Below are 113653 nucleotides of genomic sequence, written 5' to 3' on the forward strand. Positions count from 1 at the left end.
CGGCGGAGCCGGGCCCGTGGTGGCGTATGCCGAAATAGGAAACGTCGCCTGTTGCCATGGCGTCAGATCGCTGCGTTCAAGGCCGCGTAGTAGCCGGCATAATCGGGCCGCTTCTTGAGCACGGTTTCCAGATACTCCTCCAGCACCAGCTTGTCCTGCACGGGATCTTTGACGATCGCGCCGACAAGGCTGGCAGCGAGACCTTCGGCGCCGAGCTTGCCGCTGTCGAACCAGGCCGCCTGGCTGAGGCCGCCGACCATGGTGGCGATGGCTTCAGCCGTGGACAGCGAACCCGACGGCGTCTTCAGCGTCACCTTGCCGTCGGCTGTCGCGCCGGAGCGCAACTCGCGAAAAATGGTCAGCACGCGCGCAATCTCCTCGCCGACATTCTTCGGCACGGGCAGGTCGAGGCCGCCGGCCATCTCGCCGACGCGCTTGGAGACGATCGCCACTTCCTCCGCCATGTCTTCGGGCAGAGGCAGCACGACCACGTTGAAGCGGCGCTTCAACGCCGAGGACAATTCGTTGACGCCCTTGTCGCGGTTGTTGGCGGTGGCGATGATGTTGAAGCCGCGCTGTGCATAGATCGAGGTGTTGAGTTCGGGGATCGGCATCATCTTTTCGGAGAGCACCGTGATCAGAGTGTCCTGCACGTCCGAGCCCATACGCGTCAGTTCCTCCAGCCGGCAGAGCTTGCCGTCCTGCATGGCGCGGTAGAGCGGCGTCGGCACCAGCGCCTCCTGGCTCGGGCCCTTGGCCAGCAGCTGCGCGTAGTTCCAGCCGTAGCGGATCTGGTTCTCGTCGGTGCCGGCCGTGCACTGCACGATCAGCGTCGAGTCACCCATGATGGCGGCGGCGAGATGCTCCGACACCCAGGATTTGGCGGTGCCGGGAACACCGAGCAGCAAAAGCGCGCGGTCGGTGGCGAGCGTCGCCACCGCCGTTTCCATCAGCCGGCGGCGACCGACATATTTGGGCGTTATCAGCGTGCCGTCGTCAGCCTTTCCGCCGAGCAGATAGGTCAGCACCGCCTTTGGCGACAGGCTCCAGCCGGCGGGTTTTTGCCGGTCGTCATTGCGCGCGAGCGCCTGCAATTCACCGGCATAGGCCTGCTCAACCGGAAGACGGATGGCTGCGTTCATTTGCTGTTCTCCGCATGGATCATGTTTTGGTTCAAGGCCCGGTCAGGGACGCGTTGAGGCGCAGAAGACCGAGCGAAGGTGCTGCCGGCGCCATACCGGCCGCGACGACATCGTCGATCAACTTTTCCGCCGCCGCCGTGGTGGCGAGAAAGCCCAGCGTGTCCAGAAGCTGGTCGACGCCGCGCTTCACGGCATCATCGTTTCCCGCAATCGCGGAGCGCAGTGCCGGCAGCGTCTTGCCGTTGGTCAGGTCGGCCCACTCCAGCCAGCCTGCTTCGACGCCCTCGGCCAGGCTGAGCGCACTGAGATATTGCGCGTCCTTCAAAATCAGCCTGATCAGGGCACGCTGTCGGCGACTGTCCAGACGCGGCATCAAATGCAGGACGGCAAGCGCCGGCTTGCCGCCCTCAGCGACAAGCGTATCGGCCATGTGCGTGACCGCCGTATCACTGCCGGATGCCGCAACCATGCGGGCGACAAGGATATCGACATTGTTGTCGGCGCCGAACTGCCAGGCGCCGATGAAATCGGCTTCGGTGACGCCGAAACGAGCGGCAAGGTCGACCAGGTTGCAGGTCTCGAACAATTCGGCGCGGCGTCGTTCCTGCGCCGGCGATTTCAGCTTTGCCGGCGTGTAGGTGGTGCGGCGGCGGATGAAGCCGGATTTGCCTTCCGTGATGAAGGCGGCGAGTTCGGCTATCGGGTCTTCCGGCCCGCTGTCGCCTGGCTGGCCGTGCTGCCCCAACCGCGCCAGCAGCCGGCCGGCCAATTCACGCACCTTGCCGGAGCGATCGGCGGACAGGCTTTTCAGGAAGGGCACGTCATCGGCCCCCAGGCCGAAGTGCATGAGTGCGATGAGCGTAAGCCTGATCTCCGCCGGTTCGGCCGATCCCTTGGTCTCGATCAACTGCCGCGCCACGGCCGGCGCGGTGCGGCGCATATCGGCCAGCGCAGTGCGGCGCGCGGCGGGATAGAAATCGTCCCAATTCTGCGCCGTCAGTTGCTCCCGGCCTGTGTGTTTTTCGCCATCCACGCCAGCCTGCCAATCGATCCAGGGTGCATAGACGTCCGGGCTGGTCTGATCCGACGCGGCCGGCATCCAGTCCATCGGGTGCAGCACGAAGCCGCGGCTGGCGACGAGGGCCACCACACGCGACTTGGCTCTCGCGTCGGCGGCGTGTTTTAGCGCTGCCCGCAAAAGCGGCCGCAGCGGCTGCGGCAGCATGGGCAAGGCAAGTTCGGGCAGCGGCGGGCGACGCTTCAGCGTCTTCGGCGCTGCCGGCCGCAAGGCAATTTCGAGGGCCTGCGCGGCGATCGCCAGCAGCCGGCGCTCACGCTCGTCGGGGCTGGCGCCGGCGGCGATGTCCTTCCACGCGGCTGGAGCCAGGTCAAAGCTGGTGCCGCCGGTGATCCAGCAATCGCGCATGGTCGCGAGACCCGTCTGCTCGATCTCGTTCACGACAGATCAAGCCTCCCGAAGCCGCTTTGCGCCGCCAAAAGGTGAAGCCGGCTGCCGCTCCAAAGCGCTGCCGTTGCCGCGAGGTCCAGCCCAAGCAGCGTCGGGTTCACGCTATCGGCGATCGGCAAGGCGATGCCGTGCGGATTGTCAGTGGACTGCCACCAGGCATCGCCGCGATCGTCGAGCATGATCGCGCCGGGAGGCAGCATGACGGGACAATCAGTGAGCCAGGGAGCCGTGTCCTGATGAGCGACATGGGCGGCGAGCGGATCGGCCGCGTCAAAGCCGAATGCCGGCCATTGCCCTGACGAGACATCGCCCTTGCGCTCGACCACCAGCGCCCGCAGCGGCTGGCGCGCGGGATAAAAGACCAGCCTTGCATCGAAGCGATCGCCCGGCGTGAAGGCATTGGACCTGCGACCGGCAGAGGCCGGAAAATAATCGAGCAGCAGGGCGAATCGCGGACCGGGGCTCTGCAGATCGAGCAGCCAAGTCGAATGGCTGACAAGACCGTCGCGGCGCGTCTCGATCTTCTCGCCGAGCACCTCCCAGACGCTTTCGACCTGGATCGCGTCGGAATTGGCCAGAACCTGCTCGCGGCTTTCCGAGGTCGATACCAGCCGCCGCAGTTCGGCGTCATCAGGTGTCGATCGCCAGGCCTTGGCCAGCAATACGAGCTTACCGAGTTCGCGGATCGCGGCATCCGGGCGCTCTTCGCTGCGCAGCCCCATCAGCCGGGATGGAATCTCGTCGATGCGGCCGGCAAGCGCTGTCGCCTTCATGTCGACCAGCCGCGCAGCGATGCGGCGGCAACGATCGCTGCTGTTGTCGACAAAGCCGGCAAGGCCAAGCCGCAGCTGATCCGATATCCATTGATCGAGCTCGTCAAGCGCCGCCGAGACCGAGGAACGCGTATCCTCAGCGCGCTTGCGCTGTGCGGCCTCGCGGCGCTCGACCGTGGCTGCGTCCTCGGCAACGGCGCTTTCGTCATCGCGCGAGGCCTCGCCAATGCTCTTGCCTCCCGCACTGGGCGCCGATGCAGCCGGCTGCGAGGTGGTCTTCCGGCGACGGCCGAGCCAATCGTTCACCCATTCCGGCGTCGAGCCGGCGGCGGTGAAACTCGCTGGTGTGGTGGCGGCGATCCACATCAGCGCCAAAGTGTGCTTGCAGGGAAACTTTCGCGATGGACAGGTGCATTTGTAGCCGTGGTCGCCGGTGTCGACGACGACGCGATAGGGATTGGAGCCGGAGCCCTGGCATTCGCCCCAGATGAGCGCCAGCTGTTCGTTCTTTTCGAGCCGGGGCCAGTTCGATTGCTTGGTCAACTTGGAAGCGGAACTCAGCGACGCCTGATCAGGCGCGAGCGCTTCGATGGTTTTCAAGTCAAATTCCAAGCCGCGCCTCTCGTCGCTCGAACGATACGGACTGCCAGTATAGAGGACCGCCTATCACGGATTCTTGTAGCAGCAGCGGCACAGAGATCGATACAGCTGACCGCGATCGTTGCGCCAGCCAACCTATGGCTTACTGCAGCGTCCGCAATGGCGACTGGGCGGCGCGGTCATGCGCGAGGCCGACACCGGCATCCTCCGCGCCGAGCGCACGATCGAGACCGGTCGCCACCACCGAGACCCGGAAGCGGCCTTCCATGCTCTTGTCGAAGATGGCGCCGACGATGATGTCGGCGTCCTCATAGACCTCCTCGCGGATGCGGGTGGCGGCCTCGTCGACCTCGAAAAGGGTCATGTCGCGGCCGCCCGATATCGAGACCAGCACGCCCTTGGCGCCCTTCATCGACACTTCGTCAAGCAGCGGGTTGGCGATCGCGGCTTCCGCCGCCTTCATCGCCCGGCTTTCGCCCGACGCCTCGCCGGTTCCCATCATCGCGCGACCCATGCCGCGCATGACCGATTTGACGTCGGCGAAGTCGAGATTGATCAGGCCTTCCTTGACGATAAGGTCGGTGATGCAGCTGACGCCTGAATAAAGCACCCGGTCGGCGATGACGAAGGCGTCGGCGAAGGTGGTCTTGGCATCGGCGATGCGGAACAGGTTCTGGTTCGGAATGACGATCACCGTGTCGGCGGCTTCGCGCAGCCGCTCGATGCCCTCTTCGGCCATCTGCATGCGGCGCCTGCCCTCGAAGGTGAAAGGCTTGGTGACGACGCCCACCGTCAGGATGCCGGCCTTGCGCGCCGCTTGCGCGATGATCGGGGCAGCACCGGTTCCGGTGCCGCCGCCCATGCCGGCGGTGACGAAGCACATATGCGTGCCGGCCAGATGATCCATGATCTCGTCGAGCGATTCCTCGGCCGCGGCACGGCCGATCTCCGGTAGCGAGCCGGCGCCAAGGCCTTCGGTGACGTGGGCGCCAAGCTGGATCAGCCGCGTCGCCTTCGACATGGTCAGCGCCTGCGCATCGGTGTTGGCGGCGATGAATTCGGTTCCCTGAAGCTCCTCCGTGATCATGTTATTGATGGCGTTGCCGCCACCGCCGCCGACGCCGATAACGGTGATCTTGGGTCTCATCTCGGAGATTTCCGGCTTCTTGAACTCGGCCATGCCTGCTTCTCCTTCGCCAATTGCGCGCGCTTCACGACCCACAAGCAGACTGCCTTCTAGACATTGCGATCGAGCGGCATGACGCGAATCAGTCCGTTCGGATGGGTGCCCCAAAAAGCCAGAGAGCGGCCGGACGTGCAAGTGCGCGAAAGGTCAAGATTTGTGATGAAGAGGCAAACCTTGTGCGACCGGCTGTCGGATCCCGGGCAATCGCGCCCGATCCGGTGGCTTTCAGGACGCCTTGCGCTCGGGAACCTGGCTGGTCGCCCGTTCCAGGCTTGCCGCGCAACGATTGAGGCGTCTATTATGAGCTGACAAATCGCTGGCTTCGGCGTCCCGCCATGCTCGGCCCGATCGGATTATCCGCGGCTGTCGTCGTCAGGGTAGATTTCAGAACGAATGAAGTAGCGCCCCCGCCAATGGCCGACAGAACACAAATCGGGTTGAGCGCTGTCGACACCGTGCCCCTGCATGAGAAAGTCTATCTGGAGCTTGTGCGGGCGCTGATGTCCGGCCAGTTCACGCCCGGCCAGAAGCTGACCTCGCGCAAGCTCGCCAGGGAACTCGGCACCAGCGACATGCCGGTGCGCAGCGCCTTCATGCGGCTGCAGGCGCTGCGCGCGCTGAGCCCGATGCCGAACGGCAGCGTCGAGGTGCCCGTCATTTCGGCCGACCGGTTCTCGCAGTTGACTGCCGTGCGCACGATCCTCGAAGGTTCGGCGACAGAGTTCGCGACAAAACGCATCAACGGCAACAATCTGCGGACGATCCGGCGCCACAGCACCGAATTGACCCTGGCGGCCCGCCAGGGCGATATCGACGATTATCTCAGGAAGAACTACGCCTTCAAATTCTCGATCTACCGCCATTGCGGCAACGAGCAGATGATCTTCCTGATCGAGACCGTCTGGATGCAGGTCGGCCCCTTCCTCAGAAATCTCGCCATGGGCTTCGAGGACGACCTCTCCTCCATCCTCGACATCGACTATCACGAGGAGGTCGTCGCGGCGATCGAGGCCCAGGACGCGGCACGCGCCCGCGCGGCCATCGTCCGCGACATCGACGAGGGTGCCGCACACATCCTGCGGCAGGCCAGATTTCCGGCCGCCAGAAGCTAGGATTGCCGGGCGACGTCGTCGACCCTGAGGCCGATCGTGCCTGCCCAGCATCGAACCCGGCAAGCCGAATGCCCCTTGGCTTTCCGCCTCCTTGCCTCTATGTTGCGATCGCAGATCGCACAATTGGTTTTGAAATGCCTCCCGACATCCCGGTTAGTGACTTGAAAAAATAAGGAAAAATATCCGGCAATAGTCGGATGGCTTCCCGAAAACTCACAAGCATTTTTTACCAGGGACAGTGCAGCCGATCAGGCTGAGGCACCTTCGAAAACCAGAGGTTTTGAAATTGAGCGATGCAATTGCGGACGTCCTGAGCTGGCTTGAAAGCAGAAACGACATCCAGAGCCTGAGGGCGGCGGTGTGCGACCTCAACGGCGTCATGCGGGGAAAACGCATCCCCGTCGAGCAGGCCCGCAAGGCGCTGGAAGGCAAGCTGCGCATGCCCTATTCGCTAATCGGGCTGGACATCTGGGGCGAGGATATCGAAGGCAACACGCTGGTCTTCTCGACCGGCGATGCCGATGGCCTCTGCCAATGGACGGGACGCGGCATCCTGCCGGTGGACTGGACGGCGCATCCGACGGCACTCGTCCCGCTCTGGCTCGCCGACGAAAGCGGCGCCCCCTATCTCGGCGATCCGCGGCGGGCGCTGGCACGCATCCTCGACCGCTACAAGGCGCTCGGCCTGACCCCGGTCGCGGCGACCGAACTTGAATTCTATCTGGTCGATCCGCAATCGCAGCGGCCGGTTGGGCCGGTGTCGCCGGTCACCGGGCGGCGTCTCGATTCCGACGCGGCGCTGTCGATCGACGAGATCGACGACTTCGAATCCTTCATCCATGACGTCTACGAAGCCTGCCGGGCACAAGGCATTCCTGTCGACACGGCGATCGCCGAAAATGGCGTCGGCCAGTTCGAGATCAATCTGAACCATGTCGCCGACGCCTTGCGCGCCGCTGACGATGCGGTGTTGTTCAAGCGCACGGTGAAGGGCATCGCCCGCAAGCACGGCTTTGCCGCCTGCTTCATGGCAAAGCCCTATGGCGATCGGGCCGGCAACGGCTTTCACGTCCATTTCAGCCTTGTCGACGCCGAAGGCCGCAACGTGTTCGACGACGGCACCGACCAGGGCTCCGAAATCATGCGCCACGCGGTTGGTGGCCTGCTGGCGGCGATGGCCGAGAGCACGCTGGTGTTTGCCCCGCACTTCAACTCCTACCGCAGGCTTCGCCCGCGCTCCTATGCACCGACCGCGGTCGCCTGGGGCTACGAGAACCGTATGGTCGCGATCCGCATTCCCGGCGGCCCGACCGGGGCACGCCGCATCGAGCATCGCGTATCGGGAGCGGACGCCAATCCCTATCTGGTGCTTGCCGCCATACTGGGCGCGGCACTGATCGGCATCGAGCGGCAGATGTCGCCGGGCGACCCGACCGGCAGCGACGGACAAGGCGTCGTCCCGGCCAAGCTGCCGCCGGACTGGGCTTCCGCGATCGCCACCTTCGAGAGCGGAACGCATGTGGCGGAGATCTTTCCGGCGATCCTGCGCGACTCCTTCGTCGCCTGCAAACGCCAGGAACTGAACACCTTCGCCCTCAATGTCAGCGACTTCGAGATCGAGACCTATCTCGAAAGCGTTTAGGCTCAACTGACCATAAGCGTCGGCGCAGACGACCTTCCAGCGGCCGTAAAAGCAAGGGGCTTGCGGTGCAGTCGCCAACCGGGCATAAACATGATTATTTTGATCATGTATTACTTGGAGGCAAACAGAAGTTGACCTTCGTTGCGCGCATGGAAAGCCGGATAGAGGGCTTTTCCGTCATCGGCGACCTGAAATGGCACCTGTGGGACGGCGTGGTTGCCGACCTCTGGGATGTCTCATGCGGCGACAGGGCCGAGGGTTACTACGTCTCCCCCGATCCCCGGCTTTTTGTCGCGCTCGACGTCGATGGCGACGGCGCCTTCTTCGTCGAAGGCGGCAAGGGCGAACTGAGCCGCCACGACAGGGCCCTCTCCATGGCCTACATTCCGGCCGGTGTGCCGATCCGTGGCCGGGTCGAAGGGCTACGCCGCATCCGGCATCTCGACCTGCATTTCGACGTGGCGACGCTGACGCGTCGCTTCGGCCGCAGCCTCGACCGCGAAGCCTTGCTGTTGTCGCGCTTTCAGTTTCGCGACGAACGCATCGCCATGCTGGCCCGCCTGATCGCCGCCGAGTGCGACAGCGACCAGCCTCTGCACGATCTCTATGGCGAGGGCCTGCTCAGCGCCCTGTTCGCAAGCCTGTTCCAAATCGATCGGCCAAATGCCCCCAGGCGTCGGTCACCGCTGTCGCGCCGCAAGCTGCGCCTGGTCACCGACTATATCGACGCGCACTGCCTGGACCGGATCCGGCTTGCCGATCTCGCGGCGCTGACCGGCCTCTCCGAAACCGCGACGAGCCATGCCTTCAAGGCGGCGACCGGCGTGCCGCCGCATCGCTGGCAGATGCAGGCGCGGATCGACAGGGCGAAGGCGATGATGGCGCGTCAGGCCGCTTCGCTTGGCGACATCGCCGAGGCGACCGGCTTCTTCGACCAGGCGCATCTGACGCGCGTGTTCAAGGCGGTGGTCGGCGTGACGCCCGGCGCCTGGATGAAGAGCGCTGACAGCCCGTGACATTTCCGCCTTCATGAAACCGCGCGTCTGGCCAGTATGACCGGACTGGCGCGCAGCGATCGATCACGTCCCGGCAACCGCGATACGGTTGGCAGGCCCCCGGGCGTCCTGCGCACCGAAACCCAATCGTATCAGACAGGCGCGCGCCAGGGCCGCATTGCTGTCGATGACGACCAATCCATCCATATCGCCAAGACTTGCAGCCACCACCGACAGTTCGGTGCAGCCGAGAACGGCGGCATCGGCACCAGCTGATCCCGCGAGATCAAGCGCGCGCTCGGTTTCGATCGCGGCATCGGCGATTGAGCCAGCCTTGACGAGGCTGATCGCGTTGTCGACGCGCTGCTGAAACTCCGTGCCCGCGGGAAGGCAGGGCTCAAACCCCGCCGCCGACATCCTGTCCTGATAGAAGCCTGAGACCAGCGTGCCCTGGGTGGCGAGAATCGCAACCCGGCCCCGGTCCAGACTGCGACGCGTTTCCGTCACCACCGCGTCGCCGATGTGGATGATTTCCGCGTGCGAATTGGCCGCCAGCTGGTCGTACCAATGATGCGCGGTGTTGCACGGCACTGCGATACAGGCAACGCCGAGCGCATTGAGCGTCGAGACCGCGGCCTTCAGTGCCGCCAACGGTCCGTCATGGTTGCCGAGGATTGCTTCGGTCCTGTCGGGCAACTGTGGCACGCTGAGGAGGACGGCAGGTACATGGTCGTTGTCCCTGTACGCCTGGGTCATTCGGGTCAGCTTGAAGTAGAAGTCAGCCGATGCAAGCGGCCCGAGGCCGCCGATAATGCCGAGTTGGGGACGGATGCTGTCGTCGATCATCGGACCGGCTCGGCTTCGAGCTGTTCCGAGACGGTTTCGACAGGCTGCGTCGTCTCCCGGTGGCTGGGCGCGATCATTGCCGTGCTCGCCGCGACGGTGCTAACGCTGGCCAGCGTCATGAACGTGTCCACGGCCGCGTCCACCGCGACGAACAGGGCGAAGGCCGCTTCGAAGGGAAGCTTCAGGTAGCCGCACACGATGGACATCTGGGACAGGATGAGCAGGCTGCCCATGCCGCCGGTGGTGAGCGCGAGAAGCGCGGAGGCGATGCCGACGAGCACGAGGTCTGGCACGCCGAGCGGATGGCCATAGAGCTGGGCAATGAACAGGGTGCCCGAGGTGTAAAGCAGCGCCGGGCCGGTGCGCAACAACGCCGCCTGCAGCGGCACCAGCAATTCGACGACCACCAGACTGAACCGCAGGCGCTCGCTCAACAGATTGATGACCCATGGCAGCGAGGCGACGGTGGAGCGCGTGGTGATGGCCACCATCAGCAGGGGCTGGCAGGTCTTGATCGTCGTCCAATAGCTTCGCCGCGATCGGATTGCGATGATGGCAAAGGCGCCGGCGACGAATATGAAGCAGGAAAGCCCCATCACCAGCAGGTAACCGCCCATCAGCATGAGCGGCTTGGTCCCGGTCGACGCGGTCTGGTCCGCGATCAGGATGAAGGTTGCGAAGGGCAAGCCCCAGATGAACCAGTTGGTGAGGACCGTACAGGCCCGGTAGACCGCGTTGAGTGCCTGCGTGAGGCTCATGGACGAGGGCTGGGGGATCCTCCCCATGGCGAGCCCGAAAAGCAGGCAGAACAGCAGGACCTGGATGGTCTGGCCCGAGGCCAGCGCGTTGAAGACGTTGTTCGGCACCAGGTCGAGCAGGATCGAATGGCCGCTGTCGGCGCCTTCGCTGGATGGCGGCTGGAACGGGAAGGCGAGATCGGTGGAGACGCTGCCCTGCGAATTGATGAACTCGCCAAGCTCGATGCGCGACTGAGGGTTTTCGATCTGGCCTGGCTGGAGGATCAGCGACAAGGTGCCGCTCACCAGCACGCCGAGGAACGACACGACCAGCACGGCCATGCCCACCTTGCCCAGGTAACGCACCGATTTGGGGTCCTGGACCATCGCCGTGATGGAGAAGATGACCGACGAGACCAAATAAGGCAGGACGACCATCTTGAGGAAATTCAGATAGAGCTGCGCGACAGGGCTGATCGCGTGGGCAAAGGCCGGATAGTAGAGACCGCACAGGATCCCTGCCCCGATCATCGCCAGCGTCGTCACGGGTGAGCGCAAGATGCGCTTTGCGGCGAGCCGCCAATCGAAAGGCATGGGGCCGGCTACGTCGGAGATGGCCATGTCAGGCTTTGCTCCCCTGGCGATAGCGGGCGATGATCTCGTCGGTGTTGAGAACCTGCTGACCCCGGGCGAGATCGAGATAAAGGTCGACAAAGGCCGCGAGATGCGGATTGTCCGGGCGCACGCCGATCGCGATGGTGTCGACCTTGTCGGTCAGCGTGATCGAGCGCGCGACGACCGTCATCGACGGATCGTCGACCATCAGCTTCTTGATCTCGAAATCGTCGCGATAGGCCATATCGATCGTCCCGTCGCGGATCGCATCGATGATCAAATCCCAGCTGGCGAAGCGGCGAATCTGTGCATGAGGGAAGGTTGTCGGCGCATAGGTGGCGAATGAAGAGCCCTCGATCACGCCGAGATCGCCCGAGAAATCGCGGATGATCTGCTCGGGTGGCTTGCCTTGCGCCATACGCGCCAGGTTGAGGCGGTTGGCGATCAGCCCCTGGCGCAGCATGGCGTAGGGCCGGGAATAGACGATCGAGCGACCACGCTGAAGGGTCCGGCTGAGTTTGCCGATCGCCAGGTCCGCCTGACCGGAACTCACCAAATTCACCATGGCGTCGAACGTTGCGGCGGACCGGTCGAACACCGGCTCGACGCCAAGCTGCGCGGCGATGCCGTGCGCCAGTTCCATGTCTATGCCATTGTCGCCCAGCCCATCGGCCGGGAAGAATGGATTGGAAGCGAAGGCCGGCATTGCGATACGCAGCGCATCGCCGCTTGCGACGGGCTGTGGAGCGCTCTGCGCCTGAGTGCTGGCCGCCTGAGCCTGCGAAATCAGCAACCCACCGCTTCCGGCCATAAGCAGCGTACGACGCGTAACCGACATGCGCATTCTCAATTCGTGCGGGAGAGCAAGCAAACAGGTCTGCTCAGTCCGCAGTATGCACGCGGAGGTTAAGTAAGCGTATATTTTACATTGTGCTCTTTCTATATAGCGGACGAAGCGGCACAGCATCACAAGATATGAGCATTTCCTGATATATAGAGATTCGCGAAAATGGGCGCGTTGCTGCACGTTTGAGGGCAATCGCGGGCTGACCTGACGGTTCAAGCGGGTGGTTGGACCGGCACCGGGCGCCTGGCTGAGCAGCGCATCGGTCGCCAGTGACATTTCCGCAACATGGCGCCGCGATGTCCCTCGTTTGGACAAGAATGGACAAGCCGCCCAAATCCGTCCAATGACCCGCAGATAAGTTGAGGTAAATGATCAAGTATCTCAACGACGACAGGCGGGGACTTACCTGATGAGCAGACTTTACCGGATCAAGGCGCTTCTGGCGGGCGGCGTCGCCGCGGCCGCGATGATCCCGCCGATGGCCGCCTTCGCGCAAACAGCGCCTGCAAGCACCCAGCTTGAACCAGTGGTGGTCGAGGGCGAGGCCGGCGGCAGCGCCACCGGCCCGGTCGAAGGTGTCGTCGCCAAGACGACCACGACCGGCTCGAAGACGGCAACCGATATCAAGGACATCCCGCAATCGGTCTCGGTGGTCGGCCGCCAGGAGATCGATGATCAGGGCGCGCAGAAGGTGGATGAGGCGTTGCGCTACACAGCCGGCGTCTTCGCCCAGCCGTTCGGCCCGGACAGCGACACCAACTGGCTGTTCATCCGTGGTTTCCAGGCGACGGCCACCGGCACCTACATGGATGGGTTGCAGTTGTTCAGCTATGCCTTTGGCGGCTTTTACGTCGATAGCTTCGGCCTCGAGCGCATCGAGGTGCTGAAGGGCCCGGCTTCCGTGCTCTATGGCGGCAGCAATCCCGGTGGGCTGGTCAACTACGTCAGCAAGCGTCCTGACTTCGAACGCAAGCGCTATGTCGAAACCGGCGTCAACGATGCCGGCAATGTCTATCTCGGCTTCGACATTGGCGACGTGGCCAATTACGGCACGGTCAGCTACCGCATCAATGGCAAGGTCGCCGGCGGCGACACTTACAGCGATTTGCAGAATGGCTGGCGCGGCTTCATCTCGCCCAGCATCACCTGGAAGCCCGACGAAGCCACCACCCTGACCATCCTGGCCAATTACAGCCACATCGACGAGAACCACAATGGCGGCAGCTTTTTGCCCTATGATGGCACCGTGACCGACCACATCGCCGGCGGCGTGAATTACGGCCGCATCGACCCCGATGCGAATTTCACCGAGCCGAGCATCGATCTCTACAAGCGTGAGCAGGGGTCGATCGGTTACGAATTCGAGCACACCTTCGACAGTGACTGGACGGTGCGCTCCAACGCCCGCTTCGCCGCCGCCGATATCAATGAAGTCAGTGTCTATCCGAACGGCTGGTCACTCATCGGCGGGCCTACCGACCTTGCGCGAATAAATTTCGACCACGACACCACGGCAAAGACCTTCCTTCTCGACAACCAGATCGAAGGCAAGGTGACGACCGGTCCAATCGAGCACACGATCCTCGCCGGTCTGGACTTCAAGTACTACAACATCGACGAGGTCCAGTCCTCCGGCCTTTACGATCCCAACTACGACAATCCCATTGATGCCTTCCATCCGGTATACGGATCGCCGCTGACGCCGCGCGTCAGCTACCTCAACCAGAACCTGACGCAGAAGCAGCTTGGCTTCTATGCGCAGGACCAGCTGCGCTTCGGCGATGGCTGGCTGGTGACGCTGAATGGCCGCTACGACCGTGGCTGGCTCGACGCCGATAATCGTCCGACCTACTACACGGAGCTGTTCAACACGCCGATCGTCGACCTCAGCCAAACCGTCGGCGACTTCTCCGGCCGTGCCGGCCTCGCCTATGAGTTCGCCAACGGCGTAACCCCCTATGCCAGCATCGCGACTTTCTTCAATCCGGTTATCGGTACCGACGCCAACGGCAATCTTTTCAACCCGGAGACCGGCCAGCAGTACGAGGTTGGGGTCAAATATGTGCCGACTTTTGTCGACGGCCTGTTCACCGTGTCGCTCTTCGACCTCACGCGCCAGAATGTCGCGACCGCAAGCGCAGCCAACCCTTTTGCCCAGTATCAGACCGGCGAGGTGCGTTCACGCGGCGTGGAACTGGAAGGCAAGGTGAACATCACCGAGGATTTCAGGGTAACCGGCGCTTTCACCGCTTACGATCTGAAAATCACCAAGGACGAGGAACCGACATATGTCGGCAAGACACCCTTCATCGCGCCGGAAGTGATGGCCTCGGCCTCCGCCGACTACACATTCCGCGGCGATTGGTATGATGGCATCTCGATCGGCGGCGGCCTGCGCTATATCGGCTCGTCATGGGCCGACAATGCAAACACGGCGAAGGTGCCGGCCGTGACACTGGCCGACCTGAAACTCGGCTACGAGAAGGAGAATTGGGGCGTCGACCTCAACGTCACCAATCTGTTCAACAAGACCTATGTCGCCAGTTGCCAGACGACGCTGACCTGCTCCTACGGCGAAGGCCGCTCGTTCAAGCTGAAGGTGCACGCGACTTGGTAGCGCTTACGAGGACCGCTCAGCCTTCAGCACCGACACCGCCATCTCGCTGTTGTGGACATAGTCGTTGGCGTCCGGCTGCCTCTGCACCAGAAGGATGAACAGCAAATCGGTCAGCGTCAGTTGCGCGTCGCGCGCGGTGATGGAGGACGAGCGAGCGCGTTCCTCGTCGGCGATGGTGTAGAGGCGGATGTCGGCGACACGGCTCAACGGATTGTCGTGCAGGCCGGTAACGGCGATCACCGTCGTGCCGCGCTTGCGGGCAAGCTCGGCGATGCGCAAGGTTTCGATGCTGGCGCCGGAATAGGAGAGCGCGAACAGCACGTCGCCCGGCCCCAGCGTCGCGGCATTGGCCATCTGGATGTGGCTGTCGCTGTCATGCAGCACGTTGCGGCCGAGCTTCATCAGCTTGTAGGAGAAATCGCGCGCCACCAGCGAGGAGGCGCCGACGCCGACCAGATGGATGCGGCGCGCGCCATCCAGCAGTTCCAGCGTCCGGGAAATGATGCGCTCGCTGTTGGCAGCCACGGTCTGCTGCATCGACAAAAGCTTGCTGCCGATCAGCTTCTTCAGGATGACCGGATAGGTGTCGCCGACCTCGATCGAACCGTGGATGACGCCGGCCGGCACCTGCCAGTCCTGCGCCTTGGCCTCACTGACGGCGAGCTTGAGCTCCTGATAGCTGGCATAGCCAAGCTTCTGGCTGAACTTGACGACACTCGACTGACTGCGGCCGATCTCGGCCGCAAGCGCCGCTGTCGACAGCCGCAGCATCTGGTCGGGATTGTCGACGATGTACCGGCCGATCTCACGATCGCCGGCAGCCATGCCATCGAGCTTCGCATTGATCGTCTTCAGGACGGACATGAACCCTCTACAGCGCTTCGGTGCTCGACGTCAGAGGAATAAATTATTCCAATTTCGATTGACAGCCAAGAACGCAGAATTAATTCTCGATTGGACCGGCGAAAGCCCGGGATTCGAGGCAGGTCTTCCCGAGCGAAACCGCGCCACTATCCGTTTCGCCATACAAGGGTTTAACCATGGACAGATTGCGGATCGTCGGCGGACGAAGACTGGAGGGCGCGGTCACCATATCCGGCGCCAAGAACGCCGCTCTGCCGCAGATCGCGGCTGCCCTGCTCAGCCCCTACCCGCTCGAACTGACCAACCTGCCCGCCGTCACCGACGTCGAAAACATGATTGGCGTGGTGCGGCTTCACGGCGCCGAGGTGACGCGGTCGACGCATGCCGCGACGATCGACACCAGCGCCGCCGTTTCGAAGGAGGCGTCCTACGACACGGTACGGAAAATGCGGGCGACGGTGCTGGTGCTGGCGCCACTGCTCGCCCGGTTCGGCCACGCCCGGGTTTCACTGCCCGGCGGCTGCGCCATCGGCGCGCGGCCGGTCGACATGCATGTCGCGGCACTCGCGGCGCTGGGTGCAAGGATTGCGATCGAGAACGGCTCGATCGTCGCCTCGGCGCCGCATGGACTCACCGGCACGCGCATCGTCTTGAGCTCACCGTCGGTCGGAGCGACCGAAACCGCCATGATGGCGGCGACCACGGCCAAGGGCGAAACCGAGATCCTCAACGCCGCGCGCGAGCCCGAAGTGGCTGATCTCGCCGCTTGCCTCAATGCCATGGGTTCGCGCATCGAGGGCGCAGGCACGCACCGCATCCTGATCGCCGGCGACACCAGCTGGCATGCGGCCCGGCACGACATCATCCCGGACCGGATCGAGGCCGGGACCTATGCCATTGCCGCGGCGATCACCGGCGGGCAGTTGGAACTGACGCATGCCCGGCTCGAGCACATGGCCTCTGTGGTGCAATTGCTTGAGGCCACCGGCGTCAGCGTCTGGCCCGGTGACCGCGGGCTGATTGTGTCACGCGAGCGGCCGCTCAAGGCGGTCGATCTCACGACCGAACCTTATCCGGGGTTTCCGACCGATCTCCAGGCGCAGTTCATGGCGCTGATGTGCTGCGCCGAGGGCGCGTCGCTGCTGCGCGAAACCATCTTCGAGAACCGCTTCATGCATGTACCCGAGCTGATGCGGCTCGGCGCCAACATCAAGCTGCAAGGCACCATGGCGCTGGTGCGCGGCGGCGAGAGGCTGCATGGCGCGCAGGTGATGGCCACCGATCTGCGCGCTTCGGTGTCGCTGGTGCTGGCGGCATTGGTCAGCGAAGGCGAGACGATCATCAACCGCGTCTACCACCTCGACCGCGGCTATGAGCAGCTTGACCGCAAGCTGCGTCTTTGCGGCGCCGACATCGAGCGGCTGAGCTGATGAGCGGCGTGGACTATTTTCTCGGCGTCGATGGCGGCGGCACCGGCTGCCGGGCCCGTATCGAGGATGCGGAGGGAACCGTGCTGGGACAGGGCCTGTCTGGCCCGGCGACAACGCGGCTCGGCATCGACGCAGCCTGGGCCTCCATTGCAAAGGCCTTTGGCGCGGCAATCGAAGAAACAGGGTTCGGGCCAGCCGAGATCGCTGGAATTTATGCCGGCATCGGCCTTGCCGGCATCGGCCGCAAGGGCGCGCTGGAAGCGTTGCGGGCGATCGCGCATCCCTTTGCCAGCATCGATTTCGTCAGCGACGGAGTCGGCGCCTGCCTGGGCGCGCATTCCGGCCAGGACGGCGCCATCGTCATTGCCGGTACGGGCTCGATCGGTCTTGGCTTTGTCGAAGGACGCGACCTGCGCGTCGGTGGCTACGGCTTTCCGATTTCCGACGAAGGCAGCGGCGCCGATCTTGGCCTGAAGGCCGTGCAGCTGGCGCTGCGCGGCCATGACGGCCGGCACGAGCGGACGGCGCTGCTGGCGGAGGTGATGCAGCGCTTCGAAGGCGACCCGATGGAGGCCGTCGCCTGGATGGACCGGGCCAGCGCCACCGACTATGCGGCGCTGGCGCCGATGGTGATGCGCCATGCCGACCAGGGCGACCCGGCCGGACGGCGCATCGTGCAAAGTGCCGCCGAGCAGATCGACACGCTGGTGCGGGTGCTGTTCGAAAAAGGCGCGCCGCGCGTCACCTTGCTGGGCGGCCTCGCCAGCCCGCTCGAACCCTGGCTTTCGCCCGATGTAAGGCGCCGTCTGAAGCCCGCCGACGGCGACGCCGTGTCCGGCGCGATCATCCTTGCCAAGAGGTCGCTCTTCACCCGGTAGCCATCGAAGGAGAAGGAATAAAATATTCCAAATTTCTGTTGACGATGTGAATATCCAATTCTAAAAAGTTAACGAAGAAAACCCGCGACGACGGACCCAGGGTCCGTATGCACCGGTGCCCGTTGAACCGTGCCGGGCAGCATGATTTTTGAAAGCACTGGGATGACCGAACAAGGGTTGATGTCCGAGCTGGACCTGCTGGTTTCCGAAGGCCGCAACCCGAGGACCGTCGACATCGACCTGCTGCCGACTATCGATGTCCTGCGCAAGATCAATGACGAGGACCGGCTTGTCCCGGTGGCTGTCGAAAAGGTGCTGCCGGAAATCGCCGTAGCGGTCGACCGGATCGTGCTTGCCTTCCAGAAAGGCGCCCGCCTGATCTATATGGGCGCCGGCACCAGTGGGCGGCTCGGGGTCCTCGATGCTTCGGAATGTCCGCCCACTTTCGGCGTGCCCGAAGGCATGGTCGTCGGCCTGATCGCCGGTGGTCCCGACGCTCTGGTGCGATCGTTGGAAGGCGCCGAAGACAATCCGAAAATGGGCGCACGGGCATTGCAGGAGATGGGGCTCACAGCGGACGACGTCGTGGTCGGCATCGCTGTCAGCGGGCGCACGCCCTATGTCATCGGCGGGCTGAACTATGCCAGGCAGGTCGGGGCGACCACGGTTGCCCTGTCCTGCAATCCGGCCTCGACCATTGCCGGCATCGCCGACGTCGCCATCTCGCCGGTCGTCGGCCCGGAAGTGCTCACCGGCTCGACCCGGCTGAAATCGGGAACCGCGCAGAAGCTGGTGCTCAACATGCTGACCACGGCCTCGATGATCCGCATCGGCAAGAGTTTTCAGAATCTGATGGTCGACCTCAACCCGTCCAACAAGAAGCTGGTTGCCAGAGCGACAAGGATCGTCATGCAGACCACCGGCTGCACGGCGCAGCAGGCCAAACAGGCGCTCGCCCAGACCGGCAATGACGTGAAGCTGGCGATCCTGGTGACGATCACTGGCCTTGAGGTCGAGGCGGCGCGAACCGCCCTCGGCAAGGCCGGAGGCTTCCTGCGAAAGGCAATCAGCGATGTGACGGCATAAAGCCGCACGGGACAAGACGGCATGAAGCCGCTTTAGACAAGACGGCCCAAGGCCGCATAGACTGGGCCGATACTCCGAACCATGTGTGTCTTGGAAGCGGTCCGCAGAAACTGCAAGGCATCAAGTCAAATCATAATGGGAGACGAAAATGATAGGGCATCTCACAAGAACACTGCTGTCGGGCATCACGGTTGCCGCGATGCTCGGCGTGGCTGTGGTTTCGACGCAGGCGGCAACGCTGCATATGGCCTGGTCGCAGGACGCCACCGGGCTTGATCCGCACAAGCAGACGGCCTTTTCGTCGCTGCGGCTGCTGGAACTGATCTACGAGCCTCTGGTCCGGGTCGATGCCAGCCTGCAGATCATCCCCGCCATCGCCACCTCCTGGGAATTCTCGAAGGACGGCAAGGAATTGACCTTCAAGCTCGACCCCAAGGCGAAATTCCAGGACGGCGCGGCTGTGACCTCTGCCGACGTCAAGGCCTCGTTCGAGCGCATCCTCGACGAGAAGACGGGCGCTGCCGCCCGCGCCAATTTCCTGTCGATCGCCAGCATCGACACGCCCGATGCGGCAACCGTCGTGTTCCATCTCTCGCAGCCCGACGTGCCGATCCTGACGGCGATGAGCGACGTCAATGCGGCGATCGTTCCGGCGGCTGAAATCAAGGCCGGTTCGATCGGCACCAAAGCGGTCGGCTCGGGTCCGTTCAAGCTCGACAAATGGGACCCCAACGCCAAGGAAGTGCTGAGCGCCAACAAGGACTGGGCCGGGGGTGCTACCGGCGTCGACGGCATCGAGATCAGCGTACTTCCGGACGAAGCGGCGATCCTGGCCGCCATGCGCACCAAGCAGATCGATTTCGCGCTGCTCAACGACCCGCTTGTCGCCACGCTGGTGCCGAAAGAGGCCAGCCTGCAGCTGAACCGCGTGCCGGTGCTCGCCTATCACGTGCTGCAGCTCAACCCGTCGCGCAAGCCGATGACCGAGCTCAAGGTGCGTCAGGCGATTTCCTGCGCCATCGACCGGCAGGAGGTGCTGGACACCGCTTCGCTCGGCGAAGGCAAGGTCACCGGACCGCTGACCATCCCGGCGCTGGCGACCGATCCGAGCCAGCTGTTCTGCTACAAGCGCGATGTCGACAAGGCCAAGAAGCTGATGGCCGAAGCCGGCTTTGCCGATGGCTTTTCGGCGACCGTTATCGGGGCCACCGGCGAGCCGCCGACGGCGGCGGCGGAAGCCCAGGTCATCCAGTCACAACTCGCCGAAATCGGCGTCAAGCTCGACATCAAGATGATGGAGCTCAACGTCTATGTCGACGCCTGGCTGAAGGGCGATTTCGACATGGCGATCGCGCTCAATGGCGGCCGCGCCGACCCCTACACCATGTACAACCGCTACTGGACCAAGGCAGGCAATCTGCAGAAGGTGGCGAACTACATCGACGACACGCTGGACAGCCAGATGCAGCAGGGCCGCGCCGAGACCGACCCGGCCAAACGCAAGGCGATCTTCGCCGAGTTCGAGAAGCACCTCGCCGAGATGTCGCCGTGGATCTGGCTCTACACGTCCTACAGTTACACGGCGCAGCAGAAGAACATCGCCGGCTTCGTGCCGACGCCGACGGGCACGCTGTTCAGCCTGAGCAAGGTTACCATCCAGCAGTAGCCGCAGGCATTGGACGAGAGGACCTCTTCGCGTGAACTATCTGATGCGACGACTGGCGACGTTTCCTCTCGTCCTGCTTGGCGTGTCCATCCTGGTCTTCGTGGCGATCAGGATGGTGCCGGGCGATTCGATCACGGCGATGCTGGGTACCGAAGCCGGCCTGCTGACGCCGGCGCAACGTGACTCGCTCGCCGCCTATTTCGGCATCGACCAGCCCTGGTTCGTCCAGTACTGGCGGTGGATCGGCGGCATTCTGCACGGCAATCTCGGCATCTCCGTCACCTATGGCAGGCCGGTGCTCGACGTCATCCTGGAGCGTTTCCCGCTGACGCTGGAGCTGGCCGTCCTGTCGATGATCATCGCGCTCGTGGTCGGCTTGCCGGCGGGGATATTTGCCGCCACGCACAACGAAAAACTGTCCGATTTGGGAGTGCGCATCGCCGCCATGATCGGCCAGTCGACGCCGAGCTTCGTGCTTGGCCTGCTGATCATCTACACGCTGTCGGCCGGCTTCGGCGTGCTGCCGGCGATGGGCGAATTCGCGCCGCTTTGGCAGGATCCCTTGCGCAATCTCAGCCAGCTGATCCTGCCCGCCATCACGCTCGGCTTCGCCTTCGCCGCCTCGGTCACCCGTATCGCGCGCTCGGCGATGCTCGACGTGTTGAGCGACGACTATGTGCGCACCGCGCGCAGCAAGGGTGCGTCGGCGCGCAGCGTCATCTGGCGGCACGCACTGCCCAATGCGCTGATCCCGGTGGTGACGCTGAGCGGCATCGAGTTCGGCTATCTGCTGGGCGGCGCCGTCATCGTCGAGCAGATCTACGCCCTGCCCGGTCTCGGACGCATGGTGCTCGACGCGATCCTGCAGCGCGACTACGCGCTGGTGCAGGGCGCCGTGCTGTTCATCGCCTTCAACTTCATGATCGTCAATCTCCTGGTCGACCTCGCCTATGTCGCGCTCGATCCGCGCATCCGGCTGGGAGAGCAGTGATGCGCATCCTGCGCGCCATCTTCGGCCACGGCAGCGGCCGCATCGGCGGCATCATTGTCGGCGTCTATTTGCTGATCGCCGTCCTCGGCCTGGTCGGGCTGACGCCGCACAACCCGATCACGCAGTTCCGCGTCGACCGGCTGCACGCTCCCAACGGCGCCTACTGGATGGGCACCGATTTGTTCGGTCGCGACGTGGCCAGCCGGCTGATGGCGGGCGTCGGCCAGTCGTTCACGGTCGCCTTCTTCTCGGTGGCCTTCGCTACCTTTGCCGGCACCGTTCTGGGGCTGGCCGCCGCCTGGCTCGGCCGCCGCTGGGACGGCGTGGTGATGCGGATCATGGATGTGCTGCTGGCCTTCCCCGCCATCCTTCTGGCGCTGCTCATCGTCACCGTTGCCGGACCGGGCACCTGGACCAGCGTCGTTGCCATCGGCATCGTCTACACCCCGATCTTCACGCGCGTGGTGCGCGGCCCTGCCCTTTCGCTCAAGGCACGTGAATTCGTCGACGCCGCGCGCACCTTTGGCAGCAGTTCGTTCTACATCGTCACCCGGCATTTGCTGCTCAACCTGGTGGCGCCGCTGACCGTTCAGGTGACGCTGGCGCTGGCCTGGGCGCTGCTGACGGAAGCCGGCCTGAGCTTTCTCGGCCTCGGCACACAGCCGCCCGCCGCATCACTTGGTCTGATGCTGAGCGACAGCCGCAATTTGATGGAGACAGCGCCCTGGCTGATGATCTTCCCGGGCCTGGCGATCATGATCAGCATCCTCGGCTTCAACCTGCTGGGTGACGCCTTGCGCGACATCCTTGACCCGAGGATGCGGAGGGCGCCGGCATGACGCCGCTGCTGTCCGTTTCGGATCTTCGCGTCGGCTTCGGCCGCAATCCTCAAGCCAATGAGGTGGTGCGTGGCGTCAGCTTCGATCTGGCGGATGGCGAAACGCTGGCCATTGTCGGTGAAAGCGGCTCCGGCAAATCCGTCACCGCACTGTCGATCAACCGTCTTATCGATTTTGGTGGTGGCCGCATCACCGGCGGCGCGATGAAGCTGAAGCGGGCCGATGGCAGCCTCTTCGACCTGATGAGCGCCACCGAGCCGCAGCTGACCGGCATTCGCGGCGCCGAGATCGGCATGATCTTCCAGGAGCCGATGACTTCGCTCAATCCGGTGCTGACCATCGGCACGCAGATCGAGGAATCGTTTCGGCTGCACCGTGGCCTCACCGGCCGACAAGCTACGGCGGCAGCCAAGGATGCGCTCGACCGCGTGCGCATCCCCGATGCCGCGCGGCGGCTGAAATACACGCCCAACCAGCTGTCCGGCGGCATGCTGCAACGGGTGATGATCGCCATTGCGCTCGCCTGCAATCCGCGCCTGCTGATCGCCGACGAGCCGACGACGGCGCTCGACGTCACCGTGCAGGCGCAGATCATGGCACTGCTGGCCGAGTTGAAGCGCGAGACCGGCATGTCGATGATCTTCATCACCCATGATATCGGCCTGGTTGCCGGCATCGCCGACAAGGTGATGGTGATGCAAAACGGGCAGGCCGTCGAGCAAGGCGAGCTGAACCAGATCCTCGACAGGCCGCAGCATCCCTACACGCAGCATCTGCTGCAGGACGTGCCGCATTTCGCCAACGGAAGGGCGACGCGCGCGGACGGACAACGCGACAAGGGCGCAAGCAAGGAACCGGCCTTGAAGGTCGATGGCCTCGTCGTGCGGTTTCCTCTCAAGAGCAATCTCTTCAGCCGCGCCACCGGCGCGGTGCATGCCGTCGACGGCATCGACTTCGACCTGATGCCGGGCGAGACTTTGGCCATCGTCGGCGAGAGCGGCTCGGGCAAATCGACAACCGCAAAGGCGGTGCTCGGCCTGGTGCGCTCGACGCGTGGCAGCTTCTCGGTCGGCGCCCGAAAGGCCTCAACCGAGCAAAGCGCCAAACCGGTGCAGATGGTGTTCCAGAACCCCTATGCCTCGCTCAATCCGAGGCTGAGCATCGAAAGCATCCTGGCGGAGCCGGTGATCGCCACCGGTGGCCGCGTGGATGCCGGAACGCGGGCCAGGATGGCGAGCCTGCTGGAACGCGTCGGCCTGCCTGCGAATAGTTTGCAGCGCTATCCCCACGAGTTTTCCGGCGGCCAGCGGCAAAGGCTGTGCATCGCACGCGCGCTGATGCTCAACCCGTCCGTGGTCGTTCTCGATGAGGCGGTGTCGGCGCTCGACGTTTCGGTGCAGGCCAAGGTGCTGGAATTGCTGGTCGATCTGCAGCGCGACTTTGGGCTGGCCTATCTGTTCATCTCGCACGACATGGCAGTGGTCGAGCGGATCGCGCATCGCATCGCCGTCATCTATGCCGGCCAGATCGTCGAGATCGGCGACGCGGCTTCGGTGCTGTCGAAGCCGAAGCATTCCTATACCAAGAAGCTGATCGCCGCCGTTCCGACCATCGACCGGCGGCGCGAGCATTTCGAGCTCGACACACGGCAAGTGCCCTCGCTTGTGCGCCCGCAGGGGTTCGAGCCGGCGGCGGCGCGCTGGGAGCAGTTTGACGGGGATCACATGGCGAGGGTGGAAGGGTGATGCTCCAAACACTTCCAGACTTGGCGGGACAGCGCCCCCCTCTGTCCTGCCGGACATCTCCCCCACATGGGGGGAGATCGGCAGTTTTGACCTTCCACCCACCTTCCAACGCAGAAGGTTGGCGAAAGCAGTGCCGACATCCAATCTCCCCCCTCGTGGGGGAGATGTCCGGCAGGACAGAGGGGGGCGCGAAGGATCGCGGCGTCTCAAGAGGAGGCTCCCCTTGAGCCCCCTCGCCTCCCTCTTCGACCACGCGTTCGCTCCACTGGAAGCTGCAGTGGCCACCAAGCGCATTCCCGGCGGCGTGCTCGGCATTGTCGACAAAAATGGCCACCGCATCACCAGGGCAATCGGCTCGGCACAACTCGCGCCGAAGCAGCGGCCGATGACCGTGGAAACCTGGTTCGACCTGGCGTCCCTGACCAAAATCATCTTCACCACGCCATGCATCCTGGCGCTGGCGCAAGACGGCGTCATCGATCTCGACGCACCGCTGATCTCGGCGCTGCCGGACCTGCGCCAATATGATGCCCAGGCTTGGGAGCGGAAGGTGACCTTCCGCCAATGCCTCGGCCACCAGACGCCGTTTCCGGCCGTCGAACCGATCTACACTTATGGGCGGGACCAGGAGCTGTTGCGCGCCTTCATCCTGCAGCGCGAATGGCGGGCTCGGGACCCCGTCTATTCCGACATCAACTTCATCCTGCTCGGCTTTGCCCTCGAGCGGCTGTCGGGCAAGACGATCCGCCACATGGATCCCGGCCCGGGCTTTGCCTGGTCAACAGAGCCGGATACCGCCGCGGCGACCGAGGACTGCACCTGGCGCCATCGCGTGCTGTCCGGCGAGGTGCATGACGACAATTGCTCGGCGCTGCAAGGCGCCGGTCATGCCGGGCTGTTCGGCACAGCCGCTTCGGTGCTGGATTTCGCGCAAGGGCTGCTGGACGGGACAGTTGCCACCGAACGCTCGATCGCGCTGATGCGCACGCCCTTGTCCGCTACCCGCACCCATGGCTGGGAGCGCCCTTATGACGGCTGGTCAGGCGGGTCCTTGTGCAGCCCGGGAACCATCGGCCACACCGGCTTTACCGGCACCGGACTGTGGATCGACTTCGATAGCGGCAGGGCATGGACCTTGCTCACCAACCGGATCCATCCGACACGTCATTTCGACAGCGGAATCGTTTCGCTGCGGCAAGCGGTCGGCGATCTCATCAACAGCGACTAAGGAAAGCGAACATGGAACCAATCTGGGCCGTCGGCCTGATGACCGGCACCGTGCTTGACGGCAATATCGACGTCGCGCTGATCAAGACCGATGGCGAGCGCATCGACGATTTCGGCACCTACCGGCTGATGCCCTATCCCCAATCGATCCGGGCGCTGCTGGAAGAGACGCTGACGGCGGCCAGAGCCTGGAATTTTGTCGGGCCGGAACCGGCGATCTTCCGCAAGGCCGAGGAAGCGCTGACGCGCGCCCAGTCGGCGGCTGTGAAGGAATTGGTCGAGGGCTACGGCATGACGATGGCCGACATCTGCGTCGTCGGCTTTCATGGCCAGACCGTGCTGCACCGCGCGCCGCAGGTCGGACGGCTCGGCCAGACGCGCCAGCTCGGCGATGGCGAGCTGATGCACTCCCTATTGGGCACCAAGGTCGCCTATGATTTCCGCTCGGCCGACATGCGCGCCGGCGGGCAAGGCGCACCCCTGGCCGCCGCCTATCACACCGCGCTGATGCGCAGCGCCGGCGCCAGCGGCGAGGTGGCCGTGCTCAATCTCGGCGGCGTCGCCAACATCACCTGGTGGGATGGCGCCGACAATGTCGTCGCCTTCGACACTGGCCCCGCCAACGCGCCGCTCAACGATTTCATCAAATCGAAGGGGCTCGGCGAAATGGACCGCGACGGCGCGCTTGGCCGTGCCGGAACGGTCGACGAGGCAAGGCTCGCCAAGCTGCTGCAGCATCCCTATCTCAGCAAGCCCTACCCCAAATCGCTGGACCGGTTCGACTTCGGCGCCGCCATGGCCGATGGCCTTAACACCGAGGATGGTGCGGCCCTGCTCACCGCCTTCACCGCCGGCGCCGTCAGCAAGGCGCTCGACCTTTTGCCAAGCCGGCCGAAGAAGCTTGTGGTCAGCGGCGGCGGCCGCCACAACCCGACGATGATGGCCATGCTGGCCAGCCGCGCTGGCGTCGAGGTAGTGCAGGCCGAAAGCCTCGGCTGGAGCGGCGACGCGGTGGAGGCGGAGTGTTTTGCCTTCCTGGCGGTGCGCGTGCTGCGCGGCCTGCCCATCAGTTTTCCAAGCACCACTGGCGCGCCGCAGCCGATGCGCGGCGGAAAACTCGCAGGCTAAGCCAGTTTCTTCTGCAGGAAGATGCGGCTGCGGCCGACTGGAAAATCGGCCAGCGTGCCGAAGGGCTGATAGCCCTGGCGCTGGTAGACCTTTTCGGCGTTCGGATTGAAGGTGTCGATCAACGCGCCGTGGCAGCCGCGCGCCACGGCTTCTTGCTCGGCCGCGTCCAGCATCTGGCCTGCCATGTGCTGGCCGCGCAGCCTTTCATCGACCCACAGCCACTGCACGTAGAGCCAGCCCCAGGCGGTGTAACCCGAAATGCCGGCAACGACGGCGCCGTCGTCGTCGCGCACGAACACGGCCAGGGCCTTTCGTTCGGATGCGCCGACGTCGCCATCGTTGAATGCCGTCAGCCGTTCGCTCAGAAAGGTGAGGTCTTCCGGCAAGGGGTTTGCCGTCGTTTCGAGTGTGGTGTTCATGGCTCTTTCCGGAATGCTCGGCTGGATGGGATGACGGGTTATGAAGCGTGAAGCCCGCGCAATCTATGTCTGCTCTCGAACTGGGTGCGGATCGCCGCCACTGCGGAATTCGGACGCGGCAATGCCGTAGCGCTTGAGCTTGTCGTAAAACGTCTTGCGCGGCACGCCGAGCGCGTCGATGGCGCCGCGCACATCGCCGCCATGGTCACGCAACGCGTCGCGGATGAGCTGCGCCTCGTAGTGGCCAACCCTTTCGGGCAGCGAAGCGCCTGCCGGGTCCGATGATTGCGAGGGAACTGCCCTCGTCTCGTCCTCAGGGCCAAGGCCAAGCGCGACGCGATCGGCGAAATGCGCGAGCTCACGCACATTGCCCGGCCAGGCATGTGCCTGGAGATGGTCGCTGACCGCTGCGTTCACCTTGGCGACCGGCCGGCCAAACCGTTCCGCCGCCTTGCCGAGGAAATGACCGAACAGCATCGGGATGTCGCCGCGCCGCTCACGCAAAGGCGGGATGCGCAGCGTCACCACGTTGAGGCGGAAATAGAGATCCTCGCGAAAATCGCCGCGCTGGTCCGGCCGGCCGAGATCGACTTTCGTCGCTGCCACGACCCTGAGATCGATACGCCGGATCTCGTTCGAGCCGAGCGGGGTGAGGCTGCGCGTCTCCAGCACGCGCAACAGCTTGACCTGCAGGGCCGGCGGCATGGATTCGATTTCGTCGAGGAACAGCGTGCCGCCGCTGGAATGTTCGACGCGGCCGATCCGCCGCCGCTGCGCACCGGTGAAGGCGCCCACCTCGTGGCCGAACAGCTCGCTTTCGATGACGGTCTCCGGCAAGGCACCGCAATTCAGCGCTACAAAGGGTTTGGCACGGCGCCGACCCCATCGGTGCAAGAGGTCCGCCACCACTTCCTTGCCGGTTCCGGTCTCGCCTTCCACCAGCACGTCGACATCCATGTCGGCGATCTGGCGCAAGGTTTCGCGCAGCCGCCTTATGGCGGGCGCTTCGCCGATCAATGGCAGACCGTCGGCGGCCAGAGCGGCGGCTTCGCGCAGCCGCCGGTTTTCCATCACCAGCCGTCGCTTCTCGCTCGCCCGTTTCAGCGCCTCGACAAGGCGATCGCCAGCATAGGGTTTTGGAATGAAATCGTAGACGCCGTCCTTCAGTGCCGCCACCGCAAGATCGACATCGCCATGCCCGGTGACCAGGATCACCGGTATGTCCGGGTCGATCGCCTTGATGCGATCAAATAGCTGCAGGCCGTTCATGCCCGGCATGCGGATGTCGCTGACGACCACGCCATCAAAGTCCCTGTCGACGACGGCAAGCGCGGCTTCGGCAGCATCGCGCGCGACCACCGTGAACCCGGCAAGTTCGAGCAATTGCGTGGTGGCATGCAGCAGGTCGGCATCGTCGTCGACGAGCGCCACAAGCCCTGATCCCTGCGTCATTCAATTCGCCTCAAATCGATGGTGAAGGACGCGCCGCCGGCGCTGTCGGGATCGAGCTGCAAGGTGCCGCCCAATTCCTGGGCGATCTCCTGCGAGATCACCAGCCCGAGGCCGAGCCCCTTCTCCTTGGTGGTCTGGAACGGCATGAACAGATTGCCGGCTGCTTCCGGGCCAAGACCGGGGCCGTTGTCGCGCACCGAAATCAGCACCCGGTCGTCGCGCTCCGCAAGCTCGATCTCGATGCGGGGATCGGGCTGATCCTTCATGGCGTCGAGTGCGTTCTGCAGCAGGTTGACGAGGATCTGCTCCAGCCGGATGCGGCTCGCCATGACCATCGGCGAGGCGCTGCCGCGCGGCTTGACGATGGTGACGCCGGAATCGCGGATGCGACCGGAGAGCAGCGACAGGGCGCCGTCGATCGCCTCGCGCACCGGCAAGGGCGAGGCCGCAGTGCCGGGCCGGCGGGCGAAGGTGCGCAGCGTATTGGTGATCGCGCCGATGCGTTCGGTCATCGAGACGATCGAGGTCAGATTGCCGCTCGCCGGTTCGGTCTTGCCGGTTTCGAGGAAGCGTCCGGCATTTTCGGCATAGGTGCGGATGGCGGCGACCGGCTGGTTGATCTCATGCGCCACGCCGGCGGCGATCTGGCCAAGGATGGAAAGCCGGTTGGCCTGGGCGAGGTCGTCGCGCAGCCGGCGCACCTTGGCCTCGGCGCTCTCGCGCTCGGCGATTTCGCCGGCAAGCGCTGTGTTGGAGCGCGTCAGTTCCGCCGTTCGCGTCGATACCCGGCTTTCGAGCTCGGCGTTCATGCGCGCCAGCGCTTCCTCACGCAGCCGGCGTGTGCGGCGGCGCCTCGTCAGCACATAGGCAAGCAGGCCCGTCAGCAGCAGTCCGAGCAGTGTCGTCAACCGCGCCGTATTGGCGGCGGACGACAGAGCGACGTCCGCCGGCGTCAGCAGCCAGAGGCGCCACCCAGGGACCGCACCTGGCAGGTCCTGCACCACTTCGACGAACTGGCGCCGCTTGCCCGAGCTGTCGATCGTCGCCAGACCGTCGCCGGCGCCGCGCCGTATCGGCAGCGGCTCAAACGCGGCGTCCGTCAATTGCAGCTGTTCATGGGCAGCGGCGGCGTCTTGGGCGGAGAGCGGCGCCAGCGCATGAAACCGCCATTCGGGCTCACTGGTAGCCAGCACGACACCGCGTTCGTCGGTGACGAAAACGAGGAAGCCGCTGGAGCGCCAATTGGCTTCGACACCGTCGAGCTCGACCTTCAGCACCGCGACGCCCAGCGGCTTGCCGTTATCGTCGACGCGGCTCGAAAGATAGAGACCCGGCCGGCCGCTGATCGTGCCGAGGCCGTACTGGCTGGCAGAACCCTTCGCCATCGCCTCGTTGAAATAGTGACGAAAATTATAGTCGATGCCGACAAAGCTTGTCGGCTCGCCGGCATTGCTGGCCGATATTGCGATGCCCGCCGTATCGATGACATAGATGGCGGACGCCGAGGCATCGCCGGCAATCGCCTTGAGCTTGTCGTTGAGGGCCGCTTCCCGCATCTTTCCGGCGCGGCGCAGCGCCCCGCGCACGGCATCGTCGCGGGCCAGCACCAAGGGAACCAGGCGCTGTTTTTCGATCTCGCCGGTCAGCGTTCCCGCCGCCAGCGGCAAAGCGGCAAGCGCTGTGTCGCGCAGGTCATTGGTCGCCTGGCCGGTGGCTATGCGTCCCGCGATGGCGATCGCGCCGGCCAGGATAGCCAGGCCGACGACGACGACAAGCCAGCGGCCATCGCGCAGCCGGGCCACCGCCTCACGCAACAAGTCGCGACCGGCAAACCCGGTGGGGCCACTATTGGTGCCTGCCTGCGACGTCTGCCCTCTCCCTTTGCTAGCGGCTTAGCGGTCACTCTAATGCGAAATTCCGCCCAAGCAAACTTTCCGCGTGCGGAAATCCGCACAAACCTCCACCAAAGGCCGCTGAAGAATGCCCGGCATCCCGGGATTCCGGGCTTTCCCCGATCTGGCACAGCGCTTGCAAAACTCCTTCCAGCGGCGGGCGACCGGAACGCCGCGATGGGAGAAGTCACGCAGGGCGGGTTCCGTCCATCCGGCCAGGGAGAGATCGATGCACATCGCAGACCAATCAGGCGCGCCCGCCGCGCAACGCAAGCCCCTTTATGCCCAACTCTACGTGCAGGTGCTGGTGGCGATCACCGTCGGCATCCTGCTCGGCCATTACTATCCGTCTGTCGGCGAGAGCATGAAGCCGCTCGGCGACGCCTTCATCAAGCTGGTCAAGATGATCATCGCCCCGGTCATCTTCCTGACGGTCGCGACCGGCATTGCCGGCATGAGCGACCTGCAGAAGGTCGGCCGCGTCGCCGGCAAGGCGATGCTCTACTTCCTCACCTTTTCGACATTGGCCCTGATCATCGGCCTCATCGTCGCCAATGTCGTGCAGCCGGGCGCCGGCTTCAACATCGACCCGGCGACGCTCGATGCCTCGACCGTCAACACCTATGCCGCCAAGGCGCATGACCAGTCGGTCACCGGCTTCCTGATGAACATCATCCCCGGCACGATCGTCGGCGCCTTCGCCGATGGCGACATCTTGCAGGTGCTGTTCTTCTCGGTGCTGTTCGGCATCGCGCTGGCGCTGGTCGGCGACAGGGGCGCACCGGTGCTCAACTTCCTGCAGGCGCTGATGGCGCCGATGTTCAAGCTGGTCAGCGTGCTGATGAAGGCCGCCCCCATCGGCGCTTTCGGCGCCATGGCCTTCACCATCGGCAAATACGGCATCGGCTCGGTCATCAACCTCGCCATGCTGGTCGGCACTTTCTACGCCACGTCGCTGCTGTTCGTGTTCGTCGTGCTGGGTGCGGTCTGCCGCTACAACGGCTTCTCCATCCTGTCGCTGCTGCGCTACATCAAGGAAGAGCTGCTTTTGGTGCTGGGCACCTCCTCGTCGGAAGCCGCCCTGCCCTCGCTGATGGAAAAGATGGAAAAGGCCGGCGCCAAGCGCTCGGTGGTCGGCCTGGTCATCCCGACCGGCTATTCCTTCAACCTCGACGGCACCAACATCTACATGACACTGGCGGCGCTGTTCATCGCCCAGGCGACGAACATCCATCTGTCGATCGGCGACCAGATCCTGCTGCTGCTGGTGGCGATGCTCTCGTCCAAGGGTGCTGCCGGCATCACCGGGGCCGGCTTCATCACGCTGGCCGCGACGCTCTCGGTCGTGCCCTCGGTGCCGGTCGCCGGCATGGCGCTGATCCTCGGTGTCGACCGCTTCATGTCGGAGTGCCGGGCGCTGACCAACTTCGTCGGCAACGCGGTCGCCACGCTGGTTGTCGCCCGCTGGGAAGGCGAACTCGACGAGGCAAAGCTCGCCAGGGCGCTGGCCGGAACGGCCGACGACAGCCTGCCGGCGGATGTCGTTCCCGCCGAGTAATCCGCGCGATCGCATAGCAATGCAAATGGCCGCAGGCATCGCTGCCTCCGGCCACTTTTTTACCTCGACGTGTCAGCCACTGAAATCCCTTCGCGCTTCCGGGAACGTGCTTGGACCGACCGGCATGCGGGCCGCCAGGCTGCCATCGTCGAACAGGACAAGGCTGGCGGCGCCGACTAGGCCGGCATGGCGGCCGAGTTGCGCCTGCACGACCGGCACGTCGCGATAGGCGCGCATGGCACGCTGCCGGATGGTCGCCTCGATGACCGGATGCATCAGGTCGAGGCCATTGGCGATGCCGCCGCCGACGACCAGCACGTCGGGCGAATAGAGATGCAGGAGATTGGTGAAACCGACACCCAGCCAGCGCGCCTCCTCCTCAAGCAGGGCGGCAGCGAGGCCATCTTGCAGCCGCGCCGCCTCGACCACGTGGCGGCCGGTGACCTCGCCGTTGGCCGAGAGACGACGCAGCGTCGAGCCGTCAAAGGCTGACGTCGCGGCGTTGGCGCGGCGGCCAAGTGCCGTGCCCGAGGCGATGGCCTCGAAGCAGCCGACGACACCGCAGACACAGCGCTCGCCCTCATTGGTAATGGTCATATGGCCGATCTCGGCGGCCAACCCACGGCGGCCATGCAGGATGCGTCCGTCGGCAACGACGCCGCCACCAATGCCGGTGGAGACCGTGACGAAGACCAGCGAGCGAGCGCCATGGCCGGCACCGAAGCGCCATTCGCCAAGTGCCGCCGCGTTGGCGTCGTTCTCCAACCGCACCGGCAGGCCGAGCCGCCGCTCGAGGATATCGGCCAGCGGCACATCCTGCCAGCCGGCAAGTGTCGGCGGCCCGACAGCGATGCCGGCCAGCGGATCGAGCGGTCCCGGCGCGCCGACGCCGACGCCGACAATGGCGAGCCCCGGCGCCTCGGCATGAACAGTCGCGGCCAGCGCCTCGATCTGGCCGATCACCACGTCGGGTCCGGCCTGCGCCTGTGTCGGCACCGCGGCGAAGGCCAGTATCTTGCCGTCACGGTCGACCAGGGCGGCACGAAGCTCGGTGCCGCCAAGATCGATCGCGAGGGCGGCTTCAGTGGTCATGCCGCGACCTTCAGCCCATGCAGCCAGCCGATGCGGCCGGCGAGATCCTTGTCGCCAAAGGCGAGCGACCCCAGAACCACGGTTTCGGCGCCGGCGGCACGCAGCAGCGGCACCGTCTCGTGGCGGATGCCGCCGTCGGCGGCAAGAACCACGGCGGCCTCGCGGCCGGCCTTTCTCAGGATGGTACGGGCGGCACCCAACCTATCGCAGGCTTTCTTCGACAGGCTCTGGCCCTTGACGCCGATCGCGGTGCCAAGAAGCGTGACGAAGGCGACCTCGGAGACGAAAGGCGTCACCGTCTCGACCGGCGTCTCCAGCCTCAACACAACGCCGGCTTCGGCGCCGAGTTCGCGAGCCAGCCGCACCGCGCGCAATCCCGCTTCGCCGTTTTCGGCATGGACGCTGATCATGTCGGCGCCGGCCTCGATGAACTGGCGCGTCTGCGCTTCGACGATTCCCGCATCGACCATCAGATGGACGTGGATGGGTTTGGTCGTCAGCCCGGCGATGCGGGCAACGAGATCGGGGAAGAACAGGAAGGACGGCGCGAAATGGCCGTCCGCGACATCGATGTGATGCAGATCGACATGAGGTTCGATCCGTTTCAGGTCGCTCTCGAAATTGGCGAGATTGGCCGACCAGAGCGAGAATTCGGCGATCAGACGATCGCGCGGCAATGCGGCGATGGCCGCGGCGCCTGACAGGGTTTTGGAAGTCATGATGGGTCCTGGTTGTTGAAGTTTCTGTCGAGAAAGCCGCCGATGGCGGCACGGATTTCGGCGAAATGGCGATCCTTGTCGGTAGCTTTCGGTGTCACCTCGGCGAAGGCCGCGTTGGGGATGGTCTCGGCAAGCTCGCGGGCGGTCGCCAGGGGATGGACGAGATCGATGCCGCTGCCGATGACCAGTGTGGGAATTGCGAGACCAGCGGCTTCGGCCTGCGTCACGCCGGGTCCGTCGACCGCGATCGCCTGCATCACCTCGGCGAAGACGATCGCGTTTTCACGCGCGAAGAAGCCGAGCAGCGAGGCGAGATTGTCCGGCGCCTCTGTGCGAAAGCGGGCCGATGTCGCGGAGGACGCGAAGGCGTCGCGGGCTTCAGCCAGCGGAAGCCGGCGGATGAGTTCGGCCACTTCAACGTAAGGGTGCATGTTTTGCGGCGCCGCGTCGAAGGCCCAGGCGGGACGCACAAGCACCAAGCCAAGCACACGGTCCGAGTGGCGAGAAGCGAGGTGCAGCGCGATCGCCGCGCCCATCGAAATGCCGCCGGCGACGAAGCGGTCGAGGCCCGCCGCATCGGCGGCGGCCAGCACGTCATCGGCGAACATCGCGATCGAGAACGGACGCTTGCTGCCGGCACTGGCTCCGCCCTGCGCGCGGCATTCGACGGTCAGCCGGCGGCGCGACGGGCCATCGGGAAAATTCTGCGCCACCTGGGCGGCATCGCCGCCGAGACCATGCTGGAAGACGACGGGAAGCCTGCCCCGCCCCGTGTCGAAGACACGAAGGGCGGCATCATCGCGCAGCAGGATCGTTGGCGCCGCACTCATCGGAGCAGCCCTCGCAGGAAGGCGGCAACGCCCGGAGCCTCATCGGCGGACAGCCCGTGGGTGACGAGCGCGCCGTCGAAACTCACGGCCTTCAGCCGTGCGACGAAATCCGGGAAATCGACGATGCCTTGCCCTGATGTGGCGAAGCGGCCGTCACCGTGACGATCCTTGGCGTGCGCCATGGCAATGTGGCCGGCGGCTTCACCGATCGCGGCGGCGACAACGGCGCGTGCCTCGTCCGGCGTCGCGTGTTCGAACAGGTTCGCCGGATCGAGCACGATCTTCAGTCGCTTCGAGCCCATGTCGGCGATCAGGCGTGTCGCGTCGCTTGCCGAGGTGACGATATTGGCTTGTTCGGGCTCGATACCGAGATCGACGCCGGCCTCCTCGGCCAGCGCCAGCGCCTTCTCCATCTCGACGGCCATGTCGGACCAGGCAGCCGGTGTGGCATTGTCGGGATGAAATGCCCATTGGTCTGCGGCATTGCGCGAACCGGTGCAGAGCGTGACCAGCGGAATACCGAGAGCTGCCGCCGTCTTGACGACGACGGCGAGACGGCGAAGACCGTCATCGCGCACGGCCTTGTCGGGATGCGCCATGTTGTAGGTGCCCGACAGAGCGGCGAGCGAAACACCGGACGATCGCACGGCAGCGCGGATCGCCGCGACCGCATCCGCCGGAGCGGCATCCGGCATCGACGGCAGGCCGGCGCAAGCGAGATTGAACTGGGTCGTCTCATAGCCCGCCTGCCGCACGGCCGTCAGCACGGCGGCCGGCTCGGTGCCCGAAAAAGTCTTGGCGAAGATGCCGAGACGCATCAGACCGCACCCGAAACCGAGGCGAGTTCGACACGCTCACCAGTCTCGACCGAACGGGCAATGGCGACCATGGCGCGGATCGAGGCGATTCCGTCTTCGACATTGGCCCCGCGCATCGGCGTGCCGTTCAGCACCGTGTCGGCAAGGCCTTCCAACTGGCGGCGGAAGAAATGGCCGTCGGCGCCGAGCGGTTTGCGCGAGGTCGCGTCCTTCTCGTGGAAGATGTCGACTTCGCTGGCGCGGAAGTACCAGGGGTTGAAGGTTTTCGCCATGACGGAACCGTTTTCGCCATAGAGCTGGAACCCTTCGTGCCAGTCCATGCGCACGGCGACGGTTAGATCGAGATGACCGAGAGCGCCGCTGGCGAACTCGGTTTCGACGAACCAGCAATAGGCGCCGAAGCGTTCGTTGAGGCGCGCGCGGACCGCTGTGATGTCTCCGCACAGGAAACGGGCGGTGTCGACGAGGTGCGAGCCGTGCGCCAGCATGAAATATTGCCTGAGATCAGCCTTCGGATTGCCGCCTGGTTTCCTCGCCAGCTTGCTGGTGACGGGCAGCGGCTGGATGGCATCGGTGTTGGTGTAGCGGTGGGTGGAATCGCAGTACCAGGCCTTGAGTGCCAGCACCTCGCCCATCTCGTCGCGGACGAAGTCGCGGGCCGCCTCCAGCGCCGGGTCGAAACGCTTCATGTGACCCACCTGCAGCACCTTGCCCGAACGCTTCACCGCCGCGGCCAACGCCTCGCCCTCCTCGACAGAGGTGCCGATCGGCTTTTCGCAGAGAACATGCTTGCCGGCGTCGAGCGCCTTGATCGACATCGGCACGTGATAGGCATCCGAGGTGGCGACGATCACGGCTTCCAATTCGGGATCGGCGAGCATGGCGTCGTAGTCGGCATACATCTTTTGCGGTTCATAGGTGGCGCCCATGCGGGCGAGCAAATCGGGCGCCGCGTCGCAGATGGCGTAGAGGTCGGCATTGGCGGCCTTCGTGCAGGATTGCAGATGCGCGAACTGCGCGATGGGTCCGCAGCCGAGCACGCCGATCCTGAGGCGTCTGTCTTGTTTCTTGATCATCGTCTCGTTCTTCAGGCGCCGTAGTTGCGCATTGTCTGGCGGTTGGTCTTGACCGCGCCGGCGGGATCGGCGGCGGCCGTGTCGGATTCCTCTTCCAGCACCAGCCAGCCGTTGAAGTGCGGTGCGGTGTTTGCGATCTCGATGACCGCTGGTGTGTCGCAGACGCCTTGGCCGAGCATCGCCCAGGTGCCGTTGGCATCGACGTCCTTCAAATGGATGTAGCGGATGCGGTCGCGATAGGTGCGCAGCGTGTCGGCCATGTCCTTGTGGCCGCGCAAGATGTGGCCGGTATCCGGCACCCAGCCGACCAGACCGGGGTCGAGCAAGGCAAAGATCCTGTCATAGTCGGCGCGGTCGAACAGCAGCGTGTTGTGGTGCGAGCTCGGATGCACCGCCACCTGGACACCGGCCTTGCGGCCGAGCTCACCGGCCTTGTTGTAGACCTCGGCGGCGATGGCGAACTTGTCGTCGCGCGGCCCGTCGGACACCACGGTTGCCGACCCCATCGAGACAAGCGCGCCGGGAAAGGCGGAAGCGAAATCGATCCAGCGCTTCGCCGCCTCAAGGTCGGCGCCGATCTCCTCCTTGAGCGTAAAACCGCTGTCCGAGCCGAACGCGAAGGAAACGAGCGTCAGGCCGGACGACTTCAGCGCGGCGGCGAATTCCGACGGCCGGTCGGCGTAGCGGCCGATCATGGTGTCGGTGATCTCGATGCCGGAATAGCCGCCATCGGCGATGGCCTTCAACAGATCGTCGGGGCCGCCGGTAAAGCGGTCTCCCAGCATTTCCCAGGTGAAGGTCTGGCAGCCGACTTTGAGGTCTTTCACGTTCATCCTTTCAATCCTTGATACCGCTTATTGCTTGATGCCACTCTGCGTCGCCCTGGGATGGACATGCTACTTGACCGAGCCGGCGGTCATGCCGGCGAGGAAGTACCTCTGGGCAACGAGGTAGATGATCAAGAGCGGTAGCGAGCCGAGCACGCTCATCGCCATCATCTGGTTCCATTCGAAGGCGTGCTGCCCCATCAACAGCTGGATGCCGATCGGGACGGTGCGCATGGACGTTGACTTCGTCAGCGTCAGCGCAAAGAGAAATTCGTTCCAGCACAACAGGAAGGTGTAGACCGACGTCGCCACGATACCAGGCAGTGAAATCGGGACGACCACCCGCCAAAGCGCTGTCCAACTGGTGCCGCCATCGACAGCCACGGCTTCATCGAGATCGCGGGGCAAGGTGTTCAGATATCCCGTCATCAGCAGGATCGCGTACGGCAGTGTAAACACCAGGTAAGTCAGGATCAGCGCGACGTAGGTATCGAAGATACCGTATGAGACGACAAGCCCGAAGAAGGGGATCAAAAGTGTGATCGGCGGAATCGTCTGTGTGCTGATGATGAGTGTGTTGAGGCTGCCCTTGCCGCGGAAGTTGAAGCGGCTGAACCCGTAGGCCGCCAGCAAGGCGATCAGCACCGTCAGCACGGTAACCGATCCCGCCACGAAATAGCTGTTGAAGAAGAAGCGCAGCTTTACCGGGTCGCCAAGGATGGCTGCGTACGCTTCCAGCGTGAAGGCCTTTGGCAGGATGGTTGGTGGCAGGGCAAAGATTTCGGTGTTCGATTTGAACGAACTGCTCAGCATCCAGTAGATCGGGAATGCCGCGAAGAACAGTCCAGCTGCAAGCGCTACATGGAGCGCGACGGTGATCAGCCTGTCTTTCGGCGTATGCCTTTTCCTCATGGTGACTACCGAGCCTTTTGATAGCGAATGTAGAACAGCGTCAGGCCGAGAGAGATCAACAAGATGACCACGGCGCTCGCCGAAGCCTGCGACAGGTTGTAGCTCGAAAACGCCAGCTTGTAGGTGTAGGTGCTGAGGACCTCGGTCGAGTAGATCGGGCCACCGCCCGTCGTTATCCAGATCAACGGGAAGACCTGCATGGTCCAGATGAAGTCGAGCAGCGAGATGCTGATGATGATCGGCATCAGCTGCGGGATGGTGATGAAGATAAGCTTCTGGTAGGCCTTCGCCCCGTCGATATCGGCGGCCTCGTAGAAATCCTTGGGAATGCCCTGCAAACCCGCGAGCAGGCTGACCATGAAGAGCGGATAGCCCGCCCAGATATTGGCGAAGGTGACAGCGTGCAGCGCGGTCGCAGGCGAGGAAAACCATTCAACCTTGGAGCCGATGATGCCCAATTGCATGAGAATGCTGTTGACGACACCGTTCGGCTCGAGCAGCAGGCGCCAGATCACGGCGATAATCACCGCGGTGAACAGCCAGGGCAGGATGTAGAGCACGCGCAGAATATTGCGCAGCGTCGGATTGATGCGGTCGCTATTCAGCATGAGCGCGAAGGCCATGCCGATGGTCATGTGGAAAATGACACTCATGCATGTGAAGTAGAGCGTGTGCCACAGCGATGCCCAGAACACGGGATCGTCGAAGATCGCCTGGTAGTGTTTCAGTCCGGCAAAGGATGGGTCGCGACGCAGCACCGCGCTGTTCTGGAACGAGTAGGCAATCACCGTCACCATCGGCAGCAGCATCAGAAGCCCGATTATGAGCAGCGAGGGCGACAGATAGAGGTAGGGTGCGACCGCTCGTTTCAGCTTGTGGTGGGAGCGCTTTTGCCGGGTCATGTGCCAACCTTGGGATACGCCTTCAAGAGAAGGTGAGCTTCAAAAACAGGTCCATCTCAAATTGCCGATCCGTTGTTGCCGGGTGGCCTGCCCGAAGTCAGGCCACCCGGTCGAAGAAACGAGAACAGGCCGATCAGAATTTCGCCATCCAGCCCTTCTGAGCGGCGGCGGCGGCTTGTTCCGGAGACTGCTCGCCGGCGAGCATCTTCTGGGCTTGCACGTCGAACTGGGTCATCAGGTCTTCAGCCACCGGCAGGCCCGTGAACTCATTGGCGAGATAGCCGGTCTTGAAGATTTCAAAAGCTTTGCCGAAAGCCTTGTCCGAGGTCACGAAATCGGGCTTGGCGTTGACGTTGCCCGGGAAGGCGTTTGCAAGCGATACGAGCTTGGCGTTCACCTTTTCACTCATCAAATATTGGACGAGTTTCCAGGCCTCTTCCTGATGTTTCGAGGCAGCAGAGATGCCGATGCCCCAGGAGGCATAGGGAAGGCCGCGCTTGCCTGTATAGCCCTCGACGACCGGGACCGGGATGAGGTCGAAGTTCAGCTTGGGATTGCGCTTGCGGATGAGGTTCACATGCGCGAGCGAGTCGATCATCATCCCGACCCGGTCGTTGACGAATTCCTCGACCTTTTCCTGTTCGGTCTTGGTGGCGATGCCGGGCGAGATGGTGCCGGCGTCATTGAGCGATTTGACGAAGGTGAGCATGTCCACCACGGGCTTGCCTTCGAGAGCGGGCTTGCCGTCCGCCATCATCGACTGACCCGAAGCCCAAACCCACGACATCATGTCGTTCTGGACACCGGATGGCGTTTGCAGCGACAGGGGCAGCACCCAGCCATACTGGTTCTTGTCGGCGTGCGTCATCTTCTTGGCGGCTTCGAGAAACTCCGCACGGGTCGACGGCAGCTTGGTCACGCCTGCCTGGGCGGCGAGGTCCAGATTGACGAAGACAGGATAGACGAAGGAAGCCACGGGAAACATCACCGCCTTGCCGTCCACCTTGATGATATCCGCGACTTGGGCTTTGTCGAACTTGCTCGCCTCCATCATCGGGTTCATGTCGGCCAGCGCACCCTGCGCGTTCAGATTGTTCACCCAGGCGCCGTCGAGACCGACGACGTCGCTGAGCGTTCCGGTTGCAGCGCCAACCGAGATCTGGTCTCGCGTGGTCGCATAGGGACCGCTGACCAGCGTCACCTTGATGCCGGGATTCGCGGCCTCGAAATCGTCCATGATTTTCCGCAAGGAGCCTGCGGGCAGCTCAGGCTCCCACCATTGGGTGAATTCCAGCGTCGTGTCCGCCATGGCGGCGGTTGCGCCAAGCAACCAGGCTGCCGCGGCTATTTTCAGCATCGCGGGCTTTATCCGAAACGTCATTTTTTTCTCCTCCTTCTCTAGGATCGACCGCACAATGCGGCCGATCGTCTGCTTCATTCAGAAGTCTTCTTACGCGTACTTTCGCAGGCGCCTCGCTCTCGCCTGCGGGCTCTGCCACAATTCTTCAGATCGCCAGATGCGTCTCGGGATCGAAGAAATGGAGCTTGGTATCATCCAGGGCCAACCGGATTTCCGAACCGGAGCGGACTGCGCTGTCCGGTTCGAATCTCGCCACCGCATTCGACGTCAGGCCGAAATCCTGCACCGCGTCGGGGTCGCCGGAGTCCACCCGGATCGCGCCGATGTTGAGATGGACGATATGTTCCGACCCGAGTTCTTCGATCGAGGTCACCTTTGCCGGTATCGTCTGATACTTGCGGCCGGATTCGAGGCTGCTGTCATAGAGATCCTCCGGTCGTATCCCGAACACGATTTTGCGCCCCGCATAAGACTTCAAACCCGGCCTGCGCACGAAAGCTGCATCCTGCAGCCGAATGGCAAAGGCACCTGATATCAGTTCGCCGCCCGTCATCGTCGCCTCGAAAAGGTTCATCGAGGGAGAGCCGATAAAGCCGGCAACGAAGGCGTTCACCGGCGATTCGTAGAGCCTCTTGGGTGTGTCGACCTGCTGCAGCACGCCGCCCTTCAGCACGGCGACCCTGTCCCCCATCGTCATCGCTTCGGTCTGGTCGTGGGTCACATATATGGTCGTCACGCCGAGCTGCTTTTGCAGGCGGGTGATTTCGGCGCGCATTTGCACGCGCAGTTTCGCGTCCAGATTGGAAAGGGGTTCGTCCATGAGAAAGGCGGCCGGCTCGCGCACCATGGCGCGGCCCATGGCAACCCTTTGACGCTGTCCGCCGGAAAGGTTGGCGGGTTTGCTGTCCAGCAAAGACGTCAGTTGGAGGGTCTTGGCGATCTCGTCGACCCGCTTCTTGCGTTCGGCCTTGGGCTTGCCTGCCAGCCGCATCGAAAAGGCGATGTTTTCGAACACCGTCATATGCGGGTAGAGGGCGTAGCTCTGGAAGACCATCGCGATGTCGCGGTCCTTGGGCGGCATGTCGACGACGTCGGTACCGCCGATCCGAAGGCTGCCGCTGGTGATGTCCTCCAATCCCGCGATCATCCGCAACGCGGTGGATTTGCCACAGCCGGACGGCCCGACGAGAATCAAAAACTCGCCGTCCTCGACCGACAGGTTCAACTGGTCGATTGCGTGAAAATTGTTCCCGTAGGTCTTGCAGATATTCTCAAGAACGACTTCTGCCATATTCCTCCCTCCACAAGTCTAAGCCGCTGATTTTTATTATCCTTCTTGGCCCTTTCGCCTGTGAAAATGTTTCCTCGGATAGTTTCAGGCTATGTTCCGGTATCGAGTTGCGCATATCTGAGTTCGACTGCCGACGGCGCGTTCGTCGACGCCAGGAGTTCCGTGACCTGGTCGGCGGTCGGAAGCGCCTCGCGCCCGCCACGCCCCGTTATCGAAAAGGCCGCCGCCGCGGCAGCGAATGCCACCCGGCCTGCGGTGTCGGCGCCGCGCGTCAATGCATGGGCATAGGCGCCATGAAAGCAGTCACCGGCGCCGGTCGAGTCGACGACGGCTACCCGGTGCGGCGGCAGGTGCCAGAGCCCTGTCGCATCGCGTCCGCGATAGTACACACCCCTGCCGCCATCCGTCAGAACCACGGCGGACCGCGACGGCAACCACAATGCATCGAGCATCTCGGCGGGCGATCGGCACCCCGTGGCGGTCCGCGCAAAGCCGAGTGGCAGAATGAGATGGTCGCAGAGCGCGATCAGCCGCTCCGTGGCCGGGCCGCTGCTCCATTCGATATCGCCGAGGATCGCAAGGCCGAGATCGCGAGCCCGAGCCACAACATCCAGCGACCTGATCGCATAGCTATCGACGATCAGGATGGTCGCGCGGCCGAGGACCTCGTCCGGAAAGTCCGGCGCGGTGCCCAGCATCGCTTCGTCGTCATACGCGATGAACCGCTCCCCATCCGAGCCGACCGTGATCCGCGAGCGCACCGGGCGCGCGCCGGCGTGGCGCGGCGCGAATGCGGTTTCAACACCGCTCGCAACGAGATCGCACAACACGGCGTCGTCAGCGGCACTGCCCAGCCATCCGACGAACCCGGCGCTTCCGCCGAGCCGCGCGACGGCGGCAAGTGCCGTCGCGACATTTCCCCCGAAGGCTCGGGCACTTTGCAGAACCTTCCCCTTGCCCGCCGACAACGGCTGATCGACATAGACGATGTCGTCGATCGCAATAGCTCCGAAGCCGAGGATTGAAGGGACGGTGGGCATCGTTCAGGCACCCGCCTTCGCCAACGCGTCTTGCGCCGAAAGGCCGTCATGGATGACGCCGCGAAAGGCAATCGCTGCCTTTTCCGGATCGCCATGCCCCCAGAGATTGCGGCCCACCACGGCACCGCGCGCGCCGGCACGGATGGCGTCCGCCGTCTGCTGAAGGGCGCCGAGCAGCGTGTCGGTCTTCGGACCACCGGCGATCACAACCGGCACCGGGCAGGTCCGTACGGTCTCCCTGAACGACTCGAAATCGCCCGTGTAGCCGATCTTGATCACGTCGACGCCGGACTCGTAGCCGATGCGTGCCGCATAAGCGATCTCGTCGGGGGTGAAGACGATTTTTGCCCCATCGGTGAAATCGCGAGGATAGATATGCGCCACCACCGGCATGCCGTAACGGGCCGCCGCATTCACCGAATCGGTCAGCCAGCGTATGTACTTGCCCTCGGTCGCGCCGCGCACCGGAATGGCCACGGCCAACGCATCGGCGCCAGCGCGCACCGCATCCTCGGGCGTTGCGATCAGTTCACTGATGCGATCGTCTGGGGTGAAGCAGCCGGCCTGGATCACCAGGGCAGCCTTGCCCGCATATTGCGGCCACAAATGGCGCGCGGTGCCAGGCTGGATGCTAACGTAGTCGGGTTTGCCCACCATGACGCGTGCAAGCGCGCCCGGCAGATCGGCAAGACCTCCTTTGCGCACGTCGCCATAGCCGACAAAGTGGTCGACCGCGCCGCCAAAAAGATTCCCCGATGGATGTGAGAAGAGGCGCGCCAGGCGCACCTTGGTTCCGAGGCTCATGAGTCCAAAACTCTCCATTCGATTGATTTAAAAACCCTGGACCCAGTGTTTGCGAAAGAAAGGATAAATGCAATCTTTCGAAAGCTTTCGAATTCGCGTATTTTTGGTAGGGTGAACCGGGGCCAGGGCGATCGCTTGGCGCATGGAGGCAAGGACAAGGCAATGTTGTCAGAGCAGAGACGCCAATCGATCCTGGGTGAAGTGCAACGCAGCGGACAGGTTCGCATCAAGGACCTGTCAGACGATTTTGGCGTGTCGGAAGTCACGGTGCGCTCCGACCTCGAGATACTGGACCGCAAGGGACTGCTGACCAAAACCCGTGGAGGGGCGGTGACCCGGACCACGGATTCGACCACGGCCGCGTTCGCCCGGCGGATGCAAACGAACCTCGATGCAAAGAAACGCATCGCCCGGGCAGCGGTCGACCTGTTCGAGGACAACCAATCGGTCATCTTCGACGGCGGCTCGACATTGATGCAGGTTGCCATGCTGTTACCGCCGCTCAGCAATGTCGTGGTCGCGGCCACGGCGATGAATATCGTGCAGCATCTGATGCATCGGCCAGGACTCGACGTTCACATGATCGGTGGCCGGGTCTATCCAGACACGGTGAGCACGCTGATCACCGACGCCGACACGGCTCTCGGCGGCTTGGTAGCGCATCAGGTCTTTGTTGGAGCGCATGCGATTGACTCGTCACTGGATGTGGTCGACGTGAACGAAGACATGGCGCGAACGAAGCGAAACCTCGTGCGCATGGCCCGGCGCGTTGTCCTCCTTGCGGATTCGAGCAAATGGGGCGTCAGCGGGACCTCCAAGGCATTTTCGCTGTCGAGCGTCGATGTTGTGATCACCGACGATGGCCTGTCCGACCCGATACGCAGCCGGCTTGATAGGACCGGGGCCAAGGTGATCTATGCCTGACCCCGTCGCGGTCCCTGGCCGCGACGGAAATATCCAATGCGCGCATCACCCACGGGATTCGCGTCGGCGCCCGGCCGTTTTTTCAGGTCTGTCATTTTCTCCTCCCAGAGCATGGTGCCGAAAAGTGCGAAGCGGTTTTCGGACGACATCATGCTCTAACTATTTGATTTAGAGGCGGATTCAGATTTCAGATCGAAACGACCTGAAATCATCCGGCTCTAAGGCTGGCAGCCTCCCGATGTCGCGCCATCATTTTCGCATGTTCTATAATAATTTTACGCGCGTCAATATTTAAAATGTTGTATAGCGCTTTCCCAGAATGATCCGTTGCCGGCGCGGCGGATCCGGCAGAGCATGAGCAAGTTGGGAGGTACGGCCAGAAATGCAGGCAAAATCAAAGGACAAGCTCGGAATCGGCGTCATCGGATGCGGCAACATCTCGATGACCTACCTGCGCAATGCCGCGCTCTTCGGTGGCATAGAGCTGCGCGCCTGCGCCGATATCTCGGCCGACATGGCGGCGTTGCGGGCGAAGGAATATGGCATCCGGGCCCTCGGCGTCGATGCGCTGCTCGCCGATCCCGAGATCGATCTCGTGCTCAACCTGACCATTCCCGCGGCGCATTTCGACATTTCGTTTTCAGCACTTTCGGCGGGAAAACACGTCTTCACCGAAAAGCCGCTGGCGACGTCGGCCAGTGACGGCCGCCGCCTGGTGGCGGAGGCGGCCAAGCGCGGCGTGCTGCTCGGCTCGGCGCCTGATACCTTCCTCGGCGCTGCCGGACGGCGGGCGCGCCGGCTGATGGATGAGGGTGCTATCGGCCGTCCAGTCACCGGCACCGCCTTCATGATGGGGCGCGGCATGGAGCACTGGCACCCGAACCCGCAATTCTACTACCAGCCGGGCGGCGGCCCGGTGTTCGACATGGGCCCCTATTATCTGACCATGCTGGTCAATCTGCTCGGTCCTGTCGCCCGTATCATGGCAATGGCGACCAAGGGCCAGGAGGAACGGCTGATCACTGCCGAGGGACCATTCAAGAACACCAGTTTCAAGGTCGGCACGCCGACCAACGTGCTGTCGCTGCTCGAATTCCGCTCCGGCGCCACCGTCACCTTCGGCGCTTCGTGGGACGTCTTCAAGCATTCCAACCATCCGATCGAACTGCATGGCACGGAAGGCTCGCTGCGCCTGCCTGATCCCGACACGTTCGGCGGCACGGTGTCACTGTCCGAATGCGGCGCGGAGTGGAAGGATTTCGCCAGTGAAGGCGAACTCTATGGCGCCCGCAACTGGCCCTATGCCGCGCCCGACCGCGCCAACTACCGCATGCTCGGCGTCGCCGATCTGGTGCGCTCGCTGAAGACAGGCGCGGCGCCCCGCGCGTCAGGCACTCTGGCGCTGCATGTGCTCGAAATCATGGAAGCGATCCTGCGTTCCGGCGAAACCAGAGGCTCGGTTTCCATTACCGGCGATGTCGTTCAGCCGGCGCTGCTGACCGAGGACGAAGCAAGCAGCCTGCTCGCCTAGAGCTTGTTTTCATGCAATTCCCAAGGGAAAACGCTATGCGTTTTTCCCGGGAAAACCGCTGTACATTTTTCCTGGAATTGCTTTTAGCGGAGATGGTGATGACGCTCGACCCTGATGCTTTTCGTGTCCTCGAAGTCGGCCGTGCCGGCGGCGGCGAGCCATTCGAGCGCGGCAGCGTGGCGGCGGCGCGGGCAGCACATAACGCTTGGTTCCCGACGCAGCAGGGCGAGCACGAGCCGGTCGCGGAGACCTCGCAGCAAGAGATCGACGGGCCAAACGGCCCGGTCACGATCCGCATCCATCGCGGTATCGGAGCGCCGCGGACCGGAGCACGCGCCGTGCTCTATCTGCATGGCGGCGGCTGGGTCATCGGCGACCTCTCCTCGCATGACGAGATCTGCCGCTGGCTGGCCAATCTGGGCAACGCCGTCGTCGTCTGCGTCGATTATCGGCTGGCGCCGGAGTACAAATTTCCGGCAGGGCTAAAGGATTGCGCGGCAGCGCTGCGCTTCATGGCGGAAAACGCCGACGAGTTGGGCATCGACCCGGCCGGCATCGCCGTTGCCGGCGACAGCGCCGGCGGCAACCTTGCCGCGGTCCTGGCGTTGCTTGCCCGTGACGGGCTGGCGCCGCCGCTTGCCGCCCAGGTCCTGATCTATCCCAACACCGATGCCCGCCAGATTGCGGACAGCTATCGGCGTTTCGGTGACGGCTTCGGGCTCACCGCCGCCACCATGGCCTGGTTCCGCGACCATTATGTGCGAACATCAGACGACATCGCGGACTGGCGCGTTTCGCCGCTGCTGGCATCAAGCCTTGCAGGTGCTGCACCTGCATTTGTCGTGATCGCCGGCCATGACATCCTTGCCGACGAAGGCACGGCCTATGCCGAGCGCCTGCGGACCGAAGGCGTGCCGTTGGTCCTGCGGCACTGGCCGGGTCAAATCCACGGCTTCGTCTCGACGGGCCGCCACATCCCTGCTGCGCGGCAAGCGGTGAGCGAAGCGGCGGCCTGGCTCAAACAGCAGACGCCCGCTCAGGCCGACTGACGCATCACCAGTGTCGCGCCGAGCTTGACGTTGCGCGCCAGACCCTGGCCCGGCGGATCAGCCTCATCCAGCAAGGCCAGCAACATCTCGACGCTACGGCCGGCCATGGCGGCGAAATCCTGCGCCATGGTGGTCAGCGCCGGGCAGGTGTAGCGGCTCAGCGGATGATCGTCATGGGCGGCGACACGGAAGTCGCAATCGGCCCGGCGGCCGATCTTCAGCCCGCGCGAAAAAGCCGCCGCCATGACGCCGAAGGCGAGACGGTCATTGGCACATAGCAGCGTGCGCGCCGGCAGGCCGCCTTTCTCGAGTGTCCGCTCCATCCACTCATGGCCGATGCGCTCAAAATCCCAGTTGTAGCCGCCAGCCGCCTCGAGGACGACAGGTTCCAGGCCGGCGGCTCGCATCGTCTCGATATAGCTCTGCAGGCGTTCGCCCGAATTGTGGTTGACGTGCGGAATGTCGACATAGACCGGCGGTTCGCCAGACCGGCAGAGGTAGTCGACGATGGTCGACGTGCTCTGGTGGTTGTCGTTGCCGACGAAAGGCGTGTCGCCTTCGATGTAGGTGTCGAAATAGACGATCGGGATGTCCTCGCTCATCCGCTCGAAGACTCCGGGCTCGGAGACCAATCCCAGCGGCGCGACGATGGCGCCGGCGACCTTCAGCGACATCAGCGTCCTGACCGATTCCGCCTCCAGCTTCGGCGAACCATGCGAAGAGATGACGATCGGCCAGAACCCCTCGTCGCGGCAGCGCAGTTCGATGCGGCTGACCATCTCGGCATAGAACGGATCGGTAATCGTCGGCACGACGATGCCGACATTGCGGGTGCGCTTGCGGTTGAGATTGCGCGCGAAAACGTTCGGCTGATAGTCCGAGGACCGCAGTGCCGCCTCGATGCGCGCCCGCGTCGCCGGCTTCACGCTGGCCGGATCGTCGAAATACTTCGACAGGGTCGGCCGCGACACGCCGGACGCCCTGGCGAAATCATCCATCGTGCGGTGGGTCTTCTCCGTCATCGATATTCCAGGCCCCTTTGCCCTCGCTACCAGCCTTCCAGCCAGAATCAGTCTTTGCGGCCGTTGCCGAGAGGCAGCATTGCTTGACCGAATTTGTTCAGTCAAATTTCAGCGTTTCCAGTACAACGCAAAAGAGTTGCGCGCGTCAAATTATTTATTGACGCTTTAAAACGGAACTCGAGCTTTGAGCCTCGACTACGGCTTCGGCAACAAGACCAGGGCTCCCGTGGTGCGGCGGGATTCCAGATCGCGGTGCGCATCGGCGGCATTGGCGAGGGTGTAACGCGTCGGCGTCTCGACCCTGACGACGCCCTGGCGAAGCGCCTGAAAAAACCTGGTGACGTGCGGCACGAGTTTTTCCGGCGTATCGGTATAATGGGCATAGTTCGGCCGCGAGATGGTCAGCGACTTCGAGGCAAAGCGACCGATATCCCAGTTGCCGACCGGCCCGGAAGCCTGGCCGAAACTGACAAGATGGCCGCGCACGGCAAGGGCCGCCAGCGAGCCGCCGAACGTGTCGTTGCCGACCGCGTCATAGGCGACATCGGCGCCCCTGCCCGCTGTCAGCCGCATGACGGCCTCAGCGAAATTCTCGCGGGAATAGACGATGACATGGTGCGCACCGAGACGCTCGACGACCCGCGCCTTGTCGTCGCTGGACACGGTGGCGATCACCGTCGCGCCGAGATGACGCGCCCACTGCACCAGCAACTGGCCGATGCCGCCGGCCGCCGCATGGATGAGGACGACGTCGCCCGGCTTCACGGCGTGGACATCATGCAGCAGGAAACTCGCGCTGACGCCCTTGAGCAGGCCGGCAGCGGCGATCTCATCGGCGATGTCGTCCGAGAGATGAACCAGCAGTTCGGGCGCCATGTTGCGCCGCTCACTGTAGGCGCCGACCGGCGGACAGGCATAGGCAACGCGGTCACCGACCGAAAAGCCCGACACCGCTGGCCCCACGGCCTCGATGATGCCGGCCGCCTCCATACCCGGCACGCCAGGCGGCTGCAGGAGGTCGAAAAGCCCGGTGCGGCAATAGACATCGATGAAATTGACGCCGATCACCGTGTGGCGAATCCGCACCTCGTTCGGTGCGGGTGGCGGCAGCCCGATTTCCCTGAGCCGCAACTCCTCCGGGCCGCCATAGCGCTCGACAACGATCGCACGGGTCGTTGCCGTCTGGCCTATAGCGATCGTCGACGCGGGACGCGGCATGCTCGCTGACGGGGCCGGTGCGGCAATCGCCTGGGGCGGTCTCGTCTCGACAGGTGCGCCAACACTTCTGCGCCGCAGCAGATTGCGCACCGCCGCGAAGCCGGCCTGATAGATGCCTTCGGTGACCAGTCTGACCAGTTCGTCGCGGCGATGCGCCGGCGGCTGGAACTCGGAGCGCCATTCCCAGAAAGTGGCGTTGCCGTCGGTCACCGGCTTCAGCCGCAGCGAGGCGACATAGCCCATTAGCGGCAGCGGCGCTTCGAGCAGGCAATAGCTCAGCCGCCGGTCCTTGTCCGACAGCGCCAGCAATTGCTCGCGCAACTCGCCGCCATCGTTCAGCCTGAAGTGGCGCACCGCGCCGACGGCATCCACCGGCTCGCCGCCCTCGATCTCGCTGAAGGCGATCGCCGGATGCCAGCAGTCATAGCCGTTGAAGTCGCGCAGGATCGCCCAGACCTCGTCGATCGGTGCCTCGATGATCGTGCTCTGGCAGACCCTGACCATCGGCCGGCGTCAGCGCCCGAACCGGTGTTTCAGCGCGGTCAGGGCAGTCTGGAACACATCGTGACCGATCTGATGCATCAGGGCGGCCTCGCGATCCGGCGCGCAGTCGAACTCCGCCTGCCATTCGGCCAAGGTGACATTGCCATCGGTGATCGGCGTCAGCGACAGGGTGGCGACATAGTTCTCGACCGCCATCGGGCTTTCGAGGATGGCGTAGCTGCAGGACAGATCGTAATCGGACAGCGCCAGCAGCCTTTCGCGGATGCGCCCGCCGTCCTTGAGCGTGAAACTTCGGATGCAGCCGATCTGGTCGGCTTGCGCGTTCTGCTCGATCCGGCTCTCGGCGACGAACGGCGCCCAACTGGGCAGTGCGTTGAAGTTGCGGACGAGCTTCCACACTTCCGCTGCCGGCGCGGGAATGACCGAGGAAACATAAACCTTGGTCATGCTTGAAAGCCGGCTATGGGCATGGAAGTCCGCGCATGCATTGTCTCGCGCCGCGCCAGATCGACCCCCACTCCGTCGAGCTTCGCTCGACACCTCTCCCCCGATCGACGGGGGAGAGGAACGGCGCGAACCGTCCGCGGCGGGCTCCCTTCCTCTCCCTCCGGAGGGGGGAGAGGTGGCGCTGCGAAGCAGCGACGGAGTGGGGGAACCACTTGGCAATCATGGCGAGCCGACGCAGCTTGGCAATCAGGCGCAAGACGTCGTCTCGCGCGGCCCAACGAAGCGCAAGGAATCACCGCCCTCACCTCAGTGATCGCGGTCGTCATCGTCGTCCTTGGCGGGTTTGCCCTTGCCCTTCTTGTCGCGGGTCAGGCTGGAAATATCCTTGGCGTCGCGCAGCACGTCGGTCATGCGGCCGAGCGAGCCGCCTTCGATGCCGATCTCCTTCATCAGATTGTCGATCATCGGCGCCTGCACACGGTAGCGCAGTGCCGAGTCGATGACCTCGTCGGTGACGTTGCGGTTGCCGCCCGTGCCGCCGTTGAGGCCGTCGACATGCAGGATCTTGATGCCGTCGATCTTCTCCATCGGCTTGACGCTTTCGCGGATGATGCCTTCCATGTGGTCGAGCAGCTTGCCGCGCAGGCGCCCGGCACGCGCACCCTCGGAAAGAATATTCTCGGCCTCGTTGAGCTGGCGATGGCCAGCCGCATCGACCTCGTAACGCTGAGCGGCGGCAAGGGCGTGGATCTTCTCCGACTCGGCCGATGCGACGGCGGCGATCTTCTGCGCTTCGGCAAGGCTCTTCGCCGCCTTCATCTCGGCGTCGGCTGCGGATGTGATGCGCAGTGCCTCACGTTCGGCTTCGCGCTGAGCACCGATCAGGTCGGTCAGCTTGCGGCGCTCGGCGATCTCGCGTTCGCGGGCGGTGAAGGCCTGCTCCTCGGCCTGAACGGCCTTGGCTCGCACGGCTTCCGAAGCCGCGATCGCGGAAGACCGCTCCTGCGTCTTCTTGGCGATGTCGATCGCTTTCTGGATCTCGGCGATCTCGATCTTCTGGTCGCGCTCCACGCCCATCTGCCTGATGTCGCGATCCTTGATCAGCCGCGCTTCCTCGATGCCGCGCTCGGTGGTGATACGGGCCCGCTCGACCTCTTCGCCGGCCGAAATCTCGGCCTCCTCGAAGGCCTGGCGCTTGGCGATCTGCAGTGCTTCGAGATGACGCTCCCTTGCGATCCTGACCTCGTCGATGGCACAGTCCTGCGCAATCCGCGCCGTCTCGGTCGCCTGGTTCTCGACGATTTCGGCGCGGCGCTTTTCCGCCTCGGCCTTCGTCACTTCCAGCGCCTTTTCGGCGAGCGCGATCTGGCGTTCCAGTTCGGCGACTTCGAGCAATTTCTTGCGCTCGATCTCGAGCTGGCTTTGAGTGCCCTCGCGCTCGATGCGGGCCTTCTCCAGCGACAGTTCGAGCGCGATCTGCTCGCGCTCGGTCAGTTCGCGCATCTTCATCTCGGTCTCGTCGAGCGAACGGCGGCGCGCGATCTCGCGGCGTTGCGTGTCTTCCTCGCTCTTGATGCGCTCCTCGGTGATGTTGCGCTCCTGGTTGAGCCGCGATTTCTCGACCGCCTCGCGTGATGAAAGCTGCGCCTGCTCGGATTCCTGGTCGCGCAGCGCCCGGTCGATGGCCAATTCAGATCGTTGCGCGGCGCGGCGGATTTCGACCTCCCGCTCCTGTTCGAGGCGGGCATATTCGCTGTCGCGATCGATCTCCAGCACCTTGCGCTGGGTGTCGAGGTTCTGGTTGCGAATGTCGACCAGCGTGCGCTGCTCGATCTCGTTGCGCATGCGGCGCCTGGTCTCGATCGATTCCGTCAGCTGCGTCAGGCCTTCGGCGTCGAAGGCGTTGGACGGGTCGAAATATTCGAGGCTGGTCTGGTCGAGATCGACGATGGCGACGCTTTCCAACTCAAGACCGTTGGCGGCAAGCGACTCTTCGGCGAGCCTGCGCACCTTGGCGGCGTAGTCGCCGCGCAACTCGTGCATTTCTTCCAGCGTCATCTGGGCAGCGACGGTGCGCAAGGCGCCGGCGAACTTGCCCTCCAGCAATTCGCGCAGGCTGTCGGGCTGCAGCGTGCGGCGGCCAAGCGTCTGGGCGGCGGCGGCAACCAGTTCGCGACTGGCGCCGACACGCACGAAGAACTCGGCGATCAAATCGACGCGCATGCGATTCCTGGTGATCAGCGCATGCACGTCCTCGCGGCGCACCTCGATGCGCAGCACGTTCATGTTGACCGGCGTGATTTCGTGCAGCACCGGGATGACGAAAGCACCGCCATTGACCACCACCTTCTCGCCCATGAAGCCGGTGCGCACGAACGCCGTCTCCTTGGTCGAGCGGCGGTAGAGCCAGCGCAAGATGTAGACGGCAATCACCACGACGACCGCGGCAATGATCAGCCACAACAGGAAAGCGCCAAAGGTCTGCGCGTCCATGATCTATCCTCCCCAAGACAATACGGTCGGCACGGGGCGACCGGCAGTGTTTTCAAACATCCACCCGCACGGTGGCGAAGTCCAATTCTTCATGCCCGCCTCTGCAGCTTCGGCGTGATCGCGTGGAATGCAGCGATCGCCGCGTCGACGAAAGGCGCGTCGTTGATGTTGGCCCGCACCCGCTCGACATGGCGCAGCGGTGTGCGGCGAACGGTCTTCTCGATCGCCTCGAACAGAGCGCTGTCGGCTTCCGGGTCGTGAAAAGGCTGGCCGGGTGCGTCGAGCATCGAGACGCCGCCTTCGGGAAGCAGGAAGCGCACCGGACCGTTCATGGCGTTGAGCCGCGCGCCGATCCATTCGCCAAAGGCGCGGTTCTCGTCGCGCGTCGTGCGCATCAGCGTGACGTTGGGATTGTGGATGACGAATTTGCGGCTGCGGAATTTCTCCGGAACGCTGTCGCGCGGACCGAAATTGACCATGTCGAGCGCGCCGGTCGAGCCGACATAGGGCAGTCCGGTGCGGATCACCGCGCCGAAGCGATCTTCCGTCGCCGGGAAGACACCGCCGACGATCATATCGGCGACTTCGGTGGTGGTGAGATCGAGGAAGGCCGACAGGAGGCGGGAATCGCCGAGGTTTTCCATCGCCCGCCCGCCGATGCCGGTGGCGTGGAAGACGAGGCAATCATAGTCGGCCTCAAGCCGTTTGGTCACCGCTTGAACCAGAGGCGTGGTGACGCCGAACATGGTGATGCCGACAGCTGGCCGCGCCAGTTTGCGTCTTGCTTCCCACGCCTCGGCGTTGGGCAGTTGCGCAACCATGCCGGCCATGGCGTGCGCGGCGTTGGACAGCACCTGTTCCGTTATCGAGTTCAGCCCCTGCACATCGGCGACAGAATGGAACATCATGATGTCGGCGCCGCCGACATATTTGGCGACATCGCCGGCCGCCACTGTCGACACCATCAGCTTGGGGATGCCAACCGGCAGCACGCGCATGCCAGCAGTCGCCAGCGTGGTGCCGCCGGAGCCGCCGGCCGAGATGACGCCGCCGATGCGCGGCTCGCGCTCGATCCAGCGCGCGAAGGCGTCAGCCATGGCGCTGACCGAGCCACCGCGATCATTGGTGAAGACCGCTGATGATCCCCGCGCGTGCATGCCGGCCACCTGCATGGCGGGCACGTCGGCGCTTGTCGGTTTGCCTGAGGTCGAGAGATCAACGGTGCGCACCGAAATGCCGAGCGACTTCAGCCGATCTGCGATGAAGCGCAATTCCTTGCCCTTGGTGTCGAAGGTGCCGACGACCAGAACTGTCCTGCCGATGCGCTCGGCAAAGGGGATGGCGAAGACCTTTTTCAGATCGTCCTGAGGTGCTGTCCTGTCGACCGCCGCCTGCCGCAATTCGGTGACCGGCACGTTCCAGCGGTTGGGCAAGTCGGTGACCGGGCGATAGACGCCGTTCTGCGGCATCGGCTCGGCCGTGCCGGCGCCAGTGCGGTCAACGCGATAGACTTCTGCCAGTTGTTCCCTGGCTTGCGCCGCGTCCGCCTGCGTGACCGGTGCTTCCTCGGCATGGCGGCCGACGCCAAGCAGCCGCTGCTGCAACTCGCGGTCGGCGGCAAGTGCTTTCGCGTCCATCAACCGGTTGATGCGGCCGTTGACCATGATGGCGACCTGGCTGGATACCGCGGTCGCCACGCCGATATTCTGCTCGATGACCAGCACCGCCATCTCGCCTTCGGCGGCGAGGTCGACCAGCATCTGCTCGACCTGGTCGACGATGACCGGCGCCAGGCCCTCGGTCGGCTCGTCCATGACCAGCAGTTTCGGATCGCTGAGCAGCGCCCGCGCAATCGCCAGCATCTGCTGTTCGCCGCCCGACAGCTGCGAACCGCCATTGCCGCGGCGCTCGGCCAGGCGCGGAAAGGTCTGGTAGACGCGCTCGACCGTCCAGCTGGCATCGCGCCTGTTGCCGGCGGCAAGGCGCAAATGCTCGTCGACCGTCAAGCTCGGCCAGACGCGGCGGCCTTGCGGGACATAACCGACACCAAGACGGTGGATTTCGTGCGGCTCCAGCGACGTGATCTCGCGGCCGTCGACGCGGATCGAACCGGACTTGGCCCGCTTCAAGCCGACGATGGTGTTGCAGAGCGTCGACTTGCCCATGCCGTTGCGGCCGACCACCGACAGCACGCCGCTTTCCAATGTCAATGAAACGCCCTGCAGCGCATGGCTTTCACCGTAGAAGACCTGCAGATCGTCTATCCGCAGCATTGCCCTGGCTATCTTCCCGGGGCGCTCAGCCATGCTTGCCCCCGAGATAGATCTCCTGCACCTCGGGATCGGCCTCGATTTCCTGCGGCGTGCCTTCCTTGAACAGGCGGCCATTGTGCATCATCGAGACATATTCCGAGACGCGCAGCGCGACATCGAGATCATGCTCGATGATGATGTAGCCGATGTGCTTGGGCAGCGCGTTGAGGATGGCGACGAGGTCGCGGCGCTCGGTCGGTGACAGGCCGGCGGCCGGCTCGTCGAACAGGATAAAGCGCGGGGCGCCGGCCAGCGCCAGCGCAATTTCCAGCTGGCGCTGCTGGCCGTGGCTCAGCGTCGCCACCAGCGTGTCGCGATAGGTTTCGAGATGCACGGCGTTGAGGATCGATTCCGCCTGCACCATGTTGACGTCGTTTGCCGCTGGGCGCAGCAGCGAGAATCGGCGGCGCGACACGCCGCGACAAGCGAGAAAGATGGAATCGAGGACCGACAGGCCCTTGAACAATTGTGAAATCTGATAGGTGCGGCGCAGGCCGCGCCGGATGCGCTCATGCGGCGGCAGGTCGGTGATGTCCTCGCCGAAGAAACGGATACGCCCTGCGGTCGGCATGAAGTCGCCGGTTACGGCGTTGAACAGGGTGGTCTTGCCGGCGCCGTTGGAGCCGAGGACCGCGCGCCGTTCGCCAGCCGCGATCCTCATATTGATGCCCGAGAGTGCCACCAGCGCCCCGAAATGCCTCGCCACGCCATCGAGCTCCAGCGCATAGGCGCCGGTGCTCTGGAGACGGTTTGCTGCGAAGCTTTCGGTCACTGGCGGCTGCACTCAAAGTCGGATGTTACGGGCAGCTCGGATTGTCGCGGTTGACCGCGCCGAGCTTCATGAACTCGTCTTCGGGAATGCCGAGTGTCTGATTGACCTGCGGCACGACCTTGACCAGCTTGTTGAGGAGATTGCCGTCGGCGCCTTCGGTGACCTCGGTCAGGAAGATGTCGGCGATGGCGTTGCGGTTCTTGTCGAGCGACACCTTGCCGGTCGGCGTGTCGAAGGAGAGCTTCGACAGCGCGTCGCGCAGCTTCTTGCCGCCGTCGGAAACGTCGCCGCCAACCTGGTCGAGACCAAGCAGCGTCGCCTTCATGTCGACATAGTAGCCATGGGCGAAGAGCGAGGGCGACGGAAACGCGCCCGGCTGCTTCTTGTAGGCTTCGACGAAGGTCTTCCAGGCCGGCGCGTCATTGGTGTCGGCGGTCGGGCCGGCCGAGGGCGTGCCCTTCAGCACGTCCTTCAACTTGCCTTTCGAGGTCAGCACCGTCTGGTCGACGGTGATCGAGCCGCCGATCAGCGGCGCGGTGCCGCCGCCCTGCTGGTACTGGGTCAGGAAGTTGACCGCATCGGCGCCGCCGAGCGCGACATAGATCGCATCGACGTCTTCCGGAATGGCGGCGATGACCGAGGAAAAATCCTTGTTGCCGATCGGCACCCAGGATTTCGACGGCACATGGCCGCCGGCCTTGCAAAACTCGGCCATGAAGCCGAACACCTGCGTGTAGGGGAAGGAATAATCCTCGGCGACGGTGGCGACCCTCTTGTAGCCCTTGTCCTTGAAGGCATAGGTACCGAGGCCGGCCATCCATTGCGCGCCATCGGTGGAGAAGCGGAAGAAGTTTTCCGCCGGATCGCGCAGCGTGGTGTCCTGTGCGGCCGAGGTGCCGTTGATGAAGGTCACGTTCGGCTGCGTCTTGGCGTAGTCCTTGACGGCAAGACCTTCGTCACCCGAGAGCGGGCCGACCAGCACCTTGACGCCGTCCTGTTCGACCAGCTTGCGCGCCGCGCGCACCGCACTGTCGGGCGAGGCGTCGGACGAACCCTTGACGATCTCGATCTTCTTGCCAGCAACGGTGCCGTTCATCTCAGCAACCGCGGTCATGGCGCCGCGCTCGCCGTCTTCGCCCAGCACCGTGAACGGTCCCTCGAAAGTGGCGAGCAGGCCGATCTTGATGGTGTCGTCGGCAGCCAGCGCCATCGAAGGCGCCGTCAGCCCGGTGAACACCGCGAGCGCCAGTAAAGTACGTCTATGCATCCTCATGATTTTCCTCCCGTTGATTTCGTTTTGCAGTGGTTCATTCCATCCCGGTTGCTACGGTCCGTGACGCAAGGACTCCTGGACAAGATGTGGCTTGATCCTCCCCCACAACCCAAGAATTCCATCCGGTGAGACGAAGACGATCACCAGAAACACCATGCCGATCAGCGTGTTGAACCGCTCGGCGCCGACGATGTCGATGGCGAAGGTCTGCATCAGGATAACGACGACCGCGCCGAGAAATGGCCCGATCGGATGGCGCAGGCCGCCGATGACAGCAATGATCAGCACGTCGATCGCCGCATCGACGCCGATGGTGCCGGGCGAGACACGGCCGTTGAACCAGACCAGCAGCACGCCGGCCAGTCCGGCGATAAAGCCAGCCAGCAGCCAGGCAAACACCTTGTGCGCGGTGACATGGTAGCCCAGCGCGCGCATGCGGCGCGGATTGTCGCGGATCGCTTGCAAGGTCATGCCGAAGGTCGAGCGCGAGCCATAGAGCACCGCCGCGTAGGACAGCACGGCCAGTCCAAGGCAGAGATAGTAGAACGGCCTGGGGTCACGCCAGTTGACGCCCCAGAAGACCGGCGCGCGGATGCCGGCATAGCCGGAATGGCCGTTGAAGATGGCGTAGTTCTGCTGCGCGAAATAGAAGGTCGCGGTGGCGATCGCCAGTGTGATCATGATGGTGTAGATGCCCTCGGTGCGCACCGAGATCCAGCCGATCAGCGCCGACGCCAATGCCGCCGCAAGGAGGGCGAACGGCACTGCGAGCCACCACTGCCAGCCCAAGCCGAGGACGTTGGAATTGTTGTTGCCGAGAATGGCGATGGCGTAGGCCGATATGCCGGCGACGGTGATCTGCGCCAGGCTGACCATGCCGCCATAGCCGGCGAGCAGCATCAGCGACAGGCCGAGCATGCCGAAGATCAGGGAATAACCGCCGATCTGGGTCAGGAAGAAATCGGACGCCACCAGGGGATAAAGCACGAGTGCGACGGCCAGGATGATGTGGCCGGCGCCGAGCTTCTCCAGCCAGTTCTGCTGCGTTGCGCCGGTGGTGGCGATGGCCAGGCTCATCTCGCCTTCCCCATGATGCCTTGCGGCCGGACCGCCAGCGTCACCACCATGATGACGAAAGTCAGCACGATGCCGTAGGTCGGGAAGTAGACGAGGCCGATCTGCTCGGCGAGGCCGATGAGCAGTGCGCCGATGGCTGCCCCGGTGATCGAGCCCATGCCGCCGACGATGACGACGACCAGCGACGCCAGGAGATAGCGCACATCCTCGCCGGGCGCGACCGACAGTGCGGAGCCTCCGACGACACCGGCAAAGCCGGCAAGCCCGGCGCCGACGGCAAAGACGATGGCGAACACCGCATGCACATTGACGCCGGAAGCCTGCAGCATGGCACGGTCGTCGACGCCGGCGCGGATCATCATGCCGACGCGGGTCTTGTGCAGCATCAGCCAGAGGCCGACACCGATGACGATCGCCGCCGCCAGCACGACGACGCGGTAGAGCGGATAGGTGAGGAAGACCGAGGCGCCGTTGGAGCGTACCGCGGTGATGATCGGCAGCGTCAAGGCACCGTCAAGCCATTCCGGCGTGGTGATCTGGTAAGTGCCGCCGGCCCACACCGCCAGCATCAGGTCGGCCGCGACGATCGAGATGCCGATCGAGACCAGGGTCTGGCGCAAATCGTCACCTTCGAGGCGACGGAAGACGAAAACCTGCATGACGACGCCGACGATGGCCAGCACGGCGAAGCCGGCGGCGACGCCGAGCAGCCAGTAGCCGGTGCGGTTGGTGACCTCGTAGCCGATATAGGCGCCGAGCAGATAGAGCGAGCCATGCGCGAGATTGACGTTGCGCATCAAGCCGAAGATCAGCGTGAAGCCACTGGCGACGAGGAAATAGAGGCCGGCCAGCGTGATGCCGTTGAGGATGGCGCTGACGAAGGCCTTCTTCGAAATCAGGATCGCGTTCAGCCAATCCGGCCAGACGGCGAAGACCAGCCACGCGACGACAGCGGCGGCAAGCAGGCCGACGAGGCTCCAGGCCTGGCGACGTGTCATGCCGCCACCCGAGAGCGACCGAGATGGCTGGTCGAGCAGGCTCATGCCGTGAGCCGCCGGCGCTGTTCGTTCATGCGCGGCGCCTTGTGGAACTTGCCGTCCTTCATGATGGCGAGGATGCGGTTCTTGTCCTGCAGGATGCGCACGTCGGCGATCGGATCACCGTCGATCAGCAGCATGTCGGCGAGATAGCCTTCCCTGATCATGCCGAGCTCGTCGCCCATGTTCATGATCTGGCCGCCATACTTGGTGCCGGCCTGGATCGCTTCCATCGGCGAGAAGCCAAGCATCTCGACAAAGGTCTGGATGTCCTTGGCGTTGGTGCCTTGCGGCGTCCAGGCAAAGCCGTAGTCGCCGCCGATCAAGACGCGGATGCCGCGCCGGTGCATCTTCTTCATCGTGTCGATGCACATTTCGAGCTCGCGCTCATATTCGAGCGACAGCGGCGAGCCGGGCTTGATGCCCCATTGCTCGGCATGGCGAGCGGTGTTGATCAGCCAGGCGATGCCGGGCGCGACAAAATGCTTGTCCTTGACCGCCTCGAGCATGTCGAGCGCTTCCTCGTCGGCGAACGAGGCATGGTAGATGTTCTGGATGCCGTGGCGGACGCACTGCTTGACCGAGCCGGACGAGCGCGCATGCGCCGACAGCACCTTGTTGCGGCAGCGCGCCTCGGAGGCGGCCATGGCGACCTCCTCTTCCGACATCGGCGTCTCCTCGGCGCCCATGCCGGTGATGCTTTCGCCGGACAGGTTGAGTTTTATCGAATCGACGCCGTATTTGATCAGCTGGCGTACGGTGCGGCGGATTTCCTCCGGGCCGGAGACGACGATACCGAGATTGAGGCCTTCATGCGGAATGTGTGATGGCGAGGAATCGCCGAGGCCGCCGACCGTGGTGATCTCCGGCCCCGCCGCGAGGTAGCGCGGTCCGGGAAAGCGGCCCTGGTTGATGAACTTTTTCGCGACGACATCAAGGCGCGGCTTGGCTGCGGCAGCGCCCCGGCCGGCGGTAAAGCCGGCATCGAGCACCAGCTTGGCCATTTCCATGGTGACCAGCATATGCTCCTCGATTTCCATCATCTGGATCGGGTCAATGCCCGGCGCGTTGTTCCAGGACAGATGCAGATGCGCGTCGATCATACCCGGCATCAGCGTCGCACCCATGCCGTCGATGACGGTTGCACCACCGCTGTAGGAGGACGACGAGGACGAGCCGAAGCGCGACGAGCCCTTGGTGATCTGCTTGATGCGGTTGCCCTGCACCAGCACCTCGCCGGTGTATGGATATTCACCGGTCGCATCGAGCACGCGCACATTGGTGAACAGCGTGCCGTTCGAGCCGTTGCCGTTCCAGCTGTCGTCTGCCATCACAAGCCTCCCAACTTGCCGAGCGCGTAGTTCTACGCCCGATCTGAAATCCTCACCTATCAACCCGTCTCAAAAAATCGGCGAGCTTCTGGCTGCTTTCACGCGGGCTTTCCACCGTGGCCCAGTGCCCGCACCGATCCAGGGACGAGAATATGGCTCCCTTGATCTTGTCGGCAAGCGCCTGCCCGACACCAGCCGGATTGACCGTGTCGGCATCGCCGGTGACCAGCAAAGTCGGCGCCGAGATACGGCGCGTGTCGACCGCAGTCGCCTTGGCCAGCGCCTCGCAGGTGCGGGCATAGGATTCCGGATCCTGACGCGTGATCGACTCCCGCACGAAGGCGACGGCAGCCGGCGAGGTTTCCCTCGTATGCGCCGACATCGCATTGGCGACGATCTGGTCGGCGATGTCGGCAATACCGCCCGAGCGGGCCAGCCGCGCCCGGTTGCCGAGCCCTTGCCTGGTTGCTTCGGCCGGCTCCGCCAGCGCGCCAAATAGGGCCAGCGACGTGACCAGCGAAGGCTGCGTCACGGCAATCTGCTGGCAAACGATGGTGCCCATCGAATGACCGACGAAATGTGCAGTCGTGACCCCCATGCCGGCCATGGCGCGAATGACAGCCTCGGTCATCCCTTCGATGGTCAGCGGCTCGATCGGACGCGGCGAACGGCCGGAGCCCGGCAGATCGAGCCGGATGACGCGATAGCCGGAAAGCGTCGCCATCTGCGGCTGGAACATGTTGGATGTGCCGCCGAGGCCGTGGATCATCACCACGGCCGCACCCTCGCCGACGACTTCGGCAACGACCTGGCCAACTGTCACCGTGGTCATTGCGCGTGCTCCGCGAAGCGGTTTTCCAGCGTGCCGATGCCGTCGATTTCGATGCGCACGACGTCGCCGGCCTTGAGGTATTTCGGTGGATCGAAGCCGATGCCGACGCCAACCGGCGTGCCGGTGGCGATGATGTCGCCAGGCTTCAGCGTGATGCCTTGCGACAGCGTGGCGATGATGGTCGGAATGTCGAAGATGAGCAGCGATATCTGCGAATTCTGGCGCAGATCCTCATTGACGAAACACCTGATACCGGCGGTCGCCAGATCAAGTTCGTCCCTGGTCACCGCCCAAGGCCCCATCGGACAGAACGTGTCCTGCGATTTGCCGATCAGCCACTGGCTGTATTTGCCTTGCAGGTCGCGCGCGGTGACGTCGTTGACGATGGTGTAGCCCCAGACATGGTCGAGCGCGTTCTCCTTCGAAATGCCGCGCCCGCCCTTGCCGATGATCACCGCCAGTTCCGCCTCGTAGTCTATCGCCGTCGAGACGGAGGGGTCGATCAGCACGCTGGCGTGGTTGGCGACGACCGATTCAGGCACCTTGGAAAAGATGATCGGATGTTTTGGGATGGCGCCGGCGCCGGCGCTGGAATCGAACCCGCTGCGGGCGAACTCATGAGCGTGCTCGTGATAGTTCTTGCCGACGCAGAAAATGTTGCGACGCGGCTGCGGGATCGGCGCTTCGATCTCGACCTGCGACAGCGGGATCGGCGACAGGGCGCGCGGCAGGCCGGCGCCGTTGCGCTCGATCAGAGCCAGAATGCCTGATTTGGCCTGGTCGACGGTAAAATCGAAAGGGGCGATGGTCTGGGTATCGAGGTCGACGAGACCCACGCGACGTTCACCGGCGATCGAAAAAGTCGCGACCCGCATCCAGTTCCTCACTGAACCAATATTGAGCCAATTCTTCGCTCTTTTGTTACACGCTAGCGCCGATTGGTTTAGCCCGCAAGCGGAATCTAAGCTGGTCATACCAAAAAGGATTCGATCGTCATCCCCACCGCTTCATAGGATGTTGAAGAGCGCCGTCCGATGGACGACGGTAGCGGAAGCTGCTATCAATGGTTCAGTATCGGATCAGATAAAAGTTGCCAGACATGCCAAAGCTCGTCGCCAACGATATCGCCACCGCGCTGAAGAAACGCATTTCATCAGGCGAATGGATCGAGAATGGCCGCATGCCGCCGGAGCGCGACCTGGCGAGTGAATTCGGTGTGGCGCGCAACACGGTGCGACGCGCCGTCTCCTTCCTCGAGGACGACGGCACGGTGGTGCGGCATGTCGGGCGCGGCACGTTCCTGACCACCACCAACCCCGCTTCGATGGCGGCGGTTGTCGGCCGCATGGAAGGCACCAGCCCGGCCGACATGATGGAGATCAGGCAGTTGCTGGAGCCGGCGGCGGCGGCCTTCGCCGCCACCAATGCCAGTGCCATGGAGCTCAACGCGGTGCGCGAGGCCCACAAGATCGCTTCGGAGTCGCAGGACATGCCGACCTTCGAGCATTGGGATGCGGAATTCCACCACCGCATCTTCGCCTGTTCACGCAACGACTTCCTCAAGGAGATCCACAATCTGATGCGCATCCTGCGCAATCAGGCGCCATGGTTCGAGATGAAGAAGCGCTCCTTTTCCGAGGAGCGCCGCGGCATCTATTGCAGCGAACACCAGACCGTTCTCGACGCGCTGCTGCGGCGCGATCCCGAAAGCGCCAGCCAGGCCATGCTGGCGCATCTAAGAACCGTCGAGCGCAATCTGCTGGGGCGGTAGCAGCCGGATTGTTGCCGCCGGTCAGTAAGGCAATCCGACATAGTTCTCGGCGAGCGCGGTCGACGCGGCCCGCGACTGTACGAGATAGTCGAGTTCGGCTTCCTGGATGCGCTGGCCGAAGTCGCCGGTGTCGGGGAAGCGGTGCAGCATCGTCGTCATCCACCAGGAGAAGCGCACCGCCTTCCACACACGCGCCAGCGCCTTTTGCGAATAGGCGTCGATGCCGGCCACGGATTTGTCGCGGTAGTAATCGCGAAAACCGGCAAAGAGATAGCGCACGTCACTGGCGGCGAGATTGAGGCCCTTGGCGCCGGTCGGCGGCACAATGTGGGCGGCGTCGCCGACCAGGAACAACCGGCCGAAGCGCATCGGCTCGGCAACGAAGGAGCGCAGCGGCGCGATCGACTTTTCGAAGGATGGCCCGGTGGTGACGCTTGCCGCCGTCTGTTCCGGCAAGCGGCGGCGCAACTCGTCCCAGAAGCGGTCGTCGGACCATGCCTCGACATGGTCGTCCTGCGAGCACTGCACATAGTAGCGGCTGCGATGCGTCGAGCGCATCGAGCACAGCGCAAAACCCCGCTCGTGGTTGGCATAAACCAGCTCGTGATCGGCTGGCGGCACTTCGGCCAGCACGCCGAGCCAGCCGAACGGGTATTGCCGCTCGAAGGTTTCCAGCGCACGCTCCGGCACCGATTTGCGGCTGACGCCGTGATAGCCATCGCAGCCGGCAATGAAATCGCAGTCGATGCGATGGCTGACACCGTCCTTGTCGTAGGTGACGAAAGGTGCGGCGCCGTCGAAATCATGCAGCGCGACAACAGCGGCCTCATAGACGGTGACGAGGCCTGCCGCCTCGCGCTTGCCCATCAAATCATGCGTCACTTCGGTCTGGCCGTAGACGGTGACATGCTTGCCACCAGTAAGTGCCGCGAGATCGATGCGGTGCAGGCGGCCGTCGAAAGCGAGCGAGATGCCGGAATGCGGCAGTCCCTCCGCATGTAGCCGCGTGGCTGCGCCCGCCTCTTCCAGCAATTCGACTGTGCCCTGCTCGAGCACGCCGGCTCGCACGCGGCCGAGCACATGATCGCGGCTCGAGCGTTCCAGAATGACGGTCTCGACCCCGATGCCGGCCAGAAGCTGCCCAAGCAGCAGACCGGACGGTCCGGACCCGATAATGGCGACCTGGGTGCGCATCAGCGGCCCAGGCTTTCGACCTGCGCGGCCAGCTCGGCGGCGAGCCGCAGCGACGCGGCGGTGGCGACGGCCATCTGCGGCAGCAGCAGCCATTCGAGCGTCCAGGCCGCGCCCGACCGGTCCTGCTCATGCACCAGCGCCTGATGCATGCCGGAAAGCTGCGTGGCGTTGAAGCGGGCGAGCGCCACCAGCGCTTCCGCCTTCACCGGGTTCTGCTTGTGCGGCATGGCAGACGAGCCGCCGCCGCCCGACAGCGCGATGTTGGTTCCACCCTGCGCCATCAGCGCAATGTCCTGGCCGAATTTGCCGAGGCTGCCGGTCAGCAGCGACAGCCAGCCGGCGAAGTCGGCGAGCGCGTCGCGCTGGCTTTGCCATTGCGGCGCATCGCCAAGGCCGAGTTTTGCGGCAAGTGCGGCGCGCACCACCGGCCCCTTGCCACCAAGCTTTTCCAGCGTGCCGGCAGCACCACCGAACTGCACCACTAGCAGACGTCTGGACTGCTCCGACAGTCTTTCCTGATGTCGCTGCAGTGGCGCACGCCAGGCCGTCACGCGATCCGCCACCTTGATCGGAATTGCCGGTTGCATGCGCGTCATCCCGGTCAGCGCCCGCCCCCCGAAGCGTTCTTCGAGCGTGGCGAGGCGTATGATGGTCTCGGTCAGCAGCAGGCCGAGATGCTCGACGACGGATTTCAGCCTAAGCATCAGGCCGGTATCGATGACATCCTGACTGGTCGCACCGAAATGCGCTTGCTGGCCATGCGGTTCGCCGACCGCAGCCCTGATCTGGCGCACCAGTTCCGGCACCATGACGCCGTCCCTGGCGACACCGGCCCGAAGCAAGGCGGTGTCAGGCCGGAACGAAGCCAGCGCCGCCACGATCGCCGCCGCGGCATCCTTGGCGATGATCCCGTTTTCGGCCTCCGCTTCCGCTAGCGCGTGTTCGAAGGCCAGCATCGCCTCGATTTCCGCGTCGACGGAAAAATGCCTCAATGCTTCCTCGTCACCAAGAAGGGCGGAAAGCAATGGATGATCGAAGGGCGATACGGTCATGTCCTGCTCCTCCTGACCATCAGCTGTCGAAGAAGACCGTTTCCTTCTCCCCCTGGAGATGGACGTCGAAGACGTAGGCGTTGCCCTGGCGCTCGGCGATCAGCGTCGGCACGCGGATCCGGTGCTCGATGCGCGCCAGGATCGGGTCCCCGGCATTCGCCTCTTCCTCGTCGGAAAAATAGAGCCGCGTGTGCAGGCCGAGATTGATGCCGCGGGCGACGATCCACAGCGTGATGTGCGGCGCCATCAGGCTGCCATCCCGGAACGGCACCCGGCCGGGCTTGATCGTCTCGAAGGCGCAGACGCCTGTTTCCATGTCGGTCGGGCAACGGCCCCAGCCCTGGAAATTCGGATCGGCGGCGCCGCGCAGCTCGGCGGGTGAATTGTAGAGCCCGTCGGCGTCTGCTTGCCAGATCTCGATCAGCGCATCCTTGAGCGGCGTGCCGGTGCCGTCGAGCACCCGGATCTTGAGACCGATGCGCTCGCCCTTGGTCTTGTCGTTGACCATGGCCGCACCGAGATCGGTCGCATAGACGCCGCCGATGCCGCAGACATTCGGCGTCAGCCCGATATGGACATAGGGTCCCGCGGTCTGCGAGGGGCTTTCCCTGAGCCGGTCGAGCGATTGGGCCATCAATTGCCCTCCAGCCGGTTTTCGAACAGCGACGAGCGGCGGCCACGCAGCACGATGTCGAACTTGTAGGCGAGCGCATCCATGGGGATGGTCGCCTGCGTGTCGAGGCTGGCCGTCAGCGCCTCGATCGCCGCCTTGTCGGCGATGCCACGCACGATCGGACATTTCCAGATCAGCGGGTCACCCTCGAAATACATCTGCGTGATGAGGCGCTGGGCAAAGCCATGGCCGAAGACCGAGAAATGGATGTGCGCCGGGCGCCAGTCATTGGGTCCGTTCGGCCAGGGATAGGGGCCGGGTTTGACGGTGCGGAAAACATAGCCGCCGCGCTCATCGGTGATGGTGCGCCCGCAGCCGCCGAAATTCGGGTCGAGCGGGGCCAGATAGCCGTCCTTCTTGTGGCGATAGCGGCCGCCGGCATTGGCCTGCCAGAATTCGAGCAGCACGCCGGGAACGCCAACGCCGCGTTCGTCGAGCACGCGCCCATGGACGATGATGCGCGCGCCGATGGCGCTCTCGCCCGGCATGGCGAAATTGTGGATCAGGTCGGCATCGAGTTCGCCCAGCATGGCGTGGCCGAAGACCGGTCCGGCTATTTCCGACAGCGTGTTGTCGAAGGACAAAAGCGCTTTCTGCGGCGAGCGAAGCACCGAACTCTTGTAGCCCGGCGTCAGCGCCGGCGGATGCCATGTCCGGTCGCGCTGGAAGAAGGCGCCGGTCTCGGGCCTGCGGTTCGAGCCGGACTCAGCGGGCATTGTCGGCTCCGTCCATTTCCGAAAACACGTCCTTGGCTATTCTGAAGGCACGATTGGCGGCCGGCACGCCTGCATAGATGGCGACATGCAGGAACGCTTCGCAGATATCATCGCGCGTCGCACCGGTGTTGGCGGTGGCGCGCACATGCAGGGCGACCTCCTCATCATGGCCGAGTGCGGCGAGCAGCGCCAGCGTGACGATCGAGCGCTCGCGCTTGCTGAGGCCCGGCCTGGCCCACACCGTTCCCCAGGCGGCCTCGGTGATCAGTTCCTGGAAAGGCTGATCGAAATCGGTGGCGGTGACCTCGGCCCGATCGACATGCCGATCGCCGAGCACGGCGCGCCGCACCCCGAGGCCGGTGCGATATCTGGCGGCGTTGGCGGGGACTTCATCCATGGGTTTGTGCTCCAGGGGCAAGCGATGCGACAAAATCGCGGATCAGCGCGACCAGTGCTTCAGGTTGTTCGACGCAAGGAATGTGCCCGGCATCACGGATGATCTCGAAACGCGCGCCGGGGATCAGGGCGGCCAGAGAACGGACGAGATCGGGTGGTGTCGAGCCATCCTGATCACCGGCGATGCAGAGCGTCGGTACGGCGATGTGGCGCGCGGCTTCGGTAAAATCCGCGTCGCGAACTGCCGCGCACGTGCCGAGATAACCGGCGACAGCTTGCCGGGTCATCATGTTCCAATAGCCGTCCAGCTCGGCCACCCGCGTCGCGTGGAAGGCGGGGGTGAACCACACTTTGAGCACGCCATCGGCAATGGCCTGGATGCCCTTGCTTTTGACGGTTGCAATGCGGGTGTTCCAGCTCTCCGTCGTGCCTATCTTGTGGGCCGTGTCGCACAGGATCATGGCCTCGACGATCTCGGGCCGCCTGGCATAGAGCCCTTGCGCGATCATGCCGCCGACCGACAGGCCGCACAGCACCACCTTCTCCAACCCGAAATGATCGATGAGCGCCGAGAGATCGTCGACATGATCGTCGATTGACCTGATGTCGCCGATGTCGGACAGCCCATGGCCGCGCTTGTCATAGATCAGCAAGGGCATTTCGCCATCAATCGCCGCGACAATGTCATCCCAGATGCGGAAGTCGGTGCCCAGCGAATTGATGAACACGATCGCACGCGCATTGCCGGTCGCCTTGATGTGGCGATGATGCAGCGTGATGCCGCCGATGGTGACGAATGGCACGATTTCGATCCTCCGCCCCCACATTGCACAAGGCATTTGGTTCGGTAAAATGATATTTTACGCCGTTTCATTAACTCAGGGGTTATCAAATCCATGGCCGAGAGCCGCATCCGCTTCCGTCATCTGCAGGCATTTCTGGAGGTCGCGCGGCAAGGCAGCGTGGCGAGAGCGGCCGACTTTCTGCATGTCAGCGCGCCGGCGGTGACCAAGACGTTGCGTGAGTTGGAAGAGGCGCTCGGTGTCGCCGTTGTCGAGCGCGACGGGCGCGGCATCCGTGTCACAAGGCTCGGCGAGATCTTCCTTGGCCATGCCGGCTCGGCGATCACGGCTTTGAAGCGCGGCGTCGATTCCGTTCGCCAGGACGGCGCCATCAATCGCCATCCGATCCGCATCGGCGCGCTGCCGACAGTGTCGGCCAAGGTCATGCCGCGGGCCATGAGCCTGTTCCTTGGCGAAAACACCGGCGCCGCGATCAAGATCGTCACCGGCGAGAACGCTGTGCTGCTCGAACAATTGCGCACCGGCGCGCTCGATCTCGTCGTCGGTCGGCTGGCGGCGCCCGAAAACATGACCGGCTTCTTCTTCGAGCACCTCTATTCCGAACAGGTGCTGTTCGTGGTGCGGGCCGGACACCCGCTGCTGGAGCCGGAGGCTGACATTTTCGCCAGGCTCGACGAATTCCCGGTGCTGATGCCGACCCGGGAATCCGTCATCCGTCCCTTTGTCGACCGCCTGTTCATCACCAACGGCATGACGGCGCCAGCCACCGAGATCGAAACCGTCTCGGACTCTTTCGGCCGCTCCTTCATGCGGCAGAGCAATGCGGTGTGGATCATCTCGGCCGGCGTGGTCGCCAACGAGATCGCCAGCGGCGCCTTCGTCGCCTTGCCGGTCGACACCGACGAAACCAAGGGACCGGTCGGCCTGACGATGCGCACCGACACCGCCCCCTCGCCCGCCTTCACCATCCTGCTGCAGACCATTCGCGAGGCGGCCAGACCGGCCAAATGAGCATGGACCGTTCAAACAGGCTCGGTTCCTGATCGGCAATCTCCTAACCCTGGGGTTAATGAAACACCGCAAAATATCATTTTACCGAACCAAAACGCTGGTGCACTGTGCCGATGGAGGAGCACAGAGGGAGGAACGCATGACCTATTCTATCGGCAGCAAATCCAGCATTCGCGACATTTCGCGGCGCCAGTTCATCGCCACCTCGATTGCCGGCGGCGCGGCGCTCACGCTTGGCGGCCGCAAGGCCTTCGCCCAGGCAGGCGACACGCTCAAGGTCGGCTTCGTCAGTCCGCGCACCGGGCCGCTGGCCGGCTTCGGCCAGACCGACGGCTACGTACTCGATCTGGCCCGCAAGGCGCTGGCCGGCGGTCTTGAGATCGGTGGCAAGAAATACAGCGTGGAGATCCTCGACCAGGACACGCAATCGGATCCGTCGCGCGCGGGCCAGCTCGCCAAGGACCTGATCAACAACCAGGCCATCGACCTGATGCTGGCCGTCTCGACACCGGAGGTGATCAATCCGGTGGCCGATGCCTGCGAGGCCGCCGGCGTGCCCTGCCTTTCGACCGTCATGCCCTGGGAAGCCTGGTATTTCGGTCGTGGTGCCAAACCCGGCGCGCCCTCGCCGTTCAAATGGACCTATCATTTCGGCTTCGGCGTCGGCGAATTCTTCAAGACCTACATCTCGCAATGGAACCTGATCGAGACCAACAAGAAGGTCGGCGTCATGTATCCCAACGATGCCGACGGCAACGCCATCCGCGCCAATCTGGCGCCGCTCTTGGCCAAGCAGGGTTTTACCATTGTCGATCCCGGCGCCTATGAAACCGGCACCACGGACTATTCCTCGCAGATTGCGCTGTTCAAGCAGGAAGGCGTCGAGATCTTCAACTCGTTCCCGATCCCGCCCGATTTCGCCGCGTTCTGGCGGCAGGCGGCACAGCAGGGGCTGATCAAGCAGATCAAGATCTGCCAGGTCGCCAAGACCGGGCTGTTCCCGACCGACATCGAGGCGCTCGGCGACCTCGGCATGAAGATTTCGAGCGCCGCCTACTGGCACAAGGCCTTCCCCTACAAGTCGCCGCTGACCGGTGTTTCGGGCACTGAGCTGGCCGACGGCTATGAGGCGGCGAGCGGCAAGCAGTGGACGCAGCAGCTCGGCGCCTCGATGTCGCTGCTCGACGCCGGCTTCGAAGCACTGAAGGCCAGCACCGACGCCAAGGATAAGGCGGCGGTGGCCAAGGCGCTTAGCACGCTGAAGACCGAGACCATGATCGGCAAGGTCGATTTCACCAGCGGCCCTGTGGCCAATGTGTCGCCCGGCCCGATCATCGGCACGCAGTGGGTGGCCGCCAAGGAAGGCAGCAAATTCCCGCTCGACTATGTGGTGACCGAGAACGCCACCGACCCGAAGGTGCCCGTCGAAGCCAAGCTTCTGCCTTACAACGGCTGATGGACCGCTGACGAGGATCGCCTGGTGACCCATCCGCGACAACAGGCTGTTCTCACCGCCGCCGGCATCCACAAGCGCTTCGGCGCGCTTGTGGTGCTGGATGCCGTCGACTTTACGATGGGTGCCGACGAGGCGGTCGGCATTGTCGGTCCGAACGGCGCCGGCAAGACGACGCTGCTCAGCGTGCTTTCGGGCGCCTTTCCGCCGAGTGCGGGTACGGTCAACTTCAAGGGCGGTGACGTGACGTCTCTGCCGGCCACCCAGCGCTGCCGGCTCGGCCTGGTGCGCACGCACCAGGTGCCCAAACCATTCAGTGGCATGACCACCTTCGAAAATGTCTTCGTTGCCGCCTCGCATGGCGCCGGCCTCGGCCGCGACGAGGCCTATGAGGAGGCGCTCGGTTCGCTGAAACTGTGCGGTATGCTCGGTGTTGCCAACCGGCGCGCCGAAACGCTCGGCCTGCTCGACCGCAAGCGGCTGGAACTGGCGCGGGCGCTTGCCGCGCGACCGACGCTACTGCTGCTGGATGAGATCGGCGGCGGCTTGACCGACGGCGAAGCCAGTGAGCTGGTCGACACGATCAAGGAGTTGCGCCGGCGCAAGATCGGCATCGTCTGGATCGAGCACATCGTCCACATCCTGCTGCAGGTGGCCGAACGGCTGATCTGCATGGATGCGGGAAAAATCATCGCCGACGGCGAGCCGCAAGCGGTGATGGCCGATCCCGAGGTCGTGCGCGCCTATCTCGGCGGAGGCCCGAAATGAGCCTGCTGTCGGTCGAGAACCTGGTTGTCCGGCATGGCCTGCTGCAAGCGGTGCGCGGCGTGAGTTTCAGCATCGAACGCGGCGAGACGCTGGCGCTGGTCGGTGCCAACGGCGCCGGCAAGACCACGCTGCTGCGGGCAATCGCCGGCGCGCATCAGCCGGCGGCCGGCCGCGTGCTGCTTGACGGCGCCGACCTCACCGATGTGCCATCACACAGACGCGTCGGCATGGGCATCGCGCTGGTGCCTGAGGGTCGAAAACTGTTCGTGCAGATGACGGTCGAGGAGAACCTTCTGCTCGGCAAGACCGCCGGCCGGCCAGGCGACTGGAGCGTCGACAAGGTGCTGGAAATGTTCCCCAATCTGAAACCGCGCCGCCATGCCAAGACGGGCCATCTGTCGGGCGGTGAGCAGCAGGCGACGGCGATCGGCCGGGCGCTGATGAGCAATCCCGACGTGCTGCTGCTCGACGAGGTTTCGCTTGGTCTGTCGCCGCTGATCGTCGACCGCGTCTATGCAGCCCTTCAGGGATTGATCGCTTCCGGCACGACGATCATCCTCGTCGAACAGGACCTCAACCGCGCGCTCTCAGTATCCGACAGGGTCATCTGCATGCTCGAAGGGCGCGTCGCGCTGGAAGGGCCTAGCAAGACGGTTTCGCGTGACGATGTGACGAAAGCCTATTTCGGCCTGCACCGGAAAAGCCCCGGGAGCGTTCCGGCATGAGCAACCAGATCATCCAGGGCATTCTTCTCGGCGGCTATTACGCGCTGATCGCTTGCGGCCTGTCCTTCATGTTTTCGGTGATGCGCATCATCAACCTCGCCCATGGCAGTCTTGCCGTGTTCGCCGCCTTTGCGCTGTGGTGGCTGGCCTCGCGGTTCCATATCTCGCCGTTTTTCGGCCTGCTCATCGTGCTGCCCTTGATGGCGGCGATCGGCTGGGCGCTGCGGCGCTTCCTGCTCGAACGCAGCGCGCGCGGCGGTGCGCTGCTGCCGATCCTGACCACGTTTGGGCTGGCCATCGTCATCGACAACATGCTGTTCGAGCAGTTCGGCGCCGATACCCGTTCGCTGGCGCCCTATATCGGCAGCCTGTCCTATGATTCCTGGGAATGGCCGGGCAGCATCTATGTCGGCAAGCTCGCGGTGATCATGTTCGCCACCGCCGTTATCCTGCTTGGCGGGCTGCAGCTTTTCCTCACTCGCACCAGGCTAGGCCGCTCGATCCGCGCCACGTCGGAAGACCCCGACACCGCCGGCCTGGTCGGCGTCGACGCGCGCCGCGCCAACGCCATCGCCGCGGCCATCGCCATGGTCACGGTCGGCCTTGCCGGCGCCTTCCTCGGCATGCGCGCCACCTTCGATCCCTATGCCGGCGCGCCGCAATTGCTATTCGCCTTCGAGGCGGCTGTCATCGGCGGCGCCGGTTCGCTGTGGGGAACGCTGATCGGCGGCATCGTGTTGGCGCTCGCCCAGACGCTCGGCGCACAAGTGCATCCGCAAGGTTTTCTGATCGGCGGTCATGCCGTGTTCCTCATCGTGCTGTTCGTGCGGCTTTCCACATCAGGCCTTGGCCTGCGCGGCCTGCTGCGCCTGCCGTCCCGGAGCGCGTCATGAGCGCCGTCTCGACCTCGCCGATCATCGAACGCGGCACGGCGACGTCGCGGCTCGCCGCCATCGCGGGGGCGATCATCATCGCACTGCTTGCGATCGCACCGCAGTTCCTGTCGGCCGGTGCGGTCGACCGCATGACCGCGCTGTTCATCTACGTGATCCTGGCGGCGATGTGGAACGCTCTCGCCGGCTTCGGCGGGTTGGTTTCGGTCGGCCAGCAGGTGTTCTTCGGACTCGGCGCCTATTTCGCCATCCGGCTGGCCGATGCCGGGCTCAACCCTTTCGCCTCGCTTTTCGTTTCGGCGATCATTGTCGGCGCCATCTCCTGGCCGCTCTCGCTGTTCATGCTGCGGCTGAGGAATGGCGAGTTCGCCATCGGCATGTGGGTGATCGCGGCGCTGACGCATCTGCTGGTCAACCTCGACCGGCTGGTACAAGGCGAAACCGGGACCTCGCTGATCTCGCTCAACGTCTACGATGCCGGCACCAGGCGAGCGACGATCTATTGGCTGGCGCTGGCCTCGATGACCGCCCTGCTCGCCATCCTGTTCGGCCTGCTGCGCGGCAGCACCGGTGCGGCGATCCGCGCCATCCGCGACAATGAGGATGCCGCCGCGTCTGTCGGTGTGCGCGTCACCGGCACCAAGCGGCTGCTGTTCGTGCTTGCCGCCTTCGGCATCGGTGTTGCCGGCGCGCTGTGGCTTGCGACCTCCATCACCTTCCAGCCAAAAACCTACTTCAACGTCCAATGGACCGCCTACATGATCTTCATGGTGCTGGTCGGCGGCATCGGCACGTTCGAGGGCGCCATTTTGGGCGCGCTGGTGTTCTTCCTCATCGAGACCTGGTTCGGCGGCACAGGCGTCTGGTACTTGGTCGGCCTCGGCGCCACGGCCGTACTGTTCTCGCTTTTCCTGCCGCGCGGCCTGTGGGGCACGATCGAGGAGCGTTTTGGCTTGCGCCTGCTGCCGGTCGGCTACCGCGTCAGGCTTCCGGGAAGTTCGGCCGATGACGGTGCCGCACCTTCGCCGGAGCGAACCACACAGCATCAGGAGAAGGCATGACCATGCTTTTCGGCAAGACCATCCTCATCACCGGTGTCGCTTCCGGCATCGGCGCCCGCACCGCGGAACTCGCCGGCCAGCTTGGCGCCGATGTGATCGGCGTCGATGTGCGCGAGCCGGCGGCAGTGGTTGGCAGTTTCGTCAAGGCCGACATCTCGTCGAAGGCCGGCGTCAACGACCTCGTCGCGCGCCTGCCGCAACGCATCGACGCGCTCTGCAACGTCGCCGGCCTTTCCGGCAACACCGGCGCGGCGTCGACGCTGGCCGTCAATTTCTTCGGCCTCAGGGCGCTCTCGGAAGGCCTCGCGCCAAGGCTTCGCGAAGGCGGCGCCATCGTCAACGTCGCCTCGATCGCCGGCTATGGCTGGCGCGCCAACCTGAACCGCGCCGCCTCGATGGTCGCCATCGAGGGCTTTCCCGATGTCGCCGACGTGGTCTGCACGCACGCGGTCAGGAACGAGGAAGGCTATCCCGTTTCCAAGGAACTGCTGCTCTTGTGGACCTTCCGCGCGGCGCATCAGGATTTGTTCAAACGCCGTGGCATCCGCGTCAACGCGGTCAGCCCCGGCCCGGTCGAGACGCCTATCCTGAAACAGTTCCGCACCGTGCTCGGCGACGCCCGCGTCGACAGCGACATTGCAAGGGTCGGCCGCGCCGGCACGTCGGGCGACATCGCACCGGTGGTGCTGTTCCTGTGCTCGGACGGCGCGCGCTGGATCAATGGCGCCAACGTGCCGGTTGACGGTGGCCTCGAAGCATCGATCAATGCCGAAATGTTCGGCTTCTAATTCAATGAGTACGCTCCTGACGGGGCGAGGGAGACAGTCATGGATATCGGACTTCTGATCGACGGCGACAAAAGGGATGCGTCCGGTTCGGCCTCCTACGAGCGCATGGACCCATTCACCGGCAAACTGGCGACGCGCGCCGCTGCGGCCAGTGTTGCCGACGCCAATGCCGCGGTGGAAGCCGCCGCCGCCGCCTTCACGACCTGGTCGAAGACCGGGCCTGGCGAACGCCGCGCCTTGCTGTCCAAGGCGGCTGACGTGATGGCCTCGAAGGTCGGTGAATTCACCAAGCTGATGATGGAAGAGACCGGTGCTACCGGCCCCTGGGCCGGCTTCAATGTCATGCTGGCGGCCAACATGCTGCGTGAGGCGGCGGCGATGACGACGCAGATTTCGGGGGAGATCATCCCCTCCGACAAGCCGGGCACGCTGGCCATGGCGATCCGCCAGCCGGCCGGCGTGTGCCTCGGCATCGCGCCGTGGAATGCACCGGTCATCCTCGGCACCCGGGCCATCGCCATGCCGATCGCCTGCGGCAACACGGTGGTGCTGAAGGCATCCGAAATGTGCCCGGGCACGCACCGGCTGATCGGCCAGGTGCTGGTCGAAGCCGGGCTGCCCAAGGGCGTCATCAATGTCGTAACCAACGACCCCAAGGACGCAGCCGGCATTGTCGAGGCGCTGGTTGCGCATCCCTCGGTCAAGCGCGTCAACTTCACCGGCTCGACAAAGGTCGGCAGGATCATCGCCGAACTCGCCGGCCGACACCTGAAGCCGGCGCTGCTCGAACTCGGCGGCAAGGCGCCGTTGCTGGTGCTGGACGATGCCGACATCGACGCCGCGGTCAATGCCGCGACCTTCGGCGCCTTCATGCATCAGGGGCAGATCTGCATGTCGACCGAGCGGCTGATCGTCGACAACAAGATCGCCGACGAGTTCGTTTCAAAGCTGGCCGCCCGGGCCGCGCAACTGCCGGCGGGGGACCCGCGCGGCCATGTCGTGCTGGGCTCGCTGATCAGCAGCCAGGCGGCCGACAAGATGGAAGAGCTTGTCGCCGATGCTGTCGCCAAGGGTGCCAAGCTGGTCGCCGGCGGCAAGCGCACCGGCACCGTGGTGGAAGCAACGTTGCTCGACCATGTCACGCCGGCCATGCGTGTCTACGCCGAAGAATCCTTCGGACCGGTCAAGCCGGTGATCCGTGTGAAGAGCGAGGATGAGGCCGTACGTGTCGCCAACGACACCGAGTATGGCCTGTCGTCAGCCGTGTTCAGCCGCGACATCAAACGCGCGATGGGAATCGCTGCCCGTATCGAAGCCGGCATCTGCCACATCAACGGGCCGACCGTCGGCGACGAAGCACAGATGCCGTTCGGTGGCGTCAAGGGCTCGGGCTATGGCCGTTTCGGCGGCAAGGCCTCGATCGCCGAATTCACCGATCTGCGCTGGGTGACGATCGAGGATCCGGGCCAGCACTACCCGTTCTGATCCGGCTTCGGGCAACCGATAACGAAGGTCAAACAGCCAATGACGGCGTGAAGCGAACGCTGGCGGATCGCATCTGCCCGGGCGCCAGCACGATGCATCCGGTGTTGATGTCCTCGTCGTCCATCCGGTTGAAGGCATCGGTGATGTTGCTGACCGGCTCGGCGCAAAAGAACGGCTCACCCGGCGGCGTGTAGAGGACGAGGAAATCGAGCGGCGCCTCGGCCTCGATGTCCAGCTGCCGCCCCTGCTCCGGCCACGTGATCCGGGCGCGGCGCGCCCATCCGGTGAAAATCGTATCGAAATCCACTTCCGATACGTCAAAGCCGATGGATGGATCGGCGCCTACCGGCGGCAGGACATGCCGGATGGGCAGAACCTCCGCATCCGTCTCCCACATGCCGGACACCGGCGTCTGGACATGCGTCCACGGCGTCGACGGAAAATAGGGATGGAGGCCGAAGCCAACCGGCATCGGCGCGCCCGACAGGTTGCGCACCGAAACGGTCATGCAAAGCCTGCCGCCAGTCAGTGAGATCACCTGCTCGGCCTCATAGCTCCATGGCCAGGAATCGGCGGCGTGGCGATAGCGCAGGACGATGGTGCTGGCTTCATGCCTCACCACCGTCCAGGGATGACGCCAGCCATGGCCGTGCTCATGATGGGGATCGTCGGCAGTCGTCGGCAACTTGATGGTACGGCCGCCGAATTCGAACCGGCCACTTCTTATGCGATTGGAATAGGGAACGAGCGGAAAGCAGGCCATGGCGCCGGCATCGCGGTGGCCGATCGCCGCCGGATCCGCCGGGCGTAGCCAATCCACCGCAGAGCCATTGTGCCACCAGCGATAGGACGCCAGGGCGCCGCCAGCGGCCGTAGCAAGCTCGACCGTCGCAATGCCGTCGCTGATCGAAACCAGCTCCTTGTGCTGCGCGGCAACGGCAGCGGAATTCTTTGTTATCGGCGCTCCCCATCCCTTGACTCCAATCGCCATGGCTATAAGACATATCATATGAATAGTATGAAGAATAAGAAATCTTTCAGCACGGCGCGCACGTCACGGGTTGCGGTGGCGGTTTCCAGCGGCTCTACCGCACTGCATGCCACGGTCGTCGAGCAGATCGGTTTGCGCATCGTGCAAGGCGACTTCCTGCCCGGCGAGGCGCTGCCCAACGCCGACGATTCCAGCGAAATGCTGGGGGTCAGCCGCACGGTGCTGCGTGAGGCGATCAAGGTGCTGGCGGGCAAGGGGCTGGTCGAATCGCGACCGAAGACCGGCACACGAGTGCGGCCTCGCGCCGACTGGAATTTCCTTGATCCGGACGTGCTGTCCTGGCGCTACGCCCGTGGTGTCAGCGCCGACGATGTCCGGGCGTTGTTCGAACTTCGGCGTGCCATCGAGCCGATGTCGGCAGCACTTGCCGCCCAGCGCGCCACCCCGGCGCAGATCGCCGAGATCCACGCCGCACTCGCCGAAATGGAAGCGCTGAGCGATGACGGCGACCGCTTCGCCAAGCCCGATCTTTTGTTTCATCAGACCATCCTGCGCATGACCGGCAATGAGCTGATCGGCTCGCTTGCCGCGCTGGTCGAAACCGCATTGGTGATGAGCTTTCGCCTCTCCAACGACAATCCGGAAGGGCAGCGCCACTCCTTGCCGCTGCATCGCGAGGTGGCCGAGAAGATCGCCGCCGGTGACGCCGCCGGCGCACAAAAGGCACTGCTGGTGCTCATCGATAATGCCGAGGACGACGTGCGCCGCAGCGTCGAGAACCGCAACAGACGCCGCCAGGATCGGGAACAGACATCGTGACCGAGACCAAACGCAAACTGCGGTCCGAAGCCTGGTTCGGCGGTGAAGGCAAGAACGCCTTCATGCACCGCAGCTGGATGAAGAACCAGGGCATTCCGGCCGATGCTTTCGACGGCCGCCCGGTGATCGGCATCTGCAACACCTGGTCGGAGTTGACGCCGTGCAATGCGCATCTGCGGGCGCTCGCCGATCACGTCAAGCGCGGCGTCTACGAGGCAGGCGGCCTGCCGCTGGAGTTCCCGGTGATGTCGCTGGGCGAGAGCAACATGCGCCCGACGGCCATGTTGTTTCGCAATTTGGTCAGCATGGATGTCGAGGAATCCATCCGCGGCAATCCGATCGACGGCGTCATCCTGCTGGTCGGCTGTGACAAGACCACACCGGCGCTGCTGATGGGGGCTGCCTCATGCAACCTGCCGACCATCACCGTCTCTGGCGGACCGATGCTCAACGGCAAGTTCCGCGGGCAAGACATCGGTTCTGGCACCCATGTCTGGAAATTCGCCGAAGAGGTGAAGGCCGGCCGCATGCCGGTCGCCGACTTCCTCGCGGCCGAACAGGGTCAGAGCCGGTCGGCCGGCAGCTGCATGACGATGGGCACGGCCTCGACCATGGCCAGCATGGTGGAGGCGCTCGGCATCGGCATGCCCGACAATGCCGCGATCCCGGCGGTGGATTCGCGCCGCGGCGTGCTCGCCCAGATGGCCGGACGCCAGATCGTCGAGCTGGTCCGCCGCGACGTGACGATTGCGCAGATCCTCACCAGGCAAGCGTTCGAAAACGCCATCCGCGTCAACGGCGCGATCGGCGGATCCACCAATGCGGTGCTGCATCTGATCGCCATCGCCAACCGGGTTGGCGTCGACCTCAGTCTCGAGGATTGGGATCGCCTTGGCCGCGATGTTCCAACCATTGTCGACCTGATGCCGTCGGGCCGGTTCCTGATGGAAGATTTCTACTATGCCGGGGGGCTGGCTGCGGTCATGGCGTCGCTTGATGAAGTGGGGCTTCTTCATCGCGACGTCATGACCGTCAGCGACAAGACCATCGGGGAACTGATCGACGGTGCGCCCAACTACAACAGCGAGGTCATCCGGCCGATGAGCGCGCCGCTGACCGAGCAAGGCGGCATCTCGATCCTGCGCGGCAATCTGGCGCCCAACGGGGCGGTCATCAAGCCGTCGGCGGCAACACCCGAATTGATGCAGCATCGCGGCAAGGCCGTCGTGTTCGAAAACATCGAGCACTATTACGCCCGCATCGATGATCCGGAGCTCGATATCGACGCCTCCTCGGTGATGGTGCTGAAGAATTGCGGACCGCGCGGCTATCCAGGGATGGCCGAGGTCGGCAACATGCCGCTGCCGGCAAAGCTGCTCAAGCAAGGTGTCTCCGACATGGTGCGCATCTCGGACGCGCGCATGAGCGGCACCGCCTATGGAACCGTAGTGCTGCATGTGGCGCCCGAGGCCGCGGCAGGTGGCGCGCTGGCGCTGGTGCGCGACGGCGATCTCATCGAGCTTGACGTCGCCGGCCGCCGGCTCGAGTTGCTGGTATCAGACGAGGAACTGGCGATCCGCCGCCGCGACTGGCAGCCACCGGCGCCACCCGAAGGTGGCTACCAGAGCCTCTATGTCGAGCGCGTGCTGCAGGCCGACAAGGGCTGCGATTTCGACTTCCTCGTCGGCCGGCGCGATGCTGGCGTTCCTCGGCATTCCCACTAGAGAGGCGCGCAATGACGGATCAGATCGGCAGCTACGCGACCTACCCGAGCCTCAAAGGGCGCAGCGTGTTCATTACCGGTGGCGGCAGCGGCATCGGCGAAAGCCTGGTGCGCCATTTCTGCGCGCAGGGCAGCCGCGTCGCCTTCGTCGATCTGGCCGAGGAACCTTCAAAGCGTCTGGTCGATGCGATTGCGGCCGAGGGGCATGCCGCGCCGCTGTTCATTCCCTGTGACCTGCGCAATGTCGAAGAGCTGCAGGCGGCCATCGCGCAAGCAGCGCAGCACAACGGCCCCATCCAGGCGCTGTGCAACAATGCCGGCAATGACGACCGCCATCAGACCAAGGACGTGACGGTGGCCTACTGGGACGACCGCATGGCGGTCAATCTGCGCCACCAGTTCTTCGCGGCGCAGGCGGTACGCCCGCAGATGGGCGCGCAAGGCGGCGGCTCGATCATCAATTTTGGTTCGATCACATGGATGGTCGGCGATCCCGATTGCCCTGCTTATGTGACTGCGAAAGCCGCCGTCTATGGCATGACGCGGGCACTGGCCCGCGAACTCGGCCCCGAGCGCATCCGCGTCAATTGCATGGTGCCAGGCTGGGTGATGACCGAGCGCCAGATGCGGCTGTGGCTGAACCCGGCCGGCGAGCGCCAGATCGCGGAAAGGCAGTGCCTGCCCGACCGGCTGCAGCCCTCCGACATCGCGCGCATGGCGCTGTTCCTCGCCGCCGACGACAGCCTGATGTGCACGAGCCAACAGTTCATCGTCGATGCGGGCTGGGTGTGACCCGCACCGTGCCACAAGGGAAGAAGGTTAGTTTCATGCGTCTTGTTCAGTACATGATGGTCGATGGCAGCAGGCGGGTCGGCCGTGTCTCCGATGATGGCAATTACCTGCATCCGCTGGAAAACACCGGCAGCGTGCTGGAACTCGCCGAAGCGGCAATCGCCGAGAGTGCATCCATCGCCTCGCTGGTCGAGAGGCGGACGGGCACCGCGTCAGTCGACTATGACGCGCTGTTGCGCGATGGCCGCGTGCTGGCCCCGGTCGACCATCCGGAGCCGGCGCGCTTCCTGGTCACCGGCACCGGCCTCACCCACACCGGAAGTGCCGCTGCGCGCAACCAGATGCACTTGCTGACACATGGCGAGGACGCCGAAGAATCGGATTCGCTGAAGATCTTCAAGATGGGCCTGGAAGGCGGCAAGCCCGGCGTCGGCAAGATCGGAATCCAGCCGGAATGGTTCTTCAAGGGCGTCGGCACCTGCGTCGTGCCGCCTGGTGCCGATCTGCCCATGCCGGCCTTCGCACGTGCCGGCGCCGAGGAAGCCGAGATCGTCGGGCTTTACCTCAATGGGCCGGATGGCCGCCCTTACCGCATCGGCTATGCGCTCGGCAACGAATATTCCGACCATGTGACGGAAGGCGAAAACTATCTCTATCTCGCCCATTCCAAGCTTCGCTCCTGCTCGATCGGGCCGGAGCTTCTGGTCGGCGACCTGCCCGAGGAAGTGCGCGGCCATTCCCGCATCCTGCGCGACGGTGCCGTTGTCTGGGAACAGGAGTTTCTGTCGGGCGAGACGCACATGTCGCACTCGATCGCCAATCTCGAACATTTCCATTTCCGCTACCCGATGCACCGCAGGGCGGGCGATTTGCATGCCTATTTCTTCGGCGCTGCGGTGATGAGCTACGCCTCCGGCGTCAAGACGGCTTCCGGCGACGAGTATGAAATCCAGGCACAGACATTCGGCAAGCCATTGCGCAACCGGATGGTCTCGGTGCCGGACGAGGGACTGGTCACCGTCACCCCGCTGTGACGGCGCAGGCCCGAAAATTACGGTCCACCAGAACGACAATGGGAGATTGAAAATGGGACTGAAGAAAGCGTTTCTGAAATTAGCGACAATTGGGTTCGGCATCGGCCTGATGACATCGGCGGCGCTGGCCGCGAACCTTCGCGTGCTTGCCTGGGACGGCTATGCCGACCCGGACTGGGTGAAGGATTTTACCGCCGCCACCGGCATCGGCGTCGATGTCGTCTTCATCGGCAGCGATGATGAGATCTGGGCCAAGATCAAGGGCAGCGAAGGCCAGGATTTCGACGTCTTCGCCGTCAACACCGCCCAGCTGCAGCGCTACATCAAGGCCGATCTGGTGTCGCCGATCGACGTCACCAAGCTGCCCAACCAGAAGGAGGTGCTGCCGCGCTTCCGCGATCTGTCACAGGTCAGCGGCGACACCAAGGACGGCAAGGTCTACGGCATTCCATTCTGCTTCGACTCCATCGGCCTGATCTACGATACCGACAAGGTCAAGCCGGCGCCGACATCGATGTCGGTGCTGTGGGATCCGGCCTACAAGGGCAAGATCCTGGCCTATGACAATGGCGAGCACAATTTCTCGTTCACCGCACTGACGCTCGGCTACAAGGATCCGTTCAACCTCGATGCGGAGCAGATGGCGGCGGTGAAGGCCAAGCTGGTCGAGCTCAAGCGCAACGTGCTGAGCTTCTACACCACCGCCGACGAAGCGCAGCAGATCTACCAGAACAATGACGTTGCCCTGATCTGGGCCAATTACGGCCAGCAGCAGGTCAAGGCGCTGCAGAAGATCGGTGCCCATGTCGCCTACGTCAATCCAAGCGAAGGCGCGCTGGCCTGGCTCGACAATTGGGTGATCTCCAAGGGTGTCCGCGACAATGCGGCGGCCGAGAAATGGATCGACTTCATGCTGACGAAGAAGGTCAGCGGCGAGCTTTCCGAGCGCACCGGCTTCGGCAACACCGTGGTCGAGTCGAGCAGCGCCGGCGGCAATGACAAGCTGGTCTGGCTCAACAATGTCGAGGATCCGCTCAAGCGTTCGGATCTGTGGAACGAGATCAAGGCGACGCCCTGATCCTTTCCGCACCCTGACTTCGAAGGACCCGGCGGTCCGGACGTTCCGGACCGCCGCAGCGTATGCGAGAATAGCTTATGAACCAGAACGCCGACCTGCTGACGCTGCGGTCCGTCTCGAAATCCTACGGCACGGTTCCCGTGCTGCACGACATCGACCTGTCGATCCGGGACGGCGAGTTCCTGACCGTGCTTGGGCCGTCGGGCTCGGGCAAGACCACGGTGCTGCGGCTGATCGGCGGGCTGGAACCGCTGACCGCGGGCGAGATCCGGCTGGACGGTCAGGACATCAGCCGCATGCCGATCAACAAGCGGCCGTTCAACACCGTGTTCCAGGACTATGCACTGTTCCCGCATATGACCGTTTCCGGCAATGTCGGCTATGGACTTTCGGTGCGCCATATCAAGCGCAAGGAGATCGCGCACCGTGTGGCGGAAGCGCTGGAGCTGGTGCAGCTCGGGCGTTTCGCCGACCGTTTTCCGGCGCAGCTTTCCGGCGGCCAGCGCCAGCGCGTCGCGCTCGCCCGGGCGCTGATCTGCCAGCCGCGCCTGATCCTGCTCGACGAGCCGCTCGCGGCACTCGACCTGGAGCTGCGCCGGCAGATGCAGGAGTTCCTGAAATCCATCCAGCGCGAGATCAAGACCACCTTCGTGTTCGTCACCCACGACCAAGAGGAAGCGATCGGCATGGCCGACCGGATCTGCGTCATGCAGGCCGGCCATATCCGCCAGCTCGGCACGCCGCACGACCTTTACTACAAGCCCAATTGTGAATTCGTGGCGCGCTTCTTCGGCGAGAACAATCTGGTGGCCGGAAAGCTCGGCCCTGTCCAGGGCGAGCAGCGATCGATCGAGACCGTACTTGGGCGCCTGGTCTGTTCGATCAGCGACCAGCCGCATCTGAAGGCGGCGATCGATGGCGCCAGCGCCTTCGCGGCGTTCCGTCCCGAGGCCTTGCGTCTCGCGGATGCAACGGACAGCAGCAACCACTTTTCCGGCACCATCGCCGATCTGGCCTTTGCCGGTTCGTCGACCGTCGCCACTATGACGGCTGGCGGCAATGCCGCGCAACGGCTGCGGCTGCGCATGCCGAGCCGGATCGACGGTAGCGCGCTCAAGTCGGGCGAGACGGTCTCGCTTTCGTTTGCGCCGCATGAAGGCCATCTGGTGCTGGCATGAGCGCCGGCTCGACACATCCCGCGGAAAGGCGATTGTCGCTGCTGGTGACGGTGCTGGCCTTCGCCTTGCCGGTCATCTTCGTGCTCGTGCCGCTGGCGATCTTCCTCGGCTACAGCTTCTTCAGTGTCGACGAGGGCACGATCGTCTACGGACTGTCACTGGGCAACTATATCAGGTTCTTCACCGATCCGATCTTTCTGCCGGTGTTCTGGAACACCATCGTGCTGTGCGTGTCGGTGGCCGTCATCTGCATCCTGCTCGCCTATCCCGCCGCCTATTTCCTGACGACGCTGAAAGGGCGGTGGCGCTATGCCTTGCTGATGCTGCTTCTGGTGCCGCTGCTGATGAGCTACGTCATCAAGATCTATGCGATCCGCAGCATCCTCGGCCTCAACGGCTTCCTCAACAAGGCGCTGGTGGCGGTCGGCATCCTGGATCAGCCGTCGACGCTTTTCGTGTTCAACATGAACGCCATCCTGTTGACGCTGAGCCTGCTTTTGATCCCCTTCGCCATCCTGCCGATCTTCCTGTCGCTGGAGCGCATCCCGCAGACCTTGCTGCGCGCTTCGGATGACCTTGGCGCCAGCGGCTGGCAGACCTTCCTGCGCATCACTCTGCCGCTCAGCCTGCCCGGCGTCGCCTCGGCGGCGAGCTTCGTCTTCGTGCTGGCGATCGGCGATTTCCTGACGCCGCAGATGGTCGGTGGGATCAGCGGCTTCACCTTCGGCCGCATCCTCTACAGCCAGTTCGGCACGGCCTATAACTGGCCGTTCGGCGCCGCGCTCTCGGTGGCGTTGGCGATCGTGGTGATCTGCGCCATCCTCATCGGCGAACGCTTCGGACGCAATCGGGGGACGTCGATATGAACGCCCTGCCCCGACCCTCCACCATCTTCCTGGCCGCGATCACGACACTGGTCGCGGTGCTGCTCTACAGCCCGCTGTTCGTACCGATCGTGTCGTCGTTCTTCACCATTTCGCATGGCAATGTCGACTGGTCGTCACCGACGCTTTCGACCTATGTGGCGCTGGCCGAGAACCACGACATCCTGGCTGCCTTGCGCACCACGCTGATCGTCGGCGTCTGCACCGTCGTGCTCTCGGTGGTCAGCGGGACGCTGCTGGCGCTCTACTATCACAGCCGCCGCTCCGGACGCTCTTTCCTGCAGTTCATCATCTTCCTGCCGTTCCTGATGCCGCCGATCATCAGCGGCCTGGCGCTACTGATCTTCTTCCGCGAAATCCACCTCGAACGCTCGCTGCTGACGGTCGTCATCGGCCACACCGTTTTCGTGCTGGCGATCGTCTATCGCACCGTACTGATGCGGCTGCAGTCGATGAGCCGCACGCTGGTCGAAGCCTCCTTCGATCTCGGCGCCACCGGCTGGCAGACCTTCTGGCGTATCATCCTGCCGAACCTGTCGAGCGCCATGGTCGGCGGCGCCATCCTGGCCTTCGCGCTGTCGTTCGACGAGACGATGATCACCATCCTGGTCACCGGCACGCAAAGCACGCTGCCGGTCAGGCTATGGGCGATGATGCGGCTTGGCTTTTCGCCCGACATCAACGCGCTGGTGGCGCTGATCCTGATGTTCACGGTGCTGCTCTGCGTGCTCGCCGCCCGCTTCCTGATCCCCAGGCAGATGGCGACGGAACGGACTTGAGCTATCGAAAACCCGTCATCGCGGGAAGGCCGTTTAACCGAGGTCGAAGACCCGCCCCGGATTGAGGATGTTCTTCGGGTCGAGCGCCGTCTTCAGCCGCCGCATCGTGGCGATTTCGGCGTCGCTGCGCACCAGATGCAGCCACTGCTTCTTGTCGAGGCCGATGCCATGCTCGGCCGAAACGCCGCCTCCAGCCGCCGCCACGCCGCGATAGATGATGCCGTAGGCCGCCGCCGGATCCGCCGTCAGCACCTGGTAGTGCAGATTGCCGTCGCCGAGATGGCCGAAGACGTAGATGTCCGCGCCCGGATCAACGGCATGGATGGCGGCGTCCGCTTCCTGCAGGAACGCGCCCATGCGCGCCAAGGGAATGCTGATGTCGACGCCTATCAGGCCCTTGATTGAAAACAGGATACGGTTGGCATCCTCCCGCACATCCCACAGCGCACGGAATTCACGCGGCGATTGCGAGACGACGACATCGTCGACCACGCCGTCCTCGACCGCTTGCATCAGGACCTCGGCGAAGCGTTCGCCGTCGCGCTCGGGCTCACTGCCCTGGATTTCGGCCAGCACATAGACGGGCGAGCCAGCCGGCAAAGGCGCCGGCATCGCCATGCTGCCAACCATGACGTCATAGAGCGGCGCGAAATTCACCTCATAGGCAGACAGTAGCGGGCCGAGCTTTTGCCTGAGCAGCCCAAGCAAGGCGATGGCCGCATCGAGCGAAGCAAGCGCGCAGAAGGCGTTCACCTCGGATGCCGGCTTCGGATGCAGCCGGAGCGCGGCGCGGGTGACGACGCCGAGCGTCCCTTCCGCGCCGACGAAGAGCTGGCCGAGGTCGTAGCCGGAATTGTCCTTGGGCAGGCCCTTCAGCGAGGACAACACGCTGCCATCGGCAAGCACCGCCTCCAGCCCCAGCACCTGCGCCCGGTACATGCCGTAGCGCAGGACACGGATGCCGCCGGCATTGGTGGCGATGTTGCCGCCGACCGTGGCCGAACCGCGCGCGCCGATATCGACGCCGAACATCAGTCCGGCGCCATCGGCCGCCTCCTGCACCGCCTGCAGCGTTGCACCGGCTTCGGCAACGATGGTGGCTGCCTGAAGATCCGGCGCTGCAAGGCCGGTCATGCGCTCCAGCGACAGCACGATCTCGCCCGGCTGGACGCGCGTGCCGCCGGCCAGTCCGGTGCGGCCGCCCTGAACGACGACCGGCTGGCCGAGAGCGTTGCACCCGGCGAGTGCCGCCGCGACACCGACGGTATCGCGCGGACGCAGCACCACTTCGGGCAGCACGCCAAGCTTGCCGTCGGGATCATCGCGATAGCGCTGGTCGACATCGGCGCCGGCGAGGACGCCCCCCGCGCCCAGCCGATCGCCAAGAGCGGACAGAAGTCGTTGCGTTTCAGGTGACATCGGACTCAGGCGCCTGCGTGGCGAAGCGCATCGTCGGCATCCGCCGACCGGATGGCCCGATGAGTATTTCCGTCCGACACGCTCGCCTTCCCTCAATTGCAGCCGGCCGATCCTATTCGGGATCGCCTGCCGTGCAAGCAATATCGGCCTGCCCCAGGCGATGCCGGCATCAATCGCGATGTGACGCGATTGATGCCGGAAGAGTTGCGCGGCCTTACTGAAGCTTGGCCTGCAGCGCGTTGACGTCGTCGGTGGTCATTTCACCGTCGGTCGTCACCTTGCCGTCGACGATCTTCCACAGCCGGAACGGACCGGTGATGTCGCCATATTTGTCGAAGGCAACCGGGCCGATGACACCTTCGTAGCGGATCGGCTTGCCGTCCTTGATCAGGCCGAGCGCCTTAGCGAATTCTTCCTTGCCGGCGAAGATCGGCGTGCCGGCCGGATCGACGGCCTTGTACATGGCATCCTTGATCTTGGCCGGATCCTCGGAGCCGGCAATGGCGATGGCAAGGCCGACGATGGCGCCGGCGTCGTAGGAACGGTCGGCCGCCGGGTTCGATGGCTCGATGCCGGAGAATTCCTTGTAATTCTTCATGAAGTAGTCGGTGGAAGCCGTCGGGCTGGTACCAGACGACGTGCCATAGGCGTCCTTCAAGTAGTCGGCGCCGACCGACTCGATGAAGTCCGGGCTGTTCATGCCGTCATTGAGCAGGAATTTCTGCACGCCGCCTTGCGAAATCCAGGTGCGGGCAACGGTCGCACCGTCGACCGGCGTGCTGACCAGATAGAGCCCGTCCGGCTCGCCGGCCATCGCCGCCGTGACTTCGGAGGCATAGCTCGACTGCTTTTCATTGTAGGGTGTGTCGGAGACAATGGTCCCGCCGAGCGCTTTGTAGGCGCGCGAGAATTCGGCCACCATGTTGACGCCGAAGTCGTTGTTGACGTGGATGATCGACAGCTTCTTGAAGCCCTTGTCTATAGCGTATTTGGCGGCGGCGACGCCCTGCAGCGCATCGGACGTGATGGTGCGGAAGAAGATGCCGTTGGTCTTGCCGTCGCGGCCGAGCGCCGTCAGCGTCGGCGAGGACGACGCCGGCGACACCTGGACGATCTTGGCCGGGGCGGTGACCGAGGTCAGGATCGGGATCGACACCGAGGAGATGATGCCGCCGATGATCACCGGCACTTTCTTGACCTGAACCAGCTGGGTCGCGGCATCGACAGCGATGTTGCCCTGACTCTGGCTGTCGCGCGTATCGGTGGCGAGATCGCAACCACGCACGCCGCCAGCGGCGTTGATGTCGCGGAAAGCCATCTCGACCGACTTGGCACCAGCCTGGCCGTATTCGCCGGCCGGGCCGGTCAGTTCCATGACGAGGCCGACGGTGATCTTGCAATCGGCGGCCTGTGCCGCACCGGCCATCGTCACGAGGGCAAGTGCCGTGGTGAGTTGGAGTATCGTCTTTGTCATTGTTGTTCCCCTTTCGTTACTCGACTCTAATTTGATCTCTGGAGCCTGTTCAGCGTTCCGGCACCTGCAGCCAGGTTTCATGCAGATGTCGCCATTCGACGCCGTTGGGCGCCGATGAACTGGTGGTGAAGACGGCACTCGACTGGCGGCGGCTGTGCTTGCCCGCTCGTAGCTGCGCCTCGACGTAGAAGACAATGATCGTATCGGCGCTTTGCCAGCCGGGCCGGATGTCCTCGATCGAGATGGCAAAGCCGTCATCGCAAGTGGCGCGACTCGAGCGGACGTGGTCGACGACGGCAGCGCGATCGAGCACCTTGCCGTCCGGCGCGACCATGCTGAGGCCATCACCCATGGCGCGCTCGAAGCGGTCGAAATCCACCGTGTCGGCACGCGCGGCGACGAACCAGTCGACAAAGAAGCGATGCAGGTCGATGACCTCAGCGCTGGCACGCGAAAACAGGGAGGGGTCGCCGCTCATTTCTTCCCCGCATTGAGGTTGTAATGCATGATCGAGCCGTGGCGGCCATGGCGGTCGCGCTCCAGCGTGTAGACGTCACCCAGTGGACCCTGGCTTTGCGAAATCACGGCCGCAATCTTCGCCCGGTCGTCGGCGTCGAGCGCGACGTCCATGATCCCAGCATTGGCCAGCGCATGCGCCTGGTTGCGGGCACCGACGATGACGGCCGCGACTTGGCGTTGTTCCAGAACCCAAGCACTGGCGATGGTGGCGATGTCGACACCGTGGCGGTCGCCGACAGCCTTCAATGCCCTGAGCAGCTGCTGGAACAGATCCCAGCCGCCGAAATCGTCGATGATCAGCTTGTATTTGACGAGCGAGCGGTTTTCGAGCGGCATGGTGGGTTCGGCCACACCAAGCCATTTGTCGCTCAGGAAGCCGCCGGCGACCGAGCCATAGCAGAGGAAGCTGACGCCGTTTTTCGCGGCGAGTGCTGCGAGGCTGTTGCCCGGACGCTGGTCGAGCACCGAATATTGCAGCTGCTGGCTGACCAGCGGAATGCCGGCGGCGAGGATTTCGGCGAGCCGCGGCGTGTCGAAATTGGTCGTGCCGAGATTGCGCACCTTGCCCTCGAGCCGAAGCTCGTTGAGCCAGCCCATCGCCTCGACATAACGGGGCTGGTCATAGTCCCACCAATGAAACTGCACGAGATCGAGACGCTCGGTCTTCAGCCTGCGCAGCGACTGGTCGACGATGCCCCTGATATAGTCGCGGCTGATGTTGGCGAGCCGTTCGAGGTCGGGCACCAGCTTGGTGTGCACCTTCATCCTGGCGGCGACATCGAGGCCGCGCTCGCTGGCCAGCCTGAGGCGCGCGGCACCGATCAGTTCCTCGACGCCGGTGTAGATGTCAGCGCAATCATAGGTCCAGATGCCGGCATCGAACGCTGCGATCAGGTCGCTCACAGCCTGTTGGCGCTCGACGACGCCGTGCCCGCCGGCGAGTTGCCAGCCGCCGCGGATGACGCGCGAGATGGTGTAGCCGGGACTGAGCTCGAAGGTCTTGGCGGTCATGTCTGGTCGTTCTCCTTCGGCAGCGGCACGGCCGTGGTTTCGGCATGGCTGAACCGTCGCTTGGCCAGCCTGACGATCCGCAGCCGGCTGGCGCAATTGGGATCGGGACAGGCGATCTCGGCGTCCGAGGTCATCCAGTCATTGCGGTCGGTCGGGCGCTGCTTTGCCGCCAGAAACGGCAATACGGAGGCCAGCGAGTAGATCGAAAAACTCTGCCCTGCCGGCATCGACAGCATCTCGCCCTTGAGCTCGAAATAGTCGCCTGATTTGGCGCCGCAATAGATCGGCTTGCCCTTGGGGATGACCGCCTCGACGCGAAGATCGAAGAGTTCGAAACTGTCGTCCGCCATGTCAGGCCTCCACCAGGCTGAAGGTGATGTCGCAGGCGCCGTTGCGGCGGATCACGCCGCAGGCAGCGGCGAACTGGTCGCGCTGATCGGCGCGCACCTGCGCCACCACGCTGCCGGCCAGCCAGCCGATCGGAAACAAAAGCCGCGCCCCTTGCCCGTAGTAGAGGCCGATGTCGAAGATCGCATTGGGATTGCCGCCCCACATGCGCGGCGGCACGTAGGACAGCACGATATCGCCCGGCTGCGGCGTCAAGGTCGCGTTCTCCGGCGGTAGAGGCCGGGCATAGGACTGGCCATCGAGATCGGCTGACGGAACCGGGCAGGAAATCTCAGGTCCCGTCCACATCGCATGGATGCCCGGGACGATGCGTGGTGCGGCAAGATACGCCTGGAGAAAGGCAGCATTTTCCGGCGCCTTTTCGGGCAGCAGCAGCGCCGTCACGGAAAGCTTCGAGCGCGGCTCGGTGATGCTGATCGAGGTCATGTCTGGTCTTTCCCGGCGGATTGAAGCTTGTCGCGCAGGAAAGCAAAGGGCCGGCTGATATCGGCGACCAGTGCTTCGCGCGCCGCCTGCGCATCCTGTTTGGCGAGAGCCGCGACGATGCTGCGGTGATAGTGCGCGGTATCGACCTCGCCGGCTTCGGAAAAGGCGTAGATGGCGACGCGGATGCAAGGTCCCGATTGCAGCCACAGGCTTTCGATCATCGGGATCAGCACGGCCGAGCCGCAGCAGCGGTAGATCTCGAAATGGAAGCTCTGGTTGAGCGTCGCTTCGCGGTCGATATCCTTCTTGTGCTTCAGTGCCCGCATCTCGTCCCACTCGCCGAGCATGGCTTCGATCGAAGCGATCTGGCGCGGGCTCATGCGCGTGGCGGCAAGTGCAATCGCTTCGCCTTCGATGAGTGAGCGGGCGCGCAGAAGGTCGTCGATGCGCTCCAGCGTGATCGGCGGCACACGCACCGAGCGGTTGGGCAGCGCCTCCAGCGCCTTTTCCGTGATCAGCCGGCCGAGCGCTTCGCGCACGGGCATGGTCGAGGTGACCAGCGCATCGGCAAGGCCACGGATGGTCAGCACCTGGTTCGGCTCGAACAGGCCGCCGATCAAAGCCCGGCGCAACTCGGAATAGACACGATCCTGTACGGTCTCGCGGCCGACCGGCGTAAGCTGGGCTGCGATCGTTTCGTTGTTTCGCTCGATGGCAGCCTTTTGCATGGCATTCCCGGTCTTGGCCCGTTTTCGGCTTGCGGATGAAATTAAAGCCGAATAGCGTGATCAAAGCAAGTGTGATCACAAATCAAAAATCAGGAGGCGACAACGATCGTCTTCGGCCAGAGGGTTTGATGAGCGAGGCAGCGGAGCGCCAAGGGCGGGAGACCCGGGCACCGGTTCTGACGGCAAGCCATGTCGTCAGGCGGTTCGGTGGCCTTGTCGCTGTCAACGACGTCTCGTTTGATGTCAGGGCCGGAGAGATCCTCGGCCTGATCGGACCGAACGGCGCCGGCAAGACGACGATGTTCGACCTGCTCGCCGGCAGCATCCTGCCAACCAGCGGCGATATTCTCCTCAACGGCACGCGCGTCTCTGGCGAAGCCGCGCATCTGCGCATTGGTCGGGGACTCGGCCGCACCTTCCAGATCCCGCGCCCGCTGCCCAATCTGACGCTGATCGAGAACATCATGCTGGCAGCCCAGGGCCAGGCCGGCGAAAAACTGCTCGCCAACTTCGTCACGCCGTGGCGGGTGGCGGCACAGGAAAAAGCAGCCAGGGCGAAGGCGCTCGACCTGTTGGAACTGGTCACCCTCACCCATCTCGCGCATGAGCCGGCGCGCGTGCTGTCCGGTGGCCAGCGCAAACTGCTCGAACTTGCCCGTGTCATGATGGCCGACCCGGCGATCATCCTGCTTGACGAGCCGGCTGCCGGCGTCAACGCGACGCTGCTCGAAGTCATCATCGACCGCATCCGCGACATCAATGCGCGCGGCATCACCTTCCTCTTGATCGAGCACAACATCGACATGGTGACGCGGCTCTGCCACCGCGTTCTGGTCATGGCGAGTGGCCAGTTGCTCAGCGAAGGCACGGCGGAAGAAGTCGCCCGCGACCCGCGCGTCATCGAGGCCTATCTCGGGGGCACCGCATGAGCGAGACCGTCCTCGACGTGCGCGACCTCGAAGCCGGCTACGAACCTGGCGTGCCGATTGTGCGCGGTGCCTCGATCACGGTCAGCAAGGGCGAAATCGTCGTCGTGCTCGGCCCCAACGGCGCCGGCAAGTCGAGCTTCATCAAGGCGATCGCCGGCCTCGTCCCGATCACCGGCGGCACGGTATTCCTGGATGGCAAGGACATCACCGCCGCGCCCGCCCACACCATGGTGCGGCTCGGGCTGGCCTTCGTGCCGCAGACGGAAAACATCTTTCCGCTGATGTCGGTCGAGGACAATCTCAAAGTCGCCTGCGGCATTCTCGAACGGCGCGACATCCCCGGCCGCATCGAGGAAATGTATGCGGCCTTTCCCGACCTAGTCCGCCAGCGCCGCACCGCCGCCGGCAATCTGTCGGGTGGGCAACGACAGATGCTCGCCGTCGCCCGCGCCCTGATCGTCCACCCCAAAGTGCTGGTGCTCGACGAGCCGTCGGCCGGCCTGTCGCCGAAATTCGTCTCGATGGTGTTCGAGATGCTGGCCGGCATCCGCAAATCCGGCGTCACCATTCTTTTGGTCGAGCAGAATGCCAAGGCGGCACTGGCCATCGGCGACCGTGCCTATGTGCTGGTCGAGGGCAAGGACCGGCACGAAGGCATTGCCTCCGAACTGTGGAACGATCCGGTCGTCGCCGAACTCTATCTCGGCCAACGCCCTTCTCACGCCAGCAAGGGAGGCGCGGCATGAGCCTGCAATTTGTCGTCGACGGATTGCTGACCGGTTCGATGATCGGCCTCGGCGCCATCGGCGTGACGCTGACCTATTCGATCCTGCGCTTCTCCAACTTCGCCCATGGCGACTTCATGGCCTGGGGCACCTATGCGACGCTGGCCGTGGTCAGCGCCATCGGCGCCACCTTCGGCAAGGCGGCACCGATCGCGCCGCTGTCCTTCGGCTGGCCGCTCCTGGTTGCGCTGGTCGTCGGCATGGCCTTCACCGCTTTGCTGGCGCTGCTGCTCGACAGAGTGCTGTTTTCGCGGCTGCGCTCGCAGGGGCAAGCCATCATCGTGGTAATGGCGAGCTTTGGTGCCTCGATGGCGCTGCGCAGCCTGCTCGAATTCACCTTCACCTCGCGGCCGACCTATTTCAGCCGGGCGATCCAGATCGCCATGCCGGTCGGCTTCGGCATCCGCATCACGCCGGACCAGATCGCGCTTCTGCTGCTGACCGCCGTGCTGGTGCTCGGCGTGCATCTGTTGATGACGCGCACGCAGACCGGCCGCTCCATGCAGGCGCTGAGCCAGAATGCGGCACTGGCCCGCATCGTCGGCATCGACGTCGCCAGCGTGGTGCGCGTCACCTGGGTCATCGGCGGGGCTCTGGCCTGTGTGGCCGGCGTGATGATCGGCGTTCTGGTGCAGATCCGCCCGTTCATGGGCTTCGACATGCTGCTGCCGATGTTTGCCGCCGCCATTCTCGGCGGCATCGGCAGCATCCCCGGCGCCGTACTCGGCGGCCTGATCATCGGACTGGCCGAAGCCGGCGCGGTGCAGTTGATCGGCGCCGAATGGCGCGCCGCCGTTTCGTTCATCATCCTGATGGCGGTGCTGTTCGTGCGGCCGATCGGCCTGTTTGGAGTGAGGGAACGCTGATGGACCTGCTCGGCTACGGCGCCTTCTTCCTGACCACCGCGCTGATCTTTTCGCTGGTCACGCTGGGGCTCAATCTGCAGTGGGGCCTGACCGGCCTGTTCAATGTCGGCCTCGCCGGCTTCGTCGCCATTGGCGCCTACACCTCGGCGCTGCTGACCACGCCTGACGATGCGGCGCGGCTCGGCGGCTTCGGCCTGCCGATCCTTGTCGGCTGGCTCGGTGCCATGGTCGTCGGCGGCATTGCCGCGGCCCTCACCGGCATGGCAACGCTGCGGCTCAGGTCCGACTATCTGGCGATCACCACCTTCGGCGTCGCCGTGGTCGTGCAGCTCGTCGCGCTCAACGCGCAGAAGCTGACCGGCGGCCCGTTCGGCATCGGCTCCATCCCACGCCCCTTCGGCAGCCTTGCCGAGACACCACTGTTGTTCAACCTGTCGAACCTCGCCGTCGTCGCGGCGGTGACCTTGATTGTCTACCTCGCCTTGGAGCACCTGTCGCGCAGCCCATGGGGCCGTGTGCTGAAGGCGCTGCGCGAGGATGAGCGGGCGGCGATTTCGCTGGGCAAGAGCGCGCGCTTCTACCGTGTCCAGGCTTTTGCCGTCGGCGGTGCCATCATGGCGCTGGCCGGCGCACTGCAGGCGCATTTCACCGGGTTCATCGCGCCGGACAATTACCTGCCGATCCTGACCTTTCAGGTCTGGGTGATGCTGATCGTTGGCGGATCGGGCAGCAATCTCGGCGCCGTCATCGGCAGCATCCTGGTCTGGGGAATATGGGCGGGGTCAGGCACGCTGACCAGCGTGCTGTTTGTGCCCGAGCAGCAGGCACGCGCGGCCTCGCTGCAGATCGTCGCCATCGGCGTCATGCTCTGCGTCATCCTCTTGATCCGGCCGAACGGATTGTTCGGCGACAGGCTGCGGCGGCCACGTCTGGGCAAGCGACCGAAGGTGACTACGGCCAAGAGCAGCTCCGGCTCATGACCGCTGCGATTGGGCAGCAAGCGCATGGCGCTTCACTCTGGCACGCCGTCAGCCGCAACCGTCGCGACCGGCCTGCGCTGGACGACGAGATCAATGTCGACCTCGCCATTGTCGGCGGCGGTTTTTCCGGCCTGTCGACCGCGCTGCACGCCGCCGGGAAAGGGCTGTCCGTCAGCGTTCTCGAAGCGGAAATCATCGCCTGGGGAGCGACCGGCAGGAATGCCGGCTTCGTCGTGCCGAACTTCGCCAAGATGGACCCGGACAACATCCTTGCGCATCTCGGCCCCGAGCGCGGCGAACGGCTGATCGATTTCGCCGCCGGCAGCGCCGATCTGGTCTTCGGTCTGATCAAACGGCACGGCATCGACTGCGACACGGTGCAGAACGGATGGATCCAGCCGGCGCACTCGCCTGCCGCCTTCGAGAAGGTCAAATCGCGAGCCGGGCAATGGGCACGGCGCGGCCGGCCGGCCGTCACGCTGGATCGGCAAGACGTCGAGGCGCTGACAGGCGCGCGCGGTTACGTCGGCGGCTGGATGGATCGTTCGGGTGGTGTGCTCAATCCAGTCGCCTACGCGAACGGGCTGGCTGACGCGGCGGAGAAGGCTGGTGCGGAGATATTCGAGCGCACGCCGGTCACCTCGGTCGATCGCATGACCGGTGGCTGGAGGCTGAAAACACCATCAGGCTCGGTCCTTGCCGGCAAGGTGCTGATCGCCACCAACGCCTACGGCAGGTCGCTCAATCCGCTGCTGCAACGGACCTATTTTCCGCTCAAGGTTTTTCAGATCGCGACCGAGCCTTTGCCGCGCGAAATCCGCGCGCGTTTGCTCCCTGGCGGGCAAGGCGCCGGCGACACCAGACGCAATCTCTTCACCTTCCGCTTCGATGCCGACAACCGGCTGATCAGCGGCGGCATGCATATTCTGAGGGCCGGCGCCGACACGCGCGTGCCGCAAACGATCTGGCGACGGCTCGCCAGGCATCTCGATTTGCCTGACCTGCCGCCGCTTGCCTATGGCTGGTCAGGGATGGCCGCGGTCGAACCGGATTTCCTGCCGCATCTCCTGGACCTCGGACCGGGACTCATCGCCGGCCGCGCCTGCAACGGCCGCGGCATCGCCATGACGACGGCAATGGGCAAGGTACTGGCCGACTGGGCCGCGGGAACCGAGGCGCGTGATTTGCCGCTGCCTTTCGCGCCGCCGGCGCCGATCCCGTTCCACGCGCTGCTGCGGCACGCCCCCAATATTCTGCTTGGCTGGAGCATGCTGCGCGACCGGCTGGACGAGACCGGATAAGGCGATCGCGTCTGGCGTGCGACCAATCAGTCGGTGGCGCGAAGATTTTCGGAGAGAACCGCGGCCGCCACGGCGATGTCCTGTTCAACGGAGACCCGGACAGCAGGGCCATTGCGCTGCTCCAATGCGGCAACAATCCTGCGATGCGCGTCGTTCGACTGCGGAATGTAGCGATCGGCCTGCATCAGCAGTTTGAGATAGGGCCCAACCCGGCCCCAGAGATCGCGGATCATGTTCAACAGGATCGGCGCGCCGGCATGCTGGTAGATGGCGAAGTGAAACGCCTCGTTCAGCGAGAGATAGGCCTTGGCGTCGCCGGCCTCGATGGCGCGCTGCATGCCGGCCAGCGTCGCCTGTATGTCGACCAGCCCGGTTTCGCTCATCCGCGATGCCGCCATCTCGCCCGCCAACCCTTCGACGGCGATGCGGATGTGGGTCAGTTCCTCGAAGGCAGGGGCCGACAGCAAGGGCACGATGATCGAGCGGTTGTTCTGCATTTCGAGCAGCCGCTCGGCGACCAGCCTTTGCAGCGCCTCACGGATCGGCGTCGTCGAGATGCCGAACGTCTCGGCGAGCTTGCGGATGACAAGCGTTTGGCCCGGGCTGAAGCCGCCTGAAATCAATTCCTGCTTGAGCGCGCCATAGGCGCGATCGTTGAGGGTTTGGTGTTCGAGCTTCAGCATGCGCGGCCCGCTCCGATCACCAATTCGACAGCGCGCGATCGAGCGTCTCGGCCAGTTGCTCTGCATTGTCCCTGGCAAAGGGCAGCGGCGGCCTGATCTTCAGGACATTGCCGCGCGGACCGCAGGACGAGATCAGCACGCCATCCTCGCGCATGGCTTCGACGACAGCTGATGTCTTGCTGGCGGCCAAGGCCTGGTCGCCATCGGCCGTCAGTTCCACGCCGAAATAGAGGCCGTTGTGCCTGACGTCACCGACCATGCCGTGCCGACCCTGCAGCGCACGCAGCAGGTCGGCCGTATAGGCGCCGACATTGCGCGCGTTCTCGATCAGCCCCTCGCCTTCGAGCACCTCAAGCACAGCGATGCCGACGGCGGCCGCGACCGGGTTGCCGCCGAAAGTGTTGAAGTAGCCGGTGTTCGAACCGAAGGACGCGACAAGCTGCGGCCGCACCAGCACCGCGCCCATCGGATGGCCGTCGCCGATCGGCTTGCCCATGGTGACGATGTCCGGCTCGATGCCATAATTGGCAAAACCCCACATGCCTTGGCCAAGCCGGCCGAAACCGGATTGGACCTCATCGGCAATGACGATGCCGCCGGCCTTTCTGACATGATCGGCCGCCTCACGCATCACAGCCGCGTCGGGGAAGAAAATGCCGTCGCTGGAAAAGGCCGAGTCGAGCAGCAGCGCCGCCGGACGGATGTTTTGCGCGCGCATGTCGTCGATGGCGGCGGCGACATTTCCGGCGAAATCGCGCGCCCCGCGGCCATGGTCGCGGAATGTATCCGGCGCTGCCACTGTCCGATGATGCGCGGGCACGCCCTTTGCCCCAACCGCGGCCGGAGACAGCTGCGCCGTGGCGATCGTGGCGCCGTGATAGGCGAAGTCGGTAATGATGACACCGGTGCCACCGCTCGAATGCTGGGCGATGCGGATGGCGAGATCATTGGCCTCGCTGCCGGTGCAGGTGAACATCGCGTGGCCGAGATGGGCCGGAACCGTGCCGAGCAGCTTTTCCGCGTAGTCGAGGATGATCTCGCTGAGATAGCGCGTGTGCGTGTTGAGCGTGGCGGCCTGCCCCGACAATGCCTCGACGACACGCGGATGGCAGTGGCCGACCGAGGCGACATTGTTGTAGGCGTCGAGGAATTTGCGCCCCTGCGCGTCGTAGAGCCAGACCCCGCTGCCGCGCACCAGATGGATCGGGTTGCGGTAGAAGGCGCGATAGGTCGGCCCAAGCAGCCTGGCGCGGCGCTCGAGCAGAGCTTGCTGGGATGCCGTCGAGTCGGCATTTGCAGGATATGGTGAGGACTGGGACACGAGCATCTACTCCGGATTGGAATGGTCGAGGAAATAGCGGCGGGCGTCAGTGGACGACAGCCCGTCCAGCCTTTCGAGCGAGGCCCAGACCTCGGTGATGAGGCGCAGAACATAGTCGCGCTTGGCCGGGAACCGCTCCGCCTGCCAGCTGGCGATGTTGGCGATTAGCGCAAGGCGGGCGCGGATCAGATCGAAAAGGATGCCAATCTCTTCGGCCTCAAGCGGTTGCACCGACTGGTAGCCGGCGACGAAGCGCGCGGCCGGCGCCAGCGGATGACCTTCCGCCGGCCAGCGGTAGACGGCGCCAATGGCGACGTCGCAGATCAGGGGCGAATGGATCATGTCGCCGAAATCGAGAATGCCGGTCACGACCTCCGGCCGCGACGCGTCCATCACCACATTGTAGGAATTCATGTCGTTGTGGACGATCTGCGCACGCAGCGTCGGTACGACCGGCGCCGCATGCTCCTCGAACGCGTCCATCACACGCTCGACCATGGCTCGGTGGCCGGCATCGGCTATGTGCGTCAGCATTGGCCGCGTCTTGGCGACCTTGCGGATGTCCCAGAGCAGGTCGCTGCCGGCGGCCGGATGGAAAAAGCCGCGCAGTGCCCGCCCGAGCCGGGCGAGGAAAATGCCTAGATTGCGATCCTGCGCCTCTGATGTGGGCGAGCGCGACAGCAGCTGGCCGGGCAGATAGGTCACCAGCCGGATGATGCGCGGCGCCGATCCACTGATGCTGACCGCGAACTGCGCTTCGCCCGCAAGGCTTTTACGCACCGAGGGAACCGGCAAGGTCGGGTCCACCGCCAGGATGTGGTCGAGCGCCTTGTTCTGGAAATCGGTGAAGCCGGCTTCTTCCGCCGGATGGGAGACCTTGAGGACGAACTCGCCCTCGCCTTCGGTCTGGATGTGGAAATTGTGGTCGCGTTCGCCCGGTAGCGGACACGCGCTGCCGGTGAGCCCGTAGTGCCGGCGCAAGATGGCCAGCGCGTCGGCGATCGAAACGTCAGGCGCGTCCTCGGCGAGCGTTTCGCCGAAACCGTCGGGCACGACTGCGTTCATGAGCTCGCCTCGGGATCGATGGGCTCGAGACCGCACCAGTCGGCGATGAACAGCGCAATGGTCTGGGTGACCTTGCGCACAGAATCCAGATCGACGGCCTCGTCATAGCCATGCGGCATGCGGCAGATCGGGCCGTAGACGATCGCCGGCGTGTCGGCATAGAGGCCGAAGAAGCGCGCATCCGTCGTCGCCGAGGTGACGTGCTCCGTCAGCGGCTCGCCCCACACGGCGGTGTGGCTGCGCCGCAGCACGGCTTCCATCTCGTCGGCATCCTGTAGCACATAGCCCTCGGCCATGAAGCCGTTATAGGTCATTGTGGGCGGGCGATTGGCCAGGAACGGATCGGCACGCGCCGCATCGGCGATGCAGGCTTCGAGTTCGGCTCTCGCATCCTCCAGCTTCTGGCCGGGATAGGTGGCGACGCGCATCTCGAAAACGCAGCGCGCCGGAACGCTCGATGTCCATTCGCCGCCTTCGATCTTGCCGAGGTTGAAGCGGATCGGATGCGGATGATTGCAGAAATGCGGATCATCGACCTTGCGCGCATTCCAGACGATTTCGAGCTGCTTCAGCGCCTGGATGATGACGAAGGCCTTTTCGATGGCGTTGGCGCCAGCCGAGAAAGCGCCGGAGGCGTGCTGCGGATCGCCATCGACCTCGACCCTGAACCAGATCGGTCCGACCTGCGCCCGCATCAGCCTTGGTTCCAGTGGTTCGGGAATGAAGGCGGCGTCGGCGCGGTAGCCGCGCTGCAGGCAAGCGAGCGCGCCATTGCCGGTGCATTCCTCCTCGACCACCGACTGTAGGAAGACACTCGCGGCCGGCTGATAGCCGAGGCTGTGCAAGGCGGCCAACGCGTAGAGACAGGCCGACAGGCCGGCCTTCATGTCGCCGGCGCCACGGCCATGCATCCAGCCATCCTCGATGGCCGGATCGTAGGGGTCACGCACCCAGCGGTCGAGCGGTCCCGTCGGCACGACATCGATATGGCCGTTGAGGATCAGCGAGCGGCCGGTGGCGTTTCGCGGCGTGTGGGTGGCAACGACGTTGAAGGCGTCGTCATAGGAAACCGCAACCGGCGAAAACCCCGGAAGATCGCGGATCGCGTCGACGTCAACACGCCACATATCGACCGCATAGCCATCGGCCTGATAGGCAGCCGCCATGAAGGATTGCGCGGTGTGCTCGTCGCCACGCTGGGAAGGAAAGCGCACGAGATCCGCCAGGAATGCGACTTGCCGCGCGAAGCCGTCATCGACCGCGCGCAAAATGGCTTCATCGGCAATTCGCTCAGGCATGATATTCCGCTTTCCCGTGGATGGTGTATCATATCTCATATGCCATTCTAGGGAAAGGCAAAGAGACAGGTCGGGCCAAAACGATGGCCCAACCGGGGAACCTCTTGGCAGGCGGGCGCAGAGTTGGCATCAGCTTAACGTATGCCAGCGAAGTCGCATGGCAGAGATCGAGGACAGATGCTGGTCACCGAAGGCCCATTGCCGGATGAAATCACCGATCTCTCGTCCGGCTACCGGCGCGTGCCGGCCGGCAAGATCGTCAACGCGGTGACATGGATGGAAGCGCGTGCCCCGATGCCGGGTCTCGCCCAACCCTTGGCAATGACCCGGTTCACGAAGCCCGACAGCGCCTCCTACCGCGCGATCTTCCTCGAGATCGGCGCTCCGTGGCTGTGGGACCGCGCTGCAGAAATGTCGGATGCCGAAGTTGCCGCGCATTTCGCCGACCCTCGCCAGCATCTCTATTACGGCCATGATGAAAGCGGCGACCATGTCGGCATGGTCGAATTCTCCATGACCGACGACAATGAGATCGAGATCACTTATTTCGGCCTGTTCCCCGCCTTGCCCGGCCGGGGCCTCGGCAAGCGGCTGATGGCCGGCGCGCTCGATCAGGCATGGCGTCTCGGCCCTCGCCGCATCTGGCTGCACACGAGCAGTATCGATCATCACAGCGTCATCGGTTTCTACAGGGCGTGCGGGTTTGAGGCCTATGCGGCCGGTTTCGAAATCACGGACGATCCGCGGATCAAGGGAACCCTGCCGCACGATGCAGCACCGCAAATCCCGTTGATCGAAACGGAATGGGTGCCCGGCGCCAGATGAGACCGTCTTCGCAACCCGCCACCCAGGCATCGCAGCACCATCGACGGTGGGTAAGGCGCGAAAACATCCTGTCGAGGCTGGAGCGGCATGTCGACACGCGCATCGTGCTGTTCGCCGCGCCCGCCGGCTTCGGCAAGTCGACGACGATGGCGCAGTGGGCGGCTGAGGTCGCGCGCCACGGCCGGTTGACCGCATGGCTGTCCTGCGAGGCGACGGACAATGACGAAGGCGCCTTCCTGTCGCATCTGGTAGGGGCGCTGCGCCATCTCGTCCAGAACCCGGCCGAACTCGACCTTGCCTTCCAGTCGAGCCCGATCCCGCAGCTCGACGTGGTGTTGGCAGCACTGGTGGCGGGTCTCGCGGCGCGCGACGCCAACATCACTTTGTTCTTCGACGACTACCACGCCATCGAAGCGCCGGCGGTGAAGCGGTTCATGGAGCGGCTGACCCGGCAGGCGCCCGCCAACGTCGCCTTCGTCATCGGTTCGCGCAACCTGCCCGACCTGCAGCTCGGCAAGCTCAGGGTGCTTGGCGATGTTTTCGAATTCGGCCCTGACGATCTGCGCTTCGCCTCGTCGGAAGCCGAAGCCTTCTTCAACGACAAATTGGGCCTGAGCATTAGCAGTGGCACGGTGGAAACCTTGTGCTCACGGACCGAAGGCTGGGCCGCCGGCCTGCAACTCGCCTCGCTGTCGCTCAGTGCCGCACATGCACCGGAAACCGTCATCGGCAACTTCACCGGCGCCAACCGCAACGTCGCCGACTTCCTGATGGGCGAAGTCTTCCTGGGACTGCCGCCGGCGCTGGCGAAATTCCTGCTCCACAGTTCGATCTTCGAGCGCTTCAGCGCCGAGGCGTGCCGGGCCGTCTTGCGCGCGGCAGACGCCGAGGCCGACATCACCGAGATCGAGACCCGCAATTTGTTCCTCGTGCCGCTCGACGAGGAGCGGCGCTGGTTCCGCTATCATCACCTGTTCCATGACTTCCTCAGCCGTGAAATGGAACGGCGCGAACCCGAGATGATCGCACCGCTGCATCTGGCAGCAGCCGAATGGTTCGGCGAACGCAAGATGCTGACCGAGGCGATCGGGCATGCGCTCGCCGCCGGCGACCAGGCCCGCGCGGCGGTGTTCGTCGAGAACAACGCGCTCGAACTCATCGCCCAATGCCAGCTGCTTTATGTGCGCCAGTTGCTGGCGCTGCTGCCGAAGAAACTGGTCGACCAGCGCATCCGGCTGCAACTCGTCGTGTTGTGGCTGGCGGTGCACTCAAGCCAGCCCGAGATTGCCCAGCAGACGCTTGCTAATGCGCGCAAGCTGGTCGAGGCCGGGCCGGCCGACGGCAAGGATCCGGGCACGCTGACCGGCACCACGATCGAGGCCGAAATCGCTGTCCTCGATGCCGCCGTGCACAGCACGCTGGAGCAGTTCGAGGCCGCGCGCGACACCGCACTGTCTGCCCTGCGCATCATCGCCCCCGATGCCTGGTTTATGGAAGGCGCGACCGCCAATGTCATCGGCTACAATCTCTATGCGCTGGGCGACCTAGAAGGCGCACGCGCGGCAGCGGACGCCGCGCGCAAGGCGCATGAGCGAAGCGGCAGTCTTCTCGGCGTAACCATCGCCAATTGCTACATGGCGGTCATCGAACGCTCGGCCGGACGCCTGCCCGCGGCGGAAAAGCTGCTGCGCAACACGATCATCGAGGCGAGGACGCGGATCGGCGCGAACTCCTATGCCGAGGCGCTCGCCGGAACGCTGCTTGCCGAACTTGCCTACGAGACCAACGCATCCGGCGAGGCGCTGACGCTGGTCGAGAATCTCGGACCGCTGATCGAGGGCGCTGCGGTCATCGTCTACCCCCTGGCCAGCGTGCCGACCTATGCCCGCGTGCTGCAGCTGACCGGTCGTGGCGACGCGGCACTGGACATGCTGGAGCGCGTCTACCAGCGCGTGCGCGGCTCCGTCTATCGCCGCCTCGCTTCGGTGCTGGTGCATGATCGCATCCGGCTGCTCATCGATCAGAACCGCGTCGCCGAGGCACGCGCCCTGCTGAGCGAGCATCGCCGCGAAAGCGCCGAAACCACCCCCACCGTCGCCAACGAATTCGAGTTCTTCGCCGAAGGGCGGCTGTTGACGGCGGAGAAATCCTACACCGCCGCCGCCGCGCTTTTCGACACGCTGATGGAGCGAACCAAAAGCAGCGGGCGCATGCGCCGCCACATACTGGCGCTGATCCTGCGTGCCAAGAATGCCGGCCAGGACCAGCGCGAGGCCGATCGCCATCTCCTCGAAGCGTTGCGTCTTGCCCAGCCTTCAGGTTTCATCCGCTCCTTCGTCGATGAGGGCAGGCCTGTTGTCGAAGGGCTGATGCGGCTGCGCGCCGCTCAGGCAAAGACCGACCCCGCCCTTTCGGCCTATGCGACGCGCATCATCGATGCCGCGCAGACGATGCTTGTCGCGACACGCAAGCCCGCCGCACCAGCCGAGAAAGAACAGCTGACCCAGCGCGAGTCCGAATTGCTGCGCTGCCTGTCGGAAGGCCTATCCAACAGGGATATCGCGGTTGCGCTGTCGGTCAGCGAAACGACGGTGAAATGGCATTTGAAGAACATTTTCGGCAAGCTCTCGGTATCGAATCGCGTCCAGGCCGTGCGCGCCGCTCAGGCCGCCGCGAGCCTCCGTCCCCCTCCGAAAGGAGGGGCATAGGCATCTGGCACAACCCCCTCTTTCGGGTCGGGCCATGAGATCGTTAGCCTGCTAGCCTCCTCTGGATTGCAGAGGACGCTGCTTATGGCGACAGGTTACGTTTTTCACGAACAGCTGATGTGGCATGACACCGGCTCCAGCGCCGACATGATGCCTCCCGGCCGTTTCGTGGAGCCTGGACGGCACCTGGAATCGCCGGGGTCGAAGCGCCGGCTGAACAATCTGATCCAGGTCAGCGGCTTGGCGCGCCATCTGGTGCCGATCGTCGCCGAGCCGGTGACGGTCGAGGATTTGCTGCGTGTACACACGCAGCGCCACGTCGATGATATTCGCATGCTTAGCGAGCGCGGCTCCGGCTTCGCCGGCCCGCAGGCGCCGATCGGCCTCAACAGTTTCGACATCGCGCTGTTGTCCGCCGGCACCACCTATGCGGCGATGCGCGCGGTGCTGACCGGCCGCGTCGACAACGCCTATGCGCTGGCGCGCCCGCCGGGGCATCATGCCGAGCCCGACCAGGCGATGGGCAACTGCCTGTTCTCCAACATCGGCGTAGCCGTGCGCCGGTTGCAGCATGAGGGCCTGCTCGGCCGTGCGGCGATAGTCGACTGGGACGTGCATCACGGCAACGGCACCGAGACGGTGTTTTATTCCGACCCGTCGGTGCTGACCATTTCCCTGCATCAGCACAATCTCTACCCGACCGGACGCGGCGCGCTGGCCGACAATGGCAAGGGCGAAGGCGAAGGCTACAACATCAACATCCCGCTGCCGGCCGGCAGCGGCACCGGCGCCTATGAAGCGACCTTCGACCGCGTCGTCGCCCCTGCGTTGCGCGCCTTCAAGCCGGACCTCGTCATCGTCGCGTCCGGTTTCGACGCCTCGGGCTTCGATCCGCTCGGCCGCATGATGCTCAACAGCGAATGCTTCCGGCGCCTTGCCGCGCGCATGGTGGCTCTGGCCGCCGAGACGTCGAGCGGACGCCTGATGATGAGCCACGAAGGCGGCTACTCCGAAGGCTACGTGCCGTTCTGCGGTCATGCCGTCATCGAGACGCTGGCCAATCATCGCACCGAAGTGGTCGACCCGCTGTCAGACCATATCGACGAATGGGCCGGGCAGGACTTGCAGCCGCACCAGGCTGCAGTTATCGACGCCGCCGAAGGCCTGCTCGCCGGCCTGCGGCAACGCCTCGCAAGTGCTGCCTGACGCGATGGATTTTCTGGTCACCACGCTCCTCAATGCCCTGACGCTGATCAGCATCCTGATGCTGGTCGGCCTCGGGCTGGCGATCAGCTTCGGCCTGATGAACGTGACCAACCTCGCACACGGCGAGTTCGTCACCGTCGGCGCCTTCGCTGTCTATTTCGTCCAGAGCATCGGCGGCTCCTTCTGGCTGGGGCTCGCCGCCGCGCCCATCGCCGGCGCCGTGGTCGGCTGTATCCTGGAATTCGCCATCATCCGCCATCTCTATTCGCGGCCGGTCTCAACCGTGCTTGCCACCTGGGGCGTCAGCCTGATCCTGCAGCAAGGGCTGGAGCTGACCTTCGGGCTCGGCGCCAAGCCGGTGACGCCGCCGATCGAAGGCACGCTCGACCTGTTCTTCACCGTCTATCCGGCTTACCGGTTGATCCTGATCGCCATTGCCATGCTGACCCTGCTCGGCGTCGTCCTGCTGATCGGCCGGACATCGTTCGGGCTCGACATCCGCACCGTGATCCAGAACCGCGAGATGGCCGAAGGCGTCGGCATCAACACGCGGCGCACCTACGCCATCGCCTTCACCTTCGGCGCGGCCATCGCCGGGCTTGCCGGCGGGCTGGTCGCGCCGCTGGCGATCGTGCTGCCGCAAATGGGGGTCAACTATCTCGCCAACGCCTTCTTCGTCGTCATTGTCGGCGGCGTTGGCTCGATCGGCGGCCTGGTCGCCGGCAGTGTCTTCGTCGGCGGGCTGACCAGCGTGCTCAACTACCAGATCTCGCCGTCGCTGGCGCAAGCGATCGTGCTGCTCGCGGCCATCGTCGCCGTGCGGCTGCGGCCCAACGGCCTGTTCAATGGGGCATCGCGATGATCGCGCGCGACCGCAACTGGCTGCTGATCTTCGCCGTCTGCGTGGTGCTCACGGTTCTCTATCCGCTTTTCGCCGACGGCTACCAACTGACAGTGATCCGTGACGCGCTGATCTTCGGCCTGTTCGCGGCGAGCCTTGATTTCTTCTGGGGCCGCACCGGCATCCTGTGTTTCGGCCACGCCGCCTTCTTCGGCATTGGCGGCTACATCATGGCGCTGGTCACGCTCAACGACGCGATCCCCTTCGGCAGCCTGCTCGGAATCCTGGGGGCGGCGGCAGGGGCAGCCTTCGTCGCGGCCATCATCGGTTACTTCCTGTTCTTCGGCGGCATCCGCGGCAGCTACTTCACCATCGTCACGCTGGCGATGGGCGTCATCTGCCAGCAGGCCGCCGTCTCCTGGAGTTCGGTCACCGGCGGCGACAGCGGCCTGATCGGCATCCCGGCGATCGAATTCGATGTTGGCGGCACGCATGTCGATCTCAGTCAGGATCTTCCTTCCTACATCTTCGTGGCCGCCATCGTCGCGGTGGTCGTGCTGGCGCTGTGGTCGATCAGCCGGGGCCGCTGGGGCACGGTGCTGACCGCTATCCAGGACAATGAGGTTCGGGCGGCGGCACTCGGCCATAACGCACCTCTGCGGCTGCTCGTCACCTTCGTCCTGTCCGCCGCGATCGCCGGGCTCGCTGGCGCGCTCTATGTCTGCATGGCCGGGCTGGTGGCGCCCGATCTCTCCGGACTGCTGCTGTCGACGGAAGTCATCGTCTGGGTGGCCGTGGGTGGGCGCGGCACGCTGCTCGGTCCGGTGCTGGGCGCCATCGCCATCCAGCGCGCGCAGCAGACGATCAGCAGCTTCAACCCGAGCCTATGGCCGCTGCTGCTCGGCTGCGTCTTCGTCATCATCGTCTTCGTCCTGCCGGACGGCATCCTGTCGATCTACGCACGGCTGAAGAGCCTGTTCAAAGGCCGGAGGCGCGCACAATGAGCGATGTGCTGCTCCAGGCCGAGAATGTCGGCATCCGCTTCGGCGGGCTGCAAGCGCTGGAGGGGTTGAACCTTACCGTGCGCGACAAGGAGCTCCGCTGCATCATCGGGCCGAACGGCGCCGGCAAGAGCACCTTCCTCAACGTGCTGACCGGCACGCTTCGCCCGACCAGCGGCAGCGTGCGCTTCCTCGGCCACGACATTGCCGGTCTGCCGCTGTACCGTATTGCCCGGCTCGGCATCGCCCGCAAATTCCAGATCCCCTCGGTCTTTCCGAGCCTCTCGGTGGAAGACAATCTGAAGGTGGCGCGATGGGGCGTGCCCTCGCCGGTTCGCCCGGTCGGCGAGTTGCTGGAACTGGTCGCGCTCGGCAACCGTGCCGCCACGCCGGCCGGCGAACTCGCGCACGGCCAGAAGCAATGGCTGGAGATCGGCATGGCGCTGGCGATCGAGCCTCGGCTGCTGCTGCTCGACGAGCCGACCGCCGGCATGACGCCGCAGGAAACGCTGGCGACCGCCGAGATGCTGCTGCGGCTCAAGGGCGAGTTCTCGATCGTCGCCGTCGAGCACGACATCCGCTTCGTGCGCGCGCTGAACTGCGAGACGCTGGTCCTGCATCAGGGACGCCGGCTGCGCAGTGGTCCTTTCCATGACATCGAGACCGACGAAATGGTCCGCGACGTCTATCTGGGGAGGCGCTGACCATGCTGCGGACACTCGCGGTCTCGGCCGGCTATGGGCTGCTCCCGGTGCTGAACGGCATCGACCTCAGCGTGACATCAGGTGAAGTCGTCGGCCTGCTTGGTCGCAACGGCGCCGGCAAGACGACGCTGCTGCGCGTCATCGCCGGCGGCTTGAAGGCGAGCGGTGGCGCTGTAGTTCTCGGCGACCAGGACCTGACCAACGCACCGGCCTTCCGCCGCGCGCGGGCGGGCATCGCGCATGTGCCGCAGGGGCGCGGCATCTTCAACCAGCTGACGGTGCGGCAGAACCTGGAGGTCGGCACGCGTGCCGCCAAGGAGCGTGGCGACGGCGGCATTCCTGACGACATCTTCGGCTATTTTCCGATCCTGCGCGAACGCGAGGCACAAGTCGCCGGCACGCTTTCGGGCGGCCAGCAGCAGATGCTGGCGATCGGCCGCGCGCTCTGCGGCTTGCCATCGGTGCTGCTGCTCGACGAGCCCTCGGAGGGTATCCAGCCGAACATCGTGCAGTCGATCGCCGAGCTGGTGCCGCGCATCGCCCGCGAGCGCGGCATCGCGATCGTTCTCGTGGAACAGAATCTCGATCTCGTTCTCAAGGCGGCCGACCGCTGCCTGGTGATGGAGAAGGGCAGGATCGTGCACGAAGGCACACCGGAGGCGTTCGCCGACGAGAGCCTGCTCAAGGATTTGTTGGCCCTATAGAGCGCGCTGAAGCGCGCCTGGGACCTCTTGGCTTTGTAAGGCGTGCATGGGGCGCGCCTGGACTGGAAGGGAACATAACAATGATAAGCAGAAGAACGATCCTCAAATCCGGCGGCGCTGCGGCCGCCTTCGCCATGGTCGGCGCGCCGTCGATCCTGCGCGCTGCCGATACCGTCAAGGTCGGCCTGTCGATCCCGATCACCGGGCTGCAGGCGATCCTCGGCGAAACGCTGCTCAATTGCTACAAGCTCGCTGCCGCCGAACTCAACGCCGCCAACGGCATTGGCGGCCGCCAGGTCGAGTTGTTCATCGAGGACAACCAGACCACGACCAAGGGCGCCATCGACAAGGCCCGAAAACTCCTCAACGAAGACAAGGTCGACGTGGTGATGGGCACGATCATTTCGCCCGAACGCAGTGCGACGTTGTCGGTGACCTCGAAGGCCAAGAAGCTGTTCTTCTACCCAACCAATTTCGAGGGCGGCGAGTGCAACCGCTACTTCGTCGCGACCGGTCCGATCCCGATGCAGCAGGTCGACCCGATGATGCCGTGGGCGGCGGAAAACCTCGGCAAGACCATCTATGTCATGGCCTCGGACTATGCCTGGCCGCAGAAGATGACCGAGGCGATCACGGCCGCCTATGAAAAGGCCGGCGGCAAGATCATCGGCGCAGATTACTATCCATTCGGCACCACGGATTTCGGCCCAGCCTTCCAGAAGATAAAGTCGCTGAAGCCCGACGTCGTCTGGTCGATGGTGGTCGGCAACGACGCCGTCACCCAGCTCAAGCAGTATCGCTCTTTCGACATAAAGCAGCCGCTGATCGCGCCGCTCGACGAGGTGTTCAACAAGGACGCGCTGCCGCCCGGCGTCGCCGCCGGCACCTACGCGCCGCAGCCTTACTGGATGGCGCTCGACAATCCGGTCAACAAGAAGTTCATCGCCAGCTTCCGCGAAAAGTTCGGCCAGGAAAAGATGGTCAACGGCATCGGCGAAGCGGGCTATAACGGCCTGCATCTCTACGCGCTGGCTGCCGAGAAGGCAGGATCGTTGAAGGATGACGATGTGCTGAAGGCACTGCCGACGATCGAGTTCGACGCGCCGCAAGGCAAGATCCGTGTCGACGCCAACAACAATCACACGCTCTGCCATTCCTATGTCGGCAAGGCGGCAACCGACGGCATCAGCTACGAGATCGTCAAGGATTTCGGCACCATCGCGCCGGTCACGCCTTACTGCAAGGTATAGGAGCCTCGGCAACGGCTCCAAGCAATCATGACGGCGGCGGCTTTTTCGCTGCCGTCAGGGCGTCTGCGGCGCCGGCAGCCGCTCGCGCAATTCGTCGACGAGCACCTTGGTGTTTTCGGAGTAGTCGATGGGCACGACGACGAGATGCACGCCGCCGCCGGTGAAGGCCTGTTCAAGGGCTGGCCGCAAGTCGGCAATCTCGCCAACCCTCGTCCCTTTGGCACCGTAGGCCTCGGCGTATTTGACGAAATCGGGATTGCCGAAGGTCATGCCGAAATCCGGGAATTCGTCGACCGCCTGCTTCCAGCGGATCATGCCATAGGCATGGTCTTCGAGCAGCAGGACGACGAGGTTGAGCTTGAGCCTGACGGCGGTTTCCAGTTCCTGGCTGTTCATCATGAAGCCGCCATCGCCGCAGATCGCCATGACACGGCGCCCGGGATAGAGCAGTGCCGCCATCATCGCCGACGGCAAGCCCGCGCCCATGGTGGCCAGCGCATTGTCGAGCAGCAGCGTGTTTGCCATGCGCGTGCGGTAATTGCGCGCGAACCAGATCTTGTACATGCCGTTGTCGAGAGCGAGGATCCCATCCGCCGGCATCACGGCGCGGACATCATGCACGATGCGTTGCGGCGTGAAGCGGTCTTCGGTGGCGCGCGCTGCGATCCGGCTCAAAATACCTTCCCTGAGCGGCAGCAAGGCCTGCGCGTTGGGGATCTGGCCCTCGATGCGGTCGGCCAGCAGCGCCAGCGAAGGCCCGAGGTCGCCGACGATCTCGGCCTGTGGAAAATAGACCTGCTCGACATCGGCCGTTTGATAGCCGACATGGATGACCTTCGGCCCGTTGGCACCCATGATGAAGGGCGGTTTCTCGACCGTGTCGTGGCCGATGGTGATGATCAGATCGGCCTGCTCGATAGCCTCGTGCACATAGTCGCGCTCCGAAAGGGCGGCCGTTCCCATATAGAGCTCGGTGCCGCCGGGCACTGTGCCCTTGCCCATCTGCGTGGTGAAGTAGGGAATTTGCGTGCGCAGCACGAACTGGGCGACATCGGGGGTGACGCGCGGCCGCGAGGCTGCCGCGCCGAACATCAGCAGCGGACGCCTGGCTTCCATGATCATGCGGGCGGCGCGATCAAGCGCGCCTGGGCTCGCCAGCGGCAGTTCGACCGGGTGCGTTGGCACCAGTGCGATCGGTTCGCACTCCGCCGCCGCGATGTCTTCCGGCAGTTCCAGATGCACGGGGCCGGGACGCTCTTCCTGGGCAACGCGAAAAGCTTCGCGCACCAGCGAGGGGATCATCTTCGGCGAGACGATCTGGCGCGACAGCTTGGTCAGCGGCCTCATCGCCGCGACGATGTCGACGATCTGGAAGCGCGCCTGCCGCGATGACAGGATGCCCTTCTGGCCGGTGATCATGATCATCGGCATCGCGCCGAGCAGCGCATAGGCTGACCCCGTCGTCAGATTGAGCGCGCCGGGGCCAAGCGTGGTGATGCACACGCCTGCCTTGCCGGTAAGCCGGCCATAGGTGGCGGCCATGAAGGCTGCCGCCTGTTCGTGGCGGGTCAGGATCAGCTGGATCGACGAGCGGCGGATGGATTCGACTATGTCCAGGTTTTCTTCGCCCGGAATGCCGAAGATCCGGTCGACCCCTTCATTCTCGAGGGCCGCGACGAACAGATCCGAACCTTTGGTCATGAACCGCCTCTCCTGCAATGCGCACATTCCGTCAGCCACCTTCATATGGCAGGGAAGGCGACGCCGCAAAGAGGTTGTCTTCGACCGCGGGGCAAAGGCGCGTGTTGCAATCCGCTGCCTTGGGCGAGGCAAAGGCTGTGCCGGCGCGGACCATTGGCTGGTGGGCGCCGCGCGTGCAGTGATCACGCCATCAATTTCGGCAAAGCGGCCGCCAGTGCGTCGACGGCGAGCCGCACCTTGAGCGGCAGATGCGGCGTCTGCAGCCAAAGGGCATGGCAGTCATAGAGATAGCGCGGCTGATCCGGCAACAGCGTCACCAGCGCATCGGCTCGAATGCGCTCGCGAACCAGCCACCAGGGCAGCCACGCCAGCCCCATGCCCTCGACCGCAGCGTCGGCGATGGCATCGAGATCGTCGAGCCGCAGCCGGCCACTGGGCATGATCTCCTGTGTGGGTTGCCCTTCGCGCGGGACGAGCCACGGCTGAACCACCTGACCGAGCCGGCGATAGACGATTGCCTGGTGATCGGCGAGGTCTTCGATCCGCCGCGGTTCGCCATGAATTCTGAGATAGGAGGGCGCGGCACAGACAACCATGTGCTGGCGCGCAACGCGGCGCGCGATCACGCCGGTCTTGTCGATGAGATCGCCGGTCCGGATGGCAAGGTCAAAGCCATCCTCGGCGAGATCGGCGAAGCGGTCGCTGAGCGACAAATCGAGTTCCAGCATCGGATATTGCCGCGCCAGTTGCAGCAGCACCGGGGTGACGCAGTGGCGGCCGAAATGCGCCGGCATGGTGACACGCAGTTTGCCGCGCGGTTCGGAAAACTGGTCGGCGGCGAGCGCATCGGTTGCTTCGGCCTCGGCCAGCACGACCCGGCAGCGTTCATAGTAGGCGCGGCCGAAATCGGTCAGGCTCTGGCGGCGCGTGGTGCGGTTGATGAGGCGCACACCGAGCCGCTCCTCGAGAAAGCGGACGTGTTTTCCAACCATCGGTCCAGAGAGATCGAGCGCGACCGCCGCGGCGGCGAACGAGCCCAGGTCGACCGCCCTGACGAACACCGCCATGCTCTCGAGCCGATCCATATTCGGAACTCCTGGTTTCTACTGCTTTATCTGAACAGCCATTTATCCCTGAGAGCCTCGGCTGCATAGGTCATTCGGTTCAACTGATTTGGAGTATCCCGAATGGCCCGTCTTGTCCGCTTCCACCAGCATGGTGGTCCCGAAGTTCTGCGCATCGAGGACGTTGACGTCCCTCTACCGGGCCCAGGCGAGGTTCAGATCCGGGTCAAGGCGCTCGGCCTCAATCGCGCCGAGGCGCTGTTGCGCGCCGGCACCTACATCGAGACACCCGCCCTGCCCTCAGGGCTTGGTCTCGAGGCAGCGGGCGTTGTCGAGGCGGTGGGCGACGGCGTGACGGATGTCGCGCTGGGCGATGCGGTCAGTATCATCCCGCCGCAATCGATGGTGCGCTGGCCGGCTTACGGCGAGTTGGTCACCTATCCGGCCGGGCTCATCGTCAAGCATCCGCCGTCGCTCGACTGGAAGACTGCGGCAGCCATCTGGATGCAGTATCTCACCGCCTATGGCGCGCTGATCGACATCGCCAAGCTGAGAACTGGAGATGCCGTCGTCATCACCGCGGCCTCGAGCAGCGTCGGGCTTGCGACGATCCAGATCGCCAACAGCATCGGCGCGACAGCGATCGCGGTGACGCGGACAGCGGCGAAGAAGCAGGCCCTGCTCGACGCCGGAGCGGCACATGTCGTGGTTCTGGCCGAAGAGGATTTGATGGTGCAGCTGAACGAGATCGCTGGAAAGGATGGCGTACGCGTCGTCTTCGATCCCATCAGCGGTCCGATCTTCGAACCACTCACCGCAGCGATGTCAAAGGGCGGCATTCTGATCGAATATGGCGGCCTCAGCCGCGAGCCGACACCGTTCCCCTTGCCTGCTGTGTTGGGCAAGACGCTGACGCTGCGTGGCTACCTCGTCCACGAGATCACAGGCAATCGGGAGAAACTGGAGGCAGCCAAGGCGTTCATCCTCGAAGGTCTGGAGACGGACACGCTGCGGCCGATCATCGACCGGAGCTTTGCCTTCGACCAGATCGTCGAGGCACACCGCTATCTCGAATCGAACGAACAGTTCGGCAAGATCGTGGTGACGATCTGAGATCGTCG

General features: G+C 64.2%; 104 protein-coding genes (1 of these 104 running past the window's edge). 48 read left to right on the top strand and 56 right to left on the bottom strand.

What is annotated here, in order from left to right; all coding sequences use genetic code 11:
* From AC1D05_RS04050 to ftsZ, 5 genes are all read right to left on the bottom strand, one after another.
* Positions 1–58, bottom strand: partial view of a DUF5682 family protein gene (locus AC1D05_RS04050; protein WP_477438426.1) — the 5' end (the start) only. 2192 nt of this gene lie to the left of the window's left edge; the window shows 58 of its 2250 coding nt (coding positions 1–58); the start codon lies at positions 56–58; its stop codon lies off the left edge, out of view.
* A 4-nt stretch (positions 59–62) separates the two neighbouring features.
* Positions 63–1142 (bottom strand): ATP-binding protein, encoded by a 1080-nt coding sequence (locus tag AC1D05_RS04055; RefSeq protein WP_477438428.1) that lies wholly within the window; start codon positions 1140–1142, stop codon positions 63–65.
* Between the two features lie 31 nt (positions 1143–1173).
* Positions 1174–2601: a DUF5691 domain-containing protein gene (locus AC1D05_RS04060; protein ID WP_477438430.1), complete on the bottom strand. Its 1428-nt coding sequence runs from the start codon at positions 2599–2601 to the stop codon at positions 1174–1176.
* A complete protein-coding gene (locus AC1D05_RS04065) occupies positions 2598–3983 on the bottom strand; it encodes an SWIM zinc finger family protein (RefSeq protein WP_477438432.1) in 1386 nt (461 codons plus the stop codon). Before AC1D05_RS04065 ends, AC1D05_RS04060 begins: the two co-directional genes overlap by 4 nt.
* A gap of 142 nt (positions 3984–4125) precedes the next feature.
* Positions 4126–5163 carry a cell division protein FtsZ gene (gene ftsZ / locus AC1D05_RS04070; RefSeq protein ID WP_477438434.1) on the bottom strand — a complete coding sequence of 346 codons (1038 nt, stop codon included), beginning with the start codon at positions 5161–5163 and terminating at the stop codon, positions 4126–4128.
* A gap of 443 nt (positions 5164–5606) precedes the next feature.
* On the opposite strand from ftsZ, the gene AC1D05_RS04075 reads away from it, so the two are divergent.
* The 3 genes from AC1D05_RS04075 to AC1D05_RS04085 all read left to right on the top strand — a co-directional run bounded on the left by AC1D05_RS04075 (position 5607) and on the right by AC1D05_RS04085 (position 8939).
* Positions 5607–6281, top strand: coding sequence for a GntR family transcriptional regulator (locus AC1D05_RS04075; protein ID WP_477438436.1), 675 nt, complete (start codon positions 5607–5609; stop codon positions 6279–6281).
* Positions 6282–6567: 286 nt separating this feature from the next.
* Positions 6568–7923 carry a glutamine synthetase family protein gene (locus tag AC1D05_RS04080; protein ID WP_477438438.1) on the top strand — a complete coding sequence of 452 codons (1356 nt, stop codon included), beginning with the start codon at positions 6568–6570 and terminating at the stop codon, positions 7921–7923.
* 131 nt (positions 7924–8054) lie between these two features.
* Positions 8055–8939, top strand: coding sequence for a helix-turn-helix domain-containing protein (locus AC1D05_RS04085; protein WP_477438440.1), 885 nt, complete (start codon positions 8055–8057; stop codon positions 8937–8939).
* 63 nt (positions 8940–9002) lie between these two features.
* Here AC1D05_RS04085 and cuyB read toward each other — a convergent pair whose 3' ends face one another.
* The 3 genes from cuyB to AC1D05_RS04100 are packed head-to-tail and all read right to left on the bottom strand — an operon-like array spanning position 9003 to position 12239.
* Positions 9003–9764: a cysteate racemase gene (gene cuyB, locus AC1D05_RS04090; RefSeq protein WP_477438442.1), complete on the bottom strand. Its 762-nt coding sequence runs from the start codon at positions 9762–9764 to the stop codon at positions 9003–9005.
* Complete coding sequence (locus tag AC1D05_RS04095) at positions 9761–11122, bottom strand: dicarboxylate/amino acid:cation symporter (RefSeq protein ID WP_477438444.1); 1362 nt, start codon at positions 11120–11122, stop codon at positions 9761–9763. The genes cuyB and AC1D05_RS04095 overlap by 4 nt, the downstream gene beginning before the upstream one ends.
* A 1-nt stretch (position 11123) precedes the next feature.
* Positions 11124–12239 (bottom strand): substrate-binding periplasmic protein, encoded by a 1116-nt coding sequence (locus tag AC1D05_RS04100; RefSeq protein WP_477438446.1) that lies wholly within the window; start codon positions 12237–12239, stop codon positions 11124–11126.
* Between the two features lie 133 nt (positions 12240–12372).
* Between AC1D05_RS04100 and AC1D05_RS04105 the strand changes: the two genes are divergently transcribed.
* The gene (locus AC1D05_RS04105) at positions 12373–14580 is read left to right on the top strand and encodes a TonB-dependent siderophore receptor (RefSeq protein ID WP_477438448.1); all 2208 of its coding nucleotides are present in this window, start codon (positions 12373–12375) and stop codon (positions 14578–14580) included.
* Between the two features lie 3 nt (positions 14581–14583).
* Here AC1D05_RS04105 and AC1D05_RS04110 read toward each other — a convergent pair whose 3' ends face one another.
* Positions 14584–15444: a MurR/RpiR family transcriptional regulator gene (locus tag AC1D05_RS04110; protein WP_477438450.1), complete on the bottom strand. Its 861-nt coding sequence runs from the start codon at positions 15442–15444 to the stop codon at positions 14584–14586.
* Positions 15445–15620: 176 nt separating this feature from the next.
* On the opposite strand from AC1D05_RS04110, the gene murA reads away from it, so the two are divergent.
* The 9 genes from murA to AC1D05_RS04155 all read left to right on the top strand — a co-directional run bounded on the left by murA (position 15621) and on the right by AC1D05_RS04155 (position 26434).
* Complete coding sequence (gene murA, locus AC1D05_RS04115; RefSeq protein WP_477438452.1) at positions 15621–16874, top strand: UDP-N-acetylglucosamine 1-carboxyvinyltransferase; 1254 nt, start codon at positions 15621–15623, stop codon at positions 16872–16874.
* Positions 16874–17752, top strand: a complete 879-nt coding sequence (locus AC1D05_RS04120) for a glucosamine kinase nucleotide-binding domain-containing protein (RefSeq protein ID WP_477438454.1) — start codon at positions 16874–16876, stop codon at positions 17750–17752. The genes murA and AC1D05_RS04120 overlap by 1 nt, the downstream gene beginning before the upstream one ends.
* A gap of 162 nt (positions 17753–17914) precedes the next feature.
* A complete protein-coding gene (murQ, locus tag AC1D05_RS04125; RefSeq protein ID WP_477438456.1) occupies positions 17915–18838 on the top strand; it encodes an N-acetylmuramic acid 6-phosphate etherase in 924 nt (307 codons plus the stop codon).
* A gap of 148 nt (positions 18839–18986) precedes the next feature.
* Complete coding sequence (locus tag AC1D05_RS04130; protein ID WP_477438458.1) at positions 18987–20504, top strand: ABC transporter substrate-binding protein; 1518 nt, start codon at positions 18987–18989, stop codon at positions 20502–20504.
* Positions 20505–20535: 31 nt separating this feature from the next.
* Positions 20536–21495 carry an ABC transporter permease gene (locus AC1D05_RS04135; RefSeq protein WP_477438460.1) on the top strand — a complete coding sequence of 320 codons (960 nt, stop codon included), beginning with the start codon at positions 20536–20538 and terminating at the stop codon, positions 21493–21495.
* Entirely contained in the window at positions 21495–22334 is an 840-nt protein-coding gene (locus tag AC1D05_RS04140; protein WP_477438462.1) for an ABC transporter permease, read from the top strand. Before AC1D05_RS04135 ends, AC1D05_RS04140 begins: the two co-directional genes overlap by 1 nt.
* Positions 22331–24079 (top strand): ABC transporter ATP-binding protein, encoded by a 1749-nt coding sequence (locus tag AC1D05_RS04145; RefSeq protein WP_477438464.1) that lies wholly within the window; start codon positions 22331–22333, stop codon positions 24077–24079. Before AC1D05_RS04140 ends, AC1D05_RS04145 begins: the two co-directional genes overlap by 4 nt.
* Positions 24080–24302: 223 nt before the next feature.
* Positions 24303–25307 (top strand): serine hydrolase domain-containing protein, encoded by a 1005-nt coding sequence (locus AC1D05_RS04150; RefSeq protein WP_477438466.1) that lies wholly within the window; start codon positions 24303–24305, stop codon positions 25305–25307.
* 11 nt (positions 25308–25318) lie between these two features.
* A complete protein-coding gene (locus AC1D05_RS04155; RefSeq protein ID WP_477438468.1) occupies positions 25319–26434 on the top strand; it encodes an anhydro-N-acetylmuramic acid kinase in 1116 nt (371 codons plus the stop codon).
* Here the strand turns inward: AC1D05_RS04155 and AC1D05_RS04160 are convergent.
* The 3 genes from AC1D05_RS04160 to AC1D05_RS04170 form a co-directional block, all read right to left on the bottom strand.
* Positions 26431–26853 carry a GNAT family N-acetyltransferase gene (locus AC1D05_RS04160; RefSeq protein ID WP_477438470.1) on the bottom strand — a complete coding sequence of 141 codons (423 nt, stop codon included), beginning with the start codon at positions 26851–26853 and terminating at the stop codon, positions 26431–26433. The genes AC1D05_RS04155 and AC1D05_RS04160 overlap by 4 nt on opposite strands.
* Positions 26854–26916: 63 nt before the next feature.
* Complete coding sequence (locus tag AC1D05_RS04165) at positions 26917–28305, bottom strand: sigma-54-dependent transcriptional regulator (protein ID WP_477438472.1); 1389 nt, start codon at positions 28303–28305, stop codon at positions 26917–26919.
* Positions 28302–30122: a sensor histidine kinase gene (locus AC1D05_RS04170; RefSeq protein ID WP_477438474.1), complete on the bottom strand. Its 1821-nt coding sequence runs from the start codon at positions 30120–30122 to the stop codon at positions 28302–28304. Before AC1D05_RS04170 ends, AC1D05_RS04165 begins: the two co-directional genes overlap by 4 nt.
* Before the next feature lie 304 nt (positions 30123–30426).
* Here AC1D05_RS04170 and AC1D05_RS04175 point away from each other — a divergent pair, with 304 nt between their 5' ends.
* Positions 30427–31755 carry a dicarboxylate/amino acid:cation symporter gene (locus AC1D05_RS04175; RefSeq protein ID WP_475452048.1) on the top strand — a complete coding sequence of 443 codons (1329 nt, stop codon included), beginning with the start codon at positions 30427–30429 and terminating at the stop codon, positions 31753–31755.
* A gap of 72 nt (positions 31756–31827) precedes the next feature.
* Here AC1D05_RS04175 and AC1D05_RS04180 read toward each other — a convergent pair whose 3' ends face one another.
* From AC1D05_RS04180 to AC1D05_RS04235, 12 genes are all read right to left on the bottom strand, one after another.
* Positions 31828–32847: an ROK family protein gene (locus AC1D05_RS04180; RefSeq protein WP_477438476.1), complete on the bottom strand. Its 1020-nt coding sequence runs from the start codon at positions 32845–32847 to the stop codon at positions 31828–31830.
* A complete protein-coding gene (locus tag AC1D05_RS04185; RefSeq protein WP_477438478.1) occupies positions 32844–33566 on the bottom strand; it encodes a ribulose-phosphate 3-epimerase in 723 nt (240 codons plus the stop codon). The genes AC1D05_RS04180 and AC1D05_RS04185 overlap by 4 nt, the downstream gene beginning before the upstream one ends.
* Entirely contained in the window at positions 33563–34396 is an 834-nt protein-coding gene (locus tag AC1D05_RS04190; RefSeq protein ID WP_477438480.1) for an alpha/beta fold hydrolase, read from the bottom strand. Before AC1D05_RS04190 ends, AC1D05_RS04185 begins: the two co-directional genes overlap by 4 nt.
* On the bottom strand, positions 34393–35214 hold the full coding sequence (locus tag AC1D05_RS04195) for a sugar phosphate isomerase/epimerase family protein (protein ID WP_477438482.1): 822 nt from the start codon (positions 35212–35214) through the stop codon (positions 34393–34395). Before AC1D05_RS04195 ends, AC1D05_RS04190 begins: the two co-directional genes overlap by 4 nt.
* Positions 35214–36290, bottom strand: a complete 1077-nt coding sequence (locus tag AC1D05_RS04200; protein WP_477438484.1) for a Gfo/Idh/MocA family protein — start codon at positions 36288–36290, stop codon at positions 35214–35216. The genes AC1D05_RS04195 and AC1D05_RS04200 overlap by 1 nt, the downstream gene beginning before the upstream one ends.
* An 11-nt stretch (positions 36291–36301) precedes the next feature.
* Positions 36302–37123, bottom strand: a complete 822-nt coding sequence (locus AC1D05_RS04205; protein WP_477438486.1) for a sugar phosphate isomerase/epimerase family protein — start codon at positions 37121–37123, stop codon at positions 36302–36304.
* A gap of 63 nt (positions 37124–37186) precedes the next feature.
* Entirely contained in the window at positions 37187–38029 is an 843-nt protein-coding gene (locus AC1D05_RS04210; RefSeq protein WP_477438488.1) for a carbohydrate ABC transporter permease, read from the bottom strand.
* Positions 38030–38034: 5 nt separating this feature from the next.
* Positions 38035–38931: a carbohydrate ABC transporter permease gene (locus tag AC1D05_RS04215; RefSeq protein WP_477438490.1), complete on the bottom strand. Its 897-nt coding sequence runs from the start codon at positions 38929–38931 to the stop codon at positions 38035–38037.
* A 133-nt stretch (positions 38932–39064) separates the two neighbouring features.
* Entirely contained in the window at positions 39065–40312 is a 1248-nt protein-coding gene (locus AC1D05_RS04220) for an ABC transporter substrate-binding protein (protein WP_477438492.1), read from the bottom strand.
* Between the two features lie 124 nt (positions 40313–40436).
* Positions 40437–41582 (bottom strand): ABC transporter ATP-binding protein, encoded by a 1146-nt coding sequence (locus AC1D05_RS04225; RefSeq protein WP_477438494.1) that lies wholly within the window; start codon positions 41580–41582, stop codon positions 40437–40439.
* Positions 41583–41671: 89 nt separating this feature from the next.
* The gene (locus AC1D05_RS04230) at positions 41672–42622 is read right to left on the bottom strand and encodes a PfkB family carbohydrate kinase (protein ID WP_477438496.1); all 951 of its coding nucleotides are present in this window, start codon (positions 42620–42622) and stop codon (positions 41672–41674) included.
* Between the two features lie 3 nt (positions 42623–42625).
* Complete coding sequence (locus AC1D05_RS04235) at positions 42626–43426, bottom strand: aldolase (protein WP_464611723.1); 801 nt, start codon at positions 43424–43426, stop codon at positions 42626–42628.
* Between the two features lie 162 nt (positions 43427–43588).
* On the opposite strand from AC1D05_RS04235, the gene AC1D05_RS04240 reads away from it, so the two are divergent.
* The 3 genes from AC1D05_RS04240 (at position 43589) to AC1D05_RS04250 (ending at position 46930) form a co-directional block, all read left to right on the top strand.
* Positions 43589–44350 (top strand): DeoR/GlpR family DNA-binding transcription regulator, encoded by a 762-nt coding sequence (locus AC1D05_RS04240; RefSeq protein ID WP_477438498.1) that lies wholly within the window; start codon positions 43589–43591, stop codon positions 44348–44350.
* 382 nt (positions 44351–44732) lie between these two features.
* Entirely contained in the window at positions 44733–45881 is a 1149-nt protein-coding gene (locus AC1D05_RS04245) for a Gfo/Idh/MocA family protein (RefSeq protein ID WP_477438500.1), read from the top strand.
* Positions 45882–45979: 98 nt separating this feature from the next.
* Positions 45980–46930, top strand: coding sequence for an alpha/beta hydrolase (locus AC1D05_RS04250; RefSeq protein ID WP_477438502.1), 951 nt, complete (start codon positions 45980–45982; stop codon positions 46928–46930).
* On the opposite strand, the gene AC1D05_RS04255 is transcribed toward AC1D05_RS04250, so the two are convergent.
* The 12 genes from AC1D05_RS04255 to AC1D05_RS04310 form a co-directional block, all read right to left on the bottom strand.
* On the bottom strand, positions 46918–47952 hold the full coding sequence (locus AC1D05_RS04255) for a LacI family DNA-binding transcriptional regulator (RefSeq protein ID WP_477438504.1): 1035 nt from the start codon (positions 47950–47952) through the stop codon (positions 46918–46920). The two genes, AC1D05_RS04250 and AC1D05_RS04255, sit on opposite strands and share 13 nt — an antisense overlap.
* A 195-nt stretch (positions 47953–48147) precedes the next feature.
* A complete protein-coding gene (locus tag AC1D05_RS04260) occupies positions 48148–49674 on the bottom strand; it encodes a zinc-binding dehydrogenase (protein ID WP_477438506.1) in 1527 nt (508 codons plus the stop codon).
* A 9-nt stretch (positions 49675–49683) separates the two neighbouring features.
* Positions 49684–50121 carry an SRPBCC family protein gene (locus tag AC1D05_RS04265; protein WP_477438508.1) on the bottom strand — a complete coding sequence of 146 codons (438 nt, stop codon included), beginning with the start codon at positions 50119–50121 and terminating at the stop codon, positions 49684–49686.
* A gap of 306 nt (positions 50122–50427) precedes the next feature.
* On the bottom strand, positions 50428–52614 hold the full coding sequence (locus AC1D05_RS04270; RefSeq protein WP_477438510.1) for a flotillin domain-containing protein: 2187 nt from the start codon (positions 52612–52614) through the stop codon (positions 50428–50430).
* An 89-nt stretch (positions 52615–52703) separates the two neighbouring features.
* Entirely contained in the window at positions 52704–54920 is a 2217-nt protein-coding gene (locus AC1D05_RS04275; RefSeq protein ID WP_477438512.1) for a Tm-1-like ATP-binding domain-containing protein, read from the bottom strand.
* Positions 54913–55698, bottom strand: a complete 786-nt coding sequence (locus tag AC1D05_RS04280; protein ID WP_477438514.1) for an ABC transporter ATP-binding protein — start codon at positions 55696–55698, stop codon at positions 54913–54915. The genes AC1D05_RS04275 and AC1D05_RS04280 overlap by 8 nt, the downstream gene beginning before the upstream one ends.
* Before the next feature lie 25 nt (positions 55699–55723).
* On the bottom strand, positions 55724–56971 hold the full coding sequence (locus AC1D05_RS04285) for an ABC transporter substrate-binding protein (protein WP_477438516.1): 1248 nt from the start codon (positions 56969–56971) through the stop codon (positions 55724–55726).
* Between the two features lie 51 nt (positions 56972–57022).
* Positions 57023–58048, bottom strand: a complete 1026-nt coding sequence (locus tag AC1D05_RS04290) for a branched-chain amino acid ABC transporter permease (RefSeq protein ID WP_477438518.1) — start codon at positions 58046–58048, stop codon at positions 57023–57025.
* Positions 58045–59091 carry a branched-chain amino acid ABC transporter permease gene (locus tag AC1D05_RS04295; protein WP_477438520.1) on the bottom strand — a complete coding sequence of 349 codons (1047 nt, stop codon included), beginning with the start codon at positions 59089–59091 and terminating at the stop codon, positions 58045–58047. The genes AC1D05_RS04290 and AC1D05_RS04295 overlap by 4 nt, the downstream gene beginning before the upstream one ends.
* Entirely contained in the window at positions 59088–60416 is a 1329-nt protein-coding gene (locus AC1D05_RS04300) for a metal-dependent hydrolase family protein (protein ID WP_477438522.1), read from the bottom strand. Before AC1D05_RS04300 ends, AC1D05_RS04295 begins: the two co-directional genes overlap by 4 nt.
* Positions 60417–60468: 52 nt before the next feature.
* Positions 60469–61248: an alpha/beta fold hydrolase gene (locus tag AC1D05_RS04305; protein ID WP_477438524.1), complete on the bottom strand. Its 780-nt coding sequence runs from the start codon at positions 61246–61248 to the stop codon at positions 60469–60471.
* Positions 61245–62123, bottom strand: a complete 879-nt coding sequence (locus AC1D05_RS04310) for a fumarylacetoacetate hydrolase family protein (protein ID WP_477438526.1) — start codon at positions 62121–62123, stop codon at positions 61245–61247. The genes AC1D05_RS04305 and AC1D05_RS04310 overlap by 4 nt, the downstream gene beginning before the upstream one ends.
* 224 nt (positions 62124–62347) lie before the next feature.
* On the opposite strand from AC1D05_RS04310, the gene AC1D05_RS04315 reads away from it, so the two are divergent.
* Positions 62348–63019: a FadR/GntR family transcriptional regulator gene (locus AC1D05_RS04315; RefSeq protein WP_287387672.1), complete on the top strand. Its 672-nt coding sequence runs from the start codon at positions 62348–62350 to the stop codon at positions 63017–63019.
* A gap of 21 nt (positions 63020–63040) precedes the next feature.
* Here AC1D05_RS04315 and pobA read toward each other — a convergent pair whose 3' ends face one another.
* Genes pobA through pcaD form a run of 6 tightly spaced genes read right to left on the bottom strand, consistent with a single transcriptional unit; the run spans position 63041 to position 67853 of the window.
* Positions 63041–64213: a 4-hydroxybenzoate 3-monooxygenase gene (gene pobA, locus AC1D05_RS04320; protein ID WP_477438528.1), complete on the bottom strand. Its 1173-nt coding sequence runs from the start codon at positions 64211–64213 to the stop codon at positions 63041–63043.
* Positions 64213–65265 carry a 3-carboxy-cis,cis-muconate cycloisomerase gene (locus AC1D05_RS04325; protein WP_477438530.1) on the bottom strand — a complete coding sequence of 351 codons (1053 nt, stop codon included), beginning with the start codon at positions 65263–65265 and terminating at the stop codon, positions 64213–64215. The genes pobA and AC1D05_RS04325 overlap by 1 nt, the downstream gene beginning before the upstream one ends.
* A 19-nt stretch (positions 65266–65284) precedes the next feature.
* Positions 65285–65899, bottom strand: coding sequence for a protocatechuate 3,4-dioxygenase subunit alpha (pcaG, locus tag AC1D05_RS04330; protein WP_477438532.1), 615 nt, complete (start codon positions 65897–65899; stop codon positions 65285–65287).
* On the bottom strand, positions 65899–66654 hold the full coding sequence (gene pcaH / locus AC1D05_RS04335) for a protocatechuate 3,4-dioxygenase subunit beta (RefSeq protein ID WP_477438534.1): 756 nt from the start codon (positions 66652–66654) through the stop codon (positions 65899–65901). Before pcaH ends, pcaG begins: the two co-directional genes overlap by 1 nt.
* Positions 66644–67051, bottom strand: coding sequence for a 4-carboxymuconolactone decarboxylase (pcaC, locus tag AC1D05_RS04340; protein WP_477438536.1), 408 nt, complete (start codon positions 67049–67051; stop codon positions 66644–66646). The genes pcaH and pcaC overlap by 11 nt, the downstream gene beginning before the upstream one ends.
* The gene (gene pcaD / locus AC1D05_RS04345; protein ID WP_477438538.1) at positions 67044–67853 is read right to left on the bottom strand and encodes a 3-oxoadipate enol-lactonase; all 810 of its coding nucleotides are present in this window, start codon (positions 67851–67853) and stop codon (positions 67044–67046) included. The genes pcaC and pcaD overlap by 8 nt, the downstream gene beginning before the upstream one ends.
* A gap of 93 nt (positions 67854–67946) precedes the next feature.
* Between pcaD and pcaQ the strand changes: the two genes are divergently transcribed.
* The 8 genes from pcaQ to AC1D05_RS04385 all read left to right on the top strand — a co-directional run bounded on the left by pcaQ (position 67947) and on the right by AC1D05_RS04385 (position 76037).
* Positions 67947–68864 carry a pca operon transcription factor PcaQ gene (pcaQ, locus tag AC1D05_RS04350; protein ID WP_477438540.1) on the top strand — a complete coding sequence of 306 codons (918 nt, stop codon included), beginning with the start codon at positions 67947–67949 and terminating at the stop codon, positions 68862–68864.
* A gap of 139 nt (positions 68865–69003) precedes the next feature.
* Positions 69004–70320 (top strand): ABC transporter substrate-binding protein, encoded by a 1317-nt coding sequence (locus AC1D05_RS04355; protein ID WP_477438542.1) that lies wholly within the window; start codon positions 69004–69006, stop codon positions 70318–70320.
* Between the two features lie 21 nt (positions 70321–70341).
* Entirely contained in the window at positions 70342–71085 is a 744-nt protein-coding gene (locus tag AC1D05_RS04360) for an ABC transporter ATP-binding protein (RefSeq protein WP_477439101.1), read from the top strand.
* Complete coding sequence (locus tag AC1D05_RS04365; RefSeq protein WP_477438544.1) at positions 71082–71810, top strand: ABC transporter ATP-binding protein; 729 nt, start codon at positions 71082–71084, stop codon at positions 71808–71810. The genes AC1D05_RS04360 and AC1D05_RS04365 overlap by 4 nt, the downstream gene beginning before the upstream one ends.
* Complete coding sequence (locus AC1D05_RS04370) at positions 71807–72703, top strand: branched-chain amino acid ABC transporter permease (RefSeq protein WP_477438546.1); 897 nt, start codon at positions 71807–71809, stop codon at positions 72701–72703. Before AC1D05_RS04365 ends, AC1D05_RS04370 begins: the two co-directional genes overlap by 4 nt.
* On the top strand, positions 72700–73764 hold the full coding sequence (locus AC1D05_RS04375) for a branched-chain amino acid ABC transporter permease (protein ID WP_477438548.1): 1065 nt from the start codon (positions 72700–72702) through the stop codon (positions 73762–73764). Before AC1D05_RS04370 ends, AC1D05_RS04375 begins: the two co-directional genes overlap by 4 nt.
* A gap of 2 nt (positions 73765–73766) precedes the next feature.
* The gene (locus AC1D05_RS04380; RefSeq protein ID WP_477439103.1) at positions 73767–74552 is read left to right on the top strand and encodes a coniferyl-alcohol dehydrogenase; all 786 of its coding nucleotides are present in this window, start codon (positions 73767–73769) and stop codon (positions 74550–74552) included.
* A 39-nt stretch (positions 74553–74591) separates the two neighbouring features.
* Positions 74592–76037, top strand: a complete 1446-nt coding sequence (locus AC1D05_RS04385) for an aldehyde dehydrogenase (RefSeq protein WP_477438550.1) — start codon at positions 74592–74594, stop codon at positions 76035–76037.
* A 28-nt stretch (positions 76038–76065) separates the two neighbouring features.
* Here the strand turns inward: AC1D05_RS04385 and AC1D05_RS04390 are convergent, their stop codons facing one another.
* Positions 76066–77028, bottom strand: a complete 963-nt coding sequence (locus tag AC1D05_RS04390) for an aldose 1-epimerase (protein WP_477438552.1) — start codon at positions 77026–77028, stop codon at positions 76066–76068.
* Between the two features lie 27 nt (positions 77029–77055).
* Here AC1D05_RS04390 and AC1D05_RS04395 point away from each other — a divergent pair, with 27 nt between their 5' ends.
* The 8 genes from AC1D05_RS04395 (at position 77056) to AC1D05_RS04430 (ending at position 85315) form a co-directional block, all read left to right on the top strand.
* The gene (locus AC1D05_RS04395; RefSeq protein ID WP_477438554.1) at positions 77056–77847 is read left to right on the top strand and encodes a FadR/GntR family transcriptional regulator; all 792 of its coding nucleotides are present in this window, start codon (positions 77056–77058) and stop codon (positions 77845–77847) included.
* Complete coding sequence (locus AC1D05_RS04400) at positions 77844–79571, top strand: IlvD/Edd family dehydratase (protein ID WP_477438556.1); 1728 nt, start codon at positions 77844–77846, stop codon at positions 79569–79571. The genes AC1D05_RS04395 and AC1D05_RS04400 overlap by 4 nt, the downstream gene beginning before the upstream one ends.
* A gap of 11 nt (positions 79572–79582) precedes the next feature.
* Complete coding sequence (locus AC1D05_RS04405; protein WP_477438558.1) at positions 79583–80362, top strand: SDR family NAD(P)-dependent oxidoreductase; 780 nt, start codon at positions 79583–79585, stop codon at positions 80360–80362.
* A gap of 35 nt (positions 80363–80397) precedes the next feature.
* The gene (gene araD1, locus AC1D05_RS04410; protein WP_477438560.1) at positions 80398–81396 is read left to right on the top strand and encodes an AraD1 family protein; all 999 of its coding nucleotides are present in this window, start codon (positions 80398–80400) and stop codon (positions 81394–81396) included.
* A gap of 52 nt (positions 81397–81448) precedes the next feature.
* A complete protein-coding gene (locus tag AC1D05_RS04415) occupies positions 81449–82474 on the top strand; it encodes an ABC transporter substrate-binding protein (RefSeq protein ID WP_477438562.1) in 1026 nt (341 codons plus the stop codon).
* A 77-nt stretch (positions 82475–82551) separates the two neighbouring features.
* Positions 82552–83652, top strand: coding sequence for an ABC transporter ATP-binding protein (locus AC1D05_RS04420; protein ID WP_477438564.1), 1101 nt, complete (start codon positions 82552–82554; stop codon positions 83650–83652).
* 32 nt (positions 83653–83684) lie between these two features.
* The gene (locus AC1D05_RS04425) at positions 83685–84518 is read left to right on the top strand and encodes an ABC transporter permease (protein WP_477438566.1); all 834 of its coding nucleotides are present in this window, start codon (positions 83685–83687) and stop codon (positions 84516–84518) included.
* Complete coding sequence (locus tag AC1D05_RS04430) at positions 84515–85315, top strand: ABC transporter permease (protein ID WP_477438568.1); 801 nt, start codon at positions 84515–84517, stop codon at positions 85313–85315. The genes AC1D05_RS04425 and AC1D05_RS04430 overlap by 4 nt, the downstream gene beginning before the upstream one ends.
* A gap of 33 nt (positions 85316–85348) precedes the next feature.
* Here the strand turns inward: AC1D05_RS04430 and AC1D05_RS04435 are convergent, their stop codons facing one another.
* From AC1D05_RS04435 to AC1D05_RS04465, 7 genes are all read right to left on the bottom strand, one after another.
* Positions 85349–86734, bottom strand: a complete 1386-nt coding sequence (locus AC1D05_RS04435) for an FAD-binding oxidoreductase (RefSeq protein ID WP_477438570.1) — start codon at positions 86732–86734, stop codon at positions 85349–85351.
* A gap of 214 nt (positions 86735–86948) precedes the next feature.
* The gene (locus AC1D05_RS04440) at positions 86949–88208 is read right to left on the bottom strand and encodes an ABC transporter substrate-binding protein (RefSeq protein WP_477438572.1); all 1260 of its coding nucleotides are present in this window, start codon (positions 88206–88208) and stop codon (positions 86949–86951) included.
* A gap of 49 nt (positions 88209–88257) precedes the next feature.
* Positions 88258–88686, bottom strand: a complete 429-nt coding sequence (locus AC1D05_RS04445; RefSeq protein WP_477438574.1) for a hypothetical protein — start codon at positions 88684–88686, stop codon at positions 88258–88260.
* Positions 88683–89738, bottom strand: a complete 1056-nt coding sequence (locus AC1D05_RS04450) for an aldo/keto reductase (RefSeq protein ID WP_477438575.1) — start codon at positions 89736–89738, stop codon at positions 88683–88685. Before AC1D05_RS04450 ends, AC1D05_RS04445 begins: the two co-directional genes overlap by 4 nt.
* The gene (locus tag AC1D05_RS04455) at positions 89735–90088 is read right to left on the bottom strand and encodes a TIGR04076 family protein (protein WP_477438577.1); all 354 of its coding nucleotides are present in this window, start codon (positions 90086–90088) and stop codon (positions 89735–89737) included. The genes AC1D05_RS04450 and AC1D05_RS04455 overlap by 4 nt, the downstream gene beginning before the upstream one ends.
* A 1-nt stretch (position 90089) precedes the next feature.
* Positions 90090–90572 (bottom strand): DUF3830 family protein, encoded by a 483-nt coding sequence (locus tag AC1D05_RS04460; RefSeq protein ID WP_477438579.1) that lies wholly within the window; start codon positions 90570–90572, stop codon positions 90090–90092.
* A complete protein-coding gene (locus tag AC1D05_RS04465) occupies positions 90569–91300 on the bottom strand; it encodes a GntR family transcriptional regulator (protein WP_477438581.1) in 732 nt (243 codons plus the stop codon). Before AC1D05_RS04465 ends, AC1D05_RS04460 begins: the two co-directional genes overlap by 4 nt.
* 128 nt (positions 91301–91428) lie before the next feature.
* On the opposite strand from AC1D05_RS04465, the gene AC1D05_RS04470 reads away from it, so the two are divergent.
* The 5 genes from AC1D05_RS04470 to AC1D05_RS04490 are packed head-to-tail and all read left to right on the top strand — an operon-like array spanning position 91429 to position 96161.
* Complete coding sequence (locus tag AC1D05_RS04470; protein WP_477438583.1) at positions 91429–92229, top strand: ABC transporter ATP-binding protein; 801 nt, start codon at positions 91429–91431, stop codon at positions 92227–92229.
* Complete coding sequence (locus AC1D05_RS04475; RefSeq protein ID WP_477438585.1) at positions 92226–92975, top strand: branched-chain amino acid ABC transporter ATP-binding protein; 750 nt, start codon at positions 92226–92228, stop codon at positions 92973–92975. Before AC1D05_RS04470 ends, AC1D05_RS04475 begins: the two co-directional genes overlap by 4 nt.
* Positions 92972–93880, top strand: coding sequence for a branched-chain amino acid ABC transporter permease (locus AC1D05_RS04480; RefSeq protein WP_477438587.1), 909 nt, complete (start codon positions 92972–92974; stop codon positions 93878–93880). Before AC1D05_RS04475 ends, AC1D05_RS04480 begins: the two co-directional genes overlap by 4 nt.
* A complete protein-coding gene (locus tag AC1D05_RS04485; protein WP_477439105.1) occupies positions 93877–94860 on the top strand; it encodes a branched-chain amino acid ABC transporter permease in 984 nt (327 codons plus the stop codon). Before AC1D05_RS04480 ends, AC1D05_RS04485 begins: the two co-directional genes overlap by 4 nt.
* Positions 94857–96161, top strand: coding sequence for an NAD(P)/FAD-dependent oxidoreductase (locus tag AC1D05_RS04490; protein ID WP_477438589.1), 1305 nt, complete (start codon positions 94857–94859; stop codon positions 96159–96161). Before AC1D05_RS04485 ends, AC1D05_RS04490 begins: the two co-directional genes overlap by 4 nt.
* Positions 96162–96187: 26 nt before the next feature.
* Here AC1D05_RS04490 and AC1D05_RS04495 read toward each other — a convergent pair whose 3' ends face one another.
* Genes AC1D05_RS04495 through AC1D05_RS04510 form a run of 4 tightly spaced genes read right to left on the bottom strand, consistent with a single transcriptional unit; the run spans position 96188 to position 100528 of the window.
* Entirely contained in the window at positions 96188–96844 is a 657-nt protein-coding gene (locus AC1D05_RS04495; RefSeq protein WP_477438591.1) for a GntR family transcriptional regulator, read from the bottom strand.
* Positions 96845–96860: 16 nt separating this feature from the next.
* The gene (locus tag AC1D05_RS04500; RefSeq protein ID WP_477438593.1) at positions 96861–98171 is read right to left on the bottom strand and encodes an aspartate aminotransferase family protein; all 1311 of its coding nucleotides are present in this window, start codon (positions 98169–98171) and stop codon (positions 96861–96863) included.
* Positions 98172–99230, bottom strand: a complete 1059-nt coding sequence (locus AC1D05_RS04505; RefSeq protein ID WP_477438595.1) for a phosphotransferase — start codon at positions 99228–99230, stop codon at positions 98172–98174.
* Complete coding sequence (locus AC1D05_RS04510; protein WP_477438597.1) at positions 99227–100528, bottom strand: ArgE/DapE family deacylase; 1302 nt, start codon at positions 100526–100528, stop codon at positions 99227–99229. The genes AC1D05_RS04505 and AC1D05_RS04510 overlap by 4 nt, the downstream gene beginning before the upstream one ends.
* A 177-nt stretch (positions 100529–100705) precedes the next feature.
* On the opposite strand from AC1D05_RS04510, the gene AC1D05_RS04515 reads away from it, so the two are divergent.
* The 8 genes from AC1D05_RS04515 to AC1D05_RS04550 all read left to right on the top strand — a co-directional run bounded on the left by AC1D05_RS04515 (position 100706) and on the right by AC1D05_RS04550 (position 109767).
* A complete protein-coding gene (locus AC1D05_RS04515) occupies positions 100706–101353 on the top strand; it encodes a GNAT family N-acetyltransferase (RefSeq protein ID WP_477438599.1) in 648 nt (215 codons plus the stop codon).
* Positions 101350–104061 carry a winged helix-turn-helix domain-containing protein gene (locus AC1D05_RS04520; RefSeq protein ID WP_477438601.1) on the top strand — a complete coding sequence of 904 codons (2712 nt, stop codon included), beginning with the start codon at positions 101350–101352 and terminating at the stop codon, positions 104059–104061. The genes AC1D05_RS04515 and AC1D05_RS04520 overlap by 4 nt, the downstream gene beginning before the upstream one ends.
* An 84-nt stretch (positions 104062–104145) precedes the next feature.
* The gene (locus AC1D05_RS04525) at positions 104146–105267 is read left to right on the top strand and encodes a class II histone deacetylase (RefSeq protein ID WP_477438603.1); all 1122 of its coding nucleotides are present in this window, start codon (positions 104146–104148) and stop codon (positions 105265–105267) included.
* A 4-nt stretch (positions 105268–105271) separates the two neighbouring features.
* A complete protein-coding gene (urtB, locus tag AC1D05_RS04530; protein ID WP_477438605.1) occupies positions 105272–106129 on the top strand; it encodes an urea ABC transporter permease subunit UrtB in 858 nt (285 codons plus the stop codon).
* A complete protein-coding gene (locus AC1D05_RS04535) occupies positions 106126–107112 on the top strand; it encodes a branched-chain amino acid ABC transporter permease (RefSeq protein ID WP_477438607.1) in 987 nt (328 codons plus the stop codon). The genes urtB and AC1D05_RS04535 overlap by 4 nt, the downstream gene beginning before the upstream one ends.
* Positions 107109–107813, top strand: coding sequence for an ATP-binding cassette domain-containing protein (locus AC1D05_RS04540; protein WP_477438609.1), 705 nt, complete (start codon positions 107109–107111; stop codon positions 107811–107813). Before AC1D05_RS04535 ends, AC1D05_RS04540 begins: the two co-directional genes overlap by 4 nt.
* Positions 107814–107815: 2 nt before the next feature.
* Positions 107816–108517 carry an ABC transporter ATP-binding protein gene (locus AC1D05_RS04545; protein WP_477438611.1) on the top strand — a complete coding sequence of 234 codons (702 nt, stop codon included), beginning with the start codon at positions 107816–107818 and terminating at the stop codon, positions 108515–108517.
* Positions 108518–108597: 80 nt separating this feature from the next.
* Complete coding sequence (locus AC1D05_RS04550; protein WP_477438613.1) at positions 108598–109767, top strand: substrate-binding protein; 1170 nt, start codon at positions 108598–108600, stop codon at positions 109765–109767.
* A 54-nt stretch (positions 109768–109821) separates the two neighbouring features.
* Here the strand turns inward: AC1D05_RS04550 and AC1D05_RS04555 are convergent, their stop codons facing one another.
* Both AC1D05_RS04555 and AC1D05_RS04560 read right to left on the bottom strand, forming a co-directional pair.
* Positions 109822–111468, bottom strand: a complete 1647-nt coding sequence (locus AC1D05_RS04555) for an acetolactate synthase large subunit (RefSeq protein WP_477438615.1) — start codon at positions 111466–111468, stop codon at positions 109822–109824.
* Between the two features lie 182 nt (positions 111469–111650).
* The gene (locus AC1D05_RS04560) at positions 111651–112553 is read right to left on the bottom strand and encodes a LysR family transcriptional regulator (protein WP_477438617.1); all 903 of its coding nucleotides are present in this window, start codon (positions 112551–112553) and stop codon (positions 111651–111653) included.
* A gap of 102 nt (positions 112554–112655) precedes the next feature.
* Here AC1D05_RS04560 and AC1D05_RS04565 point away from each other — a divergent pair, with 102 nt between their 5' ends.
* On the top strand, positions 112656–113645 hold the full coding sequence (locus tag AC1D05_RS04565) for a zinc-dependent alcohol dehydrogenase family protein (RefSeq protein ID WP_477438618.1): 990 nt from the start codon (positions 112656–112658) through the stop codon (positions 113643–113645).
* The last annotated feature ends 8 nt before the right edge of the window (positions 113646–113653 follow it).

Source organism: Mesorhizobium sp. P2_E9, from assembly GCF_056403815.1.

What these genes read in the sequence shown, in the direction of transcription:
- AC1D05_RS04270 (WP_477438510.1), bottom strand. Translation starts at nt 52,614, where the DNA reads ATGGACGCGCAGACCTTTGGCGCTTTCCTGTTGTGGCTGATCATTGCC.
- AC1D05_RS04195 (WP_477438482.1), bottom strand. Translation starts at nt 35,214, where the DNA reads ATGCGTCTCGGCATCTTCGCCAAGACTTTTTCGGGCACCGAGCCGGCC.
- AC1D05_RS04165 (WP_477438472.1), bottom strand. Translation starts at nt 28,305, where the DNA reads ATGACGCAGGGATCAGGGCTTGTGGCGCTCGTCGACGACGATGCCGAC.
- AC1D05_RS04160 (WP_477438470.1), bottom strand. Translation starts at nt 26,853, where the DNA reads ATGAACACCACACTCGAAACGACGGCAAACCCCTTGCCGGAAGACCTC.
- AC1D05_RS04430 (WP_477438568.1), top strand. Translation starts at nt 84,515, where the DNA reads ATGAACGCCCTGCCCCGACCCTCCACCATCTTCCTGGCCGCGATCACG.
- AC1D05_RS04415 (WP_477438562.1), top strand. Translation starts at nt 81,449, where the DNA reads ATGGGACTGAAGAAAGCGTTTCTGAAATTAGCGACAATTGGGTTCGGC.
- AC1D05_RS04210 (WP_477438488.1), bottom strand. Translation starts at nt 38,029, where the DNA reads ATGAGGAAAAGGCATACGCCGAAAGACAGGCTGATCACCGTCGCGCTC.
- AC1D05_RS04230 (WP_477438496.1), bottom strand. Translation starts at nt 42,622, where the DNA reads ATGCCCACCGTCCCTTCAATCCTCGGCTTCGGAGCTATTGCGATCGAC.
- araD1 (WP_477438560.1), top strand. Translation starts at nt 80,398, where the DNA reads ATGCGTCTTGTTCAGTACATGATGGTCGATGGCAGCAGGCGGGTCGGC.
- pcaQ (WP_477438540.1), top strand. Translation starts at nt 67,947, where the DNA reads ATGGCCGAGAGCCGCATCCGCTTCCGTCATCTGCAGGCATTTCTGGAG.
- AC1D05_RS04105 (WP_477438448.1), top strand. Translation starts at nt 12,373, where the DNA reads ATGAGCAGACTTTACCGGATCAAGGCGCTTCTGGCGGGCGGCGTCGCC.
- AC1D05_RS04205 (WP_477438486.1), bottom strand. Translation starts at nt 37,123, where the DNA reads ATGAACGTGAAAGACCTCAAAGTCGGCTGCCAGACCTTCACCTGGGAA.
- AC1D05_RS04100 (WP_477438446.1), bottom strand. Translation starts at nt 12,239, where the DNA reads ATGTCACTGGCGACCGATGCGCTGCTCAGCCAGGCGCCCGGTGCCGGT.
- AC1D05_RS04130 (WP_477438458.1), top strand. Translation starts at nt 18,987, where the DNA reads ATGATAGGGCATCTCACAAGAACACTGCTGTCGGGCATCACGGTTGCC.
- AC1D05_RS04505 (WP_477438595.1), bottom strand. Translation starts at nt 99,230, where the DNA reads ATGAACGCAGTCGTGCCCGACGGTTTCGGCGAAACGCTCGCCGAGGAC.
- murQ (WP_477438456.1), top strand. Translation starts at nt 17,915, where the DNA reads ATGACCGAACAAGGGTTGATGTCCGAGCTGGACCTGCTGGTTTCCGAA.
- AC1D05_RS04290 (WP_477438518.1), bottom strand. Translation starts at nt 58,048, where the DNA reads ATGAGCCTGGCCATCGCCACCACCGGCGCAACGCAGCAGAACTGGCTG.
- AC1D05_RS04120 (WP_477438454.1), top strand. Translation starts at nt 16,874, where the DNA reads ATGAGCGGCGTGGACTATTTTCTCGGCGTCGATGGCGGCGGCACCGGC.
- AC1D05_RS04310 (WP_477438526.1), bottom strand. Translation starts at nt 62,123, where the DNA reads ATGCGGGTCGCGACTTTTTCGATCGCCGGTGAACGTCGCGTGGGTCTC.
- AC1D05_RS04285 (WP_477438516.1), bottom strand. Translation starts at nt 56,971, where the DNA reads ATGAGGATGCATAGACGTACTTTACTGGCGCTCGCGGTGTTCACCGGG.
- pcaH (WP_477438534.1), bottom strand. Translation starts at nt 66,654, where the DNA reads ATGCCCGCTGAGTCCGGCTCGAACCGCAGGCCCGAGACCGGCGCCTTC.
- AC1D05_RS04495 (WP_477438591.1), bottom strand. Translation starts at nt 96,844, where the DNA reads ATGCTGAAGCTCGAACACCAAACCCTCAACGATCGCGCCTATGGCGCG.
- AC1D05_RS04520 (WP_477438601.1), top strand. Translation starts at nt 101,350, where the DNA reads ATGAGACCGTCTTCGCAACCCGCCACCCAGGCATCGCAGCACCATCGA.
- AC1D05_RS04535 (WP_477438607.1), top strand. Translation starts at nt 106,126, where the DNA reads ATGATCGCGCGCGACCGCAACTGGCTGCTGATCTTCGCCGTCTGCGTG.
- AC1D05_RS04220 (WP_477438492.1), bottom strand. Translation starts at nt 40,312, where the DNA reads ATGACGTTTCGGATAAAGCCCGCGATGCTGAAAATAGCCGCGGCAGCC.
- AC1D05_RS04550 (WP_477438613.1), top strand. Translation starts at nt 108,598, where the DNA reads ATGATAAGCAGAAGAACGATCCTCAAATCCGGCGGCGCTGCGGCCGCC.
- AC1D05_RS04190 (WP_477438480.1), bottom strand. Translation starts at nt 34,396, where the DNA reads ATGAGTGCGGCGCCAACGATCCTGCTGCGCGATGATGCCGCCCTTCGT.
- AC1D05_RS04465 (WP_477438581.1), bottom strand. Translation starts at nt 91,300, where the DNA reads ATGCAAAAGGCTGCCATCGAGCGAAACAACGAAACGATCGCAGCCCAG.
- AC1D05_RS04525 (WP_477438603.1), top strand. Translation starts at nt 104,146, where the DNA reads ATGGCGACAGGTTACGTTTTTCACGAACAGCTGATGTGGCATGACACC.
- AC1D05_RS04460 (WP_477438579.1), bottom strand. Translation starts at nt 90,572, where the DNA reads ATGACCTCGATCAGCATCACCGAGCCGCGCTCGAAGCTTTCCGTGACG.
- AC1D05_RS04275 (WP_477438512.1), bottom strand. Translation starts at nt 54,920, where the DNA reads ATGGCTGAGCGCCCCGGGAAGATAGCCAGGGCAATGCTGCGGATAGAC.
- AC1D05_RS04185 (WP_477438478.1), bottom strand. Translation starts at nt 33,566, where the DNA reads ATGACTTCCAAAACCCTGTCAGGCGCCGCGGCCATCGCCGCATTGCCG.
- AC1D05_RS04390 (WP_477438552.1), bottom strand. Translation starts at nt 77,028, where the DNA reads ATGGCGATTGGAGTCAAGGGATGGGGAGCGCCGATAACAAAGAATTCC.
- pcaC (WP_477438536.1), bottom strand. Translation starts at nt 67,051, where the DNA reads ATGGATGAAGTCCCCGCCAACGCCGCCAGATATCGCACCGGCCTCGGG.
- AC1D05_RS04315 (WP_287387672.1), top strand. Translation starts at nt 62,348, where the DNA reads ATGCCAAAGCTCGTCGCCAACGATATCGCCACCGCGCTGAAGAAACGC.
- AC1D05_RS04215 (WP_477438490.1), bottom strand. Translation starts at nt 38,931, where the DNA reads ATGACCCGGCAAAAGCGCTCCCACCACAAGCTGAAACGAGCGGTCGCA.
- AC1D05_RS04295 (WP_477438520.1), bottom strand. Translation starts at nt 59,091, where the DNA reads ATGAGCCTGCTCGACCAGCCATCTCGGTCGCTCTCGGGTGGCGGCATG.
- AC1D05_RS04450 (WP_477438575.1), bottom strand. Translation starts at nt 89,738, where the DNA reads ATGACCGCCAAGACCTTCGAGCTCAGTCCCGGCTACACCATCTCGCGC.
- AC1D05_RS04235 (WP_464611723.1), bottom strand. Translation starts at nt 43,426, where the DNA reads ATGAGCCTCGGAACCAAGGTGCGCCTGGCGCGCCTCTTCTCACATCCA.
- AC1D05_RS04325 (WP_477438530.1), bottom strand. Translation starts at nt 65,265, where the DNA reads ATGACCGTATCGCCCTTCGATCATCCATTGCTTTCCGCCCTTCTTGGT.
- AC1D05_RS04240 (WP_477438498.1), top strand. Translation starts at nt 43,589, where the DNA reads ATGTTGTCAGAGCAGAGACGCCAATCGATCCTGGGTGAAGTGCAACGC.
- AC1D05_RS04440 (WP_477438572.1), bottom strand. Translation starts at nt 88,208, where the DNA reads ATGACAAAGACGATACTCCAACTCACCACGGCACTTGCCCTCGTGACG.
- AC1D05_RS04540 (WP_477438609.1), top strand. Translation starts at nt 107,109, where the DNA reads ATGAGCGATGTGCTGCTCCAGGCCGAGAATGTCGGCATCCGCTTCGGC.
- AC1D05_RS04355 (WP_477438542.1), top strand. Translation starts at nt 69,004, where the DNA reads ATGACCTATTCTATCGGCAGCAAATCCAGCATTCGCGACATTTCGCGG.
- AC1D05_RS04545 (WP_477438611.1), top strand. Translation starts at nt 107,816, where the DNA reads ATGCTGCGGACACTCGCGGTCTCGGCCGGCTATGGGCTGCTCCCGGTG.
- AC1D05_RS04365 (WP_477438544.1), top strand. Translation starts at nt 71,082, where the DNA reads ATGAGCCTGCTGTCGGTCGAGAACCTGGTTGTCCGGCATGGCCTGCTG.
- AC1D05_RS04055 (WP_477438428.1), bottom strand. Translation starts at nt 1,142, where the DNA reads ATGAACGCAGCCATCCGTCTTCCGGTTGAGCAGGCCTATGCCGGTGAA.
- AC1D05_RS04095 (WP_477438444.1), bottom strand. Translation starts at nt 11,122, where the DNA reads ATGGCCATCTCCGACGTAGCCGGCCCCATGCCTTTCGATTGGCGGCTC.
- AC1D05_RS04560 (WP_477438617.1), bottom strand. Translation starts at nt 112,553, where the DNA reads ATGGATCGGCTCGAGAGCATGGCGGTGTTCGTCAGGGCGGTCGACCTG.
- AC1D05_RS04555 (WP_477438615.1), bottom strand. Translation starts at nt 111,468, where the DNA reads ATGACCAAAGGTTCGGATCTGTTCGTCGCGGCCCTCGAGAATGAAGGG.
- AC1D05_RS04455 (WP_477438577.1), bottom strand. Translation starts at nt 90,088, where the DNA reads ATGGCGGACGACAGTTTCGAACTCTTCGATCTTCGCGTCGAGGCGGTC.
- AC1D05_RS04175 (WP_475452048.1), top strand. Translation starts at nt 30,427, where the DNA reads ATGCACATCGCAGACCAATCAGGCGCGCCCGCCGCGCAACGCAAGCCC.
- AC1D05_RS04515 (WP_477438599.1), top strand. Translation starts at nt 100,706, where the DNA reads ATGCTGGTCACCGAAGGCCCATTGCCGGATGAAATCACCGATCTCTCG.
- AC1D05_RS04375 (WP_477438548.1), top strand. Translation starts at nt 72,700, where the DNA reads ATGAGCGCCGTCTCGACCTCGCCGATCATCGAACGCGGCACGGCGACG.
- AC1D05_RS04480 (WP_477438587.1), top strand. Translation starts at nt 92,972, where the DNA reads ATGAGCCTGCAATTTGTCGTCGACGGATTGCTGACCGGTTCGATGATC.
- AC1D05_RS04565 (WP_477438618.1), top strand. Translation starts at nt 112,656, where the DNA reads ATGGCCCGTCTTGTCCGCTTCCACCAGCATGGTGGTCCCGAAGTTCTG.
- AC1D05_RS04250 (WP_477438502.1), top strand. Translation starts at nt 45,980, where the DNA reads ATGACGCTCGACCCTGATGCTTTTCGTGTCCTCGAAGTCGGCCGTGCC.
- AC1D05_RS04300 (WP_477438522.1), bottom strand. Translation starts at nt 60,416, where the DNA reads ATGGCAGACGACAGCTGGAACGGCAACGGCTCGAACGGCACGCTGTTC.
- murA (WP_477438452.1), top strand. Translation starts at nt 15,621, where the DNA reads ATGGACAGATTGCGGATCGTCGGCGGACGAAGACTGGAGGGCGCGGTC.
- AC1D05_RS04305 (WP_477438524.1), bottom strand. Translation starts at nt 61,248, where the DNA reads ATGACCACGGTGACAGTTGGCCAGGTCGTTGCCGAAGTCGTCGGCGAG.
- AC1D05_RS04470 (WP_477438583.1), top strand. Translation starts at nt 91,429, where the DNA reads ATGAGCGAGGCAGCGGAGCGCCAAGGGCGGGAGACCCGGGCACCGGTT.
- AC1D05_RS04490 (WP_477438589.1), top strand. Translation starts at nt 94,857, where the DNA reads ATGACCGCTGCGATTGGGCAGCAAGCGCATGGCGCTTCACTCTGGCAC.
- pcaG (WP_477438532.1), bottom strand. Translation starts at nt 65,899, where the DNA reads ATGGCCCAATCGCTCGACCGGCTCAGGGAAAGCCCCTCGCAGACCGCG.
- AC1D05_RS04475 (WP_477438585.1), top strand. Translation starts at nt 92,226, where the DNA reads ATGAGCGAGACCGTCCTCGACGTGCGCGACCTCGAAGCCGGCTACGAA.
- AC1D05_RS04445 (WP_477438574.1), bottom strand. Translation starts at nt 88,686, where the DNA reads ATGAGCGGCGACCCCTCCCTGTTTTCGCGTGCCAGCGCTGAGGTCATC.
- AC1D05_RS04110 (WP_477438450.1), bottom strand. Translation starts at nt 15,444, where the DNA reads ATGTCCGTCCTGAAGACGATCAATGCGAAGCTCGATGGCATGGCTGCC.
- ftsZ (WP_477438434.1), bottom strand. Translation starts at nt 5,163, where the DNA reads ATGGCCGAGTTCAAGAAGCCGGAAATCTCCGAGATGAGACCCAAGATC.
- urtB (WP_477438605.1), top strand. Translation starts at nt 105,272, where the DNA reads ATGGATTTTCTGGTCACCACGCTCCTCAATGCCCTGACGCTGATCAGC.
- AC1D05_RS04500 (WP_477438593.1), bottom strand. Translation starts at nt 98,171, where the DNA reads ATGCTCGTGTCCCAGTCCTCACCATATCCTGCAAATGCCGACTCGACG.
- AC1D05_RS04405 (WP_477438558.1), top strand. Translation starts at nt 79,583, where the DNA reads ATGACGGATCAGATCGGCAGCTACGCGACCTACCCGAGCCTCAAAGGG.
- AC1D05_RS04180 (WP_477438476.1), bottom strand. Translation starts at nt 32,847, where the DNA reads ATGACCACTGAAGCCGCCCTCGCGATCGATCTTGGCGGCACCGAGCTT.
- AC1D05_RS04225 (WP_477438494.1), bottom strand. Translation starts at nt 41,582, where the DNA reads ATGGCAGAAGTCGTTCTTGAGAATATCTGCAAGACCTACGGGAACAAT.
- AC1D05_RS04245 (WP_477438500.1), top strand. Translation starts at nt 44,733, where the DNA reads ATGCAGGCAAAATCAAAGGACAAGCTCGGAATCGGCGTCATCGGATGC.
- AC1D05_RS04155 (WP_477438468.1), top strand. Translation starts at nt 25,319, where the DNA reads ATGGAACCAATCTGGGCCGTCGGCCTGATGACCGGCACCGTGCTTGAC.
- AC1D05_RS04380 (WP_477439103.1), top strand. Translation starts at nt 73,767, where the DNA reads ATGCTTTTCGGCAAGACCATCCTCATCACCGGTGTCGCTTCCGGCATC.
- AC1D05_RS04385 (WP_477438550.1), top strand. Translation starts at nt 74,592, where the DNA reads ATGGATATCGGACTTCTGATCGACGGCGACAAAAGGGATGCGTCCGGT.
- AC1D05_RS04140 (WP_477438462.1), top strand. Translation starts at nt 21,495, where the DNA reads ATGCGCATCCTGCGCGCCATCTTCGGCCACGGCAGCGGCCGCATCGGC.
- AC1D05_RS04510 (WP_477438597.1), bottom strand. Translation starts at nt 100,528, where the DNA reads ATGCCTGAGCGAATTGCCGATGAAGCCATTTTGCGCGCGGTCGATGAC.
- AC1D05_RS04260 (WP_477438506.1), bottom strand. Translation starts at nt 49,674, where the DNA reads ATGGTCAGGGTCTGCCAGAGCACGATCATCGAGGCACCGATCGACGAG.
- pobA (WP_477438528.1), bottom strand. Translation starts at nt 64,213, where the DNA reads ATGCGCACCCAGGTCGCCATTATCGGGTCCGGACCGTCCGGTCTGCTG.
- AC1D05_RS04395 (WP_477438554.1), top strand. Translation starts at nt 77,056, where the DNA reads ATGAAGAATAAGAAATCTTTCAGCACGGCGCGCACGTCACGGGTTGCG.
- AC1D05_RS04145 (WP_477438464.1), top strand. Translation starts at nt 22,331, where the DNA reads ATGACGCCGCTGCTGTCCGTTTCGGATCTTCGCGTCGGCTTCGGCCGC.
- cuyB (WP_477438442.1), bottom strand. Translation starts at nt 9,764, where the DNA reads ATGATCGACGACAGCATCCGTCCCCAACTCGGCATTATCGGCGGCCTC.
- AC1D05_RS04200 (WP_477438484.1), bottom strand. Translation starts at nt 36,290, where the DNA reads ATGATCAAGAAACAAGACAGACGCCTCAGGATCGGCGTGCTCGGCTGC.
- AC1D05_RS04420 (WP_477438564.1), top strand. Translation starts at nt 82,552, where the DNA reads ATGAACCAGAACGCCGACCTGCTGACGCTGCGGTCCGTCTCGAAATCC.
- AC1D05_RS04435 (WP_477438570.1), bottom strand. Translation starts at nt 86,734, where the DNA reads ATGTCACCTGAAACGCAACGACTTCTGTCCGCTCTTGGCGATCGGCTG.
- AC1D05_RS04265 (WP_477438508.1), bottom strand. Translation starts at nt 50,121, where the DNA reads ATGACCAAGGTTTATGTTTCCTCGGTCATTCCCGCGCCGGCAGCGGAA.
- AC1D05_RS04370 (WP_477438546.1), top strand. Translation starts at nt 71,807, where the DNA reads ATGAGCAACCAGATCATCCAGGGCATTCTTCTCGGCGGCTATTACGCG.
- AC1D05_RS04255 (WP_477438504.1), bottom strand. Translation starts at nt 47,952, where the DNA reads ATGACGGAGAAGACCCACCGCACGATGGATGATTTCGCCAGGGCGTCC.